103 protein-coding genes, 5 tRNA genes and 1 pseudogene (2 of these 109 cut by a window edge) are annotated in these 115343 nt (G+C 28.8%); 13 read left to right on the forward strand and 96 right to left on the reverse strand.

Features of this window, described 5'->3' with window-relative positions:
• Nucleotides 1–476: the 3' portion of a DUF1846 domain-containing protein gene (locus VC03_RS03815; RefSeq protein ID WP_046328741.1), read on the forward strand. Its footprint begins 997 nt before the window's first position; 476 of the gene's 1473 nt are visible here — the last part of the coding sequence; its start codon lies off the left edge, out of view; the stop codon is at nucleotides 474–476.
• 22 nt (nucleotides 477–498) lie between these two features.
• Here the strand turns inward: VC03_RS03815 and VC03_RS03820 are convergent, their stop codons facing one another.
• From VC03_RS03820 to lepA, 3 genes are read right to left on the reverse strand one after another with little or no spacing between them, the layout of a single operon-like run.
• On the reverse strand, nucleotides 499–1101 hold the full coding sequence (locus VC03_RS03820) for a trimeric intracellular cation channel family protein (RefSeq protein WP_046328742.1): 603 nt from the start codon (nucleotides 1099–1101) through the stop codon (nucleotides 499–501).
• Nucleotides 1102–1105: 4 nt separating this feature from the next.
• Nucleotides 1106–1708 carry a 3'-5' exonuclease gene (locus VC03_RS03825; RefSeq protein WP_046328743.1) on the reverse strand — a complete coding sequence of 201 codons (603 nt, stop codon included), beginning with the start codon at nucleotides 1706–1708 and terminating at the stop codon, nucleotides 1106–1108.
• A gap of 15 nt (nucleotides 1709–1723) precedes the next feature.
• A complete protein-coding gene (gene lepA, locus VC03_RS03830) occupies nucleotides 1724–3523 on the reverse strand; it encodes a translation elongation factor 4 (RefSeq protein WP_046328744.1) in 1800 nt (599 codons plus the stop codon).
• 107 nt (nucleotides 3524–3630) lie between these two features.
• Here lepA and VC03_RS03835 point away from each other — a divergent pair, with 107 nt between their 5' ends.
• Nucleotides 3631–4191: a LemA family protein gene (locus tag VC03_RS03835; RefSeq protein WP_046328745.1), complete on the forward strand. Its 561-nt coding sequence runs from the start codon at nucleotides 3631–3633 to the stop codon at nucleotides 4189–4191.
• A 34-nt stretch (nucleotides 4192–4225) separates the two neighbouring features.
• Here the strand turns inward: VC03_RS03835 and VC03_RS03840 are convergent, their stop codons facing one another.
• The 21 genes from VC03_RS03840 to VC03_RS06590 all read right to left on the reverse strand — a co-directional run bounded on the left by VC03_RS03840 (nucleotide 4226) and on the right by VC03_RS06590 (nucleotide 27582).
• Nucleotides 4226–5524, reverse strand: a complete 1299-nt coding sequence (locus tag VC03_RS03840; protein WP_046328746.1) for a murein hydrolase activator EnvC family protein — start codon at nucleotides 5522–5524, stop codon at nucleotides 4226–4228.
• Nucleotides 5502–6509 carry a cell division protein FtsX gene (locus VC03_RS03845; protein WP_046328747.1) on the reverse strand — a complete coding sequence of 336 codons (1008 nt, stop codon included), beginning with the start codon at nucleotides 6507–6509 and terminating at the stop codon, nucleotides 5502–5504. Before VC03_RS03845 ends, VC03_RS03840 begins: the two co-directional genes overlap by 23 nt.
• 9 nt (nucleotides 6510–6518) lie before the next feature.
• On the reverse strand, nucleotides 6519–7445 hold the full coding sequence (locus VC03_RS03850) for a transketolase family protein (protein WP_046328748.1): 927 nt from the start codon (nucleotides 7443–7445) through the stop codon (nucleotides 6519–6521).
• 11 nt (nucleotides 7446–7456) lie between these two features.
• Nucleotides 7457–8266, reverse strand: a complete 810-nt coding sequence (locus tag VC03_RS03855) for a transketolase (RefSeq protein ID WP_046328749.1) — start codon at nucleotides 8264–8266, stop codon at nucleotides 7457–7459.
• A 13-nt stretch (nucleotides 8267–8279) separates the two neighbouring features.
• Nucleotides 8280–9599 (reverse strand): MFS transporter, encoded by a 1320-nt coding sequence (locus tag VC03_RS03860; RefSeq protein WP_046328750.1) that lies wholly within the window; start codon nucleotides 9597–9599, stop codon nucleotides 8280–8282.
• Nucleotides 9596–10498, reverse strand: coding sequence for an alpha/beta hydrolase (locus VC03_RS03865; protein ID WP_052727694.1), 903 nt, complete (start codon nucleotides 10496–10498; stop codon nucleotides 9596–9598). Before VC03_RS03865 ends, VC03_RS03860 begins: the two co-directional genes overlap by 4 nt.
• A 1-nt stretch (nucleotide 10499) precedes the next feature.
• A complete protein-coding gene (locus VC03_RS03870; RefSeq protein WP_046328751.1) occupies nucleotides 10500–11564 on the reverse strand; it encodes a nucleotidyltransferase family protein in 1065 nt (354 codons plus the stop codon).
• Nucleotides 11561–12616 (reverse strand): DNA integrity scanning diadenylate cyclase DisA, encoded by a 1056-nt coding sequence (gene disA, locus VC03_RS03875; protein WP_046328752.1) that lies wholly within the window; start codon nucleotides 12614–12616, stop codon nucleotides 11561–11563. The genes VC03_RS03870 and disA overlap by 4 nt, the downstream gene beginning before the upstream one ends.
• Entirely contained in the window at nucleotides 12616–13965 is a 1350-nt protein-coding gene (radA, locus tag VC03_RS03880; RefSeq protein ID WP_046328753.1) for a DNA repair protein RadA, read from the reverse strand. The genes disA and radA overlap by 1 nt, the downstream gene beginning before the upstream one ends.
• Complete coding sequence (gene coaD / locus VC03_RS03885; protein ID WP_046328754.1) at nucleotides 13952–14467, reverse strand: pantetheine-phosphate adenylyltransferase; 516 nt, start codon at nucleotides 14465–14467, stop codon at nucleotides 13952–13954. The genes radA and coaD overlap by 14 nt, the downstream gene beginning before the upstream one ends.
• Nucleotides 14464–15165 carry a ribonuclease III gene (gene rnc, locus VC03_RS03890; RefSeq protein WP_046328755.1) on the reverse strand — a complete coding sequence of 234 codons (702 nt, stop codon included), beginning with the start codon at nucleotides 15163–15165 and terminating at the stop codon, nucleotides 14464–14466. The genes coaD and rnc overlap by 4 nt, the downstream gene beginning before the upstream one ends.
• An 8-nt stretch (nucleotides 15166–15173) precedes the next feature.
• Nucleotides 15174–15404: an acyl carrier protein gene (locus VC03_RS03895; RefSeq protein ID WP_046328756.1), complete on the reverse strand. Its 231-nt coding sequence runs from the start codon at nucleotides 15402–15404 to the stop codon at nucleotides 15174–15176.
• A 116-nt stretch (nucleotides 15405–15520) separates the two neighbouring features.
• Entirely contained in the window at nucleotides 15521–16150 is a 630-nt protein-coding gene (locus VC03_RS03900) for an N-glycosylase/DNA lyase (protein ID WP_046328757.1), read from the reverse strand.
• A gap of 7 nt (nucleotides 16151–16157) precedes the next feature.
• Nucleotides 16158–18125 (reverse strand): ATP-dependent zinc metalloprotease FtsH, encoded by a 1968-nt coding sequence (ftsH, locus tag VC03_RS03905; protein WP_046328758.1) that lies wholly within the window; start codon nucleotides 18123–18125, stop codon nucleotides 16158–16160.
• A complete protein-coding gene (gene tilS, locus VC03_RS03910; RefSeq protein WP_046328759.1) occupies nucleotides 18125–19258 on the reverse strand; it encodes a tRNA lysidine(34) synthetase TilS in 1134 nt (377 codons plus the stop codon). Before tilS ends, ftsH begins: the two co-directional genes overlap by 1 nt.
• On the reverse strand, nucleotides 19255–20136 hold the full coding sequence (locus tag VC03_RS03915) for a SpoIID/LytB domain-containing protein (RefSeq protein WP_046328760.1): 882 nt from the start codon (nucleotides 20134–20136) through the stop codon (nucleotides 19255–19257). The genes tilS and VC03_RS03915 overlap by 4 nt, the downstream gene beginning before the upstream one ends.
• A complete protein-coding gene (gene mltG, locus VC03_RS03920; protein ID WP_052727695.1) occupies nucleotides 20133–21080 on the reverse strand; it encodes an endolytic transglycosylase MltG in 948 nt (315 codons plus the stop codon). Before mltG ends, VC03_RS03915 begins: the two co-directional genes overlap by 4 nt.
• Nucleotides 21073–22167: a sporulation integral membrane protein YtvI gene (ytvI, locus tag VC03_RS03925; protein WP_046328761.1), complete on the reverse strand. Its 1095-nt coding sequence runs from the start codon at nucleotides 22165–22167 to the stop codon at nucleotides 21073–21075. The genes mltG and ytvI overlap by 8 nt, the downstream gene beginning before the upstream one ends.
• A 4-nt stretch (nucleotides 22168–22171) precedes the next feature.
• Nucleotides 22172–24997 (reverse strand): excinuclease ABC subunit UvrA, encoded by a 2826-nt coding sequence (uvrA, locus tag VC03_RS03930; protein WP_393923361.1) that lies wholly within the window; start codon nucleotides 24995–24997, stop codon nucleotides 22172–22174.
• A 19-nt stretch (nucleotides 24998–25016) separates the two neighbouring features.
• On the reverse strand, nucleotides 25017–26888 hold the full coding sequence (locus tag VC03_RS03935) for an ATP-dependent DNA helicase (protein WP_046328762.1): 1872 nt from the start codon (nucleotides 26886–26888) through the stop codon (nucleotides 25017–25019).
• The gene (locus tag VC03_RS06590; protein WP_206778312.1) at nucleotides 26881–27582 is read right to left on the reverse strand and encodes a thiamine diphosphokinase; all 702 of its coding nucleotides are present in this window, start codon (nucleotides 27580–27582) and stop codon (nucleotides 26881–26883) included. Before VC03_RS06590 ends, VC03_RS03935 begins: the two co-directional genes overlap by 8 nt.
• 108 nt (nucleotides 27583–27690) lie before the next feature.
• On the opposite strand from VC03_RS06590, the gene VC03_RS03945 reads away from it, so the two are divergent.
• Entirely contained in the window at nucleotides 27691–28749 is a 1059-nt protein-coding gene (locus VC03_RS03945) for a bifunctional folylpolyglutamate synthase/dihydrofolate synthase (protein WP_046328763.1), read from the forward strand.
• Nucleotides 28750–28770: 21 nt separating this feature from the next.
• On the opposite strand, the gene VC03_RS03950 is transcribed toward VC03_RS03945, so the two are convergent.
• The 5 genes from VC03_RS03950 to arcA form a co-directional block, all read right to left on the reverse strand.
• Nucleotides 28771–30228 carry a C69 family dipeptidase gene (locus VC03_RS03950; RefSeq protein WP_052727697.1) on the reverse strand — a complete coding sequence of 486 codons (1458 nt, stop codon included), beginning with the start codon at nucleotides 30226–30228 and terminating at the stop codon, nucleotides 28771–28773.
• 66 nt (nucleotides 30229–30294) lie between these two features.
• Nucleotides 30295–31749, reverse strand: coding sequence for a YfcC family protein (locus VC03_RS03955; RefSeq protein WP_046328764.1), 1455 nt, complete (start codon nucleotides 31747–31749; stop codon nucleotides 30295–30297).
• A 23-nt stretch (nucleotides 31750–31772) separates the two neighbouring features.
• A complete protein-coding gene (gene arcC / locus VC03_RS03960) occupies nucleotides 31773–32705 on the reverse strand; it encodes a carbamate kinase (protein ID WP_046328765.1) in 933 nt (310 codons plus the stop codon).
• 1 nt (nucleotide 32706) lies between these two features.
• Nucleotides 32707–33699, reverse strand: a complete 993-nt coding sequence (gene argF / locus VC03_RS03965; RefSeq protein WP_046328766.1) for an ornithine carbamoyltransferase — start codon at nucleotides 33697–33699, stop codon at nucleotides 32707–32709.
• A 31-nt stretch (nucleotides 33700–33730) separates the two neighbouring features.
• A complete protein-coding gene (arcA, locus tag VC03_RS03970) occupies nucleotides 33731–34948 on the reverse strand; it encodes an arginine deiminase (protein WP_046328767.1) in 1218 nt (405 codons plus the stop codon).
• A gap of 224 nt (nucleotides 34949–35172) precedes the next feature.
• Here arcA and VC03_RS03975 point away from each other — a divergent pair, with 224 nt between their 5' ends.
• From VC03_RS03975 to VC03_RS03990, 4 genes are all read left to right on the forward strand, one after another.
• Nucleotides 35173–35610 (forward strand): NUDIX hydrolase, encoded by a 438-nt coding sequence (locus tag VC03_RS03975; protein WP_052727698.1) that lies wholly within the window; start codon nucleotides 35173–35175, stop codon nucleotides 35608–35610.
• Between the two features lie 50 nt (nucleotides 35611–35660).
• A complete protein-coding gene (locus VC03_RS03980; RefSeq protein WP_046328768.1) occupies nucleotides 35661–37055 on the forward strand; it encodes an alanine/glycine:cation symporter family protein in 1395 nt (464 codons plus the stop codon).
• Nucleotides 37056–37101: 46 nt separating this feature from the next.
• The gene (gene ilvA, locus VC03_RS03985; protein ID WP_046328769.1) at nucleotides 37102–38307 is read left to right on the forward strand and encodes a threonine ammonia-lyase; all 1206 of its coding nucleotides are present in this window, start codon (nucleotides 37102–37104) and stop codon (nucleotides 38305–38307) included.
• Nucleotides 38308–38400: 93 nt separating this feature from the next.
• Nucleotides 38401–39579, forward strand: a complete 1179-nt coding sequence (locus VC03_RS03990) for a dicarboxylate/amino acid:cation symporter (RefSeq protein ID WP_420804479.1) — start codon at nucleotides 38401–38403, stop codon at nucleotides 39577–39579.
• 153 nt (nucleotides 39580–39732) lie between these two features.
• On the opposite strand, the gene VC03_RS03995 is transcribed toward VC03_RS03990, so the two are convergent.
• The 16 genes from VC03_RS03995 to VC03_RS04070 all read right to left on the reverse strand — a co-directional run bounded on the left by VC03_RS03995 (nucleotide 39733) and on the right by VC03_RS04070 (nucleotide 59971).
• Entirely contained in the window at nucleotides 39733–40401 is a 669-nt protein-coding gene (locus tag VC03_RS03995; protein WP_046328771.1) for a hypothetical protein, read from the reverse strand.
• Nucleotides 40388–42115, reverse strand: coding sequence for a phospho-sugar mutase (locus VC03_RS04000; protein ID WP_046328772.1), 1728 nt, complete (start codon nucleotides 42113–42115; stop codon nucleotides 40388–40390). The genes VC03_RS03995 and VC03_RS04000 overlap by 14 nt, the downstream gene beginning before the upstream one ends.
• Before the next feature lie 16 nt (nucleotides 42116–42131).
• On the reverse strand, nucleotides 42132–43271 hold the full coding sequence (locus VC03_RS04005) for a L,D-transpeptidase (RefSeq protein WP_046328773.1): 1140 nt from the start codon (nucleotides 43269–43271) through the stop codon (nucleotides 42132–42134).
• On the reverse strand, nucleotides 43271–46711 hold the full coding sequence (gene smc / locus VC03_RS04010; protein WP_046328774.1) for a chromosome segregation protein SMC: 3441 nt from the start codon (nucleotides 46709–46711) through the stop codon (nucleotides 43271–43273). The genes VC03_RS04005 and smc overlap by 1 nt, the downstream gene beginning before the upstream one ends.
• On the reverse strand, nucleotides 46702–47625 hold the full coding sequence (locus tag VC03_RS04015; RefSeq protein ID WP_046328775.1) for an NAD-dependent epimerase/dehydratase family protein: 924 nt from the start codon (nucleotides 47623–47625) through the stop codon (nucleotides 46702–46704). The genes smc and VC03_RS04015 overlap by 10 nt, the downstream gene beginning before the upstream one ends.
• Before the next feature lie 154 nt (nucleotides 47626–47779).
• Nucleotides 47780–49744 carry a TonB-dependent receptor gene (locus tag VC03_RS04020; protein WP_046328776.1) on the reverse strand — a complete coding sequence of 655 codons (1965 nt, stop codon included), beginning with the start codon at nucleotides 49742–49744 and terminating at the stop codon, nucleotides 47780–47782.
• A 174-nt stretch (nucleotides 49745–49918) separates the two neighbouring features.
• Nucleotides 49919–51184 carry an exopolysaccharide biosynthesis polyprenyl glycosylphosphotransferase gene (locus VC03_RS04025; protein ID WP_046328777.1) on the reverse strand — a complete coding sequence of 422 codons (1266 nt, stop codon included), beginning with the start codon at nucleotides 51182–51184 and terminating at the stop codon, nucleotides 49919–49921.
• The gene (locus VC03_RS04030; protein ID WP_046328778.1) at nucleotides 51185–51928 is read right to left on the reverse strand and encodes a glycosyltransferase family 2 protein; all 744 of its coding nucleotides are present in this window, start codon (nucleotides 51926–51928) and stop codon (nucleotides 51185–51187) included.
• Between the two features lie 2 nt (nucleotides 51929–51930).
• Nucleotides 51931–53019 (reverse strand): CDP-glycerol glycerophosphotransferase family protein, encoded by a 1089-nt coding sequence (locus VC03_RS04035; RefSeq protein WP_046328779.1) that lies wholly within the window; start codon nucleotides 53017–53019, stop codon nucleotides 51931–51933.
• Nucleotides 53012–53839 (reverse strand): glycosyltransferase family 2 protein, encoded by an 828-nt coding sequence (locus VC03_RS04040; RefSeq protein WP_046328780.1) that lies wholly within the window; start codon nucleotides 53837–53839, stop codon nucleotides 53012–53014. The genes VC03_RS04035 and VC03_RS04040 overlap by 8 nt, the downstream gene beginning before the upstream one ends.
• Before the next feature lies 1 nt (nucleotide 53840).
• The gene (locus VC03_RS04045) at nucleotides 53841–54554 is read right to left on the reverse strand and encodes a glycosyltransferase family 32 protein (RefSeq protein WP_046328781.1); all 714 of its coding nucleotides are present in this window, start codon (nucleotides 54552–54554) and stop codon (nucleotides 53841–53843) included.
• A complete protein-coding gene (gene wzy / locus VC03_RS04050; protein ID WP_046328782.1) occupies nucleotides 54515–55876 on the reverse strand; it encodes an O-antigen polysaccharide polymerase Wzy in 1362 nt (453 codons plus the stop codon). Before wzy ends, VC03_RS04045 begins: the two co-directional genes overlap by 40 nt.
• On the reverse strand, nucleotides 55863–56723 hold the full coding sequence (locus tag VC03_RS04055; RefSeq protein ID WP_046328783.1) for a glycosyltransferase family 2 protein: 861 nt from the start codon (nucleotides 56721–56723) through the stop codon (nucleotides 55863–55865). The genes wzy and VC03_RS04055 overlap by 14 nt, the downstream gene beginning before the upstream one ends.
• Nucleotides 56669–58105, reverse strand: a complete 1437-nt coding sequence (locus VC03_RS04060; RefSeq protein ID WP_046328784.1) for a lipopolysaccharide biosynthesis protein — start codon at nucleotides 58103–58105, stop codon at nucleotides 56669–56671. The genes VC03_RS04055 and VC03_RS04060 overlap by 55 nt, the downstream gene beginning before the upstream one ends.
• Entirely contained in the window at nucleotides 58095–59060 is a 966-nt protein-coding gene (locus VC03_RS04065) for a mannose-1-phosphate guanylyltransferase (protein ID WP_046328785.1), read from the reverse strand. Before VC03_RS04065 ends, VC03_RS04060 begins: the two co-directional genes overlap by 11 nt.
• Entirely contained in the window at nucleotides 59057–59971 is a 915-nt protein-coding gene (locus VC03_RS04070; protein ID WP_046328786.1) for a ketopantoate reductase family protein, read from the reverse strand. Before VC03_RS04070 ends, VC03_RS04065 begins: the two co-directional genes overlap by 4 nt.
• A gap of 160 nt (nucleotides 59972–60131) precedes the next feature.
• Between VC03_RS04070 and VC03_RS04075 the strand changes: the two genes are divergently transcribed.
• Genes VC03_RS04075 through VC03_RS04085 form a run of 3 tightly spaced genes read left to right on the forward strand, consistent with a single transcriptional unit; the run spans nucleotide 60132 to nucleotide 64080 of the window.
• Nucleotides 60132–62771 (forward strand): valine--tRNA ligase, encoded by a 2640-nt coding sequence (locus VC03_RS04075; RefSeq protein ID WP_046328787.1) that lies wholly within the window; start codon nucleotides 60132–60134, stop codon nucleotides 62769–62771.
• A 9-nt stretch (nucleotides 62772–62780) separates the two neighbouring features.
• Nucleotides 62781–63200, forward strand: a complete 420-nt coding sequence (locus VC03_RS04080; RefSeq protein ID WP_046328788.1) for an NfeD family protein — start codon at nucleotides 62781–62783, stop codon at nucleotides 63198–63200.
• Between the two features lies 1 nt (nucleotide 63201).
• Nucleotides 63202–64080 carry an SPFH domain-containing protein gene (locus tag VC03_RS04085; protein ID WP_046328789.1) on the forward strand — a complete coding sequence of 293 codons (879 nt, stop codon included), beginning with the start codon at nucleotides 63202–63204 and terminating at the stop codon, nucleotides 64078–64080.
• A gap of 5 nt (nucleotides 64081–64085) precedes the next feature.
• Here the strand turns inward: VC03_RS04085 and VC03_RS04090 are convergent, their stop codons facing one another.
• From VC03_RS04090 to mgtE, 21 genes are all read right to left on the reverse strand, one after another.
• Entirely contained in the window at nucleotides 64086–64484 is a 399-nt protein-coding gene (locus VC03_RS04090; protein WP_046328790.1) for a DUF2871 family protein, read from the reverse strand.
• Complete coding sequence (locus tag VC03_RS04095) at nucleotides 64477–65037, reverse strand: TetR/AcrR family transcriptional regulator (RefSeq protein WP_046328791.1); 561 nt, start codon at nucleotides 65035–65037, stop codon at nucleotides 64477–64479. The genes VC03_RS04090 and VC03_RS04095 overlap by 8 nt, the downstream gene beginning before the upstream one ends.
• A gap of 81 nt (nucleotides 65038–65118) precedes the next feature.
• Nucleotides 65119–65241 (reverse strand): winged helix-turn-helix transcriptional regulator, encoded by a 123-nt coding sequence (locus VC03_RS06700; RefSeq protein WP_237223911.1) that lies wholly within the window; start codon nucleotides 65239–65241, stop codon nucleotides 65119–65121.
• A 106-nt stretch (nucleotides 65242–65347) separates the two neighbouring features.
• Nucleotides 65348–66088 (reverse strand): Cof-type HAD-IIB family hydrolase, encoded by a 741-nt coding sequence (locus tag VC03_RS04100; protein WP_046328792.1) that lies wholly within the window; start codon nucleotides 66086–66088, stop codon nucleotides 65348–65350.
• The gene (locus tag VC03_RS04105; RefSeq protein ID WP_046328793.1) at nucleotides 66088–67737 is read right to left on the reverse strand and encodes a PTS transporter subunit EIIC; all 1650 of its coding nucleotides are present in this window, start codon (nucleotides 67735–67737) and stop codon (nucleotides 66088–66090) included. The genes VC03_RS04100 and VC03_RS04105 overlap by 1 nt, the downstream gene beginning before the upstream one ends.
• Before the next feature lie 115 nt (nucleotides 67738–67852).
• Nucleotides 67853–68260 (reverse strand): GNAT family N-acetyltransferase, encoded by a 408-nt coding sequence (locus VC03_RS04110; protein WP_046328794.1) that lies wholly within the window; start codon nucleotides 68258–68260, stop codon nucleotides 67853–67855.
• 382 nt (nucleotides 68261–68642) lie between these two features.
• Complete coding sequence (locus tag VC03_RS04115; RefSeq protein WP_046328795.1) at nucleotides 68643–69017, reverse strand: YadA-like family protein; 375 nt, start codon at nucleotides 69015–69017, stop codon at nucleotides 68643–68645.
• A 384-nt stretch (nucleotides 69018–69401) separates the two neighbouring features.
• Nucleotides 69402–69779: an ATP-binding protein gene (locus tag VC03_RS04120; RefSeq protein ID WP_269464991.1), complete on the reverse strand. Its 378-nt coding sequence runs from the start codon at nucleotides 69777–69779 to the stop codon at nucleotides 69402–69404.
• Entirely contained in the window at nucleotides 69742–70380 is a 639-nt protein-coding gene (locus VC03_RS04125) for an ORF6N domain-containing protein (protein ID WP_046329297.1), read from the reverse strand. The genes VC03_RS04120 and VC03_RS04125 overlap by 38 nt, the downstream gene beginning before the upstream one ends.
• 231 nt (nucleotides 70381–70611) lie before the next feature.
• Nucleotides 70612–70959, reverse strand: a complete 348-nt coding sequence (locus VC03_RS04130; protein ID WP_046328796.1) for a hypothetical protein — start codon at nucleotides 70957–70959, stop codon at nucleotides 70612–70614.
• Nucleotides 70960–71193: 234 nt separating this feature from the next.
• A complete protein-coding gene (locus tag VC03_RS04135) occupies nucleotides 71194–71382 on the reverse strand; it encodes a hypothetical protein (RefSeq protein ID WP_046328797.1) in 189 nt (62 codons plus the stop codon).
• A gap of 262 nt (nucleotides 71383–71644) precedes the next feature.
• A complete protein-coding gene (locus tag VC03_RS04140) occupies nucleotides 71645–72142 on the reverse strand; it encodes a hypothetical protein (protein ID WP_046328798.1) in 498 nt (165 codons plus the stop codon).
• A gap of 77 nt (nucleotides 72143–72219) precedes the next feature.
• Complete coding sequence (locus VC03_RS04145; protein WP_046328799.1) at nucleotides 72220–74865, reverse strand: YadA-like family protein; 2646 nt, start codon at nucleotides 74863–74865, stop codon at nucleotides 72220–72222.
• Between the two features lie 104 nt (nucleotides 74866–74969).
• On the reverse strand, nucleotides 74970–77276 hold the full coding sequence (locus tag VC03_RS04150; protein WP_046328800.1) for a hypothetical protein: 2307 nt from the start codon (nucleotides 77274–77276) through the stop codon (nucleotides 74970–74972).
• Nucleotides 77248–83301, reverse strand: a complete 6054-nt coding sequence (locus tag VC03_RS04155; protein WP_046328801.1) for a hypothetical protein — start codon at nucleotides 83299–83301, stop codon at nucleotides 77248–77250. The genes VC03_RS04150 and VC03_RS04155 overlap by 29 nt, the downstream gene beginning before the upstream one ends.
• Nucleotides 83298–83810, reverse strand: a complete 513-nt coding sequence (locus VC03_RS04160; protein ID WP_046328802.1) for a hypothetical protein — start codon at nucleotides 83808–83810, stop codon at nucleotides 83298–83300. Before VC03_RS04160 ends, VC03_RS04155 begins: the two co-directional genes overlap by 4 nt.
• A 421-nt stretch (nucleotides 83811–84231) precedes the next feature.
• Entirely contained in the window at nucleotides 84232–84549 is a 318-nt protein-coding gene (locus VC03_RS04165) for a hypothetical protein (protein WP_046328803.1), read from the reverse strand.
• A gap of 187 nt (nucleotides 84550–84736) precedes the next feature.
• Nucleotides 84737–85477, reverse strand: a complete 741-nt coding sequence (locus tag VC03_RS04170; RefSeq protein ID WP_046328804.1) for a MurR/RpiR family transcriptional regulator — start codon at nucleotides 85475–85477, stop codon at nucleotides 84737–84739.
• Nucleotides 85478–85489: 12 nt separating this feature from the next.
• The gene (locus VC03_RS04175) at nucleotides 85490–86812 is read right to left on the reverse strand and encodes a hypothetical protein (protein ID WP_046328805.1); all 1323 of its coding nucleotides are present in this window, start codon (nucleotides 86810–86812) and stop codon (nucleotides 85490–85492) included.
• A gap of 19 nt (nucleotides 86813–86831) precedes the next feature.
• Complete coding sequence (argS, locus tag VC03_RS04180) at nucleotides 86832–88541, reverse strand: arginine--tRNA ligase (protein ID WP_046328806.1); 1710 nt, start codon at nucleotides 88539–88541, stop codon at nucleotides 86832–86834.
• Between the two features lie 65 nt (nucleotides 88542–88606).
• Nucleotides 88607–90052 carry a magnesium transporter gene (gene mgtE / locus VC03_RS04185; RefSeq protein ID WP_084710358.1) on the reverse strand — a complete coding sequence of 482 codons (1446 nt, stop codon included), beginning with the start codon at nucleotides 90050–90052 and terminating at the stop codon, nucleotides 88607–88609.
• A gap of 238 nt (nucleotides 90053–90290) precedes the next feature.
• Here mgtE and tuf point away from each other — a divergent pair, with 238 nt between their 5' ends.
• On the forward strand, nucleotides 90291–91475 hold the full coding sequence (gene tuf / locus VC03_RS04190) for an elongation factor Tu (protein WP_046328181.1): 1185 nt from the start codon (nucleotides 90291–90293) through the stop codon (nucleotides 91473–91475).
• 52 nt (nucleotides 91476–91527) lie between these two features.
• On the opposite strand, the gene VC03_RS04195 is transcribed toward tuf, so the two are convergent.
• From VC03_RS04195 to VC03_RS04300, 22 genes and pseudogenes are all read right to left on the reverse strand, one after another.
• Nucleotides 91528–91929, reverse strand: coding sequence for a type II toxin-antitoxin system HicB family antitoxin (locus tag VC03_RS04195; RefSeq protein WP_052727699.1), 402 nt, complete (start codon nucleotides 91927–91929; stop codon nucleotides 91528–91530).
• A 20-nt stretch (nucleotides 91930–91949) separates the two neighbouring features.
• Nucleotides 91950–92516: a hypothetical protein gene (locus tag VC03_RS04200; protein WP_046328807.1), complete on the reverse strand. Its 567-nt coding sequence runs from the start codon at nucleotides 92514–92516 to the stop codon at nucleotides 91950–91952.
• Between the two features lie 92 nt (nucleotides 92517–92608).
• Nucleotides 92609–92842, reverse strand: coding sequence for a 30S ribosomal protein S18 (gene rpsR, locus VC03_RS04205; protein WP_046328808.1), 234 nt, complete (start codon nucleotides 92840–92842; stop codon nucleotides 92609–92611).
• A 15-nt stretch (nucleotides 92843–92857) separates the two neighbouring features.
• Nucleotides 92858–93253: a single-stranded DNA-binding protein gene (locus tag VC03_RS04210; RefSeq protein WP_046328809.1), complete on the reverse strand. Its 396-nt coding sequence runs from the start codon at nucleotides 93251–93253 to the stop codon at nucleotides 92858–92860.
• An 18-nt stretch (nucleotides 93254–93271) separates the two neighbouring features.
• Complete coding sequence (gene rpsF, locus VC03_RS04215) at nucleotides 93272–93559, reverse strand: 30S ribosomal protein S6 (protein ID WP_046328810.1); 288 nt, start codon at nucleotides 93557–93559, stop codon at nucleotides 93272–93274.
• 84 nt (nucleotides 93560–93643) lie between these two features.
• Nucleotides 93644–94279 carry a TetR/AcrR family transcriptional regulator gene (locus tag VC03_RS04220; RefSeq protein ID WP_046328811.1) on the reverse strand — a complete coding sequence of 212 codons (636 nt, stop codon included), beginning with the start codon at nucleotides 94277–94279 and terminating at the stop codon, nucleotides 93644–93646.
• 86 nt (nucleotides 94280–94365) lie between these two features.
• Nucleotides 94366–94448, reverse strand: a tRNA-Leu gene (locus VC03_RS04225).
• Nucleotides 94449–94462: 14 nt separating this feature from the next.
• Nucleotides 94463–94538: transfer RNA gene (locus tag VC03_RS04230), tRNA-His, on the reverse strand.
• 6 nt (nucleotides 94539–94544) lie between these two features.
• A tRNA-Gly gene (locus VC03_RS04235) sits at nucleotides 94545–94620 on the reverse strand.
• A gap of 1 nt (nucleotide 94621) precedes the next feature.
• Nucleotides 94622–94698, reverse strand: a tRNA-Pro gene (locus tag VC03_RS04240).
• Nucleotides 94699–94778: 80 nt separating this feature from the next.
• Nucleotides 94779–95312 (reverse strand): hypothetical protein, encoded by a 534-nt coding sequence (locus VC03_RS04245; RefSeq protein ID WP_046328812.1) that lies wholly within the window; start codon nucleotides 95310–95312, stop codon nucleotides 94779–94781.
• Nucleotides 95313–95625: 313 nt separating this feature from the next.
• A complete protein-coding gene (gene nrdG / locus VC03_RS04250) occupies nucleotides 95626–96192 on the reverse strand; it encodes an anaerobic ribonucleoside-triphosphate reductase activating protein (RefSeq protein ID WP_046328813.1) in 567 nt (188 codons plus the stop codon).
• On the reverse strand, nucleotides 96189–98315 hold the full coding sequence (nrdD, locus tag VC03_RS04255; RefSeq protein WP_046328814.1) for an anaerobic ribonucleoside-triphosphate reductase: 2127 nt from the start codon (nucleotides 98313–98315) through the stop codon (nucleotides 96189–96191). Before nrdD ends, nrdG begins: the two co-directional genes overlap by 4 nt.
• Before the next feature lie 181 nt (nucleotides 98316–98496).
• Complete coding sequence (locus VC03_RS04260; protein ID WP_046328815.1) at nucleotides 98497–99348, reverse strand: TlpA disulfide reductase family protein; 852 nt, start codon at nucleotides 99346–99348, stop codon at nucleotides 98497–98499.
• Between the two features lie 8 nt (nucleotides 99349–99356).
• Complete coding sequence (locus VC03_RS04265) at nucleotides 99357–100592, reverse strand: hypothetical protein (protein WP_046328816.1); 1236 nt, start codon at nucleotides 100590–100592, stop codon at nucleotides 99357–99359.
• Nucleotides 100589–102460: a methionine--tRNA ligase gene (metG, locus tag VC03_RS04270; RefSeq protein ID WP_046328817.1), complete on the reverse strand. Its 1872-nt coding sequence runs from the start codon at nucleotides 102458–102460 to the stop codon at nucleotides 100589–100591. Before metG ends, VC03_RS04265 begins: the two co-directional genes overlap by 4 nt.
• Nucleotides 102461–102469: 9 nt before the next feature.
• The gene (locus VC03_RS04275) at nucleotides 102470–102928 is read right to left on the reverse strand and encodes a tRNA (cytidine(34)-2'-O)-methyltransferase (RefSeq protein WP_046328818.1); all 459 of its coding nucleotides are present in this window, start codon (nucleotides 102926–102928) and stop codon (nucleotides 102470–102472) included.
• Nucleotides 102929–102937: 9 nt separating this feature from the next.
• A complete protein-coding gene (gene ruvC, locus VC03_RS04280) occupies nucleotides 102938–103504 on the reverse strand; it encodes a crossover junction endodeoxyribonuclease RuvC (RefSeq protein ID WP_046328819.1) in 567 nt (188 codons plus the stop codon).
• A 63-nt stretch (nucleotides 103505–103567) separates the two neighbouring features.
• Nucleotides 103568–104722, reverse strand: coding sequence for a MalY/PatB family protein (locus tag VC03_RS04285; protein ID WP_046328820.1), 1155 nt, complete (start codon nucleotides 104720–104722; stop codon nucleotides 103568–103570).
• A 4-nt stretch (nucleotides 104723–104726) separates the two neighbouring features.
• Nucleotides 104727–105620: a LysR family transcriptional regulator gene (locus tag VC03_RS04290; protein WP_046328821.1), complete on the reverse strand. Its 894-nt coding sequence runs from the start codon at nucleotides 105618–105620 to the stop codon at nucleotides 104727–104729.
• Nucleotide 105621: 1 nt separating this feature from the next.
• A pseudogene (locus VC03_RS06940) lies at nucleotides 105622–106313 on the reverse strand (NAD-dependent protein deacylase).
• Between the two features lie 25 nt (nucleotides 106314–106338).
• Nucleotides 106339–106415 (reverse strand) — tRNA-Met (locus VC03_RS04300).
• A gap of 155 nt (nucleotides 106416–106570) precedes the next feature.
• Between VC03_RS04300 and VC03_RS04305 the strand changes: the two genes are divergently transcribed.
• On the forward strand, nucleotides 106571–106969 hold the full coding sequence (locus tag VC03_RS04305; protein ID WP_046328822.1) for a thioesterase family protein: 399 nt from the start codon (nucleotides 106571–106573) through the stop codon (nucleotides 106967–106969).
• The gene (gene typA / locus VC03_RS04310) at nucleotides 106969–108792 is read left to right on the forward strand and encodes a translational GTPase TypA (protein WP_046328823.1); all 1824 of its coding nucleotides are present in this window, start codon (nucleotides 106969–106971) and stop codon (nucleotides 108790–108792) included. Before VC03_RS04305 ends, typA begins: the two co-directional genes overlap by 1 nt.
• A gap of 15 nt (nucleotides 108793–108807) precedes the next feature.
• Here typA and VC03_RS04315 read toward each other — a convergent pair whose 3' ends face one another.
• The 8 genes in view from VC03_RS04315 to dut are tightly spaced (at most 60 nt apart) and all read right to left on the reverse strand, a layout consistent with a single transcriptional unit that may run on beyond the window.
• The gene (locus VC03_RS04315; protein ID WP_046328824.1) at nucleotides 108808–109512 is read right to left on the reverse strand and encodes a GH25 family lysozyme; all 705 of its coding nucleotides are present in this window, start codon (nucleotides 109510–109512) and stop codon (nucleotides 108808–108810) included.
• Nucleotides 109509–110783: a serine--tRNA ligase gene (gene serS / locus VC03_RS04320; protein WP_046328825.1), complete on the reverse strand. Its 1275-nt coding sequence runs from the start codon at nucleotides 110781–110783 to the stop codon at nucleotides 109509–109511. The genes VC03_RS04315 and serS overlap by 4 nt, the downstream gene beginning before the upstream one ends.
• 9 nt (nucleotides 110784–110792) lie before the next feature.
• On the reverse strand, nucleotides 110793–111413 hold the full coding sequence (locus VC03_RS04325) for a hypothetical protein (protein WP_046328826.1): 621 nt from the start codon (nucleotides 111411–111413) through the stop codon (nucleotides 110793–110795).
• On the reverse strand, nucleotides 111367–112251 hold the full coding sequence (gene whiA, locus VC03_RS04330) for a DNA-binding protein WhiA (protein WP_052727700.1): 885 nt from the start codon (nucleotides 112249–112251) through the stop codon (nucleotides 111367–111369). Before whiA ends, VC03_RS04325 begins: the two co-directional genes overlap by 47 nt.
• Nucleotides 112241–113602 carry an MATE family efflux transporter gene (locus tag VC03_RS04335; RefSeq protein ID WP_046328827.1) on the reverse strand — a complete coding sequence of 454 codons (1362 nt, stop codon included), beginning with the start codon at nucleotides 113600–113602 and terminating at the stop codon, nucleotides 112241–112243. Before VC03_RS04335 ends, whiA begins: the two co-directional genes overlap by 11 nt.
• Nucleotides 113603–113653: 51 nt before the next feature.
• The gene (locus VC03_RS04340) at nucleotides 113654–114151 is read right to left on the reverse strand and encodes a PTS sugar transporter subunit IIA (RefSeq protein WP_046328828.1); all 498 of its coding nucleotides are present in this window, start codon (nucleotides 114149–114151) and stop codon (nucleotides 113654–113656) included.
• 60 nt (nucleotides 114152–114211) lie between these two features.
• Complete coding sequence (locus tag VC03_RS04345) at nucleotides 114212–115156, reverse strand: O-antigen ligase family protein (RefSeq protein ID WP_046328829.1); 945 nt, start codon at nucleotides 115154–115156, stop codon at nucleotides 114212–114214.
• Nucleotides 115137–115343 carry the 3' portion of a dUTP diphosphatase gene (gene dut / locus VC03_RS04350; protein WP_046328830.1) on the reverse strand. Its footprint extends 222 nt past the window's final position, so 207 of the gene's 429 nt are visible here — the last part of the coding sequence; its start codon lies beyond the right edge, outside the window; it ends in the stop codon at nucleotides 115137–115139. The genes VC03_RS04345 and dut overlap by 20 nt, the downstream gene beginning before the upstream one ends.

Raw genomic sequence — 115343 nt, forward strand, 5'->3', positions numbered from 1 at the left:
TAAATCTAAAAGAAACTGATAGAAACTGTGTAGTACCTGCTAGACAAAAAGCAAGTATTTCAGGTATGCCATCAATGGCAATTGAATTAGATGATGGAGTAATTATTTGTGGTAGAAAAACAGATACTATGGATTCAGCAGCTAGTGCTATACTAAACTCACTAAAACATCTTGCAAAAATTACTGATAATATTCACTTAATTTCACCAAGTGTTTTAACTCCAATGCTAGATTTAAAAGAAAAATTAGGATATGAAAGTCCTATACTTACTGTTGAAGAAGTACTATATGCACTATCAATATCTGCAGCAACTAACCCAACAGCTGGGCTTGCACTAACTATGTTAGATAGACTAAAAAATGCTCAAGCACATTCAACAACATTATTAAATTCAAAAGATGAACAAATATTCACAAGACTTGAAATAGATGTTACTTGTGATCCTGTATTTGCATCAGATAAATTATATTACTAAAAAAAGCTCTTTATTGAGCTTTTTATTTTGGTAAATTTACTTTGTATTTGATAATAAGCAACCTGATTATTAGGATCAATAGGAATATTACTATGTCACTAATAAAGATACGTGGTAGGTAGTAATATATGATAGAGCCAAAAAAACATAAAAATGCATATACGTCTTCTTTTAGGATTATAGGGATTTCACCTACTAATATATCCCTTATTACTCCACCACCTACTCCTGTTATAGTTGCAAATATTGAAACTGATAGTACAGAAACATTTGCATTAATTGCAATTTTTGCACCAATAATAGTAAATATTGATAGTCCTATTGCATCCATAACTAATAGTTCCTTAAAAAATGATCTCTTTTTATTCTTATACTTTTTTAAAAATAGGAATAGTACTATAGCAGTAATAGTCGCAACTACTATATCCTGTGTATTTGTTAGTACATACGGCACCTTATTAACCAAAACATCACGTATTATTCCACCACCAACAGCTGTCATAACTGCTAAAACTATTATACCCAATATATCTAACTTATGCTTCATGCCCTTTATTACACCAGAAGCTGCAAAGGCAATGACTCCTATTAAATTAGCTATATATGTAAAATTTTCAATAAACATAACCCTAAAACTCCGTACTAATATTATCTGAAACAAACCTAAGTATCCTATTTTTTGATATACTATGTTTTCTCATTCTAAAGAATACCTTTGCCATTACTTCAACATCATATAGGCTATTATGTAACTTATCTTCTTCTAATGGAACTTTGTAATACTCAGCACATTCTAATAACTTAGGCCATTTAAATCCTCTATTTCCCATTATTCTTACTATATCAATATTTTCTATCATAGTATCAAATTGATACTTTAACTTAAATGGTAGAAAATCTCTATCAAAACGTATATTATGTGCAACATAATGATCTGCACCTTGGCAAAATTCAACAAATGATTGTATGTCTTCATTAAATGTCTTAGGATATTTTACGCTTGATAGACTTCTTCTTCTCTCAATTTCTTCATCATCTAGACCATTTACCCTAATAGCACCCTCGTTAATTGGTTCTCCAGGATTACGGTAATAGAATCTATTAAATTCTCCTACCTTATACATCTCTAAATTTTCTGTATTAAAACTCATTTTCATTGCTGACATAGACAATACTGATGATCCTTTTAAGCCATTAGTTTCAACATCAAAAAATATTATCTTCTTATTCATTTTCACTCCATATCTTTAATCTTTATCCAGTTTTAAAACTGCTAAAAATGCTTCCTGTGGTATTTCAACATTACCTATAGCTTTCATTCTCTTCTTACCTTCTTTTTGTTTTTCAAGAAGTTTTTTCTTTCTAGTAATATCTCCACCATAGCACTTAGCTAATACATTTTTTCTTAAGGCCTTTATTGTTTCTCTTGCAATAATTTTACCACCTAGTGCTGCTTGTATTGGTATTTCAAATTGTTGTCTAGGTATTACATCCTTTAATCTCTCAGCAATAGCACGCCCTCTTGTATATGCATTATCTTGGTGAGCAATGAAACAAAAGGCATCTATTGGTTCACCTGAAACTAATATATCTACTTTAACAAGGTCAGATTCCCTATAACCTACTAGCTCATATTCAAATGATGCATATCCTTTAGTTCTTGATTTTAATTTATCGTAAAAGTCTATTACTATTTCTGCTAATGGTAATTCATATTCTATCATAACACGTGTTTCATCTAAATAGTTCATATTTTTAAATGTTCCACGTTTTTCTTGGCATAATTCCATAACATTACCAACAAAGTCCTTAGGTACTATTATTGTCCCCTTTATATACGGTTCTTCTATATATTTTCTACCTTCAGGAAATTCTGCAGGGTTATCTATCATTACTGTTTTACCATTTTCAGGTGTTACATAGTATTGTACTGATGGTGCTGTTGAAATTAAGTCTATAGAAAATTCTCTTCTCAATCTTTCAACAACAATTTCCATATGTAAAAGTCCTAGAAAACCACATCTAAATCCAAAGCCTAAGGCAAGGGAAGTTTCTGGTTGATATGTTAGTGATGCATCGTTTAGTTGTAATTTTTCTAATGCTTCTCTTAAGTCATTGTAATCATCTGTTGATATTGGATAAATACCAGCAAACACCATACTTTGTGCAGGTCTATATCCTTCTAGAGGATATCTTGCTGGATTTTCTACTGTTGTTATGGTATCTCCTACTTGAGTATCCTTTATTGATTTTATCCCTGTTACTATATACCCAACTGAACCTACAGTTAATTCATCAACTTCTTTCATCTTTGGAGTAAATACACCAATTTCTAATACTTCAAATTCTTTTTCAGTTGACATTACCTTTATTCTATCACCTTTATGTATTTTACCATCAACCATTCTAATATTAGTTATTACCCCTCTAAAATCATCATAGTGTGAATCAAATATTAGTGCCTTTGTAGGACCATCTTCTTTACCACTTGGACAAGGTAAGACATTTACAATTTTTTCTAATAGTTCATCCACTCCTTGACCAGTCTTAGCTGAAGTTAAAACAGCATCACTTGTGTCAAGTCCGATAATATCTTCTATTTCTTTTAAGACCTTAGGTACGTCTGCTGACGGCAAGTCTATCTTATTAACCACTGGTAATATTTCTAAGTCATTTTCTAATGCTAGATATACATTAGCAAGAGTCTGTGCTTCTATTCCTTGTGCAGCATCTACTATTAATATTGCTCCATCACAAGCAGCTAATGATCTTGAAACTTCGTATATAAAGTCAACATGGCCTGGTGTGTCAATTAAATTTAATTCATATGTATTACCATCTTTTGCCTTATACTCTAATGTTACAGCTTGTGCTTTTATTGTTATTCCTTTTTCTCTTTCTAAATCCATACTATCTAAAAGTTGATCTTTCATTTCTCTTTTAGATACAGCTCCAGTTTTTTCCATAAGTCTATCTGCTAATGTAGACTTACCATGATCAATATGAGCGATTATAGAAAAATTCCTTTTAAATCTTTTATCTTTCATTGTTTCTCCCACTTCTTTTATATGTAAATTATACCAAATAAGCTAATAAAAATCTATCATTTTTAAATTTTATATAGTATAATATTGATAATGGAAGGGGGTAAAAAATGCTTATAGCTTTATTGATAATAATCATATTATTATTACTATATGTACTATATCTAAAAAATCGTTTTGTTACATTAGATAATTTAAATAAAGAAGCTTGGAGTAATGTTAAAATATATCTACAAAAAAGATTAGATTTAATTCCTAATCTTGTTAATACAGTTAAGGGTTATGCAAAGCATGAAAAAGATACACTTGATGCTGTAATATCTGCTAGATCAAAATTACTTAATATTGATATGTCTAATGTAGAAAACATTTCTAAGGTATTAGAAGCTGAAAACACTATTACTAAGACACTTAGAAGTCTTATGATGCTAAATGAATCATATCCTGAACTAAAAGCAGATACTTCATTTTTAAAATTACAAGATGAATTAAGTGATATAGAAGAACAAATACTTGCAACTAGAAAATATTATAACGCAACATGTAGAACACTAAATATATTTGTTCAATCATTCCCAAATGCACTTTTCTTTAATATTTTGAAATTTAGAAATGCAAAACTATTTGAAACAGATGATAAGGTAAATGAAGTGCCTAAAGTTGAATTTTAAATAAAAAAGCTGAGTTTTTTCGCTCAGCTTTTTATTATAGATAACTCATAGGATTTACAATGTTAACACCATGTCTAACTTCAAAGTAAAGTGTTGGTTTCTTAGTTTCAGAATCTCTTCCTAAAGTTCCTATACTTTGTCCTTTACGAACAGCTTCATTTCTTGATACCCTTATAGATGCTAAATTACCATAAACTGTAATTAGTGAACCGTGGCTTATTATTACAACTCTTCCTAATCCTCCAAGACTTCCTGAATATATTACAGTTCCAGTATCAGCAGCAGATACAGATTGACCTAATGTACCTAATATTTCTATACCTTTACTCTTTAATCCTTGAACTTTTTCAGTACCAAATCCTACAACTACCCTACCTCTAATAGGATAAATTAATGATCCAGTTCCTTTTACAACATTTATTGGTTCTTGTGAAACATTTATATTTTCATGTTTAGCAGAACCTTGTTGTTGTTTACGACGTAATGCTAATTGTCTTTGTCTTTCAAGTTGTTGTTGTCTTATTGCATTTTGTCGTATAATTGCATTAATTTGTGCTTCTAATCTATTTCTTTCAGAAGCTAATTTACTATTATTTTTTTCAATAGTAATATTTTCTTTTCTTAATTTATTTTGTAAGTCTCTTAATTCAGCTACTGCTTTATTCTTTCTTGCAACAGCAGTATTAAGTTCTTTCTTCTTATTTTCTAAATCATTTCTAGCACTCATAACTTTAGTAGCTTCAGATTGATTCTTTTGTTTTATTCCTTCAACCTTAATCTTATCTTGTTCTACACCTTTTTTATATGTCTCTATGCCCTTTATTTTATTGATTTGTAGGTCTAGTATAGCATGTGCATCGTGTCTTAATTTATCACGTCTTGCACCAACTAAACCACTATTTTGATTAATATTTCTTGCTCTTCTAATTAAATCATAATTTCTTATCTTTGTGTTATATTCATCTTTATTAACTTTTATTTCAGCATTACTACTTTGAATTTTAGAAATTGATGCTTTAATATCTTTTTCATTAGCTCCAATTGCTTTTAATAGTTCTATATATCTTTGTTCTAGAACATTATATTCTTTTTGTAGCTTGTTAATTTGAAAATTCAAGTCATTGATTTCTGATTGTAAACTTGCTTGTGTTCTTTTAGTAACAACAATTTGTCTATTGTTTTTTATAATAAGATTTCTGTTTTGTGTAACTTGTCTATTTATTTGTGCTATTCTTCTTTTATTCTTATCAATACGAGCATCTGAAAATGTCATATATGGTATAGAGAGTGCTAATGAAAGAAGTAATACACTACACTTCCCAGTTATTTTCATTTTCGTCTTCTCCTATCATTTCATCTTCATCTTCAGATTCGATTTCTTCTTTTTCATCAACATTTTCACTATTCTTTATTTCTTCTATTTCATTTTTTTCTTCTACTTCTTCTTTATCAATAATCTTTTCTAGTGAAGATATCTTGAAATATCTATTCATTGCAAAGAATGAAATAAATAGTGATATTATTACTGCAACTACGAATAGTATTGCTGCAACAATTACTTCATCAATAATTGAAGTTGTTGCTGAATATCCTGGCAATATTTGCTTAATATTATTAACCAACAATTGTCTTATACCTTGATATATTCCAAAACTTAATATTGTTGATACAAATATTGTTGTAATACTTTCAAAGAAAAATTTCTTTTTTAATTTTCTTGGTTTTACACCATCTTCTAGTAATTCATGTATTTCTTTTTTTCTACTTTTTATTGAAAGACCTACAATGTTGTATATCATAAATAGTCCAACTACTATACATACACTAGAAGCCTTAATTGTCAATGAATCTATACCTTTTGCAAAATTAAGTGATTGTTCCAATGCTTTTGTTCTAAAGTCAATTGCTGATATTTCAGGCATATTTAATAGGCTAGATTTTAATTGGTCTAACTTAACTGACTTATTAATATATACAAAGAAAGCATCACTTAATGGATTTTCTTCCTCATTAACTGCAACCCCTAATTCCTTTACAGCTGCTTTTAATGCTATTTCTTTAGATTCATATCTTACTGATGAAACACCTGGCAATTCTACTAATTTTTTAGAAAGCTCATTTTTAGTATTTTCATCTAAATCATTTAAATAAACTATTACTTGATTTGTACTTACTTGTGTAGAGCTATATTCTTGTAGATTTAATAATCCAAAAGATATGAACTCAATAACAATAAATACAATTGTAAGTGTTATAATAGCAGATAAAAAAGTACCTTTATCTGTTAATTTTTTTGTATATTTCTTATTATCTTGCATTTCAACTCCTTACATATTTTTAAGAACAATTTCTACTATATCCTTTGCTCTTAACTTATACTTATCTAACATTTCGTTACCTTCACCACTTTGTCCAAATACATCATTTACACCATGTCTAATTACCTTAGTTGGATGTACTTCAGATAGGTATTCTGCTACTGCACCACCTAGTCCACCTATTATTGAATGTTCTTCAGAAGTTACGATGAACTTACATTCTTTTGCAGCCTTTAATACAGTTTCATTATCTAATGGCTTTATTGTAGACATATTTATTACTCTAGCATTTATACCTTTTTCTTTTAATGTCTTTGCTGCTTCTAATGCTTCATAAACTAAAAGCCCTGTTGCTATTAATGCTACATCATTACCTTGTGTTAGTGTTACAGCCTTACCTATTTCAAACTTATAGTCTTCATCAAATATTATCGGAACTGGTAATCTTCCTAATCTTACATATACTGGACCTTTATACTCAGCAACTGCAAATATCATCTTTTCAGTTTCTACTGCATCTGCTGGTGATAATACTACCATACCTGGTAATACTCTCATTAGTGCTATATCTTCTATTGATTGGTGTGATCCACCATCTTCACCTAGTGATACTCCTGCGTGTGTAGGACATATCTTTACGTTTAAGTGTGGATACGCTATACTATTTCTTATTTGATCAAATGCTCTTCCAGCTGCAAATACTGCAAATGTTGATGCAAATGGTATCTTACCTGTTGTTGCTATTCCTGCAGCAGTTGCCATCATATTTGCTTCTGCAATTCCCATATTCAAATGTCTATTAGGAAATTCTTTTTGGAAAAAAGTTGTCATAGTTGATTTTGTTAAATCTGCATCTAATACTACCACATCTTTATTAATCTTACCTAATTTTACTAACGCTTCACCATACGCTAATCTAGTTGCCTTTTTTTCCATTTTTCTACCTCCTAGTCTAATTCTTTCATTGCTTGTTCATACTCTTGTAAATTTGGAGCTTTTCCATGCCATCCATAGTTACCTTCCATAAATGAAACTCCCTTACCTTTAATAGTATTAGCAACTATTGCAGTAGGTTTACCTTTAATACTTCTTGCTTCTTTTAAAGCTTCTTTTATTTGGTCAAAGTCATGTCCGTTAATTTCTATTACATGCCAACCAAATGCTACAAACTTATCTTTTATTGATATTAAATTCATAACATCTTTAACATTACCATCTATTTGTAAGCCATTTGAGTCTATTATTGCAACTAAATTATCTAACTTGTAGTGTGCTGCTGCCATAGCTGCTTCATAACATTGTCCTTCTTGTAATTCTCCATCACCCATTATTGCATACACTCTAAAGGCTGGACCAAATATTTTTGATGATAATGCCATACCATTTGCAGCAGATAATCCTTGTCCTAGTGAACCTGTAGACATTTCAATTGAAGGTATCTTTTTTAAATCTGGATGTCCTTGTAATGGTGAACCAAATTTTCTTAATTGTGTAATTAAGCTTTTATCAAGAAAACCTTTTTCCATTAATGTAGAATATAGAGCAGGGGCTGCATGCCCTTTACTTAATACCATTCTATCTCTGTTAGGCATTTTAACCTCATTTACATTTATATTCATTTCATCAAAGTATAGAACTGTTAATATATCAGCTATAGATAATGAACCACCTGGGTGGCCAGATTTTGCGTGATATATCATTTCAACTATATCTCTTCTAATTTTTTTAGCAACTTTTGCTAATTCGCTATTTTCCATAAAAAACCTCCACTTATATTTCCTTCTTTTTTAATAAATAAAAGATTATTGATACTACTAACATAATTATGGCAACAAATAGGCTTATTAACACCCCTTCTTTGGTAGCATTTTTTAGCCCTTGATTATTAATCGCACTTCCATATACAATAGTTGAAACTGAAATAATTGCCTCAACCATAAACGCTAATTTCAAGAAAAAGCCTTGTATACCAAATAGTAATCCTTCAACAGAAATACCTGATTTTTCACTTATTTGTGTTGAAATTTCACTTAACATTGCTGGTGGGAATATGAAAGCTGCCCCACTTATGCCCGCACCTATTATAGCACAAAAAACATAAATTAGTATAATATTTGCATTATTGTAAAATATCATACCCATTGTTCCAACTATTATTGTAATAATATCTATTATCATTATTTTTTTAAAACCATAAATTTTTGTAACCTTATTTGTAATTGGAAAGAATACTGCTGATGTTAAAAATATTACTGCTGAGACTATAGTTACAAAACTTGCATCTTTATGTAATATTAGACTTACATAATATGCTAAGCTACCACGTATAATATTAAAAGCACTGAAGAAGAAAAATAGTCCTAAAAAATATTTTAAAACTTCCACTTTCATAATTTCATTCATTGTTTTTCTAAAGCTAGAACCCTTAGATAAATATTCTTTTCTTGCTATTTTGTTTTCACCTAAGAACAATGAACATACATATATCCCAACTAATGATGCTACAGAAAATACTATTATCATCATTCTAAATCCCTTGGTCGCATCACCTAAGTTTTTTGTTAATTTAGCTAATATTATTCCTGAAAATACTAGTGGTATTGCTGTAAATACTAATCTAAATACTGATTGCACTGTTGATAAATTTATTCTTTCATCCTTATTATGTGCAAGATCTGGTATAAGGGAATTGTATGGACCTCCTACTAATGTGTATGCAACAAAGTATATAGAACCTATTATTGCAAAGTATATGAATCTAGAAAATGCTGTATCCCCTTGTGGATAAAAGAATAATATCATTGATATTGCTAGTGGTATACCACCTAATATCATGAAAAATGATCTTCTACCTAGTCTTGATCTATTATGATCAGACAAGTAACCAACAACAGGATCTGTTATTGCATCAACTAGTCTCATAATTATGAAGCCAAAGACTATATATCTTGCTGGCATTACTGGACTTAATCCAACATTTTTTGGGGGTAAATAAAAATACTTTAGCCATTGAACAAACAATTGGTCAAGCATAAAATATGAAACTCCTAAGCCATATAGGATATATGTTTTCTTTGTTAATTTATTCATATTTTCTCACTTTCTAAAAACTTTTTAATAGTTTGTGTATATTCTTCCTTGTATTCTAAATAAATTCTGACATGTTGTCCTTTTCTAAATGCTTTAAATCTAGTTTCTTTTTTCTTATCATCCTGCAAGTCATTATACTCTTTTTCTACTATCTTAAACGGTGTAACCCTATCTTTTTGTGATTGTATTATTAACGTAGGTACAAAGCCTAATAAACTTGATAATTTTAAATTATCTAAATTGTTTTCTACAATTTTATTTAACGTTAAAAATGCGGGAAGTAAAAATATCTTTGGAATCTTAATATTCTTGATTCTTGCATGATAAAGTATAATCTTTTTAATATTTGAAATAGGACTATCCAATATCATCTTCTCTATTTTTATCCCGTCTTCTTTTAATTTATCTCTATATAATGATTGTGCAATAGCAACTCCCATTGCACCTTGTGAAAAGCCATATAAGATAAAATTATCTAACCCAAATCTTTGCTTTAACATTTTCATAGTGCTATACACGTCTTTAGCAAAAAAATACCCAAATGCAGTTTTCGACTCATCAGACTTACCTGAATTTCTTAAATCGGGTATGAAAATATTGTATTTTTTTTCGCTATCTATGTCTAAAAATATTTGTAAAAATTTAAGACAAAATATTCTGTTATTATTTCTTCCATGTACTAGTATAATAGTATTATTTTTATCTTCATTTCTTTTAATTAACCAACCATAAAGTGTCTTATTATCAATAGAAGTATACTTTACCTCTTCATACTCCATGCCAAAAACTATGGGTGAAAATTTACCTGATATCATTCTATTTTTACTCTTCATAACATCTTTCAATGACTGATCCAATGTTTTTCTTTTGTAGTTTAATATTTTATTTAATATATACATTTCATTCACTTTCATTATAGACGGTATTAGTAAAATGGTAAGAACCTAACAAATATTCATAAAGTGCATAAAATTTTTCTTCACCTTCTAAATATTTGTAATTTACACAAATATTTGGAATGTTTTTTATATATTTTGCACCTTTCTTATTGATCCCAATAACCTTAATTTGTTTTATCTCTTCTTCCTTATCAATATCATCTTTTTTTATATCCAACACTATATTTAAAATCAACCTTTTTACTCTATTAATAGAAATATTTCTAGAAGACATAAGTTCTAAAAACTTATTATATGTATCTGCCTTTTTTATTTCTTTTTTCATTTTATTTAATATCTCAGTATTTAAATCATATATATTATAGATAACTCTAGTCTGTAATATATATTTAAATAATGAATATAGCTTATTCTCATAATTCAAATTGTATTTATATGTATTCTCATATGGTAAATACTTATCAACATTTTCATTATTTCGTATTTTTTTTCTGATATTTGTTGCTGAGCTTATATTCCCACACACTTTTTCTTCGTTATACTGTACATCTTTTCGTTTTATAATATATGGAGTATAACTTAGATTATATTTCTTTATAGCCCTTAAATATTCCATTGCTAATATATTATTTGACTTATACAAATAGCTTAAATCACCTAATGCTAACTCACATGACTTGTTATATGAAAATCCACTTTTCAAATGATCTTTTAATATGCTATTTTCTAACCTATCCATCATAGTATATATGCTAGATAAATCACCAGTTTCTGCACCAAATACTTGATAGTTTACTTTTAATTTATCTAATAATCTACAAGCATAAGTACAAAATACCTCTGCATTTTGTATAGCAAATTTTGTAGGTATAGCAACAACAACATCGTATCCCATATCTAAAGCTATCTTTGCCTTATCTTTTTGATTTAAAATGCTAAGTTCTCCTCTTTGCACAAAATCTGGTGAAATAACGGCAATTTTAATATCTGCTTTAATATTATCAACTTGATACTTATGTCCATAATGAAATGGATTAAACTCTGCAACAACTCCACAGACTATCATAAGATTTCAAGTTCTTTCTTGTTCTTGTATTTTTCACAAATTCTTGCTACCTTATATGCCTTATTCTTACTTAAGTTTTTAACTTCTTCTAATTCAGTTATTGATGCAGCAAATATTCCGCGTATATTACCGAATTTTTCAATAATATTTTCAGTATCCTTCTTTGTTAGATTCATTATATTGCTTAGTAGTCTATATCCTTTAGCTGATAAGGTATCTTCTAGCATCCATTCTTTTGTGTTATACCCTAATAATTGTACTATATATTCATCATTTGTAAGTTCTGGCTTATCTAATTTAAGGACTTTTTCAAATATCTTTTCTGGTTTATCTTTGCTATTGCTATAATCCTTAATTAAATTTAAGAAATTATTCTTATGACCCAACATAATTTCTGTATGTTGTAGTTGTATAGTCTTACTTTCTGTACCTAATTCTAATATATATTGATTAATCTTGTTTTCCATATTAAATAACAATATGAAAAATCTAATTACACGCACAACATCTTCTAAAGTTACCAAATTTTCATATTCTAAATGGTTCATGCTTATTAAATATTTATTAATTATGCTAGAATATTTTTCAAGTGACATAATTGCAAGTGAGGCTTTGATTAATAGGTCTCCTATTGAATCAAGTGAATATTTAAATTTATCCTTATATATTGTAACCTTATTACGTCTTTCTGATATTGTTATTACAATATTACCTGTTTGCATTGCCATTCTATGAGCTGTTCTATGTCTTGTACCACTTTCATCAGTAAATAGTGTATGATCTGGTTGCAATTGTAAATTAGCACCATATATCTTCTTTACATCTCTTGATACTAAAACAGCACCATCCATTTTAGCTAACTCGTATAATTTTTGTGGTGTGAAATCAGTAAATAATGAGAAGCCACCTTCCATTAAATCATTTATTTCTTTAGGTTCACAAAGTATTATTAAAGCCCCTAGTGAAGCCTCTTGTATTCTATCTATAGCATTTCTTAAGGGTTTACCTGGTGCTATAATACCAAATATTTGTTTCAAAACTTCATCTTCCATTAATTAATCCTTTCCACCAACTCGCTAATATTATCAATAAAACTAAGTTTTATTTTAAATTTCTCTTTTTTTAAATCTTCTTCTTGAACCTTAGGTAAGTATATACCAGTAAATCCAAGTTTTTCTAATTCTTTAACTCTCTTTTTAATAAATGAAACTGCTCTTAATTCTCCTCTTAGTCCTAATTCACCTAATACAGCAATCTTAGCACTTATAGGGATAGACTTAACAGATGATATTAATGATAATATTATCGCTAAATCACTTGCCCTTTCCTTTATTTCTATACCTCCAGGTATATTAATATATACATCATTTAAGTTAAAGTCCATATTCATATGCTTTGATAATATGGCTAGTAATATTTCTATCCTATTTTTATCTATACCTTGTATAATTCTTTTAGGATATCCATATATCGCCTTATTAACTAAACTTTGAACTTCAAACAAGACAACACGGCTTCCTTCTATACTTGCTACTATAGTGCTACCGATATTCTTTTCATCTCTATCAGATACGAAAAATAGGGATGGATTCTTTACTTCTTCAACACTTTGTTCTTTTATTTCAAATATTGATATTTCATTTGTTGATCCATATCTATTTTTTGTAGTTCTAACAATTCTATATGTATTATTTTCACTACCTTCAAAACTTATAACACAATCAACCATGTGTTCTAGTAGTTTTGGACCTGCAAGCTTACCATCTTTTGTTACATGACCCACAATAAATAGTGAAATTTCATTTTCTTTTGCTAATTCAATTAACTTTAATGCACATTCCCTTATTTGACTAACACTAGATGGTATCGAATTAATATTTTCGCTATATAGAGTTTGTATAGAATCAATTACTACTATCTTAGCCTTTGTTTTCTTTATAGAATCAATAATATACTCTAGTCTTGTGTCACTTAAAACACTTAAATTATTAGAATCTACATTTATTCTAACTGCTCTTTGCTTTATTTGTTTTTGTGATTCTTCACCAGAAATATATAATGCTACATTATCTTTTGAATATTCATTTAATAAACTAAGTAAAAAAGTTGATTTACCTATTCCAGGCTCTCCAGTTATTAAAACTACCTCAGACTTTGTTAAACCTCCACCCAGAACTCTATCAAACTCACTAAAATTAGTCGTATATCTAAATTCAGTATTTAACTTTATATCCGTTATTCTCTTAACTTCTTTTGAGAATTTATCATCTACTACTAAATCCTTCATAGATACTTCTTCTTCTATTGTCCCCCAAGTATTACAATTAGGACAACGCCCTACCCATTTAACTGGTTTATACAGGCATGCTGAACAAATATACGTTATTTTAGTTTTTCCCATTTATTTCATCAACCCTTTTAATTAATTTTTTTTCTACATAATCTGTAACAAAGTAATCTAGTTTACCATGATGTATTGCTATTTCTCTTACGACACTAGAACTTAAATAAAGGTATTTTCTTGAAGCATTTAAAAATATTGTTTCAAATTTTTTCTTAGTTAAGAGATTGTTTGTAAGATTTAATTGTACTTCATACTCATAATCAGAAACTGCTCTTAAGCCTCTAATTAATACATCAATATTTTCTTTTTCTATTAAATCTACCAATAATCCATTAAATGAAATTATCCTTATCTTACAGTCCTTTATATCCAATTCAGAAATACTATTTTTCAATAAATCTATTTTTTCATCTACATTAAACCAAGAATTAGACTTACTTACATTATGTAATACAGCAACTACTAATTCTTCTGTTAGTTTACTTGCTCTTTGTATAATATCTAGGTGACCCTTTGTAACTGGATCAAAACTACCTGGATATATTGCTTTTTTTATCATTTTTTGCCTCTCATGCTACTTAATGCTTGCTTTGCTGCAGCCTTTTCAGCACTCTTTCTATTCTTTGCAACCCCTTCACCAACGGTCTTACCATTAACTGTTACAATTACTGTAAATACTTTATCATGATCTGGTCCTGTTGCACTTATTATCTCATATTCTGGTGTAACTTTGTATATAGACTGTATATATTCTTGTAATTCTGTCTTGTAGTCTAAAATACCTTCTATACTATCTAAATGTTTTAAAGTCTTAACTAAATATTCTAATGCAACTTTTTTGGTAATATAGTAATCACCTGAATCTAAGAATATTGCACCTATTAATGCTTCAAAAGCATCACCTAGTATAGACTTTCTTTTTCTACCTCCAGTAGCATTTTCACCATTACTTAAAAAAAGGTATTCTCCTAATTGAATTTCATTTGCTATAGTTGAAAAAGCATTTTCACTTATTAGTTGACTTTTAATCTTAGACATATCCCCTTCTTTTAACTGAGGATATTTTGCAACTATGTATTCTGTTGATATTAAGTCTAGAACTGAATCTCCTAAAAATTCTAGTCTTTCATTATCATGCATACCATACATATCATGTTCATTAGCATATGATCTATGCGTTAATGCTTGAATCAAAAGTCTTTCATCTTTAAAATGGTACTTAATTGTATTCATTAATTTAACTATATCTTTATTCAACTCTTTCACTACCTTTTATTATTTTTTTCTAAAAGATCAATAATATCTTGTATTGTTTCTACTTTATTTAAATCTTCCTTACTAAATTCTAAATTAAACTTATTTTCCACTGCAGAAACTATTTCGGCAACATCTAAAGAATCTGCACCTAAATCATCTATTAATTTACTTTCAAGTTTTATATCTTTTTCATCAATATCTAACTGTTCTAAAAGAATTTCTTTTATTTCTTCAAACATACTTTTTTTGTATGATAACTCATACACTCCTTTCTTAATTTCAGACTTTTTTTCTCTTAAATTATATCAATTTATTTGGTTTTTTTCAATATAAAAATGGGCATTAAAGCCCATTCCTATTTAAATAAGTAGTTTACTTCATTGTACCAGAATAGTAAATCTAACCTATCCATTGATATATCTATTTTACTTGAGTATTTTCTCATTTTCTCTTCTATATCCATATATTTTTTTGGTGTTAACGTCTTAGGAATCTCATCTATTACTTCTAACTTCAATAAATTTCTTAAAATATGTCTGTCAAGTATAGCAATATCTTCTCCAAAACCTAAATTACGTAAGACATGACTTGCTTCTTTATACCCAAATCCGTCTATATTTTTAACTAACCATTCACGTATCTTGAATACATCATCACCATTAAATATTATCTTTTTTGCTTCTAAACTACCATTTATACTTAATTTTTCTCTAAGACTAACTAATCTTTTTGCCTTAGTCTTTTTAAACCTTATACTATTTAAATAGTTTTCTAATGTATCACTATCAGCTGTAAATAACAAATCATTTTCCTTTAGAGTTTGTATAATTTTCCATGCATTTAGTGCTTTTGATTGTGGTGTTAATATACAAAATGCAATTTCAGCAAAAAAGTCTTTATTATCATAATTAAATGCTTCTTTGTATTCATCAATCTTTTTATCAATTTCTTCCTTTATACTCTCGTATAATTTTTCTATTTCCATTTGACCTCTAATAAAATTCTTCTAATTGTTCTGGTGTCATAGTTAGCACTTCATCATGAGTATGTCCACTTACTATAGCACGTATTTCAGAACCAGTAACTGTTTCTTTTTCTAGTAATAATAAGGCAATTTCATCTAATTTTTCCTTATTTTCTGTCAACAATTCTTTTGTCTTTTCATATTGCTTAGTTAGTAATTGTTTTACCTTTTCATCTAATAATTCTTTTGTCTTTTCACTATTAGAATCAATAAATGCATACTCTTCTTGTCTGCTTTGTTCATAGTTAATAGGTCCCATTTCTTTATCAAGTCCATAACTTTGAACAAATAGTCTTGCATAGTGTGTTGCATGTTGTATATCTGAATATGCTCCAGTACCTATATCATCCATACCTAACAATTCTCCAACTCTTCCACCAAATGCAACCATTATATCTGCTAATATACCCTTACTTCTCATATTTAATGTTTCATTAGGTAGTCTCATTGTATATCCACCTGCATCACCACGTGGTATTATTGTTACCTTATGTACTTTATCTGTATCTGGTAATAGACTTGCAACTAATGCATGTCCACCTTCATGGTACGCTAACATTCTCTTATCTTTAGGAGTAATAATCTTACTCTTTTGACCAAGACCCATTCCTATCTTATCAACAGCTTCATCTAAGTCTTTCATAAGAATTTCTGTTCTATTTTCTCTTGCAGCACAAATTGCAGCTTCATTTAAAATATTTTCAAGGTCAGCACCAACAAATCCTGGTGTTATTTTAGCAATATCTTCTAATTTAACATCACTTGCTATCTTTTTATTTCTTGCATGAACCTTTAATATTGCTAGTCTTCCTTTTACATCTGGTGCACTAACAGCTATTCTTCTATCAAATCTTCCTGATCTAAGTAAGGCACTATCTAGTATGTCATCCCTATTTGTTGCTGCTATTACAATTATCTTTTCATCTGTTTCAAATCCATCCATTTCAACAAGTAGTTGGTTTAATGTTTGTTCTCTTTCATCATTACCACCATTTCTACCTGTTCCTCTTTTTCTACCTATTGCATCTATTTCATCTATGAAAATTATTGAAGGTCTTTCTTTCTTTGCTTCTTCAAATAGGTCTCTAACCCTTGAAGCCCCAACCCCAACATACATTTCAACAAATTCAGAACCTGAAATATTGAAAAATGATGCTCCAGATTCACCAGCCACTGCTTTTGCTAATAGGGTCTTACCTGTACCTGGTTGACCTAATAGTAAAACACCTTTAGGTACTCTAGCTCCTGCTTGCAAGAACTTTGTTGGATCTTTTAAGAATTGTACTACTTCTTCTAGCTCTTCTTTAACTTCATCAAGACCTGCTACATCTGAAAATTTAACATTTGGTTTTTCTTTTAATTTTGATTTACTCTTTCCAAAATTAAGTGGATTTATTCCTCCACCAGAACCACCTAACATTCTTCTTGATAAGAATAAAAATAGTAGTATTAATACAAACAATGGAGCAATACTTAACACTAATTGCATTATCATTGATTTAGTTGCAGTATTTTCAGCTTTAACATCTATATCATTTGAAGAATTTACAAGATTCATTATTGTATTATCATTACCTAGTCTACTTGTAATTTTCTTAGTTTCATATACAACCTTTGAACCTTTTACTTTTCCGTATAATAGGTCTTCTTTTTCAGAAATTTCTTTAATATCTTTTGTCTTAATCTTATTAACAAATTCTGTATATGATACTTGTTGTATGTCTTGTGATCCATTATTACTAATTGTAAAACGATAGATTCCATATATTATTGCAAGAATTATCAAGAAGAATATTGGGCTTCCTATAGGTGGTTTTCTTCTGCCACGTCTTTCTCTTAATTCTTCTACTTTTTTTCTAAATAGCTCTTCGTCATCGTCCTTTTTATCATTCTTCTTTTTTTCTTCATCTTCGATATCGTCGTATAATTTAAACATTATTCTCCCTTCTTAATTGCAATGTAATTTTGATCTTTTGTTGCTATACCACTTATTTTCTTGCTGTGTCTTATATCTGCAACTAAAATTATCTCATCATTAGCCAAAACTAATGGCAATAAATCCCTAGTATATTTATCAATTTTTTTATCAATAAAAAGTTTTTTTAGCTTTATATTATCTATATAATCGCCATCTTTTCTGTTTCGTATTTCTAATAAATCAACGTTCAGTATATTATATATTTTATACCCCATTTTTTCAAGTTGATTTTTCTTATCGCTAAAATTAGAAAAATATATGCTATATCCATTAACATTTATATCTTCATTTAATTTCAAAATATATCTAAAACTTTTTTTAGTTTCACGTTTCTTTATACCATAAAAATTATATGACTTATACCAAATATATTCCTTATCTAAACTTATTATTGCACCATTTTTGTCCCTTATATCATATATTTCATCTATCTTATTCTTACTGTATTTTATATTCTTCTCATCTAGAGTCTTTTTTATATATCTTTTAACTTCATTATCCTCATTTAGTAGGGTTATAAACCGTGAAATATTATCAAGGTAACCCTCATTTATTTCTTTCATTATAGGCATCATTTTATTTCTAATAATATTACGAGAGTAATCATTAGTTAAATTTGTATAATCTATTCTATATGAAATGTTATTAACCTTTAAATACTCTAATATTTCTTCTTTACTAATACCTAATATGGGTCGTATAATATGGCCTCTTTTTTTCGGTATACCTTTTAGACCATCTAGACCAGTACCTCTTAGCAGTCTAAATATTACTGTTTCTACATTATCATTCATATTATGCCCTGTTGCAATATATGTATACCCATTTTCTATCCTACATTTTTCTAGTGCTTCATATCTTTTTTCTCTAGCACTATTTTCATTAAATTTTTCTAAATTTAAGTCCATAATGTAGTAAGGAACTTTTTCTCTATCACTAAATTCCTTCACAAATTCTATATCTTTATCTACGTCATTTCTTAAATTATGGTTTACATAACAAAGACCTAGCTCATTATTTTCTCTTTTTAAGTAATGATATAGATATACAGAATCGGGTCCTGTAGAAAATGCAATTAGTATCTTACTCATTGATATATCCTTTTTAATTCAACATTAGTATAGTAGTGCTTTAAAATCTGTACATAATCGTATCCTCTTTTTGCAAGATTATTTGCACCAACTTGAGACATACCTACACAGTGTCCATAACCCTCACCATTAATATATACAACTCCATCTATTAATTTAACTGTATATCTTGGGCTTCTTAAATGCATCTTTAATTTAAATTGTTTTTTAGTTAAAATCATATCATCTAAGTAAACTAGATTATCAACATCCTCTATATTCTCAGTCTCACTATTTAAAATATTTTTTAAATCTTCAAGATTTATACTTCTTTTCCAAATTTCTTCTTGGCTATAGTCATCAACACTTTGTAAATATGGATAATCTTTACCAAAATAGTCTATAGCAGCTAAAGTTTTTGAACCACAACTTGCTGTATACAATGCGTCTATAGGATTATCATTGTATGTTAAAATTATTCCTCTTGTTGAATCTACAGCTCTTCTTACCTTTTCATTTTCTTGTTTAATTCCGTTATATGCTTGCGATCTTTGGTCATCAAACATATCATAATTTCTGCTACCATTGTTACTTAGTAATCTATTAACTGCATATGTTCTTGCTGCAACTGCTTGTGCTTTTAATGCTTCAATATTAAATCTTCTAGGCATTTCACTTGCAACTACTGAGTATAGGTAGTCTTCTAGTCTAACTTCATTAATTCTATCATTACCATCAAAATAAATATCGCCCCTGTAGTTACTTGAATTAGTACTTAATTTAATCTTAACAACAGGGTTATCTCCTACATTTCTTCTGTATATAGGTCTTGTTATATGTTCAATTTCAGTACAACTGATTAATAAAAATGTAATTAATATACATATTATCTTTTTCATTTCAAATGTCCACTTTCTTTTCTTTTATTTAAATGTTCTTCATGCGTCATAGAATAATATGTCTTATTTTTATACATAAAGAAGTATAAGTCATTAAAATCTTTCTCAGGATTAATTGCTGCGTCTATACTTTTTTCTCCTGGATTACATATAGGGCTTGGAGTTAAACCTCTATGCTTATATGTATTGTATTCTGAATCATTAGTCTTTAAATCATTCTTTGTTACATCTCTTTTTAATTCATACCTTAGTGTTGCATCAGATTGCAGTGGCATAGAAATTTTTAGCCTATTTTTAAACACTGCAGATACCTTAGGTCTATCCTCATCATTATTTGCTTCTTTTTCTACTATAGATGCCAAAGTTAATATATTAAACATCTCATCCTTATCATACTTATTAACTGGATATTCTTGTAGAAAAGTATTAAGTATCTTATCCAATATTTCCTTAGGACTTTCTCCTTTGGCAATAAAGTATGTTTGAGGTAATAAATATCCTTCAAAATTATCAGTATGCTTATAGTAAAAATTATACCCCTTCATAGATTCTAGCATTTCTTTTTTAGTTGCTAAACCTAATTGCTCTATTCTGTCTAAAACCTCATCTGTTGTAAATCCTTCTGGTATTGTTAAAATAATTTGAGTACTTCTTGAATTTATTAATTGTTCTATTATTTCAAATTTACTAATGTTTTTACTAAATAGGTAATAACCATTTTTTATCTTTCTATCATTTAAAGTTAGTCTAAAATATATTTTATCAAACACATTGTATTTAAGACCTAACTTTTTGTATATTTCATTTGGTTTATCACCTTTAGTTATTATGACTTCTTTATTCTTAACATTCTGCTTTTGCAGTACAAAATTATGAGTAAAACCAATGAAAAATAGAATGATAAAAAGCATAATAATCTTTACTACATTTAGAATTTTATTCATTTTGTTCCTTTCTATTGTTTATTAAATATTTAAAGAAACCATATTTAATCTCTTCAGAAAATACTATGCGAATTATTGCAGCAATTATCGGACCATATAGGAAGCCTAAAACTCCAAATATTTTGAATCCTGAATACATTGCTATCAATGTAATAAGTGGATGCATACCTGCACCTTTACTTATTAACTTAGGTTCTGAATACTGTCTAACTAGGAATATTATAATATATAGAACTAAAAGACTCAATGCTAAAATATAGTTATTGACTACAAATACTTCTACTAATACCCATGGTATTAAAACTGACCCTGCACCTAATATAGGGAGTGCATCTATTGCTGCTATTATTATTGATACAATTAAAACATATTTAACATCTTTACAATACATACTTATTATATTAAGTCCTACCAGTAACTCTATAAAGCATAGAGTTATCAGTATACACTGTGCTCTTAAGTAATTAAACACTAATCTCAATATATCTTTTTTTATCTTATTTCCTATCTTTAACCATGAATATGGAAATTGTTCTGTTAGGAATTTTACTATTATATTTTTATCATTTATTATTATAAACGAAGATAAGATTGTTACTATAATAAACACAACTAATCTTGGTAACATCTTCAACATATTTATGCTTGAATTCAATAAGTTTAAAATAGTTCCATTAAAATATTTTAACACCTTACTGACTAACTCATCAATTAAATTTTCTGAATAATCTGGTAATTTTGAAACATATTTTTCATATTTATCCAGTGCATGAGTTACATGTGCTAGAATGTAGTCTTGATTTTTAATTAATGTACTAAACAAATTATATGCTTCTAAAAATATCTTAACTAGTATAAGTGATACTATTATAAACACAAACACATAAAACGACAGTAGCACTATAGATTTTGTAAACTTATTCTTATTACTCATCCTATTAACAATAGGACTTAACATTCTAACAATAACCGCAGCTATCACAAAGGGTAATAAAAAAATCAATACTTTAAATATTAATATCAATAAAATTAGTACTGATACAACATATATTATTGGTGTTAATCTTTTTATATCAAAATTATACATAATATTACTCTCCTAAAATTGGTTTTAAAAATTTAGCTGTATATGATTGTTCACACTTAATAATCTCTTCTGGTGTCCCTTTGCAGACAATTTCTCCACCATTTATTCCACCATTTGGACCTATGTCTATAATATAGTCTGCTGACTTTATAACATCTAAATTATGCTCTATAACTACTACCGTATTTTTCTTTTCAACTAACTTATTTAACACTAGTAGTAGTTTTCGTATATCCTCAAAATGTAAACCTGTTGTTGGTTCATCTAATATATATATAGTATCTCCATTACTTATTTTAGATAATTCACTGGATAACTTTATTCTTTGTGCTTCACCACCTGATAATGTTGTTGCACTTTGACCAAGACTAATGTAGTCCATACCAACTTCAATCAATGTTTCTAATTTTCTTTTTAATGAGGGTATCTTTTCAAAAAAATCATAAGCTTCTAGTACACTCATATCTAAAACTTCTGAAATATTTTTATCCTTGTATTTAACTTCCAGTGTTTCACTATTGTATCTTTTACCCTTACAAACTTCACATTCCACATAAACATCTGGTAAAAAATTCATCTCTATTTTTACAATACCAGCACCAGAGCAAGCTTCACATCTACCACCTTTTACATTAAAAGAAAATCTTCCCTTATCGTAACCTCTTATCATTGCATCTTTTGTTTTTGAGAACAAATCACGTATATCATCAAAAATTTTTGTGTATGTAGCTGTATTTGATCTAGGTGTTCTACCTATAGGACTTTGATCTATATTTATAACTTTTTTCACTCCATTAAGACCTATTAGCTTACCATACTCTAATGGATATTGTTTTGAGATATTTAATTCATTACATAGTGCTGGATAAAGTGTTTGATTTATTAACGTACTCTTTCCACTACCAGATACTCCTGTCACAACAGTAAATACTCCTTTAGGAATTTTAACGGATATATTTTTCAAATTATTACCACAACAATTTGTAATTTCAAAAAATTCCTTACTTTTTCTTCTTTTTTTTGGTACTACTATTTCAATTTCTTTATTCAAATACTTACCTGTAAGTGAATTTACATTTTTTCTAACCTCATCTGGTGTACCTTTTGCAACAACACTTCCACCATACTTACCTGCATTAGGTCCTATATCTATTAAATAATCACATTCTCTCATAGTTTGTTCATCATGTTCTACAACTATGACACTATTACCTAAATTCTTTAATTCTTTTAAAGTATTTAGTAGTCTTTCATTATCTCTTTGATGTAAGCCTATACTTGGTTCATCTAATACATAAATAACTCCTGTTAATTTTGAACCTATTTGTGTTGCAAGCCTTATTCTTTGTGACTCACCACCAGATAAGCTTTTTGTATTTCTTGATAAACTTAGGTAATCAAGTCCTACACTTATCATAAAGTCTAATCTTTGTCTTATCTCTTTTAGTATTTCTTTTGCTATTTTTTCTTCCTTTTCTGTTAAAACTAAATTGTCAAAGAATTTTTTAGCTTCTATTATACTAATTTTAGATATATCTATTATAGACTTATCATTTATCGTAATATTTAACACTACATTTTTTAGTCTATTACCATGACAAGAACTACATACTTTTTCTACCATATATTTGTTTTCTAGCTCTTCTCTTATTGAATCACTAAATGAATCCTTGTATCTTTTTTTAGCAAGTCCCACTATACCATCAAAAGTCTTATTCCCATCATAGCTATATTCCTTTGTATTTATACTAAATTTAAACTCTTTTTCATCACCATATAGTATTAAATCCTTTTGTTTTTTAGTTAAGTCCTTAAATGGTTTTGTTGTATCTATTGAATGAGCATTTAAAAAATCAAGAAACAACTTGTATGTCCATGATTTTTTTGAATTACCACCACAAATGTATAAGGCTCCATCATCAATAGATAAATCCTTATTTAAAACTAATCTATTCTCGTCTATTATTAAAGCAGACCCTAAACCATTACACTCTTCACAAGCACCAAATGGAGCATTAAATGAAAATAGTCTTGGGACTATACTTGGAAATTCTATTTGCTCATGTTCGCTACAACTAAAGTTTTCAGAGTATGAATACATTTTATCATCTATCTTAACAAAACAATGTCCACTAGATAATTTTGTTGCATTTTCTATTGCTTCTGTAATTCTAGTCTTTGTTTCATCATTAGAAATATTCATTTTAATTCTATCCATTATCGCAAAAATATTATGACGCTTATTCTTATCAAGCTCTATACTATCATCTAAATCATACATAACATCATCAACAATTACTCTTTGTAGTCCTTGTTTTTGTAGATTAATAAATAGATTTTTAAAACTACCTTTTTTATCCTTTACAATAGGTGACATAAATATTATCTTCATGCCATTTTTTGCCTTTTTGTATATATCAATTACAATTTCTTCAATAGATTGCTTACTAACCTTCTTACCACAAATAGGACAATGAGCTATCCCTATATGTGCCCATAATAGTCTCATATAGTCATAAATTTCTGTCATTGTTCCAACTGTTGATCTAGGATTTTTTGATACACTTTTTTGTTCTATAGATATTGCAGGTGATAAACCCTCTATACTATCTAGTTCAGGTTTTTTCATTTGCCCTATAAACTGTCTTGCATATGCTGATAGACTTTCTACATATCTTCTTTGACCTTCAGAATATATGGTATCAAAAGCAAGTGAAGACTTACCACTACCTGATACACCTGTTATTACAACAAGCTTATTCTTAGGTATATCAAGTGAAATATTTTTTAAATTATGTTCTCTAGCTCCCCTAATCTTTATATATTCCATATCTTCCTCCATCTTTTCATTATACCATATCAACTATTGTTTTGCTAGGTAATGAATTTAAGATCACCTTACCGTATCTCATATTTTTCACCCTATTATCTAATATTATTACCTCTCCATTATCAGTTTTACTTCTAATTAATCTTCCTACTCCTTGCTTTAATTTAATAATCGCTTGAGGTAATTGAAAACTCATAAATGGATTTTGCCCTTTATTCTTAATATCTTCTATTAACGCTTCATTTACTGGATCATCTGGAACAAAAAAAGGTATTTTAACAATTACAATGTTTTTTAATTTATCTCCCTTTACATCTACACCTTCCCAGAAGCTATCTGTTCCCAATAGGACAGATCTTGTATTTTTAAATTCTTCTATCATTTTTTTTCTTGATAATTGACCTTGTATAAGGATATTGTATCCCTTTACTTTTAGCCCTTTACTAATAGTATCAACTTGCTTATATGAGGTACAAAGTACAAAAGTACCCTCTTTTTTTTCTTCCAAGTACTTATTCAAAAACTCTATCGTATAGTTTAAATATTCTATACTATTTGGATTATACCCATTATTTGACAAGAAAATTTTCATATTCTTGTCATAATCAAATGGTGATGTTACAAATTCCTTACCAAAATTTTCTAATCCTAGTCTATTTGATATGTATGTAAAATCTTTACCTATACGTAATGTCGCAGAAGTCATTATTACACTTCTATCCTCATATATCTTTTTAATAACATCAGAAATATCTAATGGTGTCTTTTTTATCTCTACATCATGTGTTACAGGATTTAATTTTATCCAGTCTACTGCATTTACAGTCTTTTCATTTAATAGCTCGTTAATAAATAGAACGGCTTCTTTTAAACGAGTATAGTATAGTGTAAATTCTTGTTTTGCTTCTTCATCTACATCGGATAAAAGAAGTTTTTTTGATACTTCTTCAAATAGCTTAAATTTTTCTATTATTCTTTCCAAATTTTCTACATACTTCTTTTTATCTGAAAGCTTATCTAATCTCATACTAAGTACATTTTTTTCTACTAGATTTAATCTAATTACTGAAAATAGGTTCATAAAGGCATCATATATTCCATTTATGCTATCTGTAAACTCAAGATATACACCTTCTACACTGGAGAACTTTTTAAATATACCTGTATTTGTTCTTCTATTAAATATCATCCCTATATTCTGTCCTATCTCTTTAGACCCTATATTCTTCTCAAAATAGTTTCTTGCTATTGATTCAATATTATGTGCTTCATCTAATATTAAAACATCAAAATCAGGTAAAACCTTATCGTATTTAAAGTGTGAGAATAAAAGGGCATGATTTACTATCAATATCTCAGCATTTTGTATATTTTCTTTTGCCTTGTAATAGAAACATTTTTTATCCCTTGCACAGCCTGCACCAACACAGTAATCTTTATCTGATTTAACCATGTCCCATACTGTAGGATCAACATAAAAATCTATTTCAGACTTATCCCCAGTTTTTGTATGTTTGTACCAAGATATTAGGTTATCATCACGACAATTTCTATTAAGTCTATTACCACAAATATAGTTTCCTCTTCCTTTTACTAGTCTATACTTTATCTTTTCATTTAATATTTTTTCTAGTAAAGGTAAGTCTTTTTCTATTAATTGTTCTTGTAAATTTATTGTATTTGTTGACACTACAACCTTTGTATTAGTTTTTTTTGCGTGAAGTACTGCTGGTAATAGATAAGCTAAACTCTTACCTATACCAGTTCCAGCCTCAATTATACATGACTTCCTATTTTCTATTGCTTCTTGTATAATTTTTGCCATTTTTTCCTGACCTTCTCTTTTCTCAAAGCCATATTCATTTATCATTTTTTCAAAATATTCATTCATGAATTAAATACATTTCTCCTTTTTTACAGTAGATATATGCCCTATCATCTTTTACTATATTACTTACAAGCCCTATAGACTTATCTATATCTACCCCATCTAAATTATACACAAAACCTTTTAAATCTAGTTTTTCTAAATCAGTTATTGGAATTATTGAAAATGTTTTACCAGAAAGATCCTTAATTACTTCTGTACTTTTATCTAGTTTAATATATCTCATATATTCAAAATTTTCAGTTAAAAACACCATATTTTCATTACTTTGTAATTTCAAAATATTTGATAATGTCATATCTACCCTATTACCTGTTGCACCTACTACTAATACAGGTGTAACTCTTTTTTCCTTATCTATTCTTTTTTTATCCTTAAATCTAGTAGTAACATCTAAAATATCCTCTTTTTCTATGTACATAAGTGCTAGTTCAAAGTCTGTATAATCCTTTTCCCTTATACTACGTATAAGCTTAACTCCCTTATACGCCTCTAATACTTCTTTTTCCACTGAATCCATATCCCCTATAATCAAATCTGGAGTTAAATTCATTTTAAAACAAGTGTTTGTTCCACCATCAGCACATATTATTCTTTTATCCTTTACTATTTCTTTCAATTTATCTAAATTTTTAGGATAAACACCATTTAAAAATACAACATAAGTAATTTCCATCTTTTCTCCTTTTGTATCCACATCATACTCTAAAAATTATATCATTTTGTGAGTAATTATACAATTTTTACATTGCTTTTTACACCATATTGCCGTATACTTAAACAAGAAAAAATAGAGGTGTGATATATGTTTGAAGAACTTTTTAACAGAAAAAATATTAGAAGAAATGATATACGAAATCTTTTACCTAAAAAATTACCACTACTTATTCATGTGGCTGGAACAAATGGTAAAGGTTCAACTTGTTCATACTTAGAATGTGTTCTAATGCAAAAATACAAGGTTGGAAAATTTACTTCTCCTCATTTATTAGACGTTAGTGAGAGAATAACTATAGATCAAATACCCATAACACATGAAAAATTAAAAAATGACTATGATAAGTTAAAACATCTTGATCTTGGTTTTTTTGACTTTTTATTCGTCATTGCTTTAAACTACTTTGTTGAAAACAATGTGGATATAGCGATAATAGAGGTAGGAATAGGTGGTAGATTTGATGTTACAAATGAAATTATGTATAACTATGCCTTAATTACAAATGTTAGCTTAGACCACACACAAATGCTGGGTGATACTAGAGAAAAGATTGCTTGGCAAAAAGCAGGTATTGCTAAGAATAATACAAAAACATTCTATACTGATAGCATACTAAAAAGTTTTGTTGAAAAAGAAAGTAATGATACAAAGTTTTTAAAACCCGTAACAAAATTTACACTCCCTCTAAAAGGAGACTTCCAACAAAAAAACTTTGCTCTTTGTTATGAAGTATTTAAACTTTTAAATTTTAGTGATAACAAAATTAGACAAGGTCTTAAAAACTTTAAGATTATTGGTAGACAACAAAAAATACAAGAAAATATATTAGTTGATGTTTCACATAATGTTGATTCAATAAAGGCACTAATACACAATTTAAAAGGAATAAAAAATGTTAATATCTTCTTATCTGTATTACAAGATAAAGACTTAAAAACAATATATACTCTTTTAAAAAATGTGGGATATCCCATTAGCATATTTGCTATGCCCGATATTAAAAGGGGTAGAACAAAAGAAAATATATTAGAAACACTTGGAGATGTGAATATATCAGATAATTTAACACCAAAAAAAGACATGTTCAATGTCTATTGTGGTTCATTTTACTTCATACAAAAAGTTATGGAAAAATTAAATAAGTGAGACTATATAGTCTCACTTATACTATTTTTTATCAACATAACTAAATGGAGCTTTGTATGGTTTACCTTCAGCTTTCTTATCAACATGTGTAATAACTTTAGCTTGCATATCTCTTGCGATATTTAATGTCTTATTTACTAAATCATTTGAATATTTAGTTGAATAATCAGAAGCAGCTTTTGAACCTTTTGTTCTATAGATATATAGCAATTTCTTTTCTACATTTTTTTCATCTTCAATTACGCCATCTTCATAATTATTCCAATATTCTTTAATACCATTACCAACATTTTTTCTATCTGACTTACCTAGAGTATTTAATAGTTTAAATGTCCAGTAATATGACTTATTATTAGCAACTTGAGTTCTAACTCTCAATGCCTTATTTGTTTGTGATATATTTCCAAAATATGGTAAGTAAGGTGAATGTTCAACAGTACCCATAGCTAGCCACATAATTCCTCCAATTTTACTTGGTATGTTCTTTTTAATTTGGAATATATGTGATTCAAGGTTTTTATCTATTCCTATAGGTCTATATACCTTAATATCTGTAAATTCTGTACCATCGTATCTATCACGTAGTACATTCATAACATCTTTTAATCCTATCTTTCTTTCAGGTGTTCTAAATAGTTCGTATGTATCATTTACGTTATACTTTACCTTATCAGTTGGATTAAATCTTCTTTGTCCTTCATATACTCTAATTTGGTTATAGTTATTTAATTTATCACGATAAGTCATAGCAAGATGGAATTTACCATCTTTTTCTTTTAATAAATTATTCTTTTTAGCAAGATTTATTAAATCTTTTGAATAAATAGTATCTTTTGAGTTAAGATCTATATTACCTAACATAAATGCATTTGGAATAACTGCGTATTTATCTTGTGGAACTCTTACAGCTGCGTATTGGTGTCCTGTATAGATTTCCATATACCAAATATCATTTTTGTCAGCAACGTAGATTATATCTCCTTCTCCAGCACCCTTTTTGTCTATAATATCAGCTATAATTTGGACACCTTGTTTTGCATTTTTAGCTTGCATTAATATTAATGATGCCATATCAGGTTCAGTAATTCCACCTTTTACATATGGATCAAATTTTAATATTTCAGAATTAGCACTTGCTGATAAAGTTGTAGAAGTACATACACCTAATTCATTAAATCCTGCTTCTCCAAATACACCAGCATCTTGTCCAGCATCTGGTAATATTGTGTATTTTAATGTTTTATGTGGCATTTCAATACTAAATCCTGTATCAGGATTTTTAAATATTGCTTTTTTACTATTAACTTTTCTTTTAATAACAAAGAAAGTCTTTGGATTTGCTGCTGAACCGAAATCTTCATTTCTAGCCATTAGCATTGATCCATCTTGCGAAACATTTCTACCAACTAAAACACCTGTACAAGCCATAGCATCTATAGCTGAAATTAACAACATTGTTAATACAAATCCCTTTTTCATTTTTATTACCCCTTTTATTTAAAAAGAGAGAAAACATAACTGTCTTCTCTCTTACCAAAGTATATATTATTTAACTACGTACATAGCGACAGTTAAGATTACAACATTTAATACAAATATTATACCTAATAACTTCATTACCCATTTTATGTATGTTGAGAATTCTATCTTCGCAGTTGATAAACCACCCATAACAACTCCTGATGTAGGTGTTATTAAATTAATCAATCCACATGCACCTGAGAATATCATTATCATAACTTCTGGTCTGAATCCAATATTTTGAGTTAATGGAGCCATAATTGGTAATGATACTGTTGCAAGTCCTGAAGTAGATGGAATTAAGAATGATAGTATCATATATAGGATATATGATGCTGGTGCAAATACTATAGCAGGTAATCCTTTTAATAGATTAGAAGCTGTATTTAATATGTACTTATCTAAGTATGTAGCTTTCATTAATACTGAAACACCACGTGATAATGCGATAATTAATACAACTGATAATATATCTGCAGATCCTGCAAGGAATGCATCTACTGTTTCTTTTTCACTAAATCCATTTATTACTGCAATGATAAGTCCCATAAATGTGAACCACATTGACAATTCACCGAAGTACCATTCTCCTAAAGGTACACCAGTTAAGAATGATGACCATCCTTCAAATACATGGATATCGTATTTACCCCACGCAACTAATGATATTATCATAATTACGAATGTAATAGCAAATACAATTAATGTTACTCTTTGTTTTCCAGTAAATTCTACTTCATTAAAGTCAACATGTCCAAAATGTTCATTCATTGCTTCTTGTTCTCTTAATGATAAGAAAATAGAACCTTTATCTCTTTTTACTTTTTCTGCATATCTCATTACATATATAACAGCAGCAATTAAAGATGTAATCCATAAAATTACTCCTATTATCAATATATATGCATTTTCAACATGCAATCCACCATCAACTACTGTTGCCATTGCTATACCAGTCGCAAATGGGTTAATTGTTGAACCAAGACATCCAACACCAGCACCTAGTAATATTACAGCTGCACCAACCATTGAGTCAAATCCAGCAGCAACCATAGTTGAACAAATTAAAGTGTAGAATGCTATTGTTTCTTCTGCCATACCATATGTTGAACCACCAATTGAGAATAGTGTCATAAGTATTGGTATTAAAATAATTTCATTACCTTTTAATTTACGAACTAGAGCTGCAATACCAGCGTCTAATGCTTTTGTCTTTGTAACTATACCTAAAAATCCACCTAAGAATAATACGAATACGCAAACATCTATAGCGTCTTTAAATCCATTGAACGGTGACATAAATATGTCAGCAATTGTTGCACGATTTACACCAGTAACTAAAGATGAATCATTTTCTATCATTTCAGGAGTTACTGAACCAGGTAAATGTGGTAATAGCCAAGTTAAAATTGCTAATACTACAAGTAAAATTAAGATTATTGAGTAAGCAGAAAGTGACTTACGTTCTTTTTTTGCCATAATCTTTCCCTTCTTTCGTTTTGTTATTTAATTATAGTTCCTGTTTGTCCTTTTAATGCTATTGCTGCTTTTTCTAATGATGTAATCAAAGCCTTAGCTCCATTTGATTTTCTAACGAAATCCATACAAGCTTCTACCTTTGGTAACATACTACCCTTTGCAAATTGTCCTTCTTTTATATATTTTTCTGCGTCATCTAATGTTAATTCTGACAATTCAACTTGGTCTGGTTTATTGTAATTTATACAAACCTTATCAACAGCAGTTAATATAACTAACATATCTGCATTTAAGTCTAATGCAAGTTTTGCACTTGATCTATCCTTATCTATTACAGCGTCTACCCCTTTTAATCCATTATCAGTATTAATAACTGGTATACCACCACCACCAGTAGCGATGACAATTGTATTATCTTTAACTAATTTTTTTATAACATTCAATTCTATTATTTCCACAGGTAATGGAGATGGTACTACACGTCTATATCCTCTACCTGCATCTTCAGTAAATATGAATCCTTTTTCTTTTTCTATCTTTTCTGCTTGTTCTTTAGTATAGAACATTCCAACTGGTTTTGTTGGATGATTGAAAGCGTCATCATTTGAATCTACTAACACTTGTGTTACAAGTGCTACTACATCTCTTTCTAACCCTTGTTTTTTCATTTCTTCTCTAATAGCTTGTTGCAAGTGATAACCAATATATCCTTGGCTCATTGCACCACATTCTGCAAATGGCATATATGGAGTACCTGCACTACCATTTGCTGCATAATCCATAGCTAAGTTTATCATTCCTACTTGGGGACCGTTTCCATGACCAACTATTATTTCATATCCCTCTTTGGCCATATCCACTATAACCTTAGCAGTACCCCTAACCAACTTTAATTGTTGATCGGGGGTATTTCCTAAGGCATTTCCTCCTAAAGCTATTACTATTCTTTTACTCATTTTATTTTAATGTTGCATACATTACAGCTTTAATTGTATGCATTCTATTTTCAGCTTCATCGAATACCTTTGATTGAGGGCTTTCAAAGACTTCGTCTGCTACTTCCATTTCTGGAATTCCATATTTTTCATATATTTGTTCACCGATAATTGTATGTCTATCGTGGAATGAAGGTAAGCAGTGTAAGAATATTGCTTCTTTACTTGCATAACTCATTGCCTTCTTATTTACTTGGTAAGGACTTAATAATTTAATTCTTTCTGCCCATACTGAATCTGGTTCTCCCATTGATACCCATATATCAGTGTAAATAACATCAGCATCTTTACATCCTTCTTCAACGCTATCAGTAAATCTAATTACTGAACCTGTCTTCTTTGCAATTTCTTTAGCTTTTTCTATTAATGAAGCTTCAGGAATTAATTCTTTTGGTCCACATGCTGTAAAGTTTAATCCCATTTTAGCACAAGCTATTAATAATGAATTTGCCACATTATTTCTAGCATCTCCCATAAATGTAAAGTTTAAACCTTTTAAGTGCCCAAAGTTTTCTTCTATTGTTAATAAATCAGCAAGCATTTGTGTTGGATGGAACATATCTGTTAATCCATTCCATACTGGTACACCTGCTTTATCAGATAATTCTTGAACTAAATCTTGTGAGAATCCTCTGTATTCTATACCATCATACATTCTTCCAAGTACTCTTGCAGTATCTGCTATACTTTCTTTTTTACCCATTTGAGATGATCCTGGTTCAAGGTATGTAACACCCATACCTAAATCATTACCAGCAACTTCAAACGCACATCTTGTACGAGTAGATGTCTTTTCAAATAATAAGGCAATGTTTTTACCTTCTAGATATTTATGAGGTGTTCTTGTCAATTTTAATTCTTTAAATTTCTTTGATAAATCTAATAAATATCTAATATCTTGACTTGTAAAATCTAATAGTTTTAAAAAACTTCTTCCTTGTAAATTCTTTGGCATTTGTTTTCTTTCCCTTCTTTTGTGTATTTAATTAATTATCTTCTCTAACAAGTGGCATACTCATACATCTAGGACCTCCACGTCCTCTTGATAATTCGGCACTTGGCATTTCGATAACATTAATTCCATGTTCTCTTAGTAACTTATTAGTAACTTCATTTCTTTCATATACTACAACAGTACCAGGTGCTATACATAATGTATTTGAACCATCGTTCCATTGTTCTCTTTCAGCAGCTATTCTGTCTCCACCACCGCAAGGGATTAAAGTAACTTTTCTTCCAACATATTTAGTTAATATGTCTTCTAATTTTCCTTCTTGTGGAACAACCTTAACATCATTTCCATCTCTTGTAATTTCAAATACTTGTAATGGACCTAATATTGCAGGGTGTACACTGAATTTATCATAATCTATTTGTGTAAATACTGTATCTAAGTGCATAAATGCTCTTGATTCAGCAATTCTAAATGCTAGTATAGTCTTAATGTGAGAATTCTTTTCATCGAATAAGATATTCTTAGCAACTAAGTCTATAGCAGGAGCTTCAGTTCTTTGTGAAATTCCTATTGCTAATGTTTCATCATTAATATTTAAAACGTCTCCACCTTCAATATGGAAAGGATTTGTTCTGTCATAGAACATTGTTACCTTACCTTTGTATTCTGGATGATAGTGGAAAATATAGTATGCATATATAGTTTCTCTATTTCTTGTTACAGAGTACATTCTATTTAAGATAACACCGTTTTGTACAGATGCAAATGGATCTCTTGTAAAGTATAAATTAGGCATAGGATCAAGTATTAATTCTGTTGGATCTTCAAGGTAACTTACTAAATCATGTCTTGGAATATTTAATTCTGACATATTTACACCTTCCATAGTCTTTAATACCATTTCCTTAGTATCTTTATAGCTTAAGAAGAAATCTAATAAAGCTTTTTTATAAACTTCAAGCTTTACGCCACCTTCTTCAATGAATTGTTTCAAGAATTGAACCTTTAATTCATGAGAAGTATCTAGTGTTTCTGCAACTAAATCTTCTAGATATACAACTTCTACACCATTGTCTCTCAAAATCTTAGCAAACGCATCATGTTCTGCTTGTGCCACTCTCAAGAATGGAACATCATCAAACAATAATCTTTGTAATGAATCTGGAGTAAGATTTAATAATTCTCTACCAGGTCTGTGAAGTAAAACTTTTTTAAGCTTGTTTATTTCGCTTCTAACATTTATAACCATATAATCGGCCTCCTATCAGCTTACTTTGTATAACATAGATTCCCTATGTCTACCCTTAGTATATCTTGATAAAATTTTTAATATGGAATTTTTACATAGATTTTTTTGTAAAATACGTTTAATCTCCTCACGTTGATTATAACTTGATTTTTAATTTAAGCAAGCTTGTCATATTTTTTTGCATTTAATCTCTTCATATAGTAAAATACCTTCGAGGTGATATAATGGATATTTCATTTAGAATAGATTATACTAGATTCAACTTAAGAGCAAGAGCCATTGTAGTTAAGGATAATAAGTTACTAACAATAGATGATAAGGGATTTTACTACTACTTACCTGGTGGTAGAATAGATATAGCTGAAAATGCAAAAACAGCTTTAGTAAGAGAAATTAAAGAAGAACTTGGTTTAGATGCAAACATTAAAAAATGTGTATATGTTCATGAAGCACTATACAATAAAAATCACGAAGTTTGTTTTTACTTTTTAGTGGATATCAAAAATTTACCCACTCATAATTTTACACATATGGAAGGTAAAAAAATAAATAAATTTTATTGGTTAGACTTAGATACTATCGATAAATACACTGTTTATCCTGTGGAAATTATAAAACTAATCAAAGAAAATAATTTTGAAAAAAACATTATTTTTGATTAATTTTTTTAATTATGGTAAAATTTGTATAAATTGTATTTGAAAGGAGATTTATGGACTTTTTAAATATTGTAAATGCGATTTTATACTATCCCATATTAATAATCATATTGATTGCAAGTGGGCTATACTTTACATTTAAAACTGGGGTTATACAAATAAGCTTATTTAAAAATGCTTTCTCAGTTATAACAGAAACTCCAAAAAAAGGAGAAGTCTCATCATTTCAAGCTCTAATGGTTTCAACAGCCTCAAGAGTTGGTACAGGTAATATTGTTGGTGTTTCAAACGCAATATGTATAGGTGGATATGGTGCCATATTTTGGATGTGGATAATTGCCATAATAGGTTCATCTTCTGCGTTTATTGAATCTACACTAGCACAGATATACAAGAAGAAGGGAAAAACAAATTCATATGGTGGACCTTCATACTACATTCAAACTGGTATTGGAAGTAGAACATTAGGACTAATATTTGCCATAAGTTTAATACTAACATATGCAGTTGGATTTAATATGTTAGCTTCATTTAATTTACAAGATTCATTTAGAGTATATAGTTTCTACAATTCAACAACTACACCTTGGATAATAGGTTTAGTTCTTGCAATATTAGCAGGATTTTGCATATTAGGTGGAGGTAAGAGAATAATAAAAGCAACTAGTATACTTGTCCCAATAATGGGTATAGTATTTATACTTGTTTCACTAATTATTGTTCTAAAAAACTACTACCTTTTCCCTATAGTTATGAAAAAGATATTTGTAGATGCTTTTAACTTCCGTGCAATATTTGGTGGTATATCAAGTTCATGTTTAGTTGAAGGTATAAAAAGAGGACTATACTCTAATGAAGCAGGTATGGGATCTAGCCCTAACGCTGCAGCTAGTGCAAAGACTTCACACCCTGTAAAACAAGGTCTTGTTCAAATGACATCTGTATTTATTGATACTCTAGTTATTTGTTCAGCAACAGCCTTTATTTGTCTATCATCTGGTATAAGTCCTGATGCAAGTATTGCAGGTGCAAAATATGTTCAATTAGCTTTAGCAACAGTTTTTGGTTTTTATGGACATATATTCGTTACTTTCTCACTAGCACTATTTGCATTTACAACACTACTAGGTAATCTATACTATGTAGATTCTTGTATTGCATATTGTTTAAAAAAAGTTCCTTCAAAGAACTTCCAAATTGCATATAGAATACTTGCAAGTATATTTATCTTCCTTGGTTGTGGAATGAGAATGGATTTTGCATGGAATTTATCAGACTTTTTAATGGGTATTATGTGCTTAATTAATATACCTACTATACTATACTTATCTAATATTGCGTTTAAAGCATTAGATGACTATAAATCACAACTTAAAAAAGGTCTAGATCCAGTATTTATTGCAAAAAATATAGGGCTTGATGATAGTAAATTAGATTATTGGAAATAATTTGCTAAATAAAAAAAACACTATATACTCTAATTGAGGTGGTAATGTGATTAAGTTAAAAGATATACAAAATGCATATGATAAAATACAAAAAAGCATCAAAAAAACTCCATTAATGGAGTGTCCCACATTAGATGAAATTACTAATAGCACTGTCTTATTAAAACTAGAAAATCTTCAAAGAACTGGATCTTTCAAAGTACGTGGTGCTATGAATAAGATTATGAATCTAACTGAAGAAGAAAAAAGTCATGGTGTTATTGCATCATCAGCTGGTAACCATGCACAAGGTGTAGCCCTAGGTGCTAAATCAATAGGTATTAATGCTACAATAGTAATGCCTGAAACAGCACCCTTATCTAAAGTTATTGCTACAAAAAATTTTGGTGCACGTGTTATACAACATGGACAATACTATGATGAAGCCTACAACAAAGCCCTAGAAATACAAGAAAAAGAAAATTTAGTATTTTTACACCCCTTCAATGACGATTATGTTATTGCAGGTCAAGGTACAATAGGACTTGAAATATTAAATGAAGTTTCTGATATAGATGCAATATTTGTTCCTGTTGGTGGTGGTGGACTATTATCAGGTATAGCAGTTGCCGTAAAGAGTATAAATCCTAATATTAAGGTATATGGTGTAGAAGCAAATGGTGCTGCTTCTATGAAGGAATCAGTAAGTAATAAGAAGATAATACAATTAAAATCATGTCATACAATAGCAGACGGTATTGCCGTTGCAAAAGTTGGTGACAAAACATTTGAAATTGTTCAAAAATATGTGGACAAAATCATATCTGTTAGTGAAGAAGAAATAACTTCTGCAATACTATTCTTACTAGAAAAATCAAAAGTTGTAGCAGAAGGTGCAGGTGCTACATCACTAGCAGGTCTTCTATCAAATCAAGTTGATATTAAAGGTAAAAAGGTTTGTTGTGTAATTTCTGGTGGTAACATAGATATTAATAATGTAGAAAAGATAATTAATAAGGCACAAATACTTAAAGGAAGAAGAATAGAATTTACAGTAAAATTATCTGATTCTATAGGACAAGTTAATAATGTAACTGAAATATTAAAGGAATACAAGGCAAATATACTTTATTTAAATCAAACTAGATATGATATAGATCTTGATGTTAATGAACAATTATTGAATATTGTAATAGAATGCCGTGATGAAGAACACGGAATTGCAATTCTAACTGCCCTAAAAGACAGTGGATTTAAAATTAATAGAAAATAAAGAGCTGTAAGGCTCTTTTTTTGTTATTTTTTTATTTTACTTTACTATTCGCACAAAATATTGTAAAATATTTTTACATATTTTAAATTGGAGATGATTATGTCAAAAATAAAGGACAAACTAATTTTTAAACTTTTAATCAGTGTTGTTTTAGGTATGATAATTGGTCAATTCTCAAGCACTAAAAATATTATTCTACTTGAGACTATAAAATACATTTTAGGTCAAATCATATTCTTTACAATACCGTTAATAATACTTGGATTTATAGCTCCTGCTATAGCAAAGCTAAAAAATAATGCAGGTAAGATGTTAATTACTATGTTAAGTTTATCTTATCTATCATCAATTGGTGCAGCATTTTTTTCAATGATACTAGGGTATAGTATAATTCCATATTTATCAATAAACTCTAGTGTAAAAGGTTTAAGAACTTTACCAGAAGTATTTTTTAAACTAGACATACCACCAATTATGCCTGTAATGTCAGCTCTTATTCTGGCAATCTTCATTGGACTAGCTGTAGTATGGACTAATTCAGAAATTTTTACAAACATTCTACTAGACTTTAACAAAATAGTTTTAGCACTAGTTAATAGAATAGTAATACCAATTCTACCCATATTTATATTTTGTACATTTGCTAGTTTAGCATATGAGGGTAGTATTACAAAACAACTTCCAGTATTTATTAAAATAATAGGTATAATAATAATCTGCCATTTTGTATGGCTAAGTGTACTGTACGCAATAGGTGCTATTGTTTCTAAAAAAAATCCTTTTGATATTATACGAAACTATATCCCTGCTTACTTAACAGCAGTAGGTACTATGTCTTCTGCTGCTACATTACCAGTTGCACTAAAATGTGCTAAAAATACAAAGGTCTTAAAAAAAGATATAATTGACTTTGCAATACCACTGGGTTCAACAACACATCTTTGCGGTTCGGTTTTAACAGAGGTTTTCTTTTTGATGACAGTCTCAAGAATTCTTTATTCAAAATTGCCTAGTTTACCTACGATGATAATATTCATCATCTTACTTGGTATATTTGCAGTAGGTGCTCCTGGTGTACCTGGAGGTACAGTACTTGCATCACTAGGAATTATTGTATCAGTACTTAAATTTAATGATACAGGAATAGCTTTAATGCTTACAATATTTGCACTTCAAGACAGTTTTGGTACAGCATGTAACATCACTGGTGATGGTGCATTAGCATTAATTCTACAAGGAATATTTGAAAACAATCAAAGAGTGTCAAATTAAAGTTTGGCACTTTTTATCTCTAAGTAAAATTTAGGCTTAAAAATTTTACTTAAAACTGGTATACTTATTCTAAGTAAAATGAGTTTTACTTAGAGAGATCTAAAAATATATAGAACAAAAAAATCTCCCATTTTTTGAGAGATTTTTTTATGCTTAATTATTTTGTTTTTTATTAAAATACATTTCATAAACTACTGGAATAAATGCTCCTATCAAGAAACATAATACAACAATAATTTTCTTATTGAATCTTCCTTTTATTCTATAATTAGTAATTCTAATAATATCACTTTGATCTTCCTTTATTTGCTTATATGTTACTAATTTAGAAATTGTTGAATCTGCCAATGCATCTCTATACTTTTCAATATCTGTCTTTGTATTAAGCTCGTTATACTGTCTATTTAAGTTATCAACCATAGTTGTAAAATATTGTGTTTTCCAACTTAGTATATATTTGTTTGCCAAGTTTGCATATTCCTTAGAGAATAGTATGGCATCATCTTTTGACTTAGTTTGAAATGTTAATTTAACTGTTGAATCTTCACCAGGTTTTTCTACTAATAGACCTTTTGATAATGTGTATTCATCAGTTTGTTTAAATATATTTTTTACTAATTTTGAATTATCTCTTAAATAATCTAAATAATTAAGTGAACTTAATATGTATTTTGCGTCTTCATTCATTTCTTTTAAATATTTATCATTTACATACATAGTTGTCTCTACCTTATATCCTCCTACAAATGATAGAGCTACATATGAAATAATTGCTAATATTAAACCTAATATGAATGATTTAAAAATTTTATTTAATTCCATTTATTACTTCCAATACTTGTTTTTCAAATGTCTTTAATTTATTTTCTGAAACTTTTTCATCTTTATCTTTTACATAAATGTATAATTTGATTTTTGGTTCAGTTCCAGATGGTCTTAATGTATACCAGCTTTCATCTTCGTATGTTACCTTAAATGCATTTGTCTTTTCATTATCAACTGGTTTAGTTTCACCAGTTTTTACATTTGTGATAACTTGTGTTTCATAGTCAGTAGTTTCGCTTACATTAACGCCTAATATTTGCTTAGGATATATATTTCTGAATTCCTTCATCATTCTAGCGATTCTCTTTTGTCCTTCTTCTCCTTCAAGTACAATAGAAACTCCCTTTTCCTTATAGTATCCGAATTCTTTAAATAAATCTTCTAATACATCATATAGTGTCTTACCATGTTTCTTGTAATATGCTGCCATTTCAGCAAATAGAACAGCTGATGTAACACCATCTTTATCTCTTACGAATGTACCAACATTGTATCCAACACTTTCTTCATATCCTAGTACATAAGTCTTTTCATGTGTTACGGCATATCTATTTGATAATTCACAGATATTTTTAAATCCTGTTAGAACATTTATCATTTCAACACCATATTTTTCACATATAGGTCTTCCCATTTCTCCTGTAACTATTGATTTAACTATTACTGGATTTTTTGGTAAAGTTCCTTTTTCACTCATAGTTGATAATAGGTAATTAATTAATAGTACACCTGCTTGGTTACCGTTAATAGGTATTATCTTACCTTTGTGAACAACTTCTATTGCTAATCTATCTGAATCTGGATCTGTTGCTATTATTATATCTCCATTTACTTTAGGACATAATTTATTTGCATATTCAAATACTTCTACAAATTCTGGATTAGGATATGCAATTGTTGGGAAATGTCCATCTGGGTTTTCTTGTTCTTTTACAACAAATACATTTTCATAACCTTTTTCAGCTAACACTGTTTTTACTGCCTTGTATCCTGCACCATTTAGTGGTGTATATACAATTCTTAAGCTCTTATCTATTTCATCATCAGTTCTTAGTGATTGTGCCTTAACATTTTCATAATATGCTCTGTCAACTTCTTCACCTATTATTGTTAACATACCAGACTTAACAGCTTCATCAAATGTTAGTGTCTTATAATCTTTAAATATATCTAGTTGTTTTATCTTATCTAGTACTCTATTTGCAATTCTATCTTTAATTTGTGATCCTTCAGTCCAATAAACCTTATACCCATTATATATTTTTGGATTATGTGATGCAGTAATATTAACACCTGATGTACATTTTAAGTATCTTACTGCAAATGATAATTCTGGTGTTGGTCTTAATGCTTCAAATAGGTATGTCTTTATACCTGCACTTGCCATTATTAAAGCAGCTTCTCTTGCAAATTCTGGTGACATAATTCTACAATCATGTGCGAATACTATACCCTTCTTTTTTGCTTCTTCACCTTCTTCAATAATTACTTCTGCTAATGCTCTTGTTGCTCTTGCTATAACTAATCTATTCATTCTATTAGTTCCAGCACCTAACTTACCTCTTAATCCAGCTGTACCAAATTCTAGTTCTTTATAAAATCTATCTTTGATTTCAGAATCATTTCCTTTAATTTCTTCTAATTGTTTTCTTAAATCTTCATCTAAATTTTTGTGATTTAACCATTCTTGGTACTTTTCGATATAGCTCATATTTTCCTCCTAATTATTATCTAACAATAACTATTACAGGTTCTATAGGCACTCTATGTCCAGCCTTATTCTTTGATTTTACACCTAGCCACTCATAAAGAATCTTAACTACCTCATCCTTGTTTCTCACACATTTATGTGATAATGGATAGGTACCAAGTTTACTTTCTGTTATCTTTTTTCTTTGAGTTCTAGTTTCCTTAGGTTCGTATAAGGATGGAATGCCATGTAGATATGCTCCACCTGTAAATCTTATCGCATATCTTGCATCACCTATAACCTTAGTAGTATCAATATCTGATGTATATGTCATTACTGGTTTGGATATTGCAACTAAGAAATTCCCTAAAGGTGTTTCAAATCCATATTTTGAATTTTTACCAGTCGTAATTAACCCATTAATTATTACTCTAAAGTTACCTGTTTCGTTATCTTTCATAAGTGCAAAAATATTTTGATTTTTTTTATCAATAAATATGTATTTAGTGATAAATTTACCATCTAGCTCTAATTTTTTTAAGTTTTTCTTATATTTTTTGTTCAAAATTAGCTCTGGATAAGTTTGCACCTTAATATTATACCCTTTTTTTTCTTCAGAATCAATAGATAAGATGGTCCTATCTTGTAAATTATAGTGGTCTTTTGTACCTACTTCGTATGCTGTTATACTCTGATTTGAACCATTTCCATACTTGTCTTTTTTAAGACCACTAGAATAACTCAAGGGTGCATAACAGTCAATAAAATATATTTTATCAATATCTTTGTACAAAAACTCTTCTAGTTTTTCTATTTCTTCTATGGCTTTTTCATAATTAAATTCACGCTTCAAAACGCTTTTCTCATTAACAAAACCAACTATTTTGTTTATCTTTACTTCATACCATTTTGAATGTTTTGTACTTACTTTAGCAATAATTTGTATATTCTTATTCCCACCTACTGTAAGTAGAGTCTTAGACCTATTATTAGGCTCTTTTTTTACACTTACTGCTCTTTTAGTAAAAACATAATGCGAAAATTTTGGTGAATACTTATTATATCCTTCTTCGAACTCTAAATTAGATTTATTAGGCTCTTCATATTTTTCTATATATTTATACTCCACAGAAAAGGTATAAACTGATAGAAAAATTAAAAATAAAATCCTTTTCATTATATATCAACAGACACTATAATCGATTCTCCAACTTCTTTATTCATTGTAACACCGTATAGTCTATCTGCTCCTTTCATAGTTTCCTTATTATGTGTAATCATAATAAATTGCGAGTATGTAAACTTATTTAATAATTCAACTAATTTTTTTGTATTTTGCTCATCAAGTGCAGCTTCTACTTCATCAAAGAAAGTAAATGGAGATGGCTTATACATAAATATTGAGATTATAAACGCAACTGCTAGCATAGATTTTTCACCACCAGATAACAAACTCAATGTTTGCTCAGGCTTATTCCTATACTTCACGCTCAATTCTAACCCTGTTTCTATAAGATTATCTTCATCTTGTATTTTTAACACACCTTTTGCACCATGTAATAACTCACGACACATATATGTAAAGTTTTTACCTATTTCTTCTATAGCATTTTTAAACTTGTATACTATATCACCATCAATATCATCTATTAATTTTAATACTGATTCTTCTGCTCTTAATAAGTCAAATTTATCATTTCGCATTTTTTCAAATCTAGCATTTTCTTCTTCATATTCTTTTATTGATCCTAGATTAACATCCCCTAATTCTTGTCTTGATTTTTCATTTATGCTAATTTTTCTCTCAAACATCTTAACTTTTAATAAATCAACATCTTCTTCATACTCTTCATTAGATTTAATATCTTCACTAAATTCTTCTAATTTACTTAGCATATTAGTATATTTTTCTAATTCAGTATTATCCTTTTCTATTTTATCTAGTAAATTCCCATATTCATTTTTTCTAGTATTTTGCTCTATTTCACATTTAGACTTTTGCTCTATAAGTTCCTTATACTCACTAGACTTATCAATATTTTCTTTTGTTAATCTATTAATCTCTTCTTTTGATTTTACATCACTTTCTTGGATTTCTACTATTTCCCCCTTTATACTTTCTAGTTCTTCCTCAAGATTATGATAATTTTCTTCTTTCTTGTCTAAAAAATCAGCTAATTCCCTATATTCTTCATTATTCTTCTCTAACTTAGCATAAACTTCATTGTATTTTGCCAATATATTATTATACTTCTCATTCTCAACAGCTAAGTCTATTCTTAAACTTTCTAGTTTCTTTTTCTCTACATCTGTATTTTGTAATGTTTCCAGTTGACTTTTTAAAGTCTTTTCATTTTCATCATTTACTACAATAGCCATATTAATATCATGTATTAACTTATCATTTTCATTAATATCTTTTTCTTTTTGAGATATGAAGTCATTGTTTTCATTCATCTCATAGCTATATGTAGTAATTTCTCTTAATATTGACTTTTTGTTGTGTGAATAATTTTCATAGACTGTTCTTTTTTCATCTATTAATGAATTTAATTTTTCAACTTCCTTATTAACCACAAGTATTTCATTTGTTTTTTGATTAAGTCTTTTTTCTATACTTTCTTTTTCTTCCTTGTATGTGTTTAATAGACTAGTTCTTTTTAATGTTTCGTCTACCTTTTTTGTAATATATCCTCCAGTTATTCTACCAGTAGATGATATTACATCTCCAGCTAAACTTACTATTCTATCTTTAAAAGTTTTAGATAATTCTATACCCTCTTTTAAGTCATCAACTATTACAGCATTAGAAAATACGTGCTCTATAACCCTATCTATCTTAGGATTACCCGTCTTATTCTTCACCAAATTTCTAGCAAAGTTGTACTTTCCATTATTCAAGTTCTTCTTAGAAAGATTTTGTACAGGTAAAAATGATGCTACACCCACCTTATTACCCTTTAATATATCTACATATTTACGTGCAACCTCACTATTTTCAACTACTATATCATTTAAACTATACCCTGCAATAGTTGTTATCGCTAAATGGTATTTTTCATCTACTTCTATCATGTTGACTAAGGGTCCATAAACTAAATTATCATCCTTTGACTTATTACAAACAAATTGTATAGCATTATTCATTAATTTAAAATTATTAATACTATTATTCAAAACATCATATTTTGTTCTAATTTCTTCTAACTTTGTATGTATTGCATTTCTTTCATTGTTTAACTTAGAATATTCTTCTTTTTTTAATGCATACTCTTCTTTTAATGAATTAAATTCTTTCTCATCAAATGAGGTAGATTCTAAGCTTTTTAATTTTAAATCAGCCTGTTCTTTTTCTTTTGTTACTTGCTCTAACTTAGATTTTGCATATTTTATTCTTTTTTTTGCATCCTCAGTTGTCATATTAATTTTTAACTTGTCTACTTCGTAATTCTTCCTATTATCCTCACACCCCCTTATTTCCTCTTCAATTCTAAGCTTTTTGTCTGTCTTAGACTTCAATATTTTCTCTATATCTAAAATATTTTCTTTTTTCGCATCAATATCTGCCTTACTTTTCACTAATTTTTCTCTATTCTCCTCAACAATTTTGGAAACTTCCTCTTTGTCTTGTATAAGTTTTTGCTTTTCTTTTTCTTTAGCATTAACTTCAGATGTGAAATTAGCTTTTTTAGTAATTAACTCAACTTGCTTATCGCTTAAATCCTTAAGCTTTTCATTGTTTTCATCACTAGAATTAAGCAATTCATTTAATCTTGCATTTATTATCTTTTTTTCATCGTTATTCTTTTGTATTTTATCAGTATACTCCTGTATACTTTCTTCGCTCTTCTTTATACTCTCTTCTATATTAACTTTCTTTACATTAAAGTCTTCAATCTCATTTTTAAATTGATTAGTATAGTAAGTATATGACATATATTTTAAAGTGTTAATCTTTTTTGTAAACGCTCTATACTGTCTTGCCTTTGTAGATTGAGTTTTTAATTCTTCAACTCTTTTTTCTAAGTCTTTTTCTACAAACTCTATCTTTTCTAATTCATTTTTAACACTTTCAAATTTCTTTAAAGCTAAATCTTTTTCAACTTTAGCCTTCTTTATACCTGCTGCTTCATCAATAATATTTCTTAATTCAACAGATGATGATGATATTATACGCTCAACCTTACCTTGACCTATTACTGAATAAGCTTGCTTACCTATTCCTGTATCCATAAGTAGATTATTAATATCTTTTAGTCTAGTTCTTTTACCATTTAAACTATAGATATTCTCACCATTCCTATTTATACTTCTTGTTATCACCAAATCATCAGCATCGTAGTCTATATACTTATCTGAATTATCTATATACAAACTAACAGTAGCACTAGATCTTGCTTTTTTGTTTTTACCACCCGAAAAGATAACATCTTGACCATCTTTTGCACGTATAGACTTGTAGCTTTGTTCACCTAGAACCCATAATACGGCATCTAATATGTTGCTCTTTCCACTACCATTAGGTCCAACTATAGCTGTTATCCCTTTTGTAAAGTCAAGGTTAACCTTATTAGAAAATGATTTAAACCCATTTATCTCTATACCTTTTAAATACATCCTAAACTCCCAGCATATTCATTTAGACCACTTTGTATATCATAATGTGTTTCAAATGAAGTTTTTGATTTTAACAAGTCATTAGATAGTCTACTATCCCTAATATCTCCAAGTCTTTTTTCTCTATGTATTGCATCTTTTTTGTATGAAAATGCTTTTTTCATTGCAGAAAACAATTCATTTATACTAGTCTTCCCATTATTTGATACATTAAATGTTTCATTTTTTACATTTTCTACACCCACTAAGTAGTTAGCATTAGCTACATCTTTTACATAAATGAAGTCTCTTGTTTGTTCTCCATCACCGTCTATATATATATCTTTGTTATTCTTCATTGCATCACTAAATATTGCAACTACTCCTGCTTCACCAAGACAAGATTGTCTTGGACCAAAAACATTTGAGTATCTTAATATTACATATTGTAGATTAAATAAGTCGTGGTATAGTCTTACATATTTTTCACTAGTCATCTTAGTTAGACCGTAAAATGATAAGGCTTGTAACTCATCTGTTTCATATGAAACACTACTTTTAGGAACTCCATATACTGCAGCAGATGATGCTGTTATGAATTTTTTAACATTTGTCTTAACACAGCATTCTAACACATTAACTAATCCCATTATATTAATATCAGCATCATTATATGGATCTTTAATAGAACAACCAACACTTATCTGTGCAGCTTCATTGTACACTATGTCTGGTTTTTCCATTTTAAAGATATCAATAAGATTCTTGTCACGAATGTCTTGTTTATAGAATTTAACATTTGAAAGTCCTTTAATATTATCTAAAGTACCAGAACTTAGATTATCTACTACTACAACTTCGTGTCCCTTCTCAACAAATTTTTCAACTATGTGTGAGCCAATAAATCCTGCTCCTCCTGTTACTAATACTTTCATATTTTTCCTTTCTATATTCATCACGCAGTGCGTATAAACCACTTTTTTTAATAACTAAATTTACATATATTATACAATATTTTTAATCATTTATCTATCAACAATATATATTTAATCACTAAAAAAGAGCACATCATATGCGTGCTCCTTATTATTACCATTCGTATCTAATATTTAAATTTGTTTTTATTGATGTACTTTCATATGCTGAGTTCATAACAGTAACTGGTACTCCAACTGATCCAGATAAAGTTAATCCGTTTACTGGTACGTATTTTATACTTACCTTTGGTGTTACTACAAACTTAACATCTTCAACTTTTTCTTTTGTTTTAAACTTAACATTTGCATCTAATTCAGGACTTACTGTGAATTTATCTGTAGCATTGAAGTCATACTTAGCATTTGCACCAAATTCAAATAATCCAATATGATTATCACCAACTTTTAATTCTGATAATGTTGCATTAGCTTTTAAAGTTAATTTATCTATACCTGTATACTTAACATCTGCCATTACACCATAATTTACATAATTAAGGTCACTTGCCTTTTCATATCCATGTCCAACAAATCCAGTTATATTAAGTGTTTTTCTATAATTCAACCCTAATGAATACATATGTATGTATGTTAATGGTGATACATTCCATTTAGGATTAACAAAAGATAATAGGTCTTTATTACCTAAATATTCATTCTTAAAGTCTATTTCTCCATTAAATTGATATTTAAATCTAAACTTACCAACTAAGTCTAAATCATTGCTTACTGCATACTTACCGTCTAATTTTGCAGAAACATACTTCATAGCATCTTCACCCTTGTATGAGTGTTGTACTGAAAGTCCCCCTGATAATACATCTGATACTCCAAAGTATGCAGTATGTGTAGACTTAATTAATGTAGCAAAATCTTTAGTAATTTCTCTATTACCTTTAATGTAAGTATTAGAGAAAGGCACATTTAAAACAGAGTTAACACCAAACACAGCACCTTCTGTCTTATAGCTTAAGTCACCTTCTAAATCAATACCACCATTATCTTTGTATACTTCGATTTGGTTCTTAGCAGCAGTCTTTGCATTAATTGATGCTTCATTATCAGTAATATCTTTTTTTGCTTTTTCTAGTGCTTCTACAAGTGCTTTTGCTTTAGGATCATCCTTATCATATTTTCCATTTTCATTATTATTTAGTAATATTTTACTATTCTCATATTCTTCTTTCAGTGGTTTTAATGCTTTATCTATTTCGTTAATTTTTTTCTCATTTTTTTCTTTTTCTAACTTAGCAGTATTTTTAGTTTGTTTTAAATACTCCAATGTTCCTTTTTCCTTAGTTACATTATTCTCCTGATCTTCTTTATCTTTTTTAAATTTTTTCTCAAGTTGCTGTAATTCATCTCCAGTTTTTTGTTTTTTTTCATTTTCATATTGTTCAATAATATTTGCTAATTTATTTTCTTCAGCAGTAACTTTATCTTTTTGAACATTTATTTTTTCTTGAGATTCTTTAATAACTCCTTCTTGTTTTTCTATTTTTTCTAACTCTTCTTGTTTTTCTTTTTCTTTTTTATCTATATCCTTTTTTAATTGACCATCATCGGCTGTCTTAGCTTTTAATTCATCAACAACTTTCTTCTCAAGCTTTATCTTCTCTCTAACATCATTCTCTGCCTTAACTTTAGCTTGTGCTAGTTCTGCTCTCTTGCTTTCTAGTTTTTGTATTTCTTCTTTTAGTTCTCTTACTTGTGCCATTTCTTTTTCTGCTTCTTCAGCGTGGAATTTTGGCTTGATTGTTGCTTTTACGTATGAGTTTATTCCTGTTTCTTTTTTAGATAGGTCGTATTTTATCCATACACTTGAATGATTTAAAAAGTTTTTAGATGTTGTATTATTTAACTGTAAGTCTTTAAATTTAAAATCTCCTCCAAAGCTTAGGTTAGTCCTCTCTACATTTACTTGTGTTTTAACACCTAATTCTTTCGCAGTGAATGTTGCGTCAGTATTTTTTTTAAAATTGGCTTCATTTTCATTGTACGCTTCTACAAAACCGTTAGTTTTTGAAAAAGTCGCAACAGATGAAATTATTGTCAACAATATTAATGTCTTTTTCACTATAAATTTCTCCTTCTCATATTTAATTTTTAACTTTGTCAAGATTATTCTACACAGAAAATGAGTAAAAAAAAAGACTTTCCTAAGTTAAAGTCAATTTATTTTTTAACTTCTTTTAGGCTAGCCTTATTTTTCGCTGTATTTTATACGTTTTTTAGCTATTAACTTTTTTAACTATCTTCCTTTACCGAATAACACTATCTTTACAGTATCAAGTATTATTAATACATCAAGTATTAATGAATAGTTTTTTATATAATACAAATCATATTGCAATTTTCTATATGAATCCTCTATACTAGCACCATATGGATATTTAACTTGTGCCCAACCAGTTAAGCCTGGCTTTACTATATGTCTTAAATTGTAGTATGGTATTTCTTTTTCTAATGTATTGATAAAGAACTGTCTTTCTGGTCTTGGACCTACAAAGCTCATTTGTCCCACTATTACGTTGTATAGTTGAGGTAATTCATCTATTCTTGTCTTTCTCATAATATTACCAAACTTTGTTATTCTGTCATCATGTTCTGATGCCCATTTAGGCCCGTCTTTTTCTGAATCTGTTCTCATAGATCTAAACTTAAATATCTTAAATGGCTTATTATTCTCACCTATTCTTTCTTGTGAGTATATTACAGGCCCACGTGACTCTAACTTTATTATCACAGCTGAAATCAACATTATCGGTAGAGCAGGTATAAGGATAATGATAGCAAAACAAATATCAAATATTCTCTTAATATTCTTCTTTATACTATCTTGATAAGAACTAAAACCACTTTCTACCATAAAGTACTTCTTACTAAGTCTTTTAATAGGTAATCTTTTTAACACAATTTCATAGAATGTGATATCTCTATATATCTTTACACCAGATATTCTACAGTTTAAAAACATATCTGATAATGCTGGGTCATCCAACATTCCTGAATCAAAATCTACTATTATTGTTGTTCTGTTCTTTGCTATTTCTTCTTTCAACTTATTCTTGTCATTCGTATCAAGTATTACCTTATATAGCTTAGTATTTTTCATTTCATTAACTATTTCGCCCTTATACTCATTAGTTCCTAAAAGAATTACCCTGTCCTTTATATTAATACTAGATATTATTAAGAACTTTGCAACTATTTGGTACAGTAATACTACACCAAAGAATATTACTCCCTCCATCATTTGATAAAAAACAAACACATCAAAGAATAGCATTAGTAAGAAGTTCGCTATGACACAAAGAAACATTTGCTTCAAATCAAATATTCTATATTCAAAGTTAAATATATTTAGTATGTAGTATATGGGAAAGGCAATAATGAAGTAAAGTAAAAATGTTTTATCTACTGGCTTATATATCAAATACTGTGCCAAGAAAAGCACCAAGATATTAATTGTTACAAAAAGTAGTCTATAGCTATTTCTGTTAATCGTTCTTTTCATCTATTTTCTCCTATTTTTAAGTAATGCTGTAATGATGTAGTATAGGGTGTAATAAATTGAAGCTAATATGCTAAGTTTTTCATAATTTCTATATATATTCCATCTATGCATTAATGTCTTCGCCTTATTACTAGATCTAGACTTTGATAGAACCCTATAATTCGCAAGCCTCTTATTTAACCCATAGATATATTTAGCCTCTTTTATTAACTCTAACCATAATAGGTAATCCTCATTTTTATCTATTTCTTTAAATTCTCTTTTTCCAAAATACTTTTTATCATAGATTAATGTCAGACAGCCAACTTGGTTGTTTTTTAGCATATCTTCATAGCATATTTTTTCATCTACATCAACATACCCTATATTCCTATCATTTTCATCAACCCTATTATACCCCGTACAAGATATCTTGGCATCTTTTTCTATCATAAATTTAATTTGTTCTTCTAATTTTGTTTTAAGCCAAACATCATCAGAATCAAGAAAAGATATATACCTACCAGTTGAGGCTTCTATTCCAACATTTCTTGCATGACATACACCAGCATTTTTTTCTAAATCTATTATCTTTATTCTCTTATCATCATATGACTTACAAATATCAAGACTATTATCACAAGACTTATCGTTTATTAAAATTAATTCAAAATTCTCATAACTCTGAGATAATACACTATCAATAGTTCTTTTTAAATATTTCCCACTATTATACACAGGCGTTATTATACTAACTTTTTCCATTCCTATTTCCTTTTAATTATCATATTATACAATCTTTCACAATTTTTGTTATCTACATACTTAAAGTACTCAGTTGCGTCCTTTATCTTTCCATTTTCTAAATCATCTATTAAATCTTCTACTGTTTCATTAGATCTTGAAAAGAAATTATCAAGATCAACATAACTTCCAACTTGATCTAGGTATTTTTTCTTGTCATATTGATAAAAACATACCTTCTTACCTAGATAGAAAAAATCATAGCATACACTTGAATAGTCTGTTATTAATACCTTAGCATTTAATAGCTCATCTGTAATATTAGCATTTTTATCAAGAATTTGTATACTAGTATTTTCTACTTCTAATTTAACTCTATCACGTGCTAACTGATGTAAGTACACACGTAACTTCATATTAGTCTTTTTTAAATATTCATGTAACTTACTATTATTCAAAAATTCATTTACACCATCATCATCATACTTTCTCCATGTTGGCATATACAGTATATCATGTGTACTAACAGTATCTTTTCTATTGTATAGCTTATCATATCTCGGATAACCACAAACATACATAGTATCTTCTGGCATTTTCCAATCATTGACCTTTATACTCTTTTCAAACTCACTATCACATGGATTTAGATTATATGACTTTAATAGCTTATCTATTTGTTTTTTTAATCTCTTATGCATAGGACTACGTTTTTTAAGACCTACAGTTCCATGATTCAAAAATACCTTAAAACATTTTCTGTGATAGTATGAAATTAAAGGTACAGCACATAAATACGGCACTATATCAGCAGATATTGAGTGAGAAAAAAGTGCAACCTTGCTTTTCATAAAGTAAATATATGACTTTATACTCCCCCTTATTAAATACCGTATATTTTTTTCATCAAATTCTTTTCTAAATTTAGCATTCTTATCTAATACCCAGTAAACTTCAATATTATCTTTAGTTAATAGATATTCATGCATAGCTCTTCCATTATCTGCATACATTTCCCCTTTATTACCACCAATTAACCATATTTCTTTTTTCAATGGTATAAAGGGTGAGAGTATATATGCAATTAACATATTGAATAAACACTTAATCATATTCCAAAAATCCCCTTATTCTACCTTTTAGTACAGTATAATGATACATTCTATTCTTTGTTAATATCATACCACCTATATTCCTAATTAACTTATATATATATATTAGATAATATCCAGGTTCATTTCTCTTAGTAATTTCTTTCTTGCATAATGCTCCATAACCCATAGCATACTTGTATGCCCTATCAAGATCAGTGTAATTACCTTTTTTAGCAGGATGATAAACAACATCGCAAGAAAAATATCTTCCCTTGTAGCCTCTGTTCAATAGTTCTAGAACATAATCTGTTTCCTCACCACTACCAAATTGTGCACCTACACCTAATTTTGTATCAAATAGGAGTACATCTTCTCCCTTAATATTAACAAAAAAAGTAATGGACTTTATTGTCAACTCTACATTTCCTACTGATATATCGCAATCTTCTGTAGCCATTACCCCTGTACCGTAGTTTTTACCTCTTTCTAAAGTTCTACATGAGTATATGGTCTTTGGTTTATCGTACAAATACTTAACGGCTTTTTCTATTGTATCTTCCTTGTATTCACAATCATCATCAGGAAAAGCTACTATTTCTCCACTGGCATAAAAAAGCCCCTTATTCCTATTAACACTAATACCTTTTATATCACTTCTAATGTGCTTTATTTCAAATATTTTACTGTATTTTTCTACTATATCATCTAACACATCTTCAACATTTTGATCCACCACTATTACTTCAAAATTCTTGTATGTTTGATTAACAAGACTTTCAAAAAAAATTCTTACATCTTCTATTCTTCCTAAAGTTGCAAGTATTAATGAAACTTTCATCTTAATATCCTTTCAAATATACTCTTAATACTATTTTTATCTTTTTTAATATCTTCTTTATACCACTTAAATGCTTAGTTTCCAAGAAAAGTTTTGATCTTAAATTAGACCAACTTGCATTCCACCAATGTATAGCATAGGTATCTTTTTTTATACAATCATTTGTAAACTTCTCATTCAATGAAAAAGGATAGAATAGTCTTTCTTCTAAGTATTTTGTATTTTCTAGATTAAAATACCCTTTTTCTTTTACTATACTAGTTAGTATTTTAGGTATGGTCCATAATGACTTTGTATATATGTCTTGGTTGTAAAAATCAAGTAAGTCTTTTAATATTACACAATTTTTGCTAGCACCATACAAACCAACGCCTAAATATTCATTACTTTCGTAACCTATGAAAAAGTCATAGGATAATAGGTCGTCTATTGGTCTTAATATTTGCATATCTATATCTAAATATATTCCACCATTATTATACAATACATCTGTTCTAATGTAGTCGCTACAATAGGCCCATAATTTCTTTTGATAACACTCTTTAAAGAACCTATTTTCCATATACTTATTTAAATCTATGTTCTTTTCATTAATTTCAATGATTTTAAAGTCCTTCAAATATTTTTTCCAAGAATCAAGGCATTGGTAGAATATTTTAGGCTTTTTCTTATCACCTATCCAGATGTAGTAGGCAACTCTAGGTATTCTTTCCATAAATTAAGTCCTTTCATAATTATTAGTGGCACTAATATATATATTCCTATGAATTTTAATAAGCCACCACCAAACAATGAACCTCTTGGAATGTAGAAGAGGTTGGGTATAAGGTAAGTTGATAGCATAAGTAGTATTCTATACTTACCTACATAAATTTCGTACTTTACTATTAAATATCCTAATATTACAAACAAAATTATCATTAAGAAATATCCTAAAAAATATGATTCAGCTATAAAATTAGAACCTATACCTTCACCCTTAATATATGCCTTAGGATCTAGCATATATGTCAGTACATCGGGTAGTGAATTAGTTGTATTAAGTGCCTCTTGTCCTTGAGGTTTAAATCCAAATATACCCTGTATGATGTATAACTTATTTGCAATTCTTTCTTTTAAGTCTATGGTATATCCTAATACTAAATAGCTAACACCTTGTGAGAAAAAGAAATTTTCTATTGATGTTATTATCTTTAATGAGAATAACTTCTTTTCTCTAAAACTAACTAGTATTTGAGAAAATGCTAGTATAAAGCCAAAAATCTTAAATAAGTCCCTATATCTTATCTTCGGTTTATATGCCTTAACATAGTACCAGAAGATGAATAAGAACTGTGTTAAAAATATGGCCCTTGCTCCTTTTAATGAATCTAGTAATTTTACTAGAAGGTATATACTAGAAAAGATTAAAAACTCACTCTTTTCTGGTTTTGATACTAGGAAGATTATAAAGGCAATGGTCATTATTGTACCACTTGCATAAGTATATGACGGATATTCAATATTTCTTAAAATTCCAGTATAGTATGCGTTATACCCATAAGCTAGTATGGCTTTAAACTGGATAAATAGCTTTATTGCAAGCATGAATGAGAAGACTATAAATACAATCTTAGAAAATTGTATATTTACTTCATCTCTTTTTATAGTAATATCAAAGTCAAGCTTACTTGTTTTAATTGCTATTAAAAAACCTAAATGTATGAATAAAAGGCAGATTAAAAAGACATATATTATCTCATTTACTACTGATGTACAAAAGTAGTAATTAGCAAACTTTGTTGCCCAACCTATTCTTGCATACTCTAAAAAATCTAGTGCTATTCTACTAAAATTAAATAGACCTAGGGTGTACAAAAATATCATATATGAGTTAATATAGTCAACAAATATATTTGCTGTATACATAGTATATGCATATATTAAAAGAAGGTATACTTCTTTAAACTTTATCATATCATCACTTAAAACATTGAAAAGTAAAAGCGAGATAAGTATTACAAATATATGCATAACTAAGACCTTATTTTTCTTCATTCTTTATTCTCCATTTAAAATACATATACACACCTATTGGAAATCCAAGTATAGCAAACAATTTTGAATTTGCTTCCCTTATTATCTCAAAGATACTCTTTTTTGCAATAAGTGAGAACTTAATATATCTACTTGCGTTAAGTAGACTTTTTTTAAGTCTTAATGTTTGATTGTAGTATAGGGCTTGCCCCTTAGGATTTTTACAAAGTAATTTATCATATTTAGATGTTAATCCATTATCTAGGTATTCCTTTATTTCAAATATCTCATTTATCCAATACATTGTATATTTTTCTGATATCATATTGTATAAATATGCTTCTGTTGTAAATTTTTCTCCTTCAAACACCTTAAATCTATATTGTTTTAATATATCAGTTTTAAAGCATAGACCCTTATCACCGCTTACATTATGCTCGTTATATTGACTAAAAATACTAACATCTTTTAGGGCTAGCTTTGTTCCTATAACTGTTTTTCTATCATAACCAGATAAATATCCAACCCCAGCTTGGTGACTATTTGTCTTTTTCATACACTCCTGTATTTTTTCTAAGGCATCTTCTACTAGATAGTCATCTGAATCAAGGCACATAAAGTATTTTGCCTTGGCTTTTTCTATTGCAAGGTTGTACGCTCTTTGTTTACCACCATTTTTTACATATACATACTGTATATCTAAATCTTTAAACTCATCTACAACCTCTTTAGTATTATCTGTAGATCCATCGTCTATTATTAGCCAAGTAAAATCTTTAAAGGTTTGATTTTTTAATGACTCATATGTTCTTTTTAGTTTACTCTTCCTATTATACGTTGGCGTAAATATATTAAATGTTTTCTCCAATTTTTATCATCCTTTATTATTATCCCTATACAAATTAAGATGTATAGAAGCTTTAGTAAGATACTAACAATACCTATTGGTCTTCTTGTTAGATATATTAATATGGGATTAAATGCTAGTAAAAAGTAGATAACGAACTTGTAGTATCTAAACTTTATCTTAAAGCATCTATTTATTATTACAAACTCTATAATCGCTCTTGTTGTAAGAGCTATTAGTGTTGTAAGCCCTGCTATATACACAGCATTAGACTTAAATATTGGTATAAGTATTAGGTTTAGTGAAACATTAATCACTAGTGCTAAGAATGTAAACACTACAATGTACTTACTCTTTTCAAAGTAATGGAAGTAGTAGTCTAGTGCATAAAGTGATTGTACTATAGCTGACGTTAAAACTACTGGCATATACTGTATGGCTAATAGGTAGTGTTTAGGAAATAGTAAAGATATAGCTTCGGGTGAAAAAAGGCTTGCACCTATACAGAAAAACGCTAGTATAGAAAAAAATAGTTCTAGGTTTCTGTTTATCTTTTCATTTCGTATATCAAGGTATAGCTCAGCTGTCCATGCGTTAATAAATGAGCCTGTAATAACGGACAATATTCTTGAACCTGTATATGCTAGAGTATATGCCCCTATTAGTCCGTATGATATATTAAATACTGCTAATATATATCTATCACTAAAATTAACTAATTGATCTGTTAGTTCTATAAATATCAACGGAACCCCGTTATATATCGAATATACCAAATAGTTTTTAGAAAATTTTATATGTATATCCTTAAAGTATTCTACATACAAGAATATTAATAGGGTAATAACAGCACATAAATTAGCAAACTGATTTCCAAATATACCTAAATGTAGTTTAGATATGAAGTATATTGCAAGTATGTAGTTTGTAAAAAAAGATATTAATGAGCCTATTGCAACCTTAAAATACTTCTTTTCTATACGAAACAATGAAAGTGCCATATTATTAAGTGAATTTACCATTGCTATTATCATAGAAATTAGAACTAGTAGATAATCTACTTTAAATATCTTTTCTATAACCCCTCTAAAACATGGTATTAAAAATACTACTAATACTAATAGATTTAGGAATAGTATGAATATTACAACGGTAAATTTAAATGTTTCTAGTTCTTGCTTATTATCCTTTAAATCAACGTATTTTTTTAAAATGACATTATAGAATCCTAGTCCTAATACAATAGTAAATATGGTTGTAATTGGTGATAATATCCCTATTATCCCAAATTCTTCTGTAGTTAGTATTCTTGTCATTATAGGTAAGAACACTAACCCACCTAGCTTAATTATTGTATTGGCTAGTGTATATATTAATGTTCCTTTTAAAATGCTACTTTTCATCTATTATACCTGCTATTTTTTTTATCTCTTGGTCTTTTGATTTAGGGCAAATTAAAAGGTTGTCCTTTGTATTTACAACAATTAAGTCATCTAGTCCAACAACAACAATATTTTTCCCATCTTCTTTGTTTATTACAATATTCTTGCTACTTTGTAACCCAAGATATTTATCCTTGCTAATTATTATCGAGTCTTGTTCATTTTTTTCAAAAACTTTATCTAATGAGCTAAAACTTCCAACATCATTCCAGTCAAAGCTAACTGGTACAACTTTACATAAATTTGTCTTTTCTAAGACCCCTATGTCAAAACTAATACGTTCTGCATCAAGTGATAATGCATAGTGCTTAGGTAAGTACTTTTCTATTTCTCCTAATATTACTTTAGAACTTGCAAATAGCATACCACTATTCCATAGATAGTTACCTTCTTCTAAGTATTTTTCTGCTGTTTCCCTATTAGGTTTTTCACGGAATTCTATAACATCATTATCCCTGTACTTTATATACCCATAAGCTGTTTCAGGATATTGAGGTTTTATTCCCATGATAACGATATTGTCTTTAAAAGTTAAGGCCTTTTCTATACTTTCCTTAAACAGTTCATCATTTCTAATTAAATGATCTGATGGGAAGATAGAAATATGTGTATCAATACCATATATATCTACAATTTTTTTTACTGAATACGCTATACAAAATGATGTATCTTTTGATACAGGTTCTATTAATATATTATCAAAATCTTTTAAAGTTTGTCTTATTCTTTTTTCTAAACCTTTCCCTGTTACTATATACACCTTATCATATATTCCAGTTCTATTTAATCTATCTATAGTTTCTTCTAATAGTGTCTTATCTGAAAACAATTTTAATAATTGCTTTGGAGTGTCTTTAGTTGATAATGGCCAAAATCTTGTACCAGATCCACCTGCCATAATTATCGCTATATTCATCTTACCACTTTTCCTTCTAATACCTTTATTTCAAATGTTATCAAGTCACAATATGGTGTTGGTATACCATATTCCTTACCTTTTTTAGATATATATCCGTTTAAAAAATCTATTTCTGTCTTTCTCTTATGTTGTCTTAAATCTTGGTGCATAGATGGATAGTGTTTAGATCCCTTAAAATCTTTTGTTGTGCATATTCTAACCTTTTCAAATGTTTTTTCTTTGTTAAAATCAACACCTTCTTTTAAGGCTATCTTATGAAATTCTTCTATTATACCTTTTTGTATTTGTTCTAATAAGTATGCATTATCTAAATCACTCATTCTTGTATCTAGTATTGTACAAATACTGTTATACATTCCATTTAAACAAGCTTTTTCCCATATAGATTCTTGTACATCACTAACACAATTAGTTGGCATACCTGACGCATTTAATACATCTGCTACTTGTTTTGCATATACACCACTAATTTCATTGTAACCATAGCTAGATAATGTAACATCTGCTGGTCCATTAAGACCAGCTGTAACTAGTGAAATCCCCATTACTATATTTTCTTTCTTTACATATTTTTGTATAGTCTTAATATGTCCTAGTCCATTTAACAAGCATAATACTTTAGTATTATCACTAAATACATGTTGTAGTGTCTTTAATGACTTGTCTAACATCATTGATTTTACAAAGAGTATTACTAAATCTACCTTTTCATTGTAATCTTCCATCATATATGCTCTAATTTTTGTATTATTTAACTCTTTATCTATTTCTTTGATTTTTAAACCTTCTCTATTTATCTTGTCTACATTTTCTTTCCATGTATCAACAACATCAACCATATTGTCTTTTGACAACTTATGTGCAAATGAAGCACCCATCGCTCCTGCACCAACAACTAATATTTTCATTTTGTCCACCTTTTTCTTAATTTATATTCAATTATACCATGCTTTAATTCTATTGTAAATTTAAAACAATAATAGATACATACTTAACAATCTACGATTGTAAAAAAGTAGTATTTATGTTAAAATCTATTATAAATTTGAAAGGAAGAGATGAAGATATATGGATAACTTAATAGACAAAAAATATGCAGCTTCTGAAATAGAACAAGGAATATATGAAAATTGGGAAAATATGGGATACTTTAAACCAAGTGATAACTTAGATACTCCCTATTATTCAGTCATACTTCCACCACCTAATGTTACAGGTATATTACATATTGGACACGTTTTAAATGTTTCAATTACCGATGCTATTATTAGATACAAACGTATGAAGGGCTTTAATACTTTATGGCTACCTGGTACAGACCACGCTGGTATTGCAACACAAAACAAGGTAGAAAGAATGCTAATGTCTAATGGTATTAAAAAAGAAGACTTAGGTAAAGATAAATTTATAGAAAAAACTTGGGAATGGAAAAATAAGTACGGACATATCATCACAAAACAATTAAGAAAAATAGGTGGTTCTCTTGATTGGTCACGTGAAATGTTTACAATGAATGAAAAATCATCAAACGCTGTTAAAGAAGCGTTCATAGACCTATATGAAAACGACTTAATCTATCAAGGTGAATACATAGTAAACTGGTGTCCTTTTGATAAGACAGCTCTTGCTGATGATGAAATTAACCATGAAGAAAAAGATAGTTTTTTATGGCACATACAATATCCAGTAAAAGATAGTGACATTAAGTTAATAGTTGCAACAACTAGACCTGAAACTATGTTAGGTGATACTGGTGTTGCTGTTAACCCACATGATGACAGATACAAAGACTTAGTTGGTAAGACTGTAATACTACCACTTATGAATAGAGAAATCCCTATAGTCGCTGACGAATATGTTGATATGGAATTTGGTACAGGTGTAGTTAAAATGACTCCATCTCATGACCCTAATGACTTTGAAGTAGCTAAAAGATGTAATTTAAAGTATATTAACATACTAACTGAGGATGCAAAAATCAATGAAAATGGTGGTAAGTACCAAGGTTTAGATAGATTTGAAGCTAGAAAACAAATAGTAAAAGACTTAGAAGAATTAGGACTACTAGTTAAAATAGAGCCACATAAAAACTCTATAGGTCATTGCTATAGATGTGATACGATAATAGAACCTAGAGTTTCAAAACAATGGTTTGTTAGAATGAAACCTTTAGCTAAAAAAGCTCTAGAAGTTGTTAAAAATGGAGAAATTAAACTAGAACCTGCTAGAATGGAAAAGATTTACTACAACTGGCTTACAAATATACGTGACTGGTGTATTTCAAGACAAATTTGGTGGGGTCATCAAATACCTGCATACTATGATGAAAAAGGTAATGTATATGTAGCTAAATCACTAGAAGAAGCAATTAAAAAGGCTGGAACTACTAATCTACGTCAAGAATCTGATGTACTAGATACATGGTTCTCATCAAGCCTATGGCCATTTTCAACTATGGGTTGGCCAGATAATGATGCAGCTGATTTAAAGCATTTCTTCCCAACTAACACTTTAGTTACTGGTGCTGATATTATCTTCTTCTGGGTAGCACGTATGATAATGATGAGTTTACACTTCAAAAAACAAATTCCATTTAAGTACGTATACTTTACAGGTATAGTTCGTGATGAAATAGGAAGAAAGATGAGTAAATCATTAGGTAACTCACCTGACCCATTAGATATTATACAAAACAAAGGTGCAGATGCTCTACGTTTTGGACTTTTATTTAACACTACACAAGGGCAAGATATTAGATTTAATGATGGTCTAGTTGATATGGGAGCAAATTTTGTAAACAAGTTATGGAATGCTTCAAAATTTGTTTTATCTAACTTAGAAGGTTTTGATAAAAACACTAGCATAATGGACCTTGACTTTAAGGTTGAAGATTCATGGATATTATCTAGATTAAGTAATGTTTCTAAAGAAATTAATGAAAATATGGATAAGTACAACATAGATCAATCATGTAAATTAGCATTTGAATTCTTTAAAGGTGATTTTTGTGATTGGTATGTTGAAATTGCAAAGACTAGAATATATAACTCAAGTGATAAGGCTGATAAGTTAACAGCTCAATGGGTATTAAGACACGTATTAGACTACTCACTAAGACTACTTCATCCATTTATTCCATATGTTACTGAATATATATGGCAATATGTTAAGGTAAGTGGTGATACAATAATGCTATCAGACTTCCCTACTTATGATAAGGCTCTTGTTGATATGCAAGTTGAAAATACTTTTGCTTTCATGCAAGAAGCAATTAACAGTATTAGAAATATACGTGCAGAAGCTAATGTTAGTCCTGCTAAAAAGATACATCTACTTTACTTATCAAAGAATGAAGATGAAGAACATATCTTGGTAAATAACCTAAAGATTCTAGATAAGTTAGCTAATGTTGAGAAAATAGAGAAGGCAAATAATATACCTAGTCTTGTTGGATTTAGACTAGTTAGAAATACAGAAATTTATGTACCTTTAGCTGATTTAATTGATAAGGACAAGGAAATTAAGAAGATACGTAATGAAATTGAAAAAGTAGAAAATGAATTAAAAAGAGTCAATGGTAAGTTAAATAATGAAAACTTTACTTCAAAAGCTCCAAAGGCAGTAATAGAAAAAGAAAAAGGTATTAAGCAAGAATTGACTGATAAATTAAATAAATTGAATGAAAATTTAAATAAATTTTTGAAATAAGGTGATAATATGTGTTCATTATTCTGGGGACTATTGGCGGGTGCTCTACTAATTATTGAGTTAATAATACCAGCACTAGTTTCAATATGGTTTGCAATCGCTGCCTTTATAACCATGTTTTTAGCATTAATGATAAATTCATTTACTACACAAGTTGTGATATTTATACTAATCTCCCTAGTGCTCTTAGTCTTTACCAAAAAAATTGTAACCAATTTTTTAAAGCCTGATATGGATAAGATAAATAAGGAGATGCTAGAAGATAATGGTCTTGTAACTAAAGTAATAAATAGCAATAAATATGAGGTTAAATTTAAAGGTGTTATTTGGACTGCAATATCTAATGATGAACTTAATATAGGGGATGTTGTAAAAATTGTGGGATATAAAGGAAATAAGGTAATTATAAAAAGAAAGGTGAATGAATAATATGCTATTAGGAATTATTTTCGTATTACTAATAATTGCAATTGCTATTGCTATTATTGGAGTTAAAATCATACCTGAATCATATGTCTATGTAATAGAAAGATTAGGTAAGTATCATACTCAATTAAATGCTGGGTTACATGTAGTAAACCCTATTACAGATGCAGTTGCAAAAAAGGTTAGTTTAAAAGAAACAGTTAATGACTTTGAGCCTCAACCCGTTATTACCAAAGATAACGCAACTATGATGATAGATACAGTTGTCTACTTTCAAATAACTGATCCAAAGCTATACACATATGGTGTTGAACGTCCAATAGTTGCAATTGAAAACTTAACTGCTACTACATTAAGAAATATTATAGGTGATCTAACTGTAGACCAAACGCTAACTTCTCGTGATACAATAAATAGTAAGATGAGATTAGCATTAGATGAAGCAACAGATCCTTGGGGAATAAAGGTTAATAGAGTTGAATTAAAAAGCATAGTGCCTCCACAAGAAATACGTGTTGCAATGGAAAAAGAAATGAAAGCAGAAAGAGAAAAAAGAGCTAAAATACTGGAAGCCCAAGCTAAAAAGGAATCTAGTATACTAATAGCTGAAGGTGAAAAACAGGCAAGTATTTTAAAGGCTGAAGCTGAAAAAGAAGTTAAGATAAAAGAAGCTGAAGGTAAGGCTAAAGCTCTAATAGAACTTAAAAAAGCTGAAAGTGAAGGTATTAAACTACTAAATGAAAATTTACCAAGTGAAGAAATCATTAAGTTAAAAGCACTTGAAACACTAGAAAAAGTTGCAAATGGTCAGGCTACTAAGATAATAATCCCAAGTGAGTTGCAAAATCTAGGCAGCATTTTAACTAGTATTAAAGAAATATAGAGAGACTATTTAGTCCCTCTATTTTTTAATATATACATCATCCAAACCATACCAACACCTAATAGTGTATGACCAACACCAGATAATATTACTAAATATATATTACTGTATGGTCTTCTTAAAATGACGTCAAATACTCCGTTTATGCTCATACTAATTGTAAATATTACTAAACCTAGTGTATATATCGCTAAAGGCTTTGAAATATTGACTTTCGTGTCTTTGGTTGCTAGCGATATGATTAACAAGAACATAGTTCCTAGTATCAATAAATGAGTATGTACTACACTTAATGTAGTATAACCTGTAAATGCATATATCTTTGTAAATTCTCTATAAAATACTCCACTAACCAATCCTAATATTAGAAATATATATGATAAATTTAAAATCTTCTTATTCATCTCTAACACCTTCCCTTATCCATCTTACATATTTTTTGTATTTTTCTAAAAACTTATCCTTATCCCATTTTTCAATATAGCTTCTACTAATTAAACTGTGCATTAAGGCAGAAATGTACAATAATTCATCTGTATTTCTAACTTCAATAAGGTTAATCATATTTTTTTGTTTGTATTCTTCCCACTGTCTATTTATCTTTTCATTCCATAAAAGATACCTATTCTTGTATAGATTGTAGCAAGACTTGTCGAATATAATCTCAACAATTTTTTCACCATATTCTTCTAAAACATCATAAATATCACCATATTTTACCAATAAATTCATAAAGCTTTTATGTAGATCTGCAGTTTTTAATTCTAGAATGTAGAAATAGCTTTCTTCAAGTGTTTCAAAATATTGGTAAAAGCTTCCTCTTGCTATACCTAATTTTTGTACAATTTCTTTTACTGTAGCTTCTTGTATATTCTTTTTTTCAAATTCTTCCGTTAAAACCTTAACAATTTTTTTTCTTTTTTCATTACTCAAATTAAAAAATGTTGCCTTAGGCATAATATCACCTCAAAAACATTATACATGACACAGTGTCATTTGTCAAAGAAAAAATTAGGTGAGATAAATTCCTCAACTAATTTATCTAATTACAATCCAATTTCCATCTCTCTTTGTTACACCTACTTTTTCTGCTAACTCAGTTGATGTTATGCTTGAATTTCCTATCAAAAGTTCTATCACTTCCTTTTCAGTATTATTCAAACCGACATTCAAACCGACATTATTTTTGTCTAATTGGCTCATTACTTCTTTTTGAAGATGTCATGCCCGTCATACAAAAAAAAATTAGGTGAGATAAATTTCTCACCTAACTGTGTATTTTAGATATCTTTTTTACTATAACATCCGCTTTCTTTTTAACGTTTTCTGGTGCATGTTCCATACAAATAGCATAATCTGCTGATTCAAACATTGAAATATCATTACCTGAATCTCCTATTGCTATTACATACAAATTTTCATCTTCCTTTATCTTTTCTATAGCACAACCCTTTGATAAGCCCTTTGCACAGACTTCTATTCTTCTTTTAGCTGTTTTGAATATTGAAAGATCTGGAAATTCTTGTTTTAATTCTTCTAAAATTCTATCGCAATCTTTTTCTAGTGGTCTAATATTTATCTTATACACCTTCTTATCTAACAGAAGATCAAAAGGATTTTCTTTGCATATTAGCTCCATATTCCACAATGTTTCAGGTTTTTCATGATTAAAATTACCTATTCTTTTTTCTCCATCTAATGCGTCAAATATTAATTTGTGTTCTTTTAAAAAGATATATAGTCTATTAAGTACACTTTCTTGTATATTTTCATTAAAAATTAACTTATCTCCTTTTTGAATTTGTGCACCATTAAATCCTACCTTATACGAAAATTTTAGATTATTCTCTTTTTCTATATACTCAATTTCCTTAATTGATCTACCAGTTGCAACGCCTATTAAATATTTATCTTGAAATTCTCTGAATTTTTTTAAATCCATTTTTTCAATTTCAACTGAATTTTGTAGTAATGTTCCATCTAAGTCTGTAATTATTAATTTTTTCATTAGTCTTCAATTCCTAGTATATCTATTATTTCCATCTTTAAAGTTTGTGCATGTGCACCATATATTGATTGCACTTGCATACCATTTTCACTAACTCCCATTGCATGATATTCTTCTTTAATACGTTTTTTATCAACCTTCGCCTTATCTTTAACATCTATTCTAAGTCTTGTTATACATGCATCAACAGTTACAATATTTTCTCTTCCACCATAGCATTCTATTAAACCTAATGCTTGATCATGAGTACTCATCTTTTCTTGCTTTTCTTCTCTCATTTCATCTTTTAATGTCTTAAGACCATATTTACTTCTTGCTTCTTCTTTTGTTGATATATGTATGTCTTCAATATCTCCTTCTCTACCTGGAGTCTTATAATCAAACTTAGTTATCATAAACTTAAATACAAAGTAGTATACAATAAAGCAAACAACACCAGTTATTGGTAATAGATACCATTTTGTTCTAGTTCCTTGTAATACACCATAAATGATATAGTTAATTAATCCATGTCCTGTTGGTGTTAAGAATGCTGCACCTAATGCGTGTAGTGATAAAAGTGTAATTCCTGCTAAAACAGCATGTACTGCATAAAGCATAGGTGCTACGAATAAGAAGGTAAATTCTAGTGGTTCAGTTATACCTGTTAAAAATGATGTCCCTGCTGCTGCTAATAGTAATGAACCTACTATTTTCTTATTCTTAGGTTTTGCTGTCTTGTACATAGCAAGTGCTGCTCCTGGTAATCCAAACATATTGTATACAAACTTACCAGAACTAAATCTTGTAATGTTAGGATCTATTGGTCCATTAGGTGTACTAATAGCTGCCATATATGCGTTTATTGTACCATATACTGTTTTACCATTAACATTAAATATTCCACCTAATTCTGTTGTTCTAATTGGCCAGTTTAAACCATGGTGTAATCCAAATGGTAGTAAGAATCTTTCTGCTAGTGCGTATAGGAAGGTTCCAATGTAACCTGATTTTAATATTAATACTGAAATAATATTTATTACATTTTGCACTGATGGCCAGATAATAAAGACAATTAGTGATACTAGTGCCATTACAGGCATTATTAATATAGGGACTAGTCTTGGTCCACTAAAGAACCCTATTACTTGCGGTAGTTGTATAGTAATAGCTTTTTTATGAACAAAGTATGCTACTACCCCTACTATTAATCCTCCAAACACATTTAAGTCCATTGTTTGTATTCCTAAAACTTTAGTTTGCATACTTTGTGCCATTAATTGACTTACTTGTGCTTTTGTTAATCCATCTGCTACTACTAATGTTCCTGTTGTTTTAAGTAGGAAGTTTAAGATGTAATGGAATGACAAGAATCCTAATACTGCTGATAGAGCAGCTGAACCTTTTTCTTTTTTAGCTAATCCTACACAAACACCTACTGCAAACATAAGTGGTAAATTTTTAAACGCTACATCTCCTAATGTAACTAATAACTTCATAAATATTTGTAATCCTTTAACTCCTAAAAAAGGATACATTTTAACTGTACTTGGGTTTGTAAATGCAGCACCTATTCCTTTTAGTATACCTGCTGCTGGTAATACTGAAACTGGTAATAGAAAACTTCTACCAAATTTTTCAAATGCAACTATTACTTTGTTACGTTCCATATAGTTGTCCTCCTCAATCTGTTATACTAGAGTATAGCCCAAATACAATGGAATGTCAGTTTTTTTGACATATTTGACTGTAAATAAAAAAAGTTACTATTTGAGTAAAAAGGTGTCAATTGAATAACCTCATAAATCCACAACATCCTACTTCTGAAAACTCACTAAATCCTACTGCTTTGTAAAAGGCTATTGTCTCTTTAGCAATATCAGTTGTAAGCTCTATTTGTCTAACATTAGGATACAAATTAATCATATTTTGAATTAATGCTTTACCAATCCCCTTACCTTGTTCACTTGGCAATACTAAAATATCTTGTATAAACACAATTGTAAATCCATCACCAACTGCACGTATTATCCCTAATAATTTACTACCTTCATATGCTGCCAATATTTTCAATGATTTTTTGTAGCCTTGTTCTAAATTATACATATCATCTGTATATGCACTCCAACCAACTGCATTATATAGATGTTCTATTTCATCATACTTAAAGTTTATATATTCTTTAATTTCCATCTTAATTACCTGCTTTCTAACTTATTGTTTATTATATCATTTTTTTGAAGTAGTTAAAACTTTGTATAAAAAATTGAGTAAGGACTAACATGTTGTAGCCCCTTTTAAAAATACTTTAGATTTTATTGATACTAAAGCTAATATTGAAGATTTAAATATGCCTGCTAAATGAGTTTTAGTTTTTGATCACATTAGACTTAAATTAAGTCCTTAAATATTTTATTTTAATTATATATTTTTTATTTTTAGATAGCTATTTTTTTATTTGGTAATTTTTAAGTGTATTTTCATATGTTTTTTCATTCATTACTTTCCATTACCTTTTTGTACTGCACCCATAATCTTGTACACAAGATTGGAGGTGCAGTACAGATACTATATTTTACTTAGATATTTTTTGTTGAAGTTCTTTAATTTTTCTTGCTTGTTGTAATTGTCTTTTGTCTGTTATTTCTCCTATAGCAAACCCAATACCAGCATCTATTCCTAAATTACCTTTCAATCCAAACTTGTAATTCATTCTTCTGTTTGGTATAGTTCCATTAAATCCAATTGCAAATGCATGTTCTTTGCCATATGTACCATAAGCTGCTGTCAAGTTAGCTATTCCACTTTCAGTTGTAGTTAAACTTGCCATTGCTATTACATTGGCTACTTCACCTAATGCTAGATTAGATTCTTCAAGTGCTAAAACTGATGCAAAAGATATGCAACTTGTAGACAGAAAACCTATAATTAACAAAATAATTTTTCTCATTTTTCCTCCTTTCTCTGTAAAAAAACAAAAAAGCACCCCATGTAGGAATTGCTATCCTACACGAGATGCTTAACTTAATAATCACATTTTTTCTCGTAAATTTTTGTTCTTTTTACAATACAATTATACTACTTTTAACTAGTGTTTTCAAGTGAAATGTTATATTTTCTGTGAAATTTTGTGAGATAAAAGTGATATTGTCATAGATAAGATAAAAGTAATTATGTCGTTTTAGTTATTTAAGATATGCTGTATAATATAATTCTTAAATAATTAAAGGAGACTAAAGCGATTGTAAATGTCAATATATAAATGTACAAAAATGTAAAAATAATAATGTACATTTTAACTACTTTTCTCCCTCCTTATCCTCATAATATTTTTTTATTTATAACTTTTACCTGTTATTCTAATAACATGTGAATGATGTAAAATCCTATCCAATATTGCATTTGCTAGAACTTCATCTTTAAATATTTCATCCCAGTTAGAAAAAGGAATATTTGTTGTAAAAATTGTGCTTTTTGTTTCATATCTCCTATCTATCAATTGAAAGATTAATTTAAAATCTTCTTTATTTATTGGTAAATAGCCTAATTCATCTATTATCAGTAATTTATATTTAGCAAAATGTTTTATTCGTTTTTTTAATATATTTTCTTGTTTTGCTTTTTTTAATTGTTCTATTAAATTATGACATTTTATGAAATATGTTGATATACGTTTATTTGTGGCACTTATATATTTTGGTATAGGCAACATCTGCTTCAATCTTATCTCCGTTCATTAAAAGGAAATGCTTATAAGTGTCTGGATCTATAAAATTATCCATAACCTTTTTCAAATCTTCTTTTGTAGCTAAATTACTAATTTTATTGTTTATTGTTGATATATCCTTTGTATTCTGGTTTGTCTGTACTGCTATTTGTAATAATTCTTTCGAGGTGATAAAGTCTTGATTTTCAACTATAAAATCTTTCATCTGCTTAAACATTCGTATTAAAGCCTTACTTTGCTTGACAGCAAGTTCTCCTCTTAATACAGTCATCAGCATATAAATACCTTGTTCTGTAAAGGCATAGGGTTTATACTTAATGTTACTTCCTCTACCTGTTCCTCTGTTCAAGGTCACATTTTGTGATCTTGAAAGTTCATCAACTTCATCATCAGTTAATTGGAACATAAAATCGTCATCAAATTTTCCGTTATTTCTTTTTATCTGTTGATTAAAGGCTCTTGTTTCATACCCATATATTTCAGCAAGTTCAAAATCAAGCATAACCTTTTGACCTCGTATATAGTAAATCTTGCTTTTCATTGTAGTTTCATCTATCACTACAATTTCTCTGTTTTCATCTGCCATTAAATGCACCTCCAACATTATCTAAATTCTTTTATATTTTTCTACTTCCTCTACCAATCCCTCTATTCAAGGTGAAATTTTTGCACCTTGAAATTTCTACCATTTCTTCGTCCGTTACTAAAATTTTAGGTAACATAAAAAAGCTAAACCTATCTCCATTTTTGGGCAAAAGAAAAGACAATAGATTTTCTATCGTCCAAGTCGTTTATTATTTAGTTTCTTATTTTTAACTTACTTACATCCAAACTCTTTTAAAAATTTAATTTTATCATCTTCTGTCCAGCAAATTAATGATATTCCATCAAATTCACTAACTACATCATCATAAATACACTTGAATTTCCACTCTACAATAGTTTGATTATCTTTATGAAAAAATTGTAATATATCCCATAGAATAACTTTTCCTCTTTTATTCCATTCATCAAACCAATATTTTACACTCTTACAATCTTTGTATTTTGGTCCCCAACTTTCAATATATACTACATCATTTGTAAAAATATCATCTATACCCAAATCTTTTTGTTTAAGCCACATTGAAAACCACAAATAAATTATTTCTTCTCTTTTAGCCATAACACCATCCCTTTATCACTAACTTTTTTATTTTTTTAACCTTATTATATTCTTTCACATTTTTTTCAATATCTACATTTTTTGTATTTAAATAGGCTATAACTTAGTAAATACTAGGTTATAGCCTTTATAAAATATTAAAAATAGTGAGACTTATAATGCTTCTCATAGATTTTGAATACATTATATATTTAGTCTCACTATAGATAGAATTTATATAATTCACTTTACAAACTACTTACATTCAACGTTATCAAAATGTTTATTTTCAATTTTTAAATTATCTATCGGTATAAGTTTATATATTTTTTGGGCAATTACTAAATCCCCTTCATTTTCATTTGCAGTCATAACTATTGCACAATTATTATAATAACCTACAATAACTTGTATATTTTTTATTGATGCCTTTGTCTCATCCATATTATCTTCAACAATTATTTCATAATCTTTTTTTTCTTCATATTTATTTTTTTCAGAATTTGATGAAATTATACATATAATAATAATAAAATTAATTATTATAAAAAAAATTTGAAAAAAAACTTTTATTTTTTTTTACATTTTCATCGGAAATTAATTTAAATTTTTCTTTATTTTCTTCAGAAATTTGTTTTATAATTTTTAAAAAATATAAAGTTTCTTTAACAATATATGATATAAGATATATTAAAAATGAAATAATTTACATAATTACATATACAAAATATGGTATAAAATATATTAGAAACGAAATAATTGACATAATCATATATATATAAATTAATAAAGGGTGGAATATATTAATTTTATATTTAAATAACATGAAAATTACTAATATCATCATAAAAATATTAGGAAAATTTATAATAACGAGCTTTTCTTTAGAATTTTCTAATGATCCTTCATTTTTTTCTATTCCTACAGATATAAATATAGAAATAATACCATAAAATAGCATTGCAATAGTTAATATATAATAAATAATATCCTGCATTATATCCATATTTAAAAAATAAAAATAAGGTATACCATAAAATTTTTCTATATCTTTTAAACAAGTATATTTATATATAATATAACATATACTCGAGAATATAGTTGCAGTTTTAAAAATTTTATACACTCCTTCTGATTTTTCTAATATATAAGATAACCAATTTTTCTTTTCATCTTCTTTTTTTATTGGTTCATTATAATCCATACATCCTCATTTCTTTAAATATATATTATTATTTAGGGATGCTAGAAATTAATCTAGCATCCCTTACACTGCTAAAATTACTTAAACTTCTTCATTAACATTTCTAACTTTCTTTCCATTTCTTGTAACTTCTTATTAGATTCTTTCTTGTCGTTTTCATATTTGTCTTCTAATTCCTTGAACTTCTTAGCTGTTTGTTTCTTATCGTCTTCATATTCAGAAATTTTCTTGTTTGCTTCTTCTAACTTCTTAGTTACTTCCTTGATCTTCTTGTTATCAATGCTAGGGAATGTATCGTGTTCTTCACCAAGCATAACTCCAGCTCCAACACCGAACGCAAGATTACCTTTATTATTTACTGAACCACTTAATTTGTATACAAAGTTACGTTCTTCATTAGTTCCACTAAATCCTACTGCTAATGCATGTGATCCTCCATAGTATCCATACGCTGCACTTAGATTATGTCTATGTCTTGAATATGAATTAACTTGTACTAGATTTGCCATTGCCACTGCATTTGCTACTCCACCTAATGCTAATTCAGATTTTTCAAGTGCTACAGTAGACTTATTGTCTATTGTGCTTATCATATTATTAACTTGTGTTTTGTTATAGTAATTATTCTTTAGATGTTCATTTACTTGTTTATCTGTTACTAATACATTGCTAGGGTTAGATATATCTGCTCCAGTACTTAATTTTTCAATTAAGTTTGTTTTACCTTTATCAGTCAAGTTATCTGCATCTACATTTAATTTACCTTTAAGTGCTTCATATACTTGTCCACCATTTACTGCATCTGTTGAGTTAGCAGTCATTCTACCATCACCAATATTAGTCAATGTCATAGGTTTAGAATTTGGTTGAGCCTTAATTACTACATTATTTGCTTCTTTACCAATAAGCTCTTTACCAATTTTATCCTTATACTTCTTAGTTGTTTCATCATATGTTGCATCTTCAGGATAGAACTTATCATCTTTACCTCTAATTAACTTAGTTGGCTTATCTTCTTGATTAGTTAAAGCATCACCTGTTAATGGTTGTTCTGGAGTAGCTTCAGTTGGTTGAGTTTTTAATGCTTTACCATCATTACCTACCCATTCCTTCCCTTTTTCATCATATTTTTTATCTTTGATGTCAGCTTCCTTATAGAACTTACCATCAGCTTGTTTAGTAACTTTATCAGATTCTTTAAAGTATTTTCCTTCTACTTCTTGCGTACCTTCTGCATATACTTTTCCATCTTCAGTTACTATAGTTCCAGCCTTGTATGCTTTACCATCTTTACCTAATACTGCTTCTTTATTCTTTTCGTAATATTCAAATGGATTATTTCCATCTAATGACTTAAGCTTGTTATCAATATATCCCTTAGTTACTACTGAATCAGGTGTATTTCCATCTTTAACTCCACTAATTGTTCCTTTAGAATTGTCAATAACGATACCATTGTCTGATTTATTTTCAGTACCATCTTTATATTCTTTCTTAAATGCTATTTTATCCTTAGTAATTTCAATAGTATGTCTTGGATTATCTTTTGTTCCAGAATTTTTATCATCTTTATCTGTTATTGTTAATCCCTTTTGATCTAGTTTAGTACTGTTACCATCTTTATCTTTTTCAGTTTCAAATGACTTCATATTCTTTAAGTTAGCTGATAATTTAAGTTCAACTCCAGAGTCATTAGCAACAACATTAATATTACCTTTAGCACTTTCAAAATTATTAGTTTCAGTTCCTTCACCTTTGATATTTACTTTATCATTAAGTTCCTTAGTTTCTCCAGTATTACCTGCAAATTTTAGACCTTTATTCTTCAATTTTTCAATATCTCCAGTAATTGTTTTAACCTTTTCATCAACATAATTCTTATTTGCTGCCATATGTCCATCAGACTTATCATCTAAATCCTTAAGTCCTGTTATACTTCCAGTTCCTACAATCTTTTTATCAGTACCTTGTCCTTCTTCTTTTGTTTCAAAGGCTATTGATGATTCCTTTATTGATACAGATGGTTTTGTTGCATCTTTTTTAGTTATTTCTATTCCATCTTTACCAATCTTAGTTGTTACTCCATCAGTACCAGTGTTAAACTCTGTTCCATTTTCTGTTAATGTTACTTTTGTTTTCTTAGCTTCATCAGTTCCATCACTTTCTATTGAATTAATATTCTTTAATTCTTTTGCTAAACCTACTTCAATATTACCACTTGTATTATCTACCTTAATTGCAATATTTTTTGTTTCGTACTTAGTAGCAAAATTATCTTTTGTTAAACCTGTTGAATTTGATCCATTAATAGTAATTGTATCACCTAAAAACTTAGTAGCTGTACCTGTACTTCCTGCAAAAGTTATACCTTTACTTGCTAAGAATTGTAAGTCTCTTAATGTTACTACCTTGTTAAGTTCAGCATCTTTATACACATCTTTTTTAGCTTCCTTATTAACAAGTTTCTTAAGAATTTCACCATTCTTCTTATTATCATTACTTAATCCTAAAGCACTTGCTACATTACCTAATGTAATAGGTTCTGTTGTTTTACCATCTGATTTAACAGTTGATAAAATTACATCTTCTGAAACTACTTCTTTAGCATTTTTTTCTTTTGTTCCATCTGCATTTGCTTTATAGAATTTACCATCAGTATCTTTCATTAGCTTATTTCCATCTTTGTCTGTATAAACTACTGTTCCTAAAGTTCCATTCTTCAACTTATCTTGTTCTGTACCATTAGCATTTATCTTATTTAATACATCTTTAACTTCTTTTTGAGTTGCTGCAATTCCAGAATTTTCTTTACCATAATCTGAAGAATTTACACTGTTGCAATATTTGTTGTTCCTGCTAATGATTTTATCTTAGATTCATCAAGACTTAGTTTATATGTTGTTTTTGTATTATTTGTTGTATCTGGTGTAACTGTTATTCCAGAACCATTATCACTTTTAACTTCTACAGCATCTTTTGCTATTTCTTGTACTTTAGATTTCTTTACTGATATCTTGTAGTCTTTAGCATTTGCATCGTCAGTATTAGTTCCTCCTGTTACTTCTAATATATTATCGGTAACTGTAGTATCTTTTGATACACTTATTAGTCCTTTAATTACTTTCTTTCCTTCATCTGTTATATTGCTTAATCCTGTATTTGCATAATTACCTAATTTATTATTTATTTCATTCTTTGTTACAAATGTTTGCTTATCAGTTTCATATTTACTAGAATCTAACTTCTTATCTAATTCTGTCTTTAATTGTCCACCATTTATTGCATCTTTTGAATCTTTTTCTATGCTTCCATCTTCAAGTCCTGTTATTTTCTTATTAACAGTTATATCATTTTCATTTAATGTTATCTTAGTTCCATTTTTTTCTTTTTCTATTGATGTTATTCCTGTTAAATTACTATTAACATCTACTTTAAATGTTGCTTTTTTACTATTAGTATCTTTTGTTAATGTTACTGTTGTATTAGTTCCATTAGCTATTTCTAATGTTTCATCTTTTATATTTAATGTATTTGATGTCGTACCACTTGCTAATTTTAAAGTTGAACTTGCTACTGAATCATTAACTTTTGATATTTCTTTAGCTACATAATCTGTAACTTCTTTTTGTGTTGCTGCAATTCCAGATTGACCATATGTAGTTTTTGTATCATTAAAATCAAAGTCTTTAAGTCCTGATAATTTAGCTTTATCTCCATCTTTTGCAATTGTTATACTTGCTCCATCATGAGTTAATTTTAATCCATTATCATCTGCTGTAATATTACCCTTACCTGTATCTGTTTGATGTTCTCCAAATCCAGTTGATCCTATATTAATACTCTTGAATGTTGGTGTTTCTTTCATTCCTATATAGAATTTCTTTTTACCTTCAGCATCTGTTTTAACATAAGTTGCAAGGTTTGTTCCTGTATAATTAGAATTATTTGTACCTGCATATTTTCCATTTTCTGCTCCACTAGCTGTAATGCTTAATGTTTCTCCAAGCATTTTATTTATGCTTGATGATTCATTATTATTATCTGCGTTGTAGTTTGCTTCAAATGTTAGACCTTGTTTTGCTACATATTGTAAATCTTTTAATGTTACTGCTCTATTTAATTCTTTATCATTAAATTTGTTAGTTCCATTATTTTCAACCAATTTCTTTATTATATTCTTATCATCATCAGTTCCTTTTAGTCCTAATGCATTTTCTAAGTTTCCTAATGTAATTGGTTTAGTTGTTTTACCTTTAGCATCTACTAATCTTAATTCTGGATTATCATATCCTTTTGGTTCTTGGTTGTTATTTTCTTTCTTTGTCTTAACGTTTCCATCATCCTTTATTTCTTCAGGTCTATAGTACTTACCATCATTAGCTTTTACTAATCTATTACCTTCAGAATCTGTGTAGACTACTGTTCCTGCTTCACCATTTCTTAGTGCATTTACCTTAGTTGTTAGGTCTTTTCCATTTAGTCCATCATTTCCTGTTAAGCCATTTAGTCCATCTCTTCCATCGTTGCCTTTACCATTTACTTTATCTGATAATTTAAATGTAACTTTTCCATCTTTTTCAGTCTTTATTTCTAAATCATCAGATGTGAAATCAAATCCAGTTGTTAATGTAGTTTCCTTAGGTTTAATTACTTCATTAACTTTTTCATCTGAACTACCTTTATATGAGATTTTTTGACCACCTATATTATTAGTAGTTAATATTTTTTCTACTTTTGTATCACCATTTTTAGTAATATTTAAATCTCCAGAATCATCTATATTAATCTTAGTTGTTTTATCACCTTGTTTGAATGTAACACTTCCAATGTTTTGTAGATCTTTAGCTAGTTTAACTGTTAACTTCTTATTTTCTTTATCAGAAGCAACAGTTATATTATTAGTTGCTGTTTCTGTTGGTGCTTTATCACCTTCACCAACTACTGATAGTGTATTCCCTAATGAAACTTCGCTTTCATCACCAGTGTTTCCAGCAAATTTAAGCACTTTTCCATCTACATATGCTTTTACTACGCTACTTTTAGCTAGTTTAGATCCATCAATACTTGTATCTCCAAGTTTTTCTACCCACTTATCTTCTGTAATATTACTTGCATCTACTTTTGCATATTCCACTTAAATCAGTTTTATCTGCTTTTTTACTTATATTATTTTCTACAGTTTTTATGGCGTCATTTACTTCCTTAACAGCTCCTTCTGTTGCTGCTCTTCCTATGTTTGTTCCAGTTCCATAATCACCATCTTTAGAAGCTCTTCTATCTTTTAGATAGTTTATTGTTCCTATTCCATAGTCTTCATGTTTTTGATTTATAATTGGTTTCCCACTTGATGTTTCATTTTTTACTGGTCTTTCAAATTCTATCAGTATTTCTTCATTACCATTAGTTCCTTTTGTTAATATTTTTACTGATTTACCTTTATTTGTTAATTTTAAGTCTTTATTTGTTAACTCTATCTTTGAATTTTCATTAGCATTATCTTCATTACCATTTGTTATTGATGTTATTCCTGTTAATTTATCTTTTAAATTAAACTTAACAACTCCATTATCACCGACTTCAGCTGTTGTATTAGTTCCATCACTAAAGTTAAATCCATTTGTTAATGTAGTTTCCTTCTTATTTTTACTATTTGCTGCATATTTTATTTTTTGATCACCTAATGATTTTTCAGTTACAATTGGTGATGCATCCTTATTTCGTGCATCAGTTAATGTTGCATTACCATTATTATCTATTCCAAATTTTACAACTTTATCTGGGGTTGCTTTTTTAGTAATACTGATTCCATCTTTAGTAATTTCAGTTCTATCATTATCTAATTCACCCAATGTTACTTTATCAAATCTTGGATCTTTTCTTAGACCTATAAGTACACCTGTTCTTCCAGTAACATTATCTTGTGTAACAAAAGTTTCTACATTTTCTGAAGTATAATTACCACTTTTTCCAGTAACTGTTTCATCAACTGACCAATCATCGTAATTTTTTGTACCATCAAATTTTCTTCCTGTAAACTCTAATGTTTTCCCTAAACTCATACTCTTTTCAGTACTAGCTTTAGGAGTTGATTTATCTGCTTTTACAATAAACGGATTTTTTACTTGTCCATATGCTACTGCATCATTATCTGCTACACCATTTGCAATACCAGACATCTTAAGATTATTATTATCTTTTGTTAATGTTATTTTTGCTCCATTTTGTGTTAAAGTTATATTATTACTATTATCTTGTGCAATTTCAAGACCTGTTGTTTCATTTCCTACATAAACTTTATCAAATCTTGGTTTATTCTTTATTCCTATTAATATTTTTGCATTATTGCCAGATTTAGAAATATATGTTTGTACATTTTCAACTGTATATGTATTATCCCAATCTTGATATGTTTTTCCATCAGTTTTCTTTTCTGTATTTCCTTTAACTTCTAATTTATTTGGTAATTCAAATGTTTGTTTTCCATTTTTATCACCTTCTAAATCGAACTTTTTATTTTCATCAAAATATCCTTTTAATTCTTTTAATTGCCATACATTTACTGCATCGGTATCGTTAGTTCCAGCTGCAAGTCCTATTAATTGTCTTCTAATATTTTTACTTGTATCTCCAATTGATAGTGCTGCCTTAGTGGCTAGTTTATCTGTATCTTTACCATCAGTATTTCCTGTTTTAGGGTTATAGTATGTAGTGTTTTTTACTCTGTCTGCTAATGAATATGATCCTATAGCAACTGCACCTTCTACACTAGCCTTTGAATTAGCACCAACAGCTACTGTTTCTTTTTCTGTTGCAAATGCTCTAGCACCTAAAGCTGTTGCTGCAACATTAGTTGCTTGTGCATGAGCTCCTATTGCTGTTGTTGCATTTCCTTTAGCCATAGTTTTAGTATAGTTGTTACCACCTATCTTGTTATTACCTTCATTATATGAACTATCATCACTACCTATAGCTACTGCTCCACGTGAATTTTCTTCAATTACAACATCATTACCCATTGCTATTGCTTGAGCAGATTTTACTGATATATTAATCCCTATAGCTGATGATTGACCTGCAGTTGAAGAAATTTCAGATTTACCTCCAAATACATATGAATCTTCTGCATTTGCTTTTGTTTCATTACCTATAGCTATACTTCTAGGACCTTTTGCTAATGCCTTTTCTCCTATTGCTACACTTGTGTCACCTATTGCACGTGATCTATCTCCAATTGCAACTGCTGTCTTACCTGCTACAACATTTCCACCTATTCCTACTGAATAATCACCAGATTTAACACCATTACCTACTGATACTGATGATTGACCTGCACTTATTTCACCTATATTTGAATCTGTATCTTCATCTGCTTTACTATTACTACTATTAGGTGTACCTATAACAACAGATTGTGCTCCTTTTGCTCTGGCTTCTTTACCTATAGCTATAGCTTTTTCTTCAACTGCATTTGAATCCTTTCCTAAAGCAATTGTGTCATTTTTTGATGCTTTTGCATATTTACCTATAGCTATTGCATTTTCAGCACCACCTACTATAACTTTCTTTTTGAAATTATCTTTAAAAGCATCAAACTCTTTCTTTTCTTCTGGTGTAAGTTCTTCTTCTTTTTTACCCATAAAGTATGTTCTTAATAGATTTTCTTTTTCACTATCTGTTAGGTCTTTTATTATTGTATCAAATTCTTTCTTTTCTCCTTCTGATAGTTGATCATACTTACTCTTAGCAAAATATTTTTGCAAGATCATTTCCTTATTAGCTCCTTGAACTAATGCTACCTTTTGATTAAATTCCTTTTTTTCATTTGTTGAAAGTTCACTTTGTTTCTTATGAAAATATTTTTGTAATATTTTTTCTTTTGCATCTTTCTTTTCTTGTTCAGTTTTTGCATTAATTGATCTTACTAATTCGTCAAATATTTTCTTTTTCTTTTCATCTTTATTTACTTCTTGTTCTTTTAAATAATAATTCTTTTCTAGTATTTCTTGTTTTTGTCTATCTAAATTCTTTGATTCATAATCTTTAATTAATGATTGCAATCTATTATTTTCATCTTGATTAAAGCTATCTGCATCTTTATGGAAGTGCTTACGTATAATCATAGCTTGTTCAGATTCTGTTAAGTCATTTTTTGTTCTATCTTTAACATATATTTCTTTAGTATATGTCTTGTTATCTCCAGTAGTTGCTCCATTACCTATTGCTACTGAATAATCTGATGTTGCTGTTGAATGTGAACCTATTGCTATTGCTTTTTCAGCTCCATCATATCCAACCATACCTATAGAATCATAATTCAATGTTTGTATATTAGATTTCTTTAGTGTTTCATTTATTTTTTCTTTACCATTAAATTCATAATATCTACCTGTTGCTGCCTTATTACCTATTGCTATTGATCTATTTCCTAATGCTTTTGATCTATCTCCAATTGCAACTGCTGTATCTTCAGTTTGTGTATTACCTCCTAATGCTACTGACCAATCTTTTGCTATAGCACCTGTACCAACTGCAACAGCATTTTCTCCAGATCTTGTATACATATTATTATTTAATCTTATTTCTTTATTAACAAGTTTTTGTTTTTCTTCACCTCTACTTACATCAATTATTTTTTGTTTTTCTAATATATCTAAACTTCTTTGGTCACCTGTACCTATAGCTATACCCTTATCACCTGTTGATTTTGTTTGGTATCCTAATGCTATACTATCTTTACCTATAGCACCTTTGTTATTATAGTTTGATTCATTTATCTTTTTAACTTCATCTTCATATAGAATAGTTTTTAGTTTTTGTATTTCTTGTCCATTTTCATCAGTATATGTTATATATTTATCTTTTTCTTTTGCTAAATTTATTTTTGTTATTATCGCATCAAATGAAGCTCCATTATTCTTTATTCCCTCAATTTCTTGATCAGTAATTTTTTTAAGTTCTATTTGATTAAATTGAGTATCATTTTTGTATTTATTTTCTAAGTTTTCTACTTTAGCATTTATTTTTGTCTTATATGGATCAGGTAATTTGTCACCTCTAGCTTCTCTAGCTTTCATTTCTAATTGTCTACTCTTGTATTCGATATATTTGTTATAGTCTCTTTGTTTTTGCATTATTTCTTTAATGTCTTTTGATCTATATCCATTTTTATCTACTGACAAATAGTGTATACCATTATCAGAAATATTTAAATCATCATCTTCTACATCCATTAATCCACTTTGATTAATTTTTTCTTCCATAGCTTTCAATTGAGAAACATTAACAGCATCAGTATCTCTATAACCAGCAGCTACATTAACAATTCTTCTTTCTGCTCCTTTAGAACCAACTGATATTACCCCTATTTTTTCTGTTGAAGGCATAGATAATACACCCCTAGGTGCGTAGGCATCTTTTTCTAAATCTTCTTTTGTATAATCTGTCTTTGAATTAACACCCAATGCAGTAGAGTTTGCAAGACTTGCTTCCGAATTAGACCCTATTGCTAACCCATCTTCTGCTGTAACTTTTGATTTATTACCAAATACTAATGCATTTTTACCTGTGGAATATGAGAAATTACCCATTACTAGTGAATTATCTGATTTATACCCAACACCAGCTCTTGTACCTATAGCTATCGAGTTATTAGACAAGACCTTTGAATCTACTCCTAAACCTAATGAATTTTCACCTTTTACATATGAAAATGACCCAAAAGCCATACTATTTTTAGCTAACGTAAAAGTACCATGTCCTAAAGCGATACTATTTGATTCAGTCGCCATTGATTTTGTACCTAAAACTATTGAATTATTATTACCATCTTTACTATCTATAATATTATTAATATCATGTAACTTTTTTTTATTTACAGAAAGTGATCCAGATTCACTAAGTTTAGTTTCTTTCGCTTTTAAAACATCACTAATTTTTCCATTCATATAATCATTACTAAAGAGAGTTCCATTATCTTTCCCTGTATATTTTCCTATAAAGTCACTATGTATGCCTTGTTTATCATCTCTAAGTATAGTATTAGAATATACTTCAGTACCTATAGCAATTGAGTTTTTACCACCTGAATATGCTTTATACCCATATGCTGTACCACCTTCATTTAATATTTGGTTTTCATTACCCACTGCAACTGAGTGGTCTGAAAATACCTTAGTACTATTACCTATAGCGATAGCACCTTTACCTTCAGCACGAGTTTTTGCTCCCATTGCAGTACTATAGTCTCCTAGTGCAAATGACATAGCTCCAATAGAAGTAGCACCTGTCCCATATGATAGTGCTCTTGTTCCTAAAGCTATACCTCCTTCACCTGCTGATAATGTTGGAGAATAGTTATATGAATAATCATTTTCATGAAATTTTGCAAATTGTCCCTGTTTACTAGACCCATATTTATGCCCATCACTATTTCCTATTTTATTGTATAAATTTTTAAAATATTTTTCAAAATCATAAGGAGTTGTTTCTTCTCTAAATTTTCTATTATCATCTGATCCTATCGCAATTGATGATCTTCCTATTGCATATGTATCGTTCCCTACTGATGTAGCTTGGTCAACAGCTATTGCTCCAGAACCTATTGCAGTTGATTGCCCACCATCTCCTTTTTTTCGTTTATTATCATCTCTTGTGCCATCATTATAGAAATCAACACTTAATGTTTGTGCACCTTCACCTATAGCGACACTTTTAAAAATATATGCTTCTGCCCCTGTACCTATAGCAATAGAGTTATTATTACTTTCACCATTTGGCAATACTGTATTATATATTTTTGCATTATTACCTATTGCTATTGCTTTTGCAGCATTATTTTCAACTACTGAACCATGCCCTATTGAAACTGAATCACTAGCATTTGCTTCAGATCCTAATCCTATTGCTATTGCATAATCTTTAACTACTTGATATTGTACTTTTGAATCATTTTCACCTTTAGGATTTAAAGCTATTGATCCTTTATTAGTATTTTCGCTACCCCAACTTCCAATTTTTCCCTTTTCTATACTTATATTAGTAGCCATCCCTATACTATTACTCATCATAAATAGCACTATCAAACTCGTTGTTATCTTTACCTTCTTCTTTAAACTTCTTTTTAAATATCTTTTTACTTCTTCTATATTTATATTCTTCATTTGTTAATCACTCCTAAATAATCATAATTTGTTTTTTTCTTGTACTGTCTGTAGAACTTGTACTTGAAATAGTCTTGCTTATACAATGAGTTATCCTTAGTATCTGCTATGAATCTTTCTGTTTCCTCATCATCTAGTGATACTAGTATTATCTGTACATTCTTTGGAAAGCTATTATCCTTTAATTCCTTTATACTTCTATTCTTTAATTTATCATTCTTTTCTTTTAGTAAGAATACAAATATTTTCTCACCAAACTTACTTAATCTGTCTTTATTCTTTTCTAATACACTTACATCTGGTAATATTACTAAAAACTCATTAGATACTTTCCAATTTAGTTTCGATTGTGTTAAGAAATAGTCTGCAAACTCATAGTCTATACCCTGTAAGTCTACGTGTTTAGTACTTTCTATTTCTTTAGTATAATATGCATAATTATCCAATGATCGTGATACTGTAATATTACTTAATATTACAAAAATCCATATTAAAATTCCTTTTTTCATTTAACCTCCATTTTTGTCTATTTTTTAATGTTTATATTATAAAGTAAATATTTGCGATCTCTATCATTTTAACACCCCCCCCCAATAAAAATCAACTTTATTTTACAGTTCTATGCATTTCATTATTTAACCTTTTATTTATTACTATTTCAAAGTTAATGTTTGTTTAACTCTCCACACAATACTTTTTTAACCTTGTTTACTTTCTTTTTTTTGTGTAATCAAAAAAGATAGCTTTTTTTCTAAAACTGCCTTTTTCTTACTTTTTCTTTTTTAACCTTTTCAGGATAATTATTTTCATTTTCTTCACCAAGCATAACTCCAGCTCCAACACCGAATGCAAGATTTCCCTTATTATTTACTGAACCACTTAATTTATATACAAAGTTACGTTCTTCATTAGTTCCACTAAATCCTACTGCTAATGTATGTTATCCTCCATAGTATCCATATGCTGTGAATATATTATGTCTATATCTTGAAACTCACTAGATACTTCCCTATCTATTTTTAATTGTGTTAGGAAATAGTCTGCAAATTCAAAATCTACTGCATGTAAGTCTACGTGTTTAGTACCCTCTATTACATTTGTATAATATACAAAATTGTCTAAATTTTTTGCTAAAGTAATATTAGTCATTATTACTAAAAATGAAATTAAAAGCTTTTTAGTAGTTAAAAAATTAAAATGTTGTTTAATTCTATATAGTAGTTTAGATAATATCACTGTATTCTCCATTTTTTCCTCCTTATTGTTATGCTTTTACTTGTTTTTGTTTAAAAAAACAACTTTTTTATTTTATCATTTCTAGTCTAAAATTTTCAACTTTATTTTACATATATACCCATCTGTTATTTAACCATTAAAAAAAAGCATAAATCTATATTGATTTATACTTTTTTCCATTTATGTTCTTTTTTTTAACCTATTTTATCATTAACACAAGCTTTTCAATTATCATGGTTGCTGCTAGGTGTAACATAAGTCTTGATCTGACTCTTTTTCTTAAGACAGTATTGTATACTGATAACACAATATCACTAATATTTCCTAGTGTGTTATTACCTAGTGAACATATGCAAGCTATCTTAACTCCATTCATTTTGCTATTTATTAGTATATTATTGATTTCACTGTCTTCACCACTAAGTGAGAATACTATTATTAGGTCATCTGGTCCAGCTATTTCTGGTATTCTTTCTATTGCATATTTTTCAATATAGTCATTAGACCAAAAGCCTAATAGCTTTAGTTGTCTATTAAACTCTGTACTAACTTGTGAACTCATACCTAGACCTATACAGAATATTCTCTTTGAAATTTTTATAGACTCAACTATTTTGTCTATAGTTTCTTCATTCAAGATACCTAGTGTTTTTAAAAAGTCCGACTTTATTGTTTCCTTTACTTTTTTAAAATCATTTACCTTATTCTCATTTTCATTCTCACGTATGTTGATAAGAGAAAACTTAAACTTAGAAAATGAACTATACCCTAACTTCTTACATGCACGTATTATTGTAGATGAGGATATGTATAAGGCATCCTCAATGTTTTTTATTTTCAATTCTTCTTTATTCTTATATTTCAACGCAAAATCTACAACAAGCTTTTCAGTTTCTGATAATTCTTTATACTTCTCTCCTATATTACTTAGAATATCCATCTACTTCTCCAATTATCTTAAACTACTTCCTACACTTTTTATCAATTCAACAAATTCTTGATCTATATCTCTTTGGTAGAAGTTTAGCAATCTATCTAGTCCCATGTATCCGTTATACATATATCTATTTGTTTTTTCAACCTTTCTTGATTTATCTATACCATTACCAACAACTCTCATGCTTACAGTCACTTTTTCTTTAGTGTTATCTTGATCATAGTCTACATTTTGAAAGTACTTTAAGTTAATATTTGCCCCATAAGATACTTTTGTATATCCATATCTAGCTAATATTCTCTCTATTTGTGCTTCTTTTTCATAGCCAGCGTTTGTAGATAATGTATATGTTCTTTCATAATTACTTTTTTCTTTGTTTTCTTTGTATAGTCTGTAGCTTCCCTTGTAATTATCAACTAATCTATGTGCATTGTAGAAAGCTTCAGCTGCTCTTTTGTAGTCTCCTCTTGATTGATAGTATAGACCTCTTTCATAGTATTCTTGAGCCTTAATTTGTTTTATTCTATTTCTACAAACTTCTCTATACACATCTATATCGCTTAGAATATATCTATAGTCAGAATACTTATTAAATATTTCATATGCCTTATCAAATTTATCTATAGCTCTTTCATAATCTGCGAAATTATAGTCTCTTCTAGCATCATTTAAATATTCATTAGCATTACGTATGTCTATAGTCTTAACTAATGCATAGTATTTAGATTTTGAACCTAAATAATTTGAATCAAAGTCTTGATATGTAGTATATGTTAATTTTAAGTATTTTAATTGTTCATCTTCATATGTACTAGCCTTATACAAACTAAAGAATTTATCTGCTAACATTCTTGATACATCCTTATACATCCCAGAATATTCTGAAGAATATATGTTAATATCACGCATATCTTTTTGTATATTTGCTAGAGTATCTAATTCCCCTTTAGAATACATATTAATATTTCTTGCTATACTATGTTCAAGACTACTAGCTAGTCTATTTGTAGTATATTTAGTTAGATAATTATCTCTGGTTAACACTTCTGGCATATATCTATTTACCATATACCCTACAGCAAATGCATCATACTTTATTTGTACATTATTTGTATTTTCTAATGACTTGTAGTAAGAATCTATTGTGTTAAATCTTTTTAAAATTTCTTCTTTTTCTTTTAATGATAACCCTGTATATTTATTGTCTCCTGCTATTTTTAATGTTGTTTTAATACTTTCCCTGTATTCTCCTCTTTCAAATTGATTCCTTGCAATTTGTGCATCACAAGAAATGAAGAAAAGTAATAGAGAAATGTAAAACAAGATTTTTTTAAGCATAAAATCACACTCCTTTATTTTACATCTTATCAACTGTCTTTATACCTAATAATCCTAAACCTTTTTTCAAAGCTTCTCCTACTTTTTGTGATAAAAGTACTCTTGCATTTTTTAATTCTTCTGTTGGTGCTGTTAATATCTTTTCGCTATTGTAGAAACTATTGAATTTCTTAGCTAAATCGTAGATATAGTCGGCAATAACATTAGGTCTTTTTGTTTCATATGCTTTAATAACTGATGTAGGGAATTTAAGTATAGTTGATACTAATTCTCTTTCTAATGGCGTAGAACCTTCTACTAATACATCTTGATTTTCATCAGTACTATTTACCTTGCTTAGTATAGAGTTAATTCTTACATATGTGTATAGTAAGTATGGTCCTGTATTTCCTTCGAAACTTAAAACTCTATCCCATTCAAATAAGATAGGTGAAGTTCTATTTTGACTCAAGTCAAAGTACTTAATTGCACATACTCCAACTGCTTCTGAAATTTTATCTTTTTCTTCATCACTTAGGTCAGGATTTTTTACATCTACAACTTTTCTAACTTGTTCTTTTGCTTGATCTAGTAAGTCTGTTAAATGTATTACATTTCCACCACGTGATGATAATATTACACCATTACCAAATCTCATTATTCCAAATTGTGTGTGGTGTTTTTCATAATCATATGGAGCACCTAACATCTTAGCTATTTCAAATACTTGTTTGAAGTGACCTTGTTGTCTTTCATCAACAACATATATTGATATATCTCCACCTAATTCATCTTTTACATATTTTATCTTTGCAAGATCTGAAGTTGAGTATAGGAAACTTCCATCTTTCTTTTGTACGATACATGGTGGTAATTTATCTTCATCAAAGAATACTACTAATGCACCATCATCTTCTTTTGCTATACCACGTTTTTTTAGATCTTCTAATACACCTGGCATCATGTCATTATAGAAAGATTCTCCATTAACTAATTCAAATTTAATGTTTAATCTGTCATATACCTTGTTGTATTCCTTCATAGAGTAAGCTATGAATTCTTTCCATAGTGCAAGATTTACTGGATCTCCTATTTGAACCTTTCTTAATTCTTCTCTAGCTTGTTCTTCTAGTGAAGGATCTTTTTTTGATTCAGTTGAGAATAGAACGTATAGTCTTTCTAATTCTTCTATTGCATCTTTTTCATAAGCTTCTCTATTTAACCACTTGTTATAGGCTACTATCAATTTACCAAATTGTGTTCCCCAGTCTCCTATATGGTTATCTCCTAATACTTTGAATCCTATTTCTTCATAGATCTTCTTTATTGAGTCCCCTATTATTGTTGATCTTAAATGCCCTATGTGCATTCTTTTTGCAATATTAGGTGATGAATAATCTATTACAACCAATCTGTCATTTGGTATTTCATAATCAAATTTTTCCTTACCAAATTTCTTTATTTCATCATTAATCTTTTCTTTTGCTACAAATATATTAATAAATCCTGGACCTGCTAATTCTAATTTTTCAATTATCCCTTTTCCATCAAATTTATCTATAAATTCTTGTGCTATTTCACGTGGATTTTTACCTAATGTTTTTGCATTTACCATTGCAAAGTTTGTTTGGAAATCTCCAAATTCCTTCTTTGTTGAATTTTGAACATATTTACTATCTAATTCTATGTTAAAAATCTTTTTTGCATTTTCATTTAACACATCATAGACTTGATTTATTAGTAATCTCATATTTACCTCCATTTTTTTATTACTTTTTCTATATATTATACAATAATTTTAAAGTTAGTGTCAATTTATAGTTTTGTTATAAACATAGTTGCTAAACCTAAGAATAGGAAAAATCCACATACATCTGTTACTGTTGTTAATATTACAGCTGATGCCATCGCTGGATCTATATTCATAGCTTGTAGTCCTATAGGTATTAAATATCCTACAAGACAGGCAATTATACAATTTCCTATCATTGACAAAAGTATTACTACACCTAAGTAGATATTTTGAAAAGCTAGCGAAATTATTAATGCACATACTATTCCTATTAGTAGTCCGTTAATAAATCCTAAAACTATATATTTTATTGATATTTCTAAATTATCATTACCATCATATTCACCAAGGGCTATAGACCTTATAGTTACAGCTAATGCTTGTGTTCCTGCATTACCACCCATTCCACTAACTATTGGCATAGTAACTGCTAATGCAACTACTTTATCTATAGTGTTTTGGAATAAGCCTACTGTGAATGAAGCTAAAAATGCTGTTAATAAATTTATCAATAACCATGGTAACCTCTTTTTTGTAGATTCATATAGGGATGTATATATATCTTCATCATCACCAGTACCTGCTAATTTAAGCATATCTTCTGTATGTTCTTCTTGTATTACATCTACAACGTCATCTATTGTTATTATCCCCATTAAAGCCATCTTATCACTAACAACAGGAACTACCTTTAAACTATACTTTGAAACTAGTAAGGCTACCTCTTCTTGGTCGTCTTTGGGATTAACATATTTAAAATTTTCTTCTGTAATTTCTGATAATAGGGTGTCGTCTGATGAGCAAAGTATGTCTCTTAAATCGGCTTCCCCCATTAAAGCTCCATTTTCATCTAAGACAAATATTGTTTCTATATACTCTGTCTTAGGTCCTATTATCTTTATTTTTTCTAATATATCTTTCATCTTAAGATTTTTTTTGAAGGCTATAAACTGCGTTGTCATTATACCCCCAGCACTATCAGTTTCGTAACCTAATAATTCTCTTAACTTATTAGCATCTGATCTTTTCATGCTGTCTAGTAAGCTCTTCCTCTTTTGGAAGTTTATATACCCTAAAATGTCGACTATATCATCGGGTGACATATGTGAAAATATTTCAATAACTTCATCTTCTGGCAATATTTCAACTATCTTTTTTTGTATTTTTTCATCTGCTTCTTCTATTACATTTGCTTTTTCTTCATAGTCTAGTGCATTCAAAATCCTTAATATATCTTCATCATCTTCAAATTCTTCAAATGATTCTGCTATATCTACATCATGATGTTCTTCTAAGTACTCATGCAATTCTTCCTCTGTCCCTATATTCCTTATCTCATCAGCTATTTCCTCACAACTGACTTTTTCTTCCTCATTTTCCTTTTCATCATAATTATCTGATAGTCTTGCCTTTATTTCTTGTTTTAATTCTTCAACTTTTTTCTCGCTCAACTTATCCATATTTTCCATTATGTACACCTCCTTTTATTTTAGCCTTTACGGTATATATAGTATAACAAAAAAAAGTAAATATATCTATTTAAAAATCAAAAAAATGCTTCTATCTCCAGAAACATTAATTTTTCATTTTGTATCATTTCCTCGTAATTTTTTTAATTAGCCCCTACAATTCTAATATCATTAGACAAAACGCATAAACTATGGTATAATTTAAAAAAATATTATTAATTTTTTGGAGGAAAAACAAATGGCAAAACAAAAGTATGAAAGAAGTAAACCACACGTTAACATTGGGACAATAGGACACGTTGACCATGGTAAAACAACAACAACAGCAGCAATATCAAAGGTATTAGCAGCAAAAGGGTTAGCACAAAAGGTAGATTTTGAAAATATCGACCAAGCACCTGAAGAAAGAGAAAGAGGAATAACAATCAACACTGCTCACATAGAATACGAATCAGAAACAAGACACTACGCACACGTAGACTGTCCAGGGCACGCTGACTACGTAAAGAACATGATAACAGGAGCAGCACAAATGGATGGAGCTATCTTAGTAGTTTCAGCAGCAGATGGTCCAATGCCACAAACAAGAGAACACATATTACTAGCAAGACAAGTTGGAGTACCTTACATAGTAGTATTCTTAAACAAAGTAGATATGGTTGATGACGAAGAATTACTAGAATTAGTAGAAATGGAAGTAAGAGAATTATTAACTGAATATGGATTCCCAGGAGATGAAATACCAGTAGTAAAAGGATCTGCATTAAAAGCACTAGAAGGAGACGCAAAAGCTGAAGAACAAATTCTAGAATTAATTAAAGCAGTAGACGATTACATTCCAACTCCAGATAGACCAGTAAACTTACCATTCCTAATGCCAATAGAAGACGTTATGACAATAACAGGAAGAGGAACAGTAGTAACAGGAAGAGTAGAAAGAGGAACAGTTAAGGTTGGAGAAGAAGTAGAAATAGTAGGAATAAAACCAACTACAAAGACAACAGTAACAGGAATCGAAATGTTCAGAAAATTATTAGACCAAGGAGAAGCAGGGGATAATATCGGAGCATTATTAAGAGGAGTTAAGAAAGAAGAAGTAGAAAGAGGACAAGTATTAGCAAAACCAGGAACAATAACACCACATACAGAATTCAAAGGTGAAATATATGTTCTAACAAAAGAAGAAGGTGGAAGACATACACCATTCTTCACAGGATACAAACCACAATTCTACTTTAGAACAACTGATATAACTGGAGAAGTACAATTACCAGAAGGAGTAGAAATGGTAATGCCAGGAGACAACGTATCAGTAGAAGTTAAGTTAATACACCCAATCGCAATGGAACCAGGATTAAGATTTGCGATAAGAGAAGGTGGAAGAACAGTAGCTTCTGGAGTTGTTGCAAAAATAGACAAGTAAGAAACAAAAAAAGGCTAAATGCTAATGAGCATTTAGTCTTTTTTTAACTACATCACTTTATCTTCAATTCTTCTTTTAAAGCCTGTTGTAATAACTGAGAAAAATTAATTTTTTGTTCTTGTGCTAATATATCTAGCCACACTGGTAATACAACAGTCTTATTTTTTAAAGCTTGCTTTACTTTTGCTATCTCATATTCTAAATTAAACCTTACAAACGATATGATTTGATTTTCTCCAACTTTTTCTTGCAACTCATCAAAAGTTGATAATCTAGGAATTTCTATATTTTCATTAACATAGTCATTCATTTCTAAAACAATTACTTCATATACATTGTTTACTGCCTCATCAATCGTATCTCCATAAGTAACATGATAATCGATAGAACCATCTTTAAACTTATTAAAATCTGGACTGCAAGCATAATATACACCTTCACACGTGGTGTACACTTGTCAAGATGGAATATTACCTACTTGACAGTAAACAATATACTCTTATCATCCTTAACTTCTATTGTATAGACTAAGCCATTAATGTACTTTATTTGTACCGAACTTTTATTCTTATTTAAACTAGTCAAAAGTTCTGATAAGATTTGTAGTGCTTCCTCTCTTTTTATACTCTTATCTGACACTTGTATAAGTATGCTTATTGCTTTTTGAAAAATGGGCATATTTTTTTCATTTACTTCTAATATATTAGCGTGTAGTGTCGCTACATTTATACCCTCATAATGTATTAAATATGTACTATTTTTTAATTCAGGTATCTCTATTTTAAAATATGTCTTGTTATCATACTTAACCAATGAGAAATTATCAAGCTTAAGTTCTTCCTTATTTGATAAATCTTTAAAACTATCTACTATATTTTCCAATAATTCAGATTTGAAATTTTTCTTTTTGACATCGGTAATAACTACACTGTCATTTTGTTTTTTCTCCTTATTCAACACCCATAATTCCTTAACTATGGCAGTAATTACTACTATTAATCCTAGTAATAGTAGCAAAAAATATTGTAACTTTTTTTTCAAATTTCTCACCTCGCCTTATTATACAGGAAAATGCTAGCAGAATCAACTATCATAAAAAAAGTGAGACCATAATTTTAGCCTCACTGTATAATCTATTTTTCTATCTTTGTATATGGTAATAAAGCGATTTGTCTTGCTCTCTTTATTTCCTTTGCTATTTTTCTTTGAAGTTTAGCATCAAGACCTGTTACTCTTGCAGGAGATATTTTTCCTTTATCATTCATAAAGTTTTTTAATAATTCTGCATTTTTGTAATTAATTTCTTCTATTTTAAATTTAACTTTTGGTCTTCTTTTTCTTCTCTTAAATTCAGCAACTGGTTTCATATTTCTTACCTCCTTTTAGAATGGGAAATCCTCACCATCATCAGGATCATCTACGGTATCTATATAATCATTTGTATCTGCGTTCTTGTCAAAACTTGAACCAGAATTAGATTGTGTTTCAATAAATTCTGCCCTATCTACTACTACATCAAATGAATTTCTCTTTTCTCCGTTGACTTCATATGATCCTACATTAATTCTTCCTTGGACTAGTATTCTTTGTCCTTTACCAAAGTAGTTGGCTATAAACTCAGCTCTTTTATCCCAAGCAACGCAGTTTATAAAATCAACGCCATCTTTAACAAATTCTTTTTTTACTGCAATAGAAAATCTACAATATGATTTTCCAGATGATGTTTGCTTTAATTCAGGGTCCCTTGTTAATCTACCCATTAATCCTACATAATTCATTTAGTTCACCTTCCTGGTTTACTTCTCATTCTTAACAATCATGTATTTTAATAAACTTTCAGTTATATTTAACTTAGTTTCAACATCGATTAGTTTTGTTCCATCAATAACAAAGTTTGTTAAAACATAATATCCATTTTCTTTTTTCTTAATAGGATAAGCTAATTTTCTTTCTCCCATGATTTCAGTAGAAATTTCTTGTGCTCCAGCTTTAGCTAATATGTCTTCAACCTTTGCAACACTTTCTTTCTTTTCTTCATCAGTTAAATGTGTTGAAAGTATGAACATAATTTCGTATTTTGTCATTTTCTTTTCTCCTTTCCTTCTGGTTTAATAGCCCTAAGAGTAAGCCCCTTAAAGCAAGGCAATAGTATTATAGCAATTTTTCTATTACTTTGTCAAATTTTCTTTGTAGTTTACTAAAAACAAAAAGCTTGTAAGGTAATATTTGAAATATAGTCTTAGATATGGTTTAGCTTTTTCATAGTTTTCATAATCTATAAGGAAAGGAATAGCTCCACTAAAGCATTCCCTTGCTATTAATCTTAATATTCTTTCTATATATTTTTCTATCTTTACTACACCTTTTACTTTTTTGTATAAATCTATTGTTGATTTAATATCTTCTTCCGTAAAGGTATTAACTATCTTTTCATATTCTGTACCTTGTGATGAGTATAGTAGTATAAAACTATCCTTGTATTCAAACATAATCTTATACATATTCATAGCTTCATCCATTACTTCTTCAGTTATTATACCTTTTTTTAATATATCCACCACTTTTTTGTTACAAGCTAATGATTTAGATTTAGCAATTTCAAAAACTTCATGTATTTTTGGCATATCCACTAAGATGATTTGATTAAACATATCTTCCTTATTTTTAAAATTACCATATATAGCACCAGTTGTTAACTTACATAACTTTGCAATATGACGCATTGAAACACCCTTATACCCTTTTTTTAAGAATTCTTTCTTTGCAACTTTTAAAATCTTGTCTTTACTAAATTTACAATTCATTTTTTCACTCCATTCAATCATATTATACAGATTTTTTAATGAAAATCAACAAAATGTATAAAAAAAAGAAGCTTAGCTTCTAAAAGTGGTGCGCGAGGAGAGACTCGAACTCTCAAGCCGAAGCGCTAGATCCTAAGTCTAGTGCGTTTACCAATTTCGCCACTCACGCATATTTTGTTCAAGTGGGGTGACCGACGAGATTTGAACTCGCGACAACCAGATCCACAGACTGGCGCTCTACCAACTGAACTACGGTCACCATAGATGGAGCGGGAAACGAGGGTCGAACTCGCGACATTCAGCTTGGAAGGCTGACGCTCTACCATCTGAGCTATTCCCGCATGGTCGGTGTTATAGGATTTGAACCTACGACCCCTTGCTCCCAAGGCAAGTGCGCTACCGAGCTGCGCTAAACACCGTTCCATCAAGACAATAATTATAATAGCATTTTTTAAATCTTATGTCAATAACTTTTTTTCATATTATATATTATCTCTACTTAGATATTTATTTTTTCTTGTTTTATTTCTTCAATACTCTTATTTAATGCTTCATGATAATCATAGTTTTTATCTATCTTTGCAACTTCATCTAGTTTAGCTTGCTTTTCAGTGTCAAATGAAAATCTAATTATTTTTTCGCTTGTTTTTTTATAAATATCTTTAATTGTACAATTAGGGATATATTTAATATTATTATCATTATTTCTTACTAAAAATGTTTCCATATAATAAGTCCCACATTTATCTATTGCTAAACCAAGTTGCAAATATTTGTTATCATTTATTTCCAGTAAAAAATTTACAGACTTTATAGTCGTATTTTTGTTATTCATACTAACAAATCGGGCTTTTTCCAAATTCTTTAAAAAGAAATTTATTGTTAATACTCTATCTTTGAAACTTTTTAATGGTATTTTTCTTGACTTTATAACATCATTATATATTTCGAAATCACTTAACTTATTGTATATAATATTTTTAGCATATACAGATGCATAATTATTATTTTTATCACAATAATGTAATCCCATTAAATGGGAAAACTTACCTATATTAAATTTTTATTCATTCTTACTCTCCTAATTTTATATAAAAAAACTAGATTCAATAAATTCTTAAATCTAGTCTTATAGTTTTTTGAATTTTTTCAATTCTTTGTTTCAAAAACTGTAAACAACCTGCACTACTTTTAATTTTTTTAAAAGCCATATGTTTTTATTTCTAGCGTGAAAACTACACCACTCATGCACAGCCTAGAGCGAGACCTATATATCTCTTTCAAGTATATTATATCATTTTGTTTAATAAAATCAAGACGAAATTTAATTATACAGTTTTCACATATTATATATTATTTGTTTGTTTTCTCTTCCTATACTTAGCTTCTTCTTCCTTACTAAGTGCCCAGATTATCTTATGTTCCTTTTCAGTTTTTCTAAGATCTATAACTCTTTGGTTGGCTGAACCTCTAAATTGTAGTTTTAGATCTAATAAGTCTTGTATAAATTTACCATCCACTAATACATCAACTAAATCTAAAAGTTTTTTTGTATATGGCAACTTCTTATACATGTACCCTATAACAAACTCATATGTGTACCCTGTATAGCACCATATTGTCTTATTAGGCACTTCTTCTCTCACTCTAACTACAAGCTTATACACCCATTCTTGATTATCTGGATCTAATGGTTCACCACCCAAAAGAGTTAGCCCTTTAATGTAGTCTCTTTTTAACAATTTAACAATATACTCTATAGTATCATAAGTAAACTCTTTACCTGTATCAAATTCCCAAATATCTTCATTAAAGCAACCTTTACATTTATGCTTACAACCACTAACAAAAAGTGACGTTCTTATACCAGGTCCATCTGCAACATCCATTTCTTTTATTAAAGCATAATTCATAGATGTAGAACTCTTTTACTAATTTCTTTAGTTTTACCTTCATTCCAGAAGTTTTCACCTAAGTAACCACAAGTTCTTCTAGTTACATTCATCTTTCCATGATCCTTATTATGACATTGTGGACATTCCCATTCACCATCACTATTTACTATTATTTCTTCATCATATCCACATACGTGACAATAGTCTGACTTAGTGTTGAATTCTGCATATTGTATATGATCATACATAAATTTAACCACTTCTTCTATTGCTTCTAGGTTTTTTGATAAATTAGGAATTTCTACATAAGATATAGCTCCACCATTAGAGATAGATTGGAATTGTGATTCAAATTCAAATTTACTCATTGCATCTATTTTTTCACGAACATCTACGTGATATGAATTTGTGTAATATCCCTTATCAGTGATATCCTTTATACTTCCAAATCTTTCTAAGTCTATTTTAGCAAATCTATAGCATAGAGATTCTGCTGGTGTTCCATATAGCCCAAATCCTATACCAGTTTCTTTTTTCCACTTATCACAAGCGTCTCTTAATTTATGCATAACTTTCAATGCAAATTCAAGTCCCTTTTTAGTTGTGTGACTTTGACCTGTAACAAGTTTTGATGCTTCATATAGCCCTATATATCCCAATGATATTGTTGAGTATCCGTTAAGTAAATACTTATCTATTTTTTCACCTTTTTTAAGTCTAGCAATTGCACCATATTGCCAATGTATTGGTGATATATCTGATAGTGTTCCCATCAATCTATTATGTCTTGCCATTAAACCTTCATAGGCTAAATTAAGTCTTTCATCTAACAACTTCATATATTCTTCTTCATTAGGCCCTGATAATATACCTATTTGTGCAAGATTTAAGCTGACAACACCTTGATTAAATCTACCTTCAAATATATATTCACCTTTTTCATTTTTGTATGGAGATAAAAATGATCTACATCCCATAGGACTAAATACATTACCTTCATAATTTTCTCTCATTTTTTTAGCACTAATATAGTCTGGATACATTCTCTTACTGCTACATTTTACAGCAAGTTTTGTTAAGTAGTCATACTTACCACCTTTTAAGCAATTACATTCATCTAGAACATAAACTAATTTAGGGAATGCTGGTGTAATATATACTCCTTTTTCGTTTTTTATACCTTCATATCTTTGTTTTAAGACTTCTTCTATTATCATTGCTGCTTCTTCCTTGTATGGATCATTTTCATCTATTTCAAGGAATAGTGTAACAAATGGTGATTGTCCATTAGTAGTCATCAAAGTATTTATTTGATATTGTATTGTTTGTACACCTGATTTCAATTCATCTTTTAATCTTTCATCTACTAATTTTTCTAATAAATCTTCTGTTAATTCACCTTCAAATTTTTCCTTTATTTGTTTTAAGTACTTTTCTTTACTTCTTCTCAAATACTTTCCTAGGTGTTTAATATTTACAGATTGACCACCATATTGGCTACTTGCAACAGCTGCAATAATTTGTGTCATAATAGTACAAGCTACTTGGAAGCTCTTAGGTGATTCAATTAGCTTACCGTTCATTACAGTTCCGTTTTCTAACATATCTTTAATATTTATCAAACAGCAATTGAATATGGGTTGTAAAAAATAGTCCATATCGTGAAAATGTAGTACACCATCATCATGAGCTTTTCTTAATTTTTCAGGTAAAAGTATTCTTCTACTTAAGTCTTTAGATACTTCTCCTGCTATTAAGTCTCTTTGTGTTGAGGCAACGCTTGCATTCTTATTAGAATTTTCTTCTCCAACTTCCTTATTCTTATTACTTATCAAACTTAATATTGAATCATCAGTTGTATTTGCCTTTCTAACTAAAGCTCTCTTATATCTATATATTATATATTTTTTAGCTAATACATACTTATTATCTTCCATCAACTTTTGTTCTATAAAGTCTTGTATTCCTTCAACAGTCAAGTTATTCTTTAGAGTTGTCTCAACTTCAGAAACTATTTCTAATATTTTTTCATGTGAAACTCTTTCACTTTCTGTAACTTCTGCATTTGCCTTATTTATAGCATTGATTATCTTGTTTTCATCATATTGGACTTTTCTTCCATCACGCTTTTTTACTAACACTGCACATCCACCTTTCACTATATGTTGTGGTGTTCCCACAACCTTTTCACAATATATCCATATTATATCCCAATTAATGTATTTTGTCATCTTTTTTTTATATGAAATTCTTGCATTTTTTAACTAGATTATCTAATACCTATTTAAAGCAACAAAAAAGGTGTAAAAAAATTTTTACACCTTATTTAACCTTAAATTCATCATTTCCAATAAAGCCATTTGTAAATAAATTATCTTTAACTTCTAGTACACTAGGTATCCACTTTAGGTTAAATCTACTCTTTATTTCATCGTTTAAGATATAGTAAACATTAGATTTACCCTTAGAATAATCTAGATATTCTTCATAAGTATACTTAGTTGGTTGTATCAAATAGATTAACTTTCTATTGCCCTTTATTTTTTTTAGTCTTTCATATTCTTTTACACAATCAGAACACCAAGGTGCACCGTAGATTATTAAAGTATTGCTAGAGACTATATCTAATAATCTATACTCTTTTTCCTTATCATCCTTTACCTTAATATCTTGTAATTTTTCTCTAACAGCTTTATCAATATTTAATTTTTCATGATTATAGAAAGTCTTAGTAGTGAAATATTCATCATCTAGCTCTACTATATTATTCTTTTCACCATCATACTTGTATATCATAGGCACATATTTAATACCCATATAATTTGCCATATCACCATTATTGTCATAGTAAACTTCATAATTATATCCATTATTTTTGAAATATTCTTCTATTTTTTCTTTTGTTTCATTTGGATATATTACACTCACAATATTTGCCATATCCTTATACTTATTCTTTATTTCTTGCATATGCTTAAATTCAGATACACAAACATGACAATATATAGAGCCATATACAATATATTTATTTTTTAGTTTATTGTAATCTAAATCATTTACAATTTTATTTCCATTTTCCACCACTTTATTTTCTATCATACATTTATTCCCGCTACATTCATTAGAAAATGAAAATACAGAAAATATTGTAAATAATAATAAAATTTTTTTCATATTCACTCTCACTTATACATTTTTAATATATTCGTATAGCAAGCAATGTTTTTATCATTTTTAGATAATTCTAATAAACAGCTTGCTGCTAACTTAGGATTTGTAATCCACATATTCAATGCTATTCTCTTTTTTTCTAGCTTGTCTTTTGATAAATCATATCTCATCTTTAATATGATATATTCATTTTCTCCAGTATAATTCTTTGTTAATTTTAGAAATTCTTTTTCTTTTCCTATCTTCTTTGCTATATCCGATAATCTATATACTACATAGTCTATATCAAACCCATAACTATATGCCTTCAAATATTCATTATACGCAGTTTTTAAGTCTTTGTAATAATAGTCAAAATCTGCAATATATATACAATTTTTAGGATTATCATCTACATTTGATAAAATATAGTTAATATTTGATATATTACCTGATTCTACACAATTTGAAAGTAAAATTGCATAGGCCCTTTTTGCATACTTATTCATCTTATCTAACAATTCTACACTAGGATTGTCTATCTTATTAACACTAACATATTCTTCTATTGCAGGTCCAAAATTCATACTAACTAATTTGTTTAAAATTTGATTTGACACTACACTATCCTTATCCAAGGTAAGGTATTTTATAAACAAAGCCGTTTTATCATTCTTTTCTATATCGTCTTTTAAGACATCATAAACAATTTCATAGTCTACAGGATAATTAATAACGAAGTTTTTAAATTTTTCTTTTTCATCATCACTCGCTTTTTTATCCTTCATCTTGTTATATATCTCTTCAACTTCAAAAAACTCATCCTTATTTTTATCCAACACCTTATATATATATTCATCACTCTTAACATTACACTTAGTAAGTATGTTATATGCCTTTTTAAATTCAAAATTATAGTAATACTGCTCATATAAAGCCTTTATAGCAAGCACATTACCACTATCTTTTGCCTTTACAAAGTCCTTGTTTATATAATAATCATAACCCAAACACTTATCTTTTTTTGTACTATAAAACTTAACTAATTCATCATACTCTAGTAGATTATTCACCACCTTGTATAATAAATCATCACTAGGGTTTTGAGAATACGCCTTATCAAAGTATTTGATATAGTCTTTATCTCCATTATATAAAGAAATTATACCACTTTCTATATAATCTAAATATTTCCCTTCCCTATTATTAAAGTCAAAACATGACATACATAAAAGTAATAAAAGAGAAATAAATATCTTTTTTATCATTTCACTTTAGCACCAACTTTTACTTCATCAGAAATTTCTATAAGTCTAACATTCTTTTTTTGTTCTGTTGTAAGTAACATACCTTGAGAAATGTTACCTACTAACTTAACTGGTTCTAGATTTAAAACTGCCAAGACTTTTTTACCAACTAACTTTTTAGGTTCTTTGTAATAATGCTTTATACCTGATAATATTTGTCTTTTTTCCTTACCAGTATCAACTATGAACTTAAGTAATCTGTCTGATGATTCTACTTCACTAACTTTCAATATTTCAACAACAGATATTTTTACCTTAGAAAAATCATCTATATTTATTGCATCTTGTATTTTTAATTCATCATCAAATTCTTTTTCTTTCTTTTCAATACGTGGGAATATGGGGCTAGCATTTCCTATCTTAGTATTAGGCATATAGTCACCAATTTCATATATATTTGTCTTAATATCTACAACACCTAATTGATTTAGCATTTTTTTGCTTGAATCAATTAATACTGGAGAAACTAAATAACTGCACTTGTATATCATATCAAATAGTGTATACATTACTGTTCTTAGTCTATCAAGATTATTTTCTTTAAATAAGTTCCATGGCATAGTTTCGTCTATGTACTTATTCATTCTAGATATTAACTTCCATATAGATTCTAGTGCCTTAGAAAAGTTTGCTTCTTCCACCTTAGAATATACATCTTTTAATACTTCGTTATATAGTTCATATATACCATTTTCTATTTCTGTTCTTTCTCCTGATTCTTTAACTACTTCTCCAAAGTATTTCTTTTGCATACCTAGTGTTCTATTTAATAAATTACCTAAGTCATTAGCTAAATCTGCATTTATTCTTAATACCATTTGGTTTTCTGAATAGTCTGCATCTTGTCCTAGTGTAGATTCACGCAATAGGAAGTATCTAAAGGCATCTACACCATATTTTTCTACTTCTTCTATAGGATCTACTACATTACCTAAAGACTTACTCATCTTCTCACCATTAACTGTCCACCAACCATGTGCAACTATATGGTCAGGTAACTTTATACCAGCTGACATTAACATTGCAGGCCATATTATTGCATGGAATCTTAAAATATCTTTACCAACAAAGTGATAAATATCTCCATTATTCCAAACATGATTGAAATATTCTTCATCTGTTCCATATTTTGCACCTGTTAAATAGTTAGTTAATGCATCAAACCAAACATATACTATATGATTCTTTTCTTCTGTAAGATTAATTGGTATACCCCAATTAAATGATGTTCTTGAAATAGATAAGTCTTGTAACCCTTGGTTTATAAACGCAATCAATTCATTTTTTCTTTGTTTTGGTATAATGAAATCATCGTGTTCTTCATAGTATTTAAGTAACTTATCTGCATATTTTGATAGTCTAAAGAAATATGATGGTTCAGATACTTCTATTACTTCCTTACCCATATATTTCCCATCAACTAATTGACTTTCAGTTACAAATGTTTCTTCTGATACACAGTATTTTCCCTTATACTCACCTAAGTATATATCACCATTATCATAAACTTTTTGTAGTATCTTTTGCACTGTATCTATATGTCTTTGTTCTGTTGTTCGTATAAAGTCATCATTTGATATAGATAAAGCCTTCCATAAATCAATGAAATCTTTTGACATTTTATCTACCCATTGTTGTGGTGTCACCTTATTTTTCTCTGCTGATTCTTGTATTTTTTGTCCATGTTCATCAGTACCTGTTAAAAATTTAACTTCTTGTCCGTATAATCTTTCATATCTTGCAAGTGTATCACACAATATTGTTGTATATGCTGTTCCTATATGTGCCTTTGCATTTGGATAGTATATAGGTGTTGTTATGTATTTCATGTATCCTCCTTAGTTATAAAAATTAAAGTTTGTTTGTCTATATGCTTCATATAAAATAATTGCTACCGAATTAGAAAGATTTAATGATCTTCCCAAAGGTAACATAGGTATTGTTATACATCTTTCTGGATTTTCCATTAATATGTCCTCAGGTATACCCCTTGATTCAGGACCAAACATAATAAAATCATCTTGATTAAACTTGACGTCTGTATAGCGAGTATCAGTCTTAGTTGTAGCATAAAATATTCTACATCCCTTATTATTTTCTAAAAATTCTTCAAAACTTTCCCATACAAATAATTGGACATCATGCCAATAATCAAGTCCTGCTCTTTTTATTTTCTTTTCATCTAATTCAAATCCTAATGGTTTTATTAAATGTAGTTCTGAATTAGTTAATACACAAGTACGACCAATATTTCCTGTATTATACGGAATTTCTGGTTGGTATAAAACGATACGCATTTTTTCTCCTTATTTCTTATTCATTAGTAGCTTATATTCCTCTAAGCTGATTTTTTGTCCAGATTTAAAATTATTCTTTCTAACTCTAGCCCCTGTTGTAGTCGGGATATTCCTATTATTTATGTGTGTTATAGCTATTGCAATTGCATCTGCTGCATCATCTGGTTTGGGTATTTCATCTAAATTTAATATCATTTTTACAGTTTCTTGTATTTGCTTTTTAGTTGCTCTACCATATGATGTAACTCCCATTTTCACCTGTAATGGCGTATAATCAAATATATCTAAACCATTCATTTGGCAAGCTAGAACTATTACACCCCTTGCTTGTCCTACTTTTATTACAGTCTTTTGATTTTTAAAAAAGTATAATTCTTCAATTGCAACTTCTCTTGGCTTATATAATTTAATAATCGTATCTAATCTTTGAAATATTATCTCCAATCTTCTGGGCATAGGTAAATCTTGTTCAGTAAATATACAACCATAATCAATTAGCTTGTACTTCCCATTTTCTATATCCAAAATTGAATACCCAACTATAGCTGTACCTGGATCTATACCCAATACTCTCATTAAAATCACCTCTTTGTATTATATCATAATACTATTTAAATGTATATATGAGTTAAAAAAAGCCTATCCCAAGGCTTTTAACATATTTTTTAACACTCTTTCTAATTTCTTTCTACTACAGGCTGCATTTAACCTAATGTAACCCTTTCCACTTTCTCCAAAGACACTACCCATAACTACCACTAAATTAGCCTTATTCACTAAAATGTCTTGCATTTGTTTTTCTGGTATACCAAGACTTCTAAGGTCTATAAAGCAAAGGTATGTTGCTTCTGGAATAAAGAATTTAACATTAGGTAAGTTTTCTTTTAAAAACTTATCTATGAATAATAGGTTTTGTTCTATATATTTTTTTAAGTTATCTCGCCATAATGTTGCCCCACTATGTGCTGCCATAATAGCTTCTATTGCTATAGCATTAGGTCTATATATATCTTTTTTTCTCCATTCATCAAAATATATACTAGCTTCTTCTTTGTTTCTTAAAACACATACACTTGCCTGTATTCCAGATAAGTTAAATGTTTTTGTACTAGATATGAAGGTAATTGTATTTTCATAATATTTTCTAAAAACATGGTGTTTGTTGTTAAATAAGGTTAAATCTGCGTGTATTTCATCTGATATAACCAGAACGTTATACTCCCTACAAATATTAGCAATCTTTTTTAATTCTTCACTTGTCCAAGATCTACCTAATGGATTATGAGGATTACATATTATTATCACCTTAACATCACGTATTTTTCTATAAAAATCATCAAAATCTATTACAAACTTACCATTTTCATTTTTTAGCTCGCTTATTACAATATCTCTATTGGTATTTCCTACTATTCTTTTAAATGAAGCATATACAGGTTCAAATATTAATATCTTATCATGTTCTTTTGTAAATGTTTCTATTACAACTCTCATACCTGATATTACACCAGGGCAGTGCACCATACAATCTACATCAAATTTAAAGTCATAATTTTTTTCATACCAAGTCACATAAGATTCAAAATATTTTTTAGGTCTACTTGTATAGCCTAATATCCCCTTATTAACCTTATCTATTATTGCCTTTTTAATGCAATCTGCTGTTTTAAATTCCATATCAGCAACAGATAATATATCTAAGTCTTTTCTTTTGTATAAGTCAAATGCTTCATCATATTTTGAGGAATTTGTATCTTCCCTATTAACTATCTCATCAAAATTAAATTCTTCCATATTCTTACACTTTCTTAATATCTTTTAGTGAACTTCTAATATCTATTTTTCTAACAAATGACACAAAATCTGTTATCAAATCATTAGTTGTATTATCTCTCATATACATAATTTGAAACTTATTATAGCTCTTTGTAAATCTATACATTACTTTAAATTCGTTATACTTTAAATTTTCATGTACGCAATAATATGGTAATACAGCATATCCAACACCCATTTTTACTAATCTTTTGGTTGTTTCTATACTACCATTTACATTCATTATCTTTTCAATATTTATCCCAATTTTTTCTTCAAATTTATTTATATATAGCAATGTTTGTTCTGCATTACGCTTTAGATAATATATATTATTTAAATCTTCATAATTTTCAATTTCATTTGGTGCTATTATTACAAAAGGATAATCATCTGTATTAATTACCCTTATACTATCGTCTTTAATATACAAGTCTTCCGTTATTATTACATCTAACTTACCTTCTTTTAAGTATTTGTATAAGGTTGCTGAGTTTTTTACAAATATATCTAATTCAACATTAGGTCTTAATTGTAAATACTTTTTAACTATCGTAGGTAGTATAGGTTCACCAACATTATGTGTTGCACCGATTAATATCTTCTTTTTTTGTTCAGTTATTAATCTTTTCATAACACATTCCATTCTATCTACTCTCTCAAAAATATCTTGAGCCATTTTGAATAAATTTTGACCTTCTATTGTTAATTTAAAAGATTTTGAATTTCTTTCAATTAGTTGAACATCCATACTTTGTTCTAGTTTCTTTATTTGTATAGATACTGCTGATTGACTAATGTATAACTTCTGACTTGCCTTTGTAAAGCTTTTAGCAAGACACGCTTCATAAAACACCTTCAAACTATTGAGATCCACACTATTCACCTAACACTTTCTCTATATCATCATATATGACTAAGTCTGCAATATAGTCCATATTAGTTTTAGTCATATTTATTAACACTAACTTTCTTCCATTAAAGTATCTAATATATCCTGCTGCAGGATATACTGATAATGATGTCCCAGCTACTATTAACACATCTGCATTTTGTATATATTTAATCGCTCTACTACTTGATGTATAGTCTAACATTTCACCATATAGGGTAATATCTGGTCTAATTACACCACCACAACTACATCTACTAATACCCTTATCTTTCATTACATCATATATGGTATATTTTTTCTTACACTTTATACAATATTGACGATACAAGCTACCATGTAACTCTATTACATTTTTAGTACCTGCAAGTTGGTGTAAGTTGTCAATATTCTGTGTAATAACTGCCTTAACTTACCCATTTTTTCTAATTTTGTAAGAAACATATGAGCTTTATTAGGCTTTGCATCAAGATAAACTAAATTTTTCTTATAGAACTCTGAAAAACCTTCTTTATCTTCATTGAAATAATCTATACTCAAAAGATATTCAGGATTTTTGGAATACAATCCGTTACTTGATCTAAAATCTGGTATACCTGATGGAACAGACACTCCTGCTCCTCCAAAAAACACAATATTATCACTTTCATCTATGATTTTTTTTAGCCGTGTATCCAACTTTCATCCTTTCTGTAAAAAAAAATGGTGCCTAAGATCAGGGTCGAACTGATAACCTTACGGGTATGAACCGTATGCTCTAACCAGTTGAGCTACCTAGGCGCCTTTTTTTGAACAATACTATACTATCAAATTAAAAAAAGTTTGTCAAGCACTTTTTTTCGACCTTACGTATAGTATAATCTTTTTTTTGTAATTTGACAATATATAGTCTTTAATGTTACAATTTTAGTTAGTTCGTTAGAAGGTGATATTAAATGAAAAACATATTAATTGGTTCAATTTTAAAAAAAGATATGATAGTAACTGAAAATGATTTAGCAACTATTTGGGGTTCTGGAAAGGCAAAAGTTTATGCAACACCTTGCATGATTTCCTTTATGGAATTAACATCTACTGAATTAATTGATCAATTTTTAGAAAATGATGAAATTACTGTTGGTACTATGGTAAATATTCGTCACCTAAAAGCAAGTCCTGTTGGGGCAAAGATAACTTGCAGAGCAGAAATTACTTCTGTTAATGGAAGATTAATTAACCTTAATGTAGACTGCTATATGAATGATGATATATTAATAGGTACAGGTACTCATCAAAGATGTATCGTAGAAAAAGAAAAATTTGAAAATAAATGCTATAACAAAAAGGAGATATAATGCAAAAGATAAAAAATATAGCGATAATAGCTCACGTTGACCATGGTAAAACAACATTAGTCGATGCACTATTACGCCAATCAGGAACTTTTTCAAGTCATCAAAAAGTTGAAGAAAGAGTTATGGATAATAACGACCTTGAAAGAGAAAGAGGTATTACAATATTCTCAAAAAATGCCTCTATACATTATAAGGACTATAAGATAAACATAGTTGATACTCCAGGACATGCTGATTTTGGTGGTGAAGTACAAAGAATTTTAAAAATGGTAGATTCTGTACTTTTACTTGTAGACGCTTTTGAAGGTGTTATGCCTCAAACAAAATACGTACTAAAACAAGCATTAGATCATGGATTATGCCCTATTGTTGTAATAAATAAGATTGATAGACCACACTGTACACCAGAAGAAATTGTTAACAACGTCTTTGACTTATTTGTCGAACTAGGTGCTAATGAAAAACAATTAGACTTCCCTATAGTCTACACTAGTGCAAAAATGGGAATCTCAAAGCTTGATTTAAATAGTGATCATAGTGATATGAAAGACTTATTTGAAACAATCTTAAAATATGCAAATGATCCATCTGGTGATGAAAATAAACCCTTACAAATGCAAATTATGAATACTGAGTATGATGATTATGTTGGGAAACTTGGAACAGGTAGAATATATAATGGGAAAATATCAAGAAACCAAGAAGTTGCCATTGTTAAAAGAAATGGTGATGTAGTAAAAGCTAAAATAGGAAGAATCTATACATATGAAGGACTAAAAAGAGTAGAAACTGAAACTGCAACTTGTGGTGAAATTATTACCATTGCAGGTATAGACCATATAGATATAGGGGAAACTATTTGTGATAAAGATAATGTTAAGGCTTTACCTTTAATAGAAATTGATGAACCTACTTTATCAATGACATTTATGGTTAATTCTTCACCTTTTGCAGGTCGTGATGGTAAGTTCATTACTTCAAGAAATATACTAGAAAGACTACAAAAAGAAGTAAGCCATAATGTAAGTATGAGATTAGAATTAACAAATAGTGCTGATGCCTTTATTGTAAAAGGTAGAGGTGAATTACAATTATCTATACTACTTGAAAATATGAGAAGAGAAGGATATGAAGTTGCTGTTTCAAGACCACAAGTTATCTACAAACAAATTAATGGTGAAAAATGTGAACCTATAGAACTTGTTACAGTAGATGTTAACAGTGATTTTAGTGGTGTTGTTATAGAAAAGCTTGGTTTGAGAAAAGGTGAGTTAATAAGTATGACACCTAATAATGATGGATATACTAGACTAGAATTTAAAGTTCCATCACGTGGATTATTAGGATTTACTAATGAATTCTTAACTGAAACTAAGGGTACTGGTATACTAAATCATACTTTCCTTGAATATGAAAAGTATAAGGGAGATATAGCTACTGGTAAAAAAGGTGCATTAATTGCAATAGAAGCTGGTGTTTGTTATGCATATGCATTAAATAACCTTCAACCAAGAGGTATACTATTTGTTGAACCTGGTGATGAAGTTTATGAAGGTATGGTAGTTGGTGAACATACAAAAGATAATGATCTTGTTGTAAATACATGTAAGAGTAAGAAATTAACTAACATGAGAGCAGCAGGTTCAGATGACAATGTTAATCTAGCTCCTGCTAAAAAGTTCACACTTGAATTAGCACTAGAATATATTTCAGATGATGAATTAGTTGAAATAACACCTAATCATTTGAGATTGAGAAAGAGAATACTATCTGAACTTGAAAGAAGAAAACATAGAAATCAATTAAGTAGAGAAGAAATTTAAAAAATACAGGCAAGTCTATTTTGCCTGTATTTTATTAATGTATAAATTCATATCGTTATATCTCAAAACGTTTTTATCCGTAAAGCCATCTATACCGTCTACTCTTCCACGATTAGAATACTGCCATATTATCCATCTTTTACTTTCTTTTATTTTAGGGTAATTCTTTATATCTCTTATCCATAAAGGATTATCTTCCAACTCACCCTTTAGAAAATTATTATATGACTTATAGTCCGTATAGATTATAACTCTCTTGTTATATTTTTCTTCTAATAAGTCTATCATTTCTTTTAATTCTGCTATTACTCTATCCTTATCATATTTTCTTGAGATTTCTACATCTATTATTGGTGGAAAGCTATCACTTACAATAGGTACTTTGGACATATAGTATAATGCTTGATCTCTTCCACTAGATAACATTGAGAAAAAATGATATGCACCTACCTTAAATCCATTTAATTGGGCTTTATTCCAATTATATAGAAAGTCTGTATCCATAAAATCTTTTCCTTCTGTTGCCTTCATTAAAACAAATTTGTAATTCTTGTCTACTTTTGTCCAATTAATTCTTATTTGATGGTGAGAAATATCTATCCCATGAATTGGGTAATTACTTGCCCTCAAATCATTATGGTATAAAACCCCAGAAAACTCTAAGTTCGCCATTATTAGCATAATATTAATTATTACAAGGAATACTATAAACTTTTTCATTTAGAAATTACTTTTTGTCCTCCCATATATGGTACTAATGCATCAGGTATAACTATACTTCCATCTTCTTGTTGATAATTTTCCATTATTGCTACTACAGTTCTTCCAACAGCAAGTCCTGATCCATTTAATGTGTGTACAAAATAGCTCTTTTTATCGTCTTTTGCTCTATATTTTATCATTGCTCTTCTTGCTTGGAAGTCTTCAGTATTTGAGCATGATGAAATTTCTCTATATTTATTTTGACTAGGAACCCATACTTCTATATCATATGTCTTAGCTGCAGAGAATCCTAAATCTCCACTACATAATGTAATTACTCTATAAGGTAAATTCAATTTTTGTAGTATATGTTCTGCACAGTTAACCATATGTTCTAATTCTTCATATGAATTCTTAGGATGTGCAATTTTAACCATTTCTACCTTATTAAATTGGTGTTGTCTAATTAATCCTTTTAAATCTTTTCCACCTGCACCTGCTTCTTTTCTAAAACAAGCTGTAAATCCACATATGTATTTTGGTAATTCATCTTCTTCTAAAATTTCTTGATTAAATAGATTAGTCAATGTAACTTCAGCTGTTGGGATTAAGAATAATTCTTCTCCTTCTATCTTATACATATCGTCTTCAAATTTAGGTAATTGACCTGTACCTGTCATTATTTCTCTTTTTGCCATTTGTGGTGTCATTATTTCTGTGAATCCATGTTCATTAGTATGTGTATCTAGCATAAAGTTAATTAATGCTCTTTCTAATCTTGCAGCTTGTTTTTTGTATACTGTAAATCTTGATCCTGCAAGTTTTGATCCTCTTTCAAAATCTAATATATCTAGTGCAACACCTAATTCGTCATGTGTTTTAATTGGAAAATCAAATTTACGAGGTGTACCCCATCTTCTAACTTCTACATTTTCATCTTCATCCTTACCGAATGGAACTGAACTATGTAATTTATTAGGTATTCTGTATAGTAGATAGTTTAATTTTTCTTCAACCTTAGCTAAGTTTTCATCTAAACTCTTTATACTATCACCTATTGTTTGCATTTCTTTTAATAGTTCGCTTGCGTCTTTCTTTTCTCTTTTTAATTTTCCTATTAAAGTACTTGATTCATTTCTCTTATTCTTTAATGCTTCAACTTCACCTAGTATTTCTCTTCTTTTCTTATCCAAGTCTAATACTACATCTAAATCAAAATCACTGTTTCTAGCTTTTAAAAATTTCTTTACTTCGTCACTATTTTCTCTTATATACTTTAAGTCTAACATAATATACCCCTATTTCATTAAATTTTTATATATACTCTTTTTTTCTATACTCATATTATCATCACCTAATATATCTAACTTTCCAAACTTTTTGGTATATATTAGGACATATAACGCTGAAGCATTTTTTAAAAATAGCTTTTTTTGCTCAGCACTTACATAACCAGGATATGAATATGTGAAATATCCTATTAAATTTCTTAATAGAAATTCTTCATATCCAATTTCGTTAGATATACACTCAAACAAATATGTTTTAATCAATTTATTCTCGTCACAGGATATATATGACAAATCATATAGTAGTTGTAATAAAGTTTTAGGATCTCTTATCATTAGTTCATTTGCTAATTGTAAACTATGATACTTATCTGTATTAACTAAACTACGAAATAGTCTATCATATATTGTATCTGTATCTAACTTTGTTAATCTTTTTATCTTTTTATATTTTTTAACTACACAGTCTTTTTGATTCTTTTCTGCAAGTTCTTGTTCACCAAAATATATTAATTCAAAAATATATGAAGGTTCTAAGACTTCTACAGTTAAGTCCTTTTTTACCCTATAATATGTCGGCTTTTCATTTTTTAAAATATATTTTTGCATTATTTGCTTCAAGTTCTTCATATATTTCTTTTAGCCTCCTAAATCTATTTCTTATACCAGATTTTGTAATATTTAATTTTTCTGCTAATTCTGATAATGATAAGTCCTCATTTTCTAATCTAATTATTGCAACTTCTCTTAGTGCATTATTTAAATTTTCAAGTCCTACACTATCTTTTATCTTATTTATCATCCTTATTTGTTCAGTAGCAGTTGCAATTTTTTTCGTTTCATTAGCAATTTCATAATTCATATTTCTTGTTATCTTTAATGATATCTCCTTGTTTATTGTAGTATCTTGATAACTAAAAAATGTATTTACTGCTCCAAATATGACTAATAAGTCAAGTATGTCTTCATTATTTCTAATATATACAATATTTTTTTCTTTTTTCTTAGATAAAAATACTTTCTTATCCATTTTTTTAAGTTGGTCATACACCATATTTGCTACTCTATCATTATCTAGAAAAAAATCCATAGAATAACCTTTTTGTGGATCTTTAACATAACCATTACCTAGGAATATGCCTTTTAATAACCAGATATCATCTATATCAGTAGAGAATAAGTTATTAGTATCTTTTAACTGTATATTATACATATTATGACTTGTAATCTTATCACTTTTAATATAGCTAAAATTAAATTCTAAATCCTTTAATTTTTTTATATCCTCTAAAACTCTTTTAGCAATATAGCTTATTTCAGTTTTAAAATTAACTTCTTCCTTTATTATACCATCTTTTGATAGAAAAATTCCATATAATTCTGAAATTATTTCTTTTTCTGTTAAAGGTTGTATTAAAAGCATTTCTTTTTTTATCTTTGTTGAAAAAGATATTATATTATCTTGCATATTTTATTCCTGATTCCCACTTAATTCTATATATTATTATAATAAAGAAAATTGCTGCTACTACATTTGAAAATAGGTTACCATAAAATACTGAATAATATGATAAGTATTTTTGCGTACATAGTATAAAGACATATCTAAATAACCATATTCTAAGAAAACTCATTATTAATGGTACTGTTGTTCTACCTAGGGCATTAAATATTGCTTGGCATATCATAAATATACCATATGGTAGTATAGAATAAGTGTAAATCTTTAATGCTGAGTCAGCTACATTCAATACTTTTTCATGTGATGTAAATAGTAGTGTTAACTTAGTAACATTCGGTATTATTATACCTAAAGTTACAAGTGCAATTATTGTTGCAATTGTTAACCCTATCTTATATATCTTCTTAGCTTTTTCCTTATTACCCACTCCTATATTCAAACTTACCATAGTTGTAACTGTTGTACTTATACATGATGGTAGTTGGAAGCATAAACTGTTTATATTACTTGCTATACCAAGACCAGCTATAACTATTGCTCCATACTTACTTATTTCCATATTAATTAGTAAGAATCCTAAGTTTATCATCATATAGCTTATCATTGATGGTATCCCTATTTTTATCAATGTCTTTATTATTGAAAAACGGAATCTATAATCATTAATGTTTAATTGATATTCATATTTTTTTAAGAATAAGTCATAATACATCCAAAAGCTTACTACTATATATGCAGATAATGAAGCAAATACTGCCCCCTTTATATCCAATCTTAATAATTCTAGGAATATGAAGTTAAAGAATACTTTCAATATTAAAAGAACTACCATTCTACAAAACGATGCTTCTGGATTACCAGTTCCATCTTTAATAGAATTAAATATTGACGCCATAAATTGAAAAGGTATTACTAATGAATATAGCGATAGATATAGGTATACATCATTAGTCATATCTTTTGTTACTGTTGTTGATATATATGATGCAACAAATAGGCTAACTGGAATTAGAACTATACCACAAAATATCCCAAACACTAAAACCTGTAAGGATATTTTTTTTACTTCTTTTACATCTCCTTTACCTGCCATTTGACCTACCATTGCCATTGCTGCAACACCTAATCCTTGTGATAGACCTAACATAATGTTTATAGTAGGTTGTGAATAAGTTATTGCACCAGTTCTTTCTGGACCTATTATATGATTTAAGTATAGTCCATCAGTAAATGGTATCATGGCTTGTACTATTGCCATCATAATTGTTGGAATACTTAATAGAAAAAGTGTCTTTAGAACATTCCCTTCTAAAATTATTCTTCTTCTGTCTTCCATTGTTAATTCTCTGTATTTCAATATTTAAACTCCTTAATCTATAAAGGCATGCCTAAGCATGCCATAAAAATCTTATTTTTCTATTTCTATTATCTTTTCTTGTCCTGCATGCACAGATTGACCTTCGTATTTTTGAATATTTTTGTATTCATCTGATTCTAAAACTATTACTGGTGATGTTACAGATGGTGCATTTTCTTTTAAGAATGCTAAATCATATTTAATTATACCATCTCCTGCTTTAACTTTGGTACCTGATTCAACTAATTGTTCAAATCCCTTACCATTTAATTTTACAGTATCTACACCTAAATGGACTAATATACTAACTCCATCACTTGATTCTAGAGTGAATGCATGTAATGTTGGAGTTATATCCACTACTCCATCCATAGGCGCTAACATAACGCCAGATTCTTTGGGTTCAATTGCAACACCGTCTCCTAGCATCTTTGATGCAAAAGTTTCATCCTTAACTGTGTCTAAAGGTACTACATCTCCTGTTATAGGTGCTATTAGAACTTTTTTTGTGTTTGTTTCTTTCTTTTTAAATAAATCAAAAAATCCCATATTTTTTTCTCCTTCGCAATGTATATTATTAATATTATCATATTTAGTATAATATATCAATTAGAATAATGTTAAAAATACTAGAGCTACTTGAGGCCAAAAAATTGTGTAATCTGCTAACCCATGTATCATAATTAAGGCTATAACCAATATTTTTTTCTTATTAAACTTAACTTCACTTATATTATACAATGCATAAACTAGTCCTATTAAGCCATAGCTTAATATATATTCTATTAATATATTATGCGAATGTGGATATACGTGTTTTGAATACTCATAAAAATACGTTGGTCCATGACCTAATAAAAATCCATGTGACATACCCTTTATTCCTAGCTGATATATCCATAGTCTTAAATCTAAATATTTACTTATAGTATCTGCCCTAACAAATGGCACTATACCTTTATAGACTAAATAAAAGTATATAAGCGAAATAATAAGTGCTATACTTCCTAATACTCTATTTTTATCAAGTAGTACTAAAGCATATGTTAGTATAAGGGAGACAAGTGCAAATCTAGAACCTGTTAATAGTAGTGCTATTATAAACACCAACAAGTACTTCCTATCATATTTTTTTATATGATAATATACTATTAATAAGGCAAGAAATGCTCCATAATAATTCGGATTAAAAAAGCTATATACACCAGCTCTCTCACGTAACAATAGCGATAATACTATTTCAACTACTGCCATATATGAACTATATCTCACAACCAAGTTATAGTCTATCCTATTTCTAATATACGAAACATAGAAAAAGGCAATTAATGCTATATCTACTAATATCCCTAAATAATTCCTATAATACACACAAATGGGTATATTGAATAAAAATAATAAATATATCTTTTTAAATTTTAAGTTATACCCCTTATACAAGGAATAACATAATATCATAATTAATAAAATAGTTGTAGCTATGTATGAAATTCCTAACACAACAGACAATAATAATATAAGTGTAGAAAGTATTTTATCTTCCTGTACTTCCAAATCCACCTTCACCTCTTACAGTTTCACTAAGTTCATCAACTTCATCAAATTGTTCCATAATATATGGCATAAATATAATTTGTGCAATTCTTTCACCATGCTTTATTACTTTTTCTTCTTTAGTATGATTGTGTAGAGGTACCATTATTTCTCCCCTATAATCACTATCAATTACTCCCACCTTATT

Origin of the sequence: Sneathia vaginalis, assembly GCF_000973085.1 — a bacterium.
In the GTDB taxonomy this organism is placed as follows: domain Bacteria; phylum Fusobacteriota; class Fusobacteriia; order Fusobacteriales; family Leptotrichiaceae; genus Sneathia; species Sneathia vaginalis.

Excerpts from the sequence above, each read along its gene's own strand:
- VC03_RS03850 (WP_046328748.1), bottom strand. The coding sequence starts at position 7,445 with ATGGAAAAAAAGGCAACTAGATTAGCGTATGGTGAAGCGTTAGTAAAA.
- VC03_RS04015 (WP_046328775.1), bottom strand. The coding sequence starts at position 47,625 with ATGAAAGTATTAGTAACAGGAGGAGCAGGATTTATTGGCTCACACATA.
- rpsF (WP_046328810.1), bottom strand. The coding sequence starts at position 93,559 with ATGACAAAATACGAAATTATGTTCATACTTTCAACACATTTAACTGAT.
- rpsR (WP_046328808.1), bottom strand. The coding sequence starts at position 92,842 with ATGAAACCAGTTGCTGAATTTAAGAGAAGAAAAAGAAGACCAAAAGTT.
- VC03_RS04340 (WP_046328828.1), bottom strand. The coding sequence starts at position 114,151 with ATGGGATTTTTTGATTTATTTAAAAAGAAAGAAACAAACACAAAAAAA.
- VC03_RS04095 (WP_046328791.1), bottom strand. The coding sequence starts at position 65,037 with ATGCCTAAGGCAACATTTTTTAATTTGAGTAATGAAAAAAGAAAAAAA.
- VC03_RS04000 (WP_046328772.1), bottom strand. The coding sequence starts at position 42,115 with ATGAGCTATATCGAAAAGTACCAAGAATGGTTAAATCACAAAAATTTA.
- smc (WP_046328774.1), bottom strand. The coding sequence starts at position 46,711 with ATGTATTTAAAAGGTATAGAGATAAATGGGTTTAAATCATTTTCTAAT.
- VC03_RS03945 (WP_046328763.1), top strand. The coding sequence starts at position 27,691 with ATGTTTGAAGAACTTTTTAACAGAAAAAATATTAGAAGAAATGATATA.
- mgtE (WP_084710358.1), bottom strand. The coding sequence starts at position 90,052 with ATGGAAAATATGGATAAGTTGAGCGAGAAAAAAGTTGAAGAATTAAAA.
- VC03_RS04160 (WP_046328802.1), bottom strand. The coding sequence starts at position 83,810 with ATGAAAAAAGGAATTTTAATATGGATTTTTGTAATATTAAGTAATATT.
- VC03_RS04110 (WP_046328794.1), bottom strand. The coding sequence starts at position 68,260 with ATGGAAATTAAAGAATATATAAACTTTAAGTATGATGAAATAGAACAT.
- VC03_RS03995 (WP_046328771.1), bottom strand. The coding sequence starts at position 40,401 with ATGGAATTAAATAAAATTTTTAAATCATTCATATTAGGTTTAATATTA.
- VC03_RS03900 (WP_046328757.1), bottom strand. The coding sequence starts at position 16,150 with ATGGAAATAGAAAAATTATACGAGAGTATAAAGGAAGAAATTGATAAA.
- VC03_RS04285 (WP_046328820.1), bottom strand. The coding sequence starts at position 104,722 with ATGGAAGAATTTAATTTTGATGAGATAGTTAATAGGGAAGATACAAAT.
- VC03_RS04025 (WP_046328777.1), bottom strand. The coding sequence starts at position 51,184 with ATGAAAAGAACGATTAACAGAAATAGCTATAGACTACTTTTTGTAACA.
- VC03_RS04130 (WP_046328796.1), bottom strand. The coding sequence starts at position 70,959 with ATGGCTAAAAGAGAAGAAATAATTTATTTGTGGTTTTCAATGTGGCTT.
- VC03_RS03845 (WP_046328747.1), bottom strand. The coding sequence starts at position 6,509 with ATGCAAGATAATAAGAAATATACAAAAAAATTAACAGATAAAGGTACT.
- serS (WP_046328825.1), bottom strand. The coding sequence starts at position 110,783 with ATGTTAGACTTAAAGTATATAAGAGAAAATAGTGACGAAGTAAAGAAA.
- VC03_RS04075 (WP_046328787.1), top strand. The coding sequence starts at position 60,132 with ATGGATAACTTAATAGACAAAAAATATGCAGCTTCTGAAATAGAACAA.
- arcC (WP_046328765.1), bottom strand. The coding sequence starts at position 32,705 with ATGAGTAAAAGAATAGTAATAGCTTTAGGAGGAAATGCCTTAGGAAAT.
- VC03_RS04005 (WP_046328773.1), bottom strand. The coding sequence starts at position 43,271 with ATGAAAAGGATTTTATTTTTAATTTTTCTATCAGTTTATACCTTTTCT.
- VC03_RS04035 (WP_046328779.1), bottom strand. The coding sequence starts at position 53,019 with ATGATTAAGTGTTTATTCAATATGTTAATTGCATATATACTCTCACCC.
- VC03_RS03915 (WP_046328760.1), bottom strand. The coding sequence starts at position 20,136 with ATGAAAAAGATAATATGTATATTAATTACATTTTTATTAATCAGTTGT.
- VC03_RS03935 (WP_046328762.1), bottom strand. The coding sequence starts at position 26,888 with ATGAATGAATATTTTGAAAAAATGATAAATGAATATGGCTTTGAGAAA.
- VC03_RS04140 (WP_046328798.1), bottom strand. The coding sequence starts at position 72,142 with ATGGATTATAATGAACCAATAAAAAAAGAAGATGAAAAGAAAAATTGG.
- VC03_RS04165 (WP_046328803.1), bottom strand. The coding sequence starts at position 84,549 with ATGGAGAATACAGTGATATTATCTAAACTACTATATAGAATTAAACAA.
- ruvC (WP_046328819.1), bottom strand. The coding sequence starts at position 103,504 with ATGAGAGTATTGGGTATAGATCCAGGTACAGCTATAGTTGGGTATTCA.
- mltG (WP_052727695.1), bottom strand. The coding sequence starts at position 21,080 with ATGAATAAAATTCTAAATGTAGTAAAGATTATTATGCTTTTTATCATT.
- VC03_RS04115 (WP_046328795.1), bottom strand. The coding sequence starts at position 69,017 with ATGAGAAAAATTATTTTGTTAATTATAGGTTTTCTGTCTACAAGTTGC.
- radA (WP_046328753.1), bottom strand. The coding sequence starts at position 13,965 with ATGGGAAAAACTAAAATAACGTATATTTGTTCAGCATGCCTGTATAAA.
- typA (WP_046328823.1), top strand. The coding sequence starts at position 106,969 with ATGCAAAAGATAAAAAATATAGCGATAATAGCTCACGTTGACCATGGT.
- VC03_RS04245 (WP_046328812.1), bottom strand. The coding sequence starts at position 95,312 with ATGGGATTACATTATTGTGATAAAAATAATAATTATGCATCTGTATAT.
- ftsH (WP_046328758.1), bottom strand. The coding sequence starts at position 18,125 with ATGTTTAAATTATACGACGATATCGAAGATGAAGAAAAAAAGAAGAAT.
- VC03_RS04090 (WP_046328790.1), bottom strand. The coding sequence starts at position 64,484 with ATGAATAAGAAGATTTTAAATTTATCATATATATTTCTAATATTAGGA.
- lepA (WP_046328744.1), bottom strand. The coding sequence starts at position 3,523 with ATGAAAGATAAAAGATTTAAAAGGAATTTTTCTATAATCGCTCATATT.
- VC03_RS03855 (WP_046328749.1), bottom strand. The coding sequence starts at position 8,266 with ATGGAAAATAGCGAATTAGCAAAAGTTGCTAAAAAAATTAGAAGAGAT.
- VC03_RS04265 (WP_046328816.1), bottom strand. The coding sequence starts at position 100,592 with ATGATAAAAAAGATATTTATTTCTCTTTTATTACTTTTATGTATGTCA.
- VC03_RS04175 (WP_046328805.1), bottom strand. The coding sequence starts at position 86,812 with ATGCTTAAAAAAATCTTGTTTTACATTTCTCTATTACTTTTCTTCATT.
- argS (WP_046328806.1), bottom strand. The coding sequence starts at position 88,541 with ATGAGATTACTAATAAATCAAGTCTATGATGTGTTAAATGAAAATGCA.
- VC03_RS04030 (WP_046328778.1), bottom strand. The coding sequence starts at position 51,928 with ATGGAAAAAGTTAGTATAATAACGCCTGTGTATAATAGTGGGAAATAT.
- VC03_RS04040 (WP_046328780.1), bottom strand. The coding sequence starts at position 53,839 with ATGAAAGTTTCATTAATACTTGCAACTTTAGGAAGAATAGAAGATGTA.
- VC03_RS03820 (WP_046328742.1), bottom strand. The coding sequence starts at position 1,101 with ATGTTTATTGAAAATTTTACATATATAGCTAATTTAATAGGAGTCATT.
- VC03_RS04080 (WP_046328788.1), top strand. The coding sequence starts at position 62,781 with ATGTGTTCATTATTCTGGGGACTATTGGCGGGTGCTCTACTAATTATT.
- VC03_RS04120 (WP_269464991.1), bottom strand. The coding sequence starts at position 69,779 with ATGTTGCCTATACCAAAATATATAAGTGCCACAAATAAACGTATATCA.
- tilS (WP_046328759.1), bottom strand. The coding sequence starts at position 19,258 with ATGAGTAAGATACTAATTGCATTTTCTACAGGACCCGATTCTGTATAT.
- VC03_RS03895 (WP_046328756.1), bottom strand. The coding sequence starts at position 15,404 with ATGTTTGAAGAAATAAAAGAAATTCTTTTAGAACAGTTAGATATTGAT.
- VC03_RS04070 (WP_046328786.1), bottom strand. The coding sequence starts at position 59,971 with ATGAAAATATTAGTTGTTGGTGCAGGAGCGATGGGTGCTTCATTTGCA.
- VC03_RS04170 (WP_046328804.1), bottom strand. The coding sequence starts at position 85,477 with ATGGATATTCTAAGTAATATAGGAGAGAAGTATAAAGAATTATCAGAA.
- VC03_RS04100 (WP_046328792.1), bottom strand. The coding sequence starts at position 66,088 with ATGAAAAAATTAATAATTACAGACTTAGATGGAACATTACTACAAAAT.
- VC03_RS03955 (WP_046328764.1), bottom strand. The coding sequence starts at position 31,749 with ATGGCAAAAAAAGAACGTAAGTCACTTTCTGCTTACTCAATAATCTTA.
- arcA (WP_046328767.1), bottom strand. The coding sequence starts at position 34,948 with ATGGTTATAAATGTTAGAAGCGAAATAAACAAGCTTAAAAAAGTTTTA.
- VC03_RS04220 (WP_046328811.1), bottom strand. The coding sequence starts at position 94,279 with ATGAATTGTAAATTTAGTAAAGACAAGATTTTAAAAGTTGCAAAGAAA.
- VC03_RS03865 (WP_052727694.1), bottom strand. The coding sequence starts at position 10,498 with ATGTATATATTAAATAAAATATTAAACTACAAAAGAAAAACATTGGAT.
- VC03_RS03835 (WP_046328745.1), top strand. The coding sequence starts at position 3,631 with ATGCTTATAGCTTTATTGATAATAATCATATTATTATTACTATATGTA.
- metG (WP_046328817.1), bottom strand. The coding sequence starts at position 102,460 with ATGAAATACATAACAACACCTATATACTATCCAAATGCAAAGGCACAT.
- wzy (WP_046328782.1), bottom strand. The coding sequence starts at position 55,876 with ATGAAGAAAAATAAGGTCTTAGTTATGCATATATTTGTAATACTTATC.
- VC03_RS03980 (WP_046328768.1), top strand. The coding sequence starts at position 35,661 with ATGGACTTTTTAAATATTGTAAATGCGATTTTATACTATCCCATATTA.
- VC03_RS04275 (WP_046328818.1), bottom strand. The coding sequence starts at position 102,928 with ATGCGTATCGTTTTATACCAACCAGAAATTCCGTATAATACAGGAAAT.
- VC03_RS04125 (WP_046329297.1), bottom strand. The coding sequence starts at position 70,380 with ATGGCAGATGAAAACAGAGAAATTGTAGTGATAGATGAAACTACAATG.
- ytvI (WP_046328761.1), bottom strand. The coding sequence starts at position 22,167 with ATGTATAATTTTGATATAAAAAGATTAACACCAATAATATATGTTGTA.
- VC03_RS03870 (WP_046328751.1), bottom strand. The coding sequence starts at position 11,564 with ATGATAGTCTGTGGAGTTGTTGCAGAGTTTAATCCATTTCATTATGGA.
- VC03_RS03860 (WP_046328750.1), bottom strand. The coding sequence starts at position 9,599 with ATGAATAAATTAACAAAGAAAACATATATCCTATATGGCTTAGGAGTT.
- VC03_RS03950 (WP_052727697.1), bottom strand. The coding sequence starts at position 30,228 with ATGAAAAAGGGATTTGTATTAACAATGTTGTTAATTTCAGCTATAGAT.
- VC03_RS03975 (WP_052727698.1), top strand. The coding sequence starts at position 35,173 with ATGGATATTTCATTTAGAATAGATTATACTAGATTCAACTTAAGAGCA.
- VC03_RS04210 (WP_046328809.1), bottom strand. The coding sequence starts at position 93,253 with ATGAATTATGTAGGATTAATGGGTAGATTAACAAGGGACCCTGAATTA.
- VC03_RS04325 (WP_046328826.1), bottom strand. The coding sequence starts at position 111,413 with ATGAAGAACTTGAAGCAAATAATGCAAAAATATATTTTAAAAAATGAA.
- VC03_RS03825 (WP_046328743.1), bottom strand. The coding sequence starts at position 1,708 with ATGAATAAGAAGATAATATTTTTTGATGTTGAAACTAATGGCTTAAAA.
- argF (WP_046328766.1), bottom strand. The coding sequence starts at position 33,699 with ATGCCAAAGAATTTACAAGGAAGAAGTTTTTTAAAACTATTAGATTTT.
- VC03_RS04065 (WP_046328785.1), bottom strand. The coding sequence starts at position 59,060 with ATGAATATAGCGATAATTATGGCAGGTGGATCTGGTACAAGATTTTGG.
- VC03_RS04045 (WP_046328781.1), bottom strand. The coding sequence starts at position 54,554 with ATGGAAAGAATACCTAGAGTTGCCTACTACATCTGGATAGGTGATAAG.
- tuf (WP_046328181.1), top strand. The coding sequence starts at position 90,291 with ATGGCAAAACAAAAGTATGAAAGAAGTAAACCACACGTTAACATTGGG.
- VC03_RS04135 (WP_046328797.1), bottom strand. The coding sequence starts at position 71,382 with ATGGATGAGACAAAGGCATCAATAAAAAATATACAAGTTATTGTAGGT.
- VC03_RS03840 (WP_046328746.1), bottom strand. The coding sequence starts at position 5,524 with ATGAAAATAACTGGGAAGTGTAGTGTATTACTTCTTTCATTAGCACTC.
- VC03_RS04105 (WP_046328793.1), bottom strand. The coding sequence starts at position 67,737 with ATGGAACGTAACAAAGTAATAGTTGCATTTGAAAAATTTGGTAGAAGT.
- VC03_RS03990 (WP_420804479.1), top strand. The coding sequence starts at position 38,401 with ATGATTATGTCAAAAATAAAGGACAAACTAATTTTTAAACTTTTAATC.
- VC03_RS04155 (WP_046328801.1), bottom strand. The coding sequence starts at position 83,301 with ATGAAGAATATAAATATAGAAGAAGTAAAAAGATATTTAAAAAGAAGT.
- VC03_RS04260 (WP_046328815.1), bottom strand. The coding sequence starts at position 99,348 with ATGAAAAAAATTTTATTATTATTTACAATATTTTCTGTATTTTCATTT.
- nrdG (WP_046328813.1), bottom strand. The coding sequence starts at position 96,192 with ATGAATTATGCTTTAATAAAAGAAATGGATGTTGCAGATGGACCTGGT.
- VC03_RS04315 (WP_046328824.1), bottom strand. The coding sequence starts at position 109,512 with ATGAAAAAGTTTATAGTATTCCTTGTAATAATTAATATTATGCTAATA.
- VC03_RS04060 (WP_046328784.1), bottom strand. The coding sequence starts at position 58,105 with ATGAAAAGTAGCATTTTAAAAGGAACATTAATATATACACTAGCCAAT.
- coaD (WP_046328754.1), bottom strand. The coding sequence starts at position 14,467 with ATGATAAAAAAAGCAATATATCCAGGTAGTTTTGATCCAGTTACAAAG.
- disA (WP_046328752.1), bottom strand. The coding sequence starts at position 12,616 with ATGGAAGATGAAGTTTTGAAACAAATATTTGGTATTATAGCACCAGGT.
- VC03_RS04085 (WP_046328789.1), top strand. The coding sequence starts at position 63,202 with ATGCTATTAGGAATTATTTTCGTATTACTAATAATTGCAATTGCTATT.
- uvrA (WP_393923361.1), bottom strand. The coding sequence starts at position 24,997 with ATGGAATATATAAAGATTAGGGGAGCTAGAGAACATAATTTAAAAAAT.
- VC03_RS04305 (WP_046328822.1), top strand. The coding sequence starts at position 106,571 with ATGAAAAACATATTAATTGGTTCAATTTTAAAAAAAGATATGATAGTA.
- whiA (WP_052727700.1), bottom strand. The coding sequence starts at position 112,251 with ATGCAAGATAATATAATATCTTTTTCAACAAAGATAAAAAAAGAAATG.